The following is a 114,578-nucleotide window of genomic DNA, read 5'->3' as shown; positions in this document are numbered from 1 at the left end:
AGACCTGGACCTCGCGCCGCGTCCTGGACCCCGCGGGGCTGCGGGTCTCCTTCCACCAGGAGGTGTCCCAGCCGCCCGTCGCCGCGATGGGCGGCGAATGGATCGTCGAACCGCAGCCGGGCTCCCGGACCCTGGTCCGGCTCACCCACGACTTCCGGGCCGTCGACGACGATCCGGAGGGCGTGGACTGGATCACCCGGGCCATCGACCGCAACACCGACGCGGAACTGGGCGCTCTGAAGAGGGCCGCGGAACAGGCTGCCGGGGCCGGTGGCGGCGCACTGTCGTTGCGGTTCGACGATGTGGTGGAAGTGGCCGGCGACCCGGCCGAGGTCTACGACTTCCTCTACGACGCGGGGCAGTGGGAGAAGCGGCTGCCGCACGTGAACCGGGTCGGGCTCGAGGAGAGCACCCCCAACCTGCAACTGCTGGAGATGGACACGCTCACCCCGAACGGCGCGGTCCACACGACGAAGTCGGTACGGGTCTGCTTCCCGACGGGGAGCATCGTCTACAAGCAGCTGCGTACGCCACCGCTGATGACCGTCCACAACGGCCGCTGGCGGATCGAGAAGAGTCCGTCGGGGTGCACCGTGACCTCGACGCACGCCGTCGTACTGAACCCCGACGCGGTCGTCCCGGTCCTCGGCGAGGGCGCCACGGTCCAGGACGCGCGCGACTTCGTCCGCGACGCGCTCGGCCGCAACAGCACCGCGACGATGCTGCTCGCCAAGGAGTACGCGGAGCGAGCGGTCCGGGAACGCTGATGCGCGTCCTGTTCACCACCTTCGGCGCCCGCAACCACGTGCACGCCCAGGTCGCGCTCGCCTGGGCGCTGAGGGCCGCCGGGCACGACGTCCGCGTGGCCAGCCACCCCGACCTCGCGGACGTGGTGGCCCGCACCGGCCTCACCGCGGTCCCGGTCGGCCGGGAGCTCAACGAGGACCAGGTGATGGAGGAACTGCGGGACCGCGAGGACGCCTCGCGCGAGACGTACGACGACGACACCCCGGACGCCCAGCTGCTGCTCGCGATGGACGAACTGCGCCCGGAGAAGCTGACGTACGACCACATGCACGGCGTGTTCACCGCGATGACCTCGGCGGTCTTCCAGAACTACTCGTCGGCCGAGATGATCGAGGATCTGGTGGAATTCGCCCGCGGCTGGCGGCCCGACCTGGTGGTCTGGGACCCGCTGACGTTCGCCGGGGCCGTCGCCGCCCGGGTCACCGGCGCGGCACACGCCCGGCTGATGTTCGGTCTGGACCTGGTCGGCCGTATGCGCGAGAGCTATCTGGCGGAGGTGGACAACCGGCCGCCCGCGCTGCGCGAGGACCCCATGAGGGAGTGGCTCGGCTGGGTGATGGAGCGCTACGACGGCACCTTCTCCGAGGAACTGGTGACCGGTCAGTGGACCATCGACCCGGTGCCGTCGTCCCTGCGGCTCCCGGCCGGCCTGCCGTACGTCCCCGTCCGCTGCGTCGCCTACAACGGCCGGGGCAGCGTCCCTCCGTGGCTGCGGGAGGTACCGAAGCGTCCCCGGGTGTGCCTGACGCTCGGTGTGTCGCACCGCGAAGTGATGGGCGGGGACCAGGCGTCCATCGGTGAGTTGATCGACGCGGTGGCCGGACTGGACGTCGAGGTGGTCGCCACCCTCAACGCCCGCCAGCTCCGGGAGGTCAGCGGCCTTCCCGCCAATGTCCGCGCCGTCGACTTCGTTCCGATGGACGAGCTGCTGCCGAGCTGCTCGGCCATCATCAGCCATGGCGGTTCCGGCACGGTCCACGCCGCCTTTCTGCACGGAGTCCCGCAGATCCTGGTGCCCGGCGCCATGTGGGACAACGGCATCCGCGCCGACCTGGTGGAACGCTCCGGTGCCGGCCTGCGCCTGGACGCGGAGACGCTCACCGCCGACGCCCTGCGCGACGCACTCACCAGGCTGCTGACCGAGCCGTCGTTCGCGGCCGGAGCCGACCGGCTGCGTCGGGAGACGCTCGCCACCCCGGCTCCCCGGGACATCGTCCCGGTTCTGGAGTCGCTCACCGCGGAACACCGGCGCCACACCGCCCCGGGACACGACGACCCTGCGAGGTTCGATGCCTGACACAGCCTCCCTCCCTCCTTCCCCGCGATCGGTCGTGGTGACCGGAGGCGGTTCCGGTATAGGCCGGGCCACCGCACGCGCCTTCGCCGACCAGGGCGCGGCCGTCCTGGTCGTGGGCCGCACGGCCACCGACCTGGCCGACACCGCGGAGGGTTACGACGCCGTTCGGACGCTCGCCGTCGACCTCACCGAGGCCGACGCGCCACAGAAGGTCGTGGACACCGCCCTGCGCGAGCTCGGTGGGATCGACGTCCTGGTGAACAATGCGGCGGTGCTGGGCCACCGCGCCCTCGCCGACGTCGATCCGCAGCAGGTGGCCGCCCAACTCGGCACGAACCTCGCGGTGCCCGTACTGCTCGTGCGCAGCGCACTCGACGCCCTCGCCGCCGATGGCGGCGGCACCGTGGTGAACGTCAGCTCGTCCGGCGCGCGCGGATCGCGCGCGTGGGCGGGCAACAGCGTGTACGGCGCCGCCAAGGCCGCGCTCGACTTCCTGACCCGAACGTGGGCGCTCGAACTCGCACCGCGCGGCATCCGGGTCGTCGGCGTGGCCCCCGGGCTGGTCGACTCCGGGTTCGCGCGGCGGGCGGGGATGTCGCCCGAGAGTTACGACGGCATGCTCCACCACGTCGGCGGACTGACCCCCCAGGGACGTGTCGGCACCCCCGAGGAGATCGCCTGGTGGATCACGATGCTGACCCGGCCGGACGCCCACTACCTGACCGGCGCCGTACTGCCGGTCGACGGCGGCCTCTCCCTGACCTGACCTGGCACGACCGACATCGGAACCCGACCGCAAAAGGCCCCGGAGAAGCGGAGTTGAGTTCATGGCGAGCATGACCGAGAGCGAGTTGGGCCGTGTGCTGCTCACGCACCGCGGCGTTCAGTGGATCATCGGCACGAAGGACGATCCGTACGCGCTGCTGCTGCGGGCCGCCGACGACGATCCGCACCGGCTCGGCGAACTGATCAGGGAACGGGGCTCTCTGTACTGGAGCAGCGCCGAGGCGTGGGTGACGGGCCGTCACGAGGTCGCGGCGGCGGCGCTCGACGACCCCCGGCTGAGCTTCCGTCACCCCGACGCGGACGTACCCGCCTCGGACGGCGAGGGGGAGCAGCGGGAGCCGATGCCCTGGGAGGTGCCCGCACTGCGCGAGATCCTGCCCTTCGACGCGATGTTCCTGACCGCCGGCCGGGCGGACTGCGAGCGCGTGCGCGAACTGCTCGAACCACTGCTCGGCGTGAAGGCCCTGGAACGGTGGCGGCCGGCGGCCGAAGGGGCGCTGCGCCGTGCCCTGACCGCCGCGGGTGACGAGTTCGACCTGCGGACCGACGTCGCGGACGTCTTCGCCGCCGACCTGGTGCGGGAGATCCTCGGCGTACCGGAGGAGGACGGCGACCGCTTCGCCACGCTGTGCCGGGGTGGGGCGGGCGCGCTGGACGCCATGGTGTGTTCGCCGCATCTGCGGACGGCACACGACCTGATCACCGCGGTCGAGGGCATGCGGTCCCTGCTCACCGACCTGATCGGGCAACGGCGTGCGAAGCCGGGGGACGATCTCGTGAGCGCCCTGCTCACGGCGACGCACGAGGACGAGGTGCGGTCGGTGTGCACGCTGCTGGCCCTCGTCGGGTCCGAGCTCTCAGCGACCCTGTTCTGCGACGCGGTGGTGGCCCTGCTCGACCACCCCGGGACGTGGCGGGCCCTGTGCGAGAACCCCGGCCTCGCGCCGGCGGTGGTCGACGAGACGCTGCGGTACGCCCCTCCCGTCCGGCTCGTACCTCTGTACGCGCGCGAGGAGCTCGAACTGGCCGGGACCGTGGTCCCGGCCGGCAGCCAGGTCGTGGTGGCCCTGGAGGCGGCCGGCCGGGACCCGGCCGTCCACGCCGAGCCGGCGGTCTTCGATCCGGCGACGGAACGCGGGGGACGGCACCTGGCGTTCTCCGCGGGCCTGCCCACGTCGCTTCTCGCCCCGCTGGTGCGGCTCCAGGCCGAGTCCGGGCTCCGCCTCCTGACGGCCGAGGCGCCCGGTGCACGGCGCACCGGTCCCGTACTGAGGCGTTTGCGGTCGGGGGTCACCGGAGCCGTCCTGGAGCTGCCGCTGGCTCGCTGACCCACTCTCCTTCACCGTGCGTCACTAATCCATCGGCCGTCTGACTTGTACAGCATGTAGTAGAGCTACTATCTTTGATCTAACAGGTCTGATCGAAAGGTAGACGGCCCATGGCAGGGACAAGTGATCTGCACGAGTTGAGTCAGGCCGCGGGATCATCGGAGAAATCGCCGGGCGAACGAGTGATCGACATCCGTGAGCTGCGGATGCGGTACGGGTCCAAGGACGTGCTGAACGGGGTCGACTTCAACGTCTGCCGTGGCGAGGTCGTCGCGCTGCTCGGGCCGAACGGCGCCGGAAAGACCACGACCATCGAGATCATGGAAGGGTTCCGCACCCGGTCGGCGGGTGAGGTCAGTGTGCTCGGCGTCGACCCCGCCAAGGGTGACGAACAGTGGCGCGCCAGGCTGGGCATCGTGCTCCAGTCATGGCGCGACCACGGGAAGTGGCAGGTCCGGGAGCTGCTGGCCCAGCTGGGCGACTTCTACCGGCCCTACTCCACCGCCGAGCGGCCTCGCCCGCGCGACGTGGACGAACTGCTCGCCATGGTGAGCCTGGAGGAGCAGGCGGACCAGAAGATCGCCAACCTGTCCGGCGGACAGCGTCGTCGCCTCGATGTCGCGATCGGCATCGTCGGACGGCCGGAAGTGCTGTTCCTGGACGAGCCCACCGTCGGGTTCGACCCCAAGGCCCGTCGTGACTTCCACGACGTGGTGCACCGGCTCTCCGACCTGGAGGACACCACGATCCTGCTCACGACACACGACCTGGACGAAGCCGAGAAGCTGTCCGACCGGATCCTGATCCTGGCCGGTGGGCAGATCGTCGCCGACGGCAGCGCGGACCTGCTCGCCCGGCAGGCGGCCGGCAAGGCCGAAGTGCGCTGGGCCGTGAACGGCGAGCACTTCGTCCACGCGACCCCCGACGCCAGTACGTTCGCCTACGAGCTGTTCCAACAACACGGGAACCTGGTGCGTGACCTGGAGGTCCGCCGGGCGAGCCTGGAGGACACGTACATGACCATGGTCCGGCAGTTCGAGGCCGGCCGGTCCGAAGAGGCGATCGCCGCGTTCCGGGAGGCAGGCCAGTGAATCCCACCGTGTACGCCGCGCGGCTCGGTCTGCGCCGCGGCTGGACAGAGTTCCGGCAGTCCCTGACCACGCCCGGCGACATCATCTACTACCTGTTCCTCGGGGGAGTCTTCCTCGGCGTGCTGTTCTTCATGCGGGACTCGACCGTGGACGGCACCGACCTCTCGCTGGCGACGCTCTCCATGCCGAGCATGATCGGCGGACTGCTGGCCTTCCAGGCACTGGGCGGCGCCGCGTTCGCGCTGGCGGCCGAGAGGGAGGACGGCACGCTGCTGCGGGCCAGGACGGTACCGCAGGGCCTCATCGGCTACATCGCGGGCCGCGTGCTGGGGACCGCGCTGAGCACCGTGCTCACGCTGACGATCATTCTGGTGCCCAGCGTGTTCCTCTTCGCCGACCTCGTGACCGACGACATCGGCAAGTGGCTGAACCTGCTCTGGGTGCTGGGCCTCGGTCTGCTCGCCACCCTGCCGATCGGCCTGATCATCGGGGCCATGGTGAAGAATCCGCGCGGTGCCAACACCTGGGGTATCTTCCCGACGATGGGTCTGATGGCGATCTCGGGTATTTTTTATCCGATCACCTCGCTGGCGGGCTGGCTTCAGGGCGTGTCGCAGATCTTCCCCGTGTACTGGGTCGGACTCGGCACCCGTGCCGCGCTGCTGCCGGAGGCGGCGGTCGCCGTCGAGCTCGGCGATTCCTGGCGCAGGCCCATGACCGCGGTCGTGCTGCTCGTCTGGGCCGTCGCCGCGTTGCTGATCGCGCCGAGGGTCTTGAGCCGTACGGCGCGCGGCGAGACGGGATCGAAGGTCGAAGCACGCCAACAGGAGGCATTGAAGCGCGTTGGGTGACAGGGCATCCGGCAGGAAGAGCGGTCCGGTGCGGCGCGGCACGCCGGAGCCGGAGACCGGGGCGTCGGAACCCCGGTCCGCCGCCGGCACCGACAAGCCCGCCGCGGGCTGGCGGGCCGCCGGTGAGCAGGGGCGTGCCCGGGGCGGCGGGGGAGAGACGGTGCACAACCGCATCGCCCTGCTGCGGGTGGAGCGCGCCATCACCCGCAGGCAGCTCGCCGACGCCCTCGGTGTGCACTATCAGACGGTCGGCTACCTGGAGCGCGGCGAGTACAGCCCCAGCCTGTTCCTCGCCCTGCGGATCGCGGAGTACTTCGAGGTCCCGGTCGAGGTGATCTTCTCGACCGCTCCCTTCCCCCGGATCGGGGGCACCGCACCCCCGTCCTCGTGAACGTGTCGCGGCCGTGGGAGCGTCGACACTCCCACGGCCGCGCACGCCTGGCGGGGCGTCCCGTACTCAGTACGGGTGCGCCCGGTGCTCGGCCGTGAGCCTCTCCAGCACGGGGACGACGTCGGCGGGAGCCGGGGTGCCGACGACCTCCCGGCGCAGTCGTTCCGCGCGAGCGCGGAACGACGGTTCCTCCAGCACCCGCACCAGCGCGGCACGCAGCCCCTGAGGCGTCAGTTCCCGCGGGTCGATGCAGAGCCCGGCGCCCGCGTCCCGCACCCGGTGCGCCTTGGGGACGTTGCACCACATCTTCGCCGGCACCATCACCTGCGGGACACCGTGCGCCAGCGCGGTCTGGAGCGTCCCCGACCCCCCGTGGTGGACGATTGCCGCGCTGCCGGACAGCAGCGCGTCCAGCGGGGCGAAGTCGACGACCCGCACGTTGTCCGGCACGCGTCGGCCCGGTTCCAGCTGATCCGCGGTGAAGGTGGCGACCACCTCCACGTCGAGCTCCGCCACGGCGGCCAGTAGGTCACCCACGGATGTCCGGTCCGCCCCGACCACCTCGCGGAACGACCTGCCCAGGGTCAGACAGACCCGGGGCCGCCGCGGGGGCTCCCGCAGCCAATCGGGGATCTTCGCCTCTCCGTTGTACGGCACGTAACGCACCGGCACGGACGGCAGGCCCACGGGCAGCCGCAGCGATGGCGGCACGGGGTCTATGGTCCACTGGCCCACGACCAGGTCCTCGGTGAACGCCTGGCCGTGCCGCCGCAGGATCCGGCTCATCCACTCCTCGAGCGGGTCCTCCCGCAGTGCGGGCGGCAGTCCGGCCAGTCCGCTCAGGTAGTGCCGGCGCATCAGCCCCACCAGGTCCAGACCGAACATCAACCGGGCGTGGGCCGCCCCGCTGACCCGTGCCGCGAGAGCGCCGGGGTAGTACATGGTGTCCCACACCACCAGATCCGGCCGCCAGGCACGGGCGAAGTCGATCAGCTCCTCCGTGGTGTCGTCCGGCAGAGTGTTCTGGTAGACGAACGACGTCCACGCGGTGAGCACTCCGTGGACGTAGGAATAGGTCAGTTTCTCCGGCCGGGTCTCGCTGATGTCGAGAACGTCCAGCCAGGCTTCGTCACGGATCTCGTCGGGCTCGTCTGTGTACTCCGGGTTCATCGTGGCCGGAACGTCGAGGACGTCGCCGACCGCGACCGCGGTCAGGCCGGCGTTGTTGATGTCCTCGACGACGTCCGGCCGGGTGGCGACACGGACCTCGTGTCCCGCGGCCCGCATCGCCCACGCCAGCGGTACCTGGGTGTGGACGTGGGTGCTCGCCGGGAACGGCGTGAACAGCACTCGCATGGGACCCCACGCTGCCCCTGTTCCGTCGCGCCGCGCTCGAGGAATTCCGCAGCCTCGCACGAGCCCTCGTCGGAAGGCCTCCAGCGGACTTCGAAGCACACCGGCGAGTCTCGGCCTTCGGGTACCGGCCGGACGGGCGCCGGACCGAAGCGGGAGGGCAGCGATGGCGGAAGCCGGCACAGAGATTGATGTCCTGGTCGTGGGCGCGGGCCTGGGCGGACTCTCGACGACGATGTTCCTCGCCCGACTCGGTGTGCGGGTGCTCATGGCCGAGAAGCATCCGACGACGTCGATCCACCCCAGGGCGATCGGCCAGAATCCGCGCACCATGGAACTGCTGCGGCTCGGCGGGATCGCCGAGCAGGTGCAGGAGGTCACCGACCATCGCGGCGCCAAGGGCCACTTCACGACCCGGGTCGCCGAAACCGTGGGCGGCGAAGTCCTCGGCTCCTTCGAGGAGGGCTTCGAGCACCTGGTCGCCAGCACCGCGCCCTGCTCCCCGATGTCGTGGGCGCTGGCCTGGCAGGACCAGCTGGAGCCGCTGATGCGGGCCCGAGCGCTCAAGGACGGAGCACAGGTCAGGTTCGGCACCGCGTTGGTCTCCTACGAACAGGACGAGCTCGGCGTCACCGCGGTGCTGCGCGACCGGGAGAGCGGCGCGGAGAGCACTGTGCGGGCGCGCTACCTCGTCGCCGCCGACGGCGACCGCAGCCCCATCCGGGAAGGGCTCGGCATCGCCCGCCACGGCCACGGCTCGCTGTCCCACGTCGTGGGCATGATCTTCGAGGCCGATCTGAAGACGGTCCTTCCGCCGGACGCGTCCGGCCTCTACTACCTCCGCAACCCTCACTTCAGCGGCATCTTCATCGGTAGCGACCGTCCCGAACGGCACACCTTCCTGGTCGAATACGATCCCGAACGGGGCGAATCCGCCGACGACTTCACCCATGACCGCTGCGTCGAGCTGATCCGCGTCGGTTTGGACGCGCCCGACCTGGAACCCGAGGTGCTGGACATCCAGCGATGGGAGATGGCGGCCCGTATCGCCGAACGGTGGCGCGTCGGCCGGGTGTTCCTGGTCGGTGACTCCGCCAAGGTCGTGCCGCCCACCGGCGGACTCGGCGGCAACACCGCCATCGGCGACGGCTTCGACCTGGCCTGGAAGCTCTCCGCCGTACTGACCGGCCAGGCCGGGCCGGGTCTGCTGGACAGCTATGAGCCGGAACGCAGGCTCGTGGCACAGCTCGTGATGGACGAGTCCATGCATCTGTACGCCTCCCGGCTGGCCCCCCATCTGAAGGACCGGATGGCCGGGCCCGTCGGCTACGCGGAGGTGGTCCTCGGCTTCCGCTACCGCTCGGGCGCCGTCGTCATCGACGACGACGACACCTCCCGTGTCGAGCCCCCGGCCCGGCCCACCGGACGGCCGGGGTTCCGGATGCCGCACGTCTGGGTGCGGCGGGCGGGTGAACGCATGTCCACCGTGGACCTCTTCGGCTCCGGCTGGCTGCTGATCACCGGCGAGGACGGCGCGGACTGGACCGAGTGGAGCCTGAGCGCGAGCAAGGAGCTCGGCACTCCCATCGAGGTGCACGGTCTGGCCACCGATCTCAGCGACGTCGACGGCGACTTGGCCGAACGGTTCGGCATCGGCACGGCCGGAGCCAGCCTGATCCGGCCGGACGGGATCGTCGCCTGGCGCACCGCCACCCGACCGGACGACCCCGCCGCAAGCCTGCGCGACGCCCTGGCCCGGGTGCTGTCCCGCTGAACCGCCCGCCCGACGCGCAGAAGCCCGTACCACCGCGACGAAGGAGTGAATCCGCCATGGCGGCTCGCAACGCCCCGACCACGGTTGACGTCCTCACCGACGAGGCCCACCGGTACTACCGGGAGAACGGCTTCGTCCGGATTCCGCAGGTACTCTCCACCTCCGAGACGGAACGCTTCAGGGCGGCCTCCGAGGAACTGATGGCCCAGCACGGGCCTGAGATCTGGGGGGCCGGCGAGGACGAGGTGCAGGTGCACTTCGTCGCCCAGGCCTGGCTCAAGCACGAGGCGCTCCGCGACCTCGCGCTGCATCCGGTGGTCACCGGGATCGCCAAGCGCCTCGCCGGAGCCCCGCTGCGCGTCTACAGCACCGACGTCCTCCTCAAGCCGGGCCAGAAGGACCTGAACACGCTGCCCACGCTCGTGCACGACGACGAGACCGGCCTGCCGCTCGACGGCCTCGACCGGACTCTCACCGCGTGGGTCGCGCTGGTCGACGTACCCGTCGAGCGGGGCTGCCTCAGCTACGTGCCCGGCTCCCATCTGCGCGACGCGGCCCACCGGCAGACCCACATGACCAGCTTCGCGGAACACCGGCCCATCGAGGACATCTGGCCGGACTACGGCTGGCAGCCCCGGATCACCGTCCCGCTGAAGGCCGGCGATGTCGCCTTCCACCACTGCCGCACCGTCCACATGGCCGGCCCGAACCGGACCGACAGCCCCCGGATGGGGCACGGCATCGTCTACATGGACGCCGAAGCCACCTACCGGCCCGGGACCGAGGACGCCCACATCTCCCACATGGCGCCCGGTGACCGCCTCGACAACGAGAAGTTCCCCCTTGTCTAGAGCAGGCCGCGAAGAGGTGAGCGACATTCGAGGGACACGGAACCCCATGGAGATCAGCGAACTGGGCAGGCGGCTGCAGCGGGCGCACGGCGAGGTGTGGCTGCGCCAGATGAAGGGCGATCCGTACGCCGACGTGCTTCGCGGCCACGCGGAGGACCTGCACCCGGCCTACGAGCGGATCCGCGCGCTCGGCCCGCTGTGGCGCAGCGCCGGGGGTACGTGGGTGACGGCGGACCACGACCTCGCCGCGACGCTCCTGGGCGAGGCATGGCCGCACGGCCCGGTGTCCGGTGAGGCCGGCCAGGTACCGGTGGACGACGTGGGACTGGGCGGCGACGCCGCGTACTACGAGCGGCTGCGCGCATCGGCGGCGACCGCCTTCCCCCGATCCACGGTCAATGCGGTGTGCGAGCGGGCGGTCGGCGGCCTGGCCGGGAACTTCGACCTCGTCACCGGCCTCGCGGAGCGAGTTCCGGTGGACCTGCTCGCCGAGACCTTCGGGCCGCCCGCGCCGCACCACCGGGACCTGGCTGAAGCCTGCGCCGACGCCGGAGTCGTCCTCGACGGCTTGCTGTGCCCGCAGCGACTGGACGGCAGCCGACGTGCCCTGACCGCCGTCGGCCGACTGCGGACGCTCCTCGTGGCGCCGAACGGCGACGCGGCCCCCGACACGCGGGACGCGGCGGTGCTGCTGGCCACCGCGGGAGTACGCACCGCGACGCGGCTCGTCGCGAGCGCCGTGCTGGCGGTGGTGGACCACTCCGAACAGTGGTCACGAGTGGCCGACGACCCCGAGCACGCGGCCCTGGTCGTGACCGAGACCCTGAGGTACGACTCCCCGGTGCAGCTTCATCCGGCCCTCGCCCGTGCCGACGTCGAGTTCGCCGGGCAGCTCGTCTCGGCGGGTGAGCAGGTGGTGGTGCTGGTCGGAGCCGCGAACCGCGACCCCGGGCGCTTTCCCGACCCCGGCCGGTTCATCGCCGGCCGTCCGGCCGACGTCCTCGTCCCTGCCCGGTACCACCGGGTGACGCTGCCGTTCGCCCGCGCCCTGGCGGAATCCGTCGTCCGCGCGCTGGTGGCCGCCGGGCGGCGGCCGCGCCGGGCGGGACAACCGCTGCGCAGCCGCCGTTCGCCGGTGACCAGGCACCTGCTCAGCTGTCCGCTGGCCATCGGCTGACCGGTACCGACAGAAAGGAGTCCGGCGATGCGAGTCCTGTTCACCTCGATCGAGGGCAATCACTTCCACCAGATGGTCCCGTTGGCCTGGGCCCTGCGCACCGCGGGCCACGAGGTGCAGGCGGCGTGCAACGAACAGCTCGTCGACACCGTCACCCACACGGGCCTGACCGCCGTGCCGATCGAGTCCCCGACCCTGTGGGAACAGCTCGACGACTTCCAGAAGGAGGCCATCTCCCTCTTCAACGAGATCGGCACCAGCAAGCAGGACCCCTCCAAGGCGACCTGGGAGGACCATCTCGCCTACGAGAACATGGTGGTGCCCGCCCTCTACCAGCCGCTCAACAACGACGCGCAGATCGACCAACTGGTGGAGGTGGCCCGCGGCTGGCAGCCGGACCTGGTGATCTGGGAGAGCTTCTCGATCGCCGGGGCGGTGGTCGCCGCCGCGGTCGGCGCGGCTCACGCGCGCCTGGTGTCCGGCCCCGAACTGGCTCTTCAGATGGTCACCCGCGGACACTTCGTACGCCACCGCGACCAGCAACCCGAGCCGCTGCGGGAGGACCCGACGGCCGAGTGGATCGACTGGACGCTCGAACGGCTCGGCAGCGACCGGCGGTTCGACGAGACGATGCTGACGGGCCAGTGGGTCATCGACACCCGGCCCGGTAGCCTGCGCCAGGAGCTCGACCTGCCCACGGTGGCGATGCGCTACGTTCCGTACAACGGGCGCTGCGCGGTGCCGAGGTGGCTCTACGCCCCGGCCGAGCGCCGACGGGTGTGCGTCACCCTCGGCACCTCCATCACCAGCGAGGCCTCCGAGCGGTTCCGGCTGGGCGACACCCTCGCCGCCCTCTTCCAGAGCCTGGCCGGACTGGACGTCGAGATCATCGCCGCCCTCGACCCGGCGCAGCGCGATGCCCTGCCGGAACTGCCGGACAACATCCGCACCACCGACTTCGTCCCGCTCAACGAACTGGCCCCCTCGTGCTCGGTGATCGTGCACCACGCCGGCTACCAGACGAAGGCGACGGCGGACCTGCACGGCGTGCCCCAGGTCGTCATCGTCGGCTACGAGTGGGTGAGCGAGGACATGGGGGAGGAGTACGAGAAGTCGGGCACCACCTTGGCCGTCTCCGCCCGTGACCTGAGCGCCGAGGTGTTGCGGGAGAAGATCCTCCGACTGCTCGACGAGCCCTCGTACGCCGAGCGGGCCAGGGACCTGCGCAAGGAGATCCGTGCCATGCCGACGCCCAACGAGGTCGTGCCGGTCCTGGAGAAGCTGACCGGGGAGCACCGGAACGGCACGTGACCGGGCCCGGCGGCGGGGCACGGTGAACCAGTGTTCTTCGTGCTCTCCTCGAGACCGGTGCGGCAGCGTCGTCGGCATGTCGAATCCGTGGGATCTCCCAGACGAACTGCCCACCGACCTCCCTGTGGCACGTTGCGAACTGTCCGACGGCCGAGTGGTGTCCGCGGTGCAGGAAGCGGAAGCACACACTCTCTGGGAGGAGATCAGCAGCGCCGCCCCCTACCGCAGGGCCGCGGAGGGGCTTGGCGCCGACGAGGCCATCATCGACGTCGGCGCGCACGTCGGGCTGGCGTCCCTGCTCTTCGCCCAACTCGCGCCCGACAACCGCCTGCTCGCCTTCGAGCCGGCCCACAAGGCCTACACCTGCCTCGTCGAGAACCTCGCCCGCCACCTCCCGGGAGCGACCGCGTACCGGCAGGCGCTCGGATCCGCGCCGGGCAAGTCCGAACTGATCTACCGCCCCTACGTGGCCTCGGCTTCGACCCTGTTCGACGACGCCGAGGACGACACCCGCAACCTCGAAGCGCACCTCGACAACATCCACGCGGACGCACAGACGCGAGAGGTTGTGCGGCGGACGTTCAACGTGACCCAGCGGATTCCGGTCGAGGTGACCACGCTGGCCGCCGTCATGGCGGAGCGCGGCGTGGACCGTGTGGGCCTGCTCAAGATCGATGTGGAACGGGGTGAACTCGACGTCCTCGACGGCATCGATCCCGGCTGCTGGCCCCGCATCCGGCGGGTCCTGCTCGAGGTCCACGACATCGACGACCGGCTCGGGCGGATCGTCTCGAGACTGGCCGGCCTCGGCTTCAGGGCCACCGTCTCCCAGTGGGGCGTCTACGTCGGGGGCAGTGTCCACCTGGTGCTCGCGGAACGGGACTGACACGTCGAGGAGGACGGACCGATGAACGACGGCGCCCGGCGGCCGTCCGGCACCGAGGCCCCGGAGCGGCATGCCCTCGCCCCCGATCTCGCGCGGGGCCTCATGCTGCTGATCGTCGCCCTGGTGCACGCCCACATGTTCGTGGATGGGAGCGCCGCGGTGATCCGGGGGTACCCGCCGGTCGCCGGCTCGCCGCTCGACGCGTGGACGGCGGGGCTGCTCACCGTCCTCGCCGACAGCCGCAGCTTCCCCATGTTCGCCCTGCTGTTCGGCTACGGCACGGGCCGGATCCTCGCCCGCGAGCGGGCACGGGGACGGGACGAGCCCGGAGCCCGTGCCGTGCTGCGGCGGCGTGCCCGATGGCTGCTGCTGTTCGGGTTCGTCCACGCACTGCTGCTGTTCGCCGGGGACGTACTGGGCGCGTACGGGCTGCTCGGGCTGGTCGCGGTCGGCCTGACCGGCGTCCGTGACCGCACCCTGTACACGGTGGCGGGCACCGGCGTCGTCATGGGAGCGGCGCTGTACGGCGGCACCCTGGCAGCGAACGCCTCCGGCGACCCGGCCGGTACCGCGGCGGCGATGTTCCTGGCCGCCGACCCCGCCACCGACGCCGCGTACCGAGTCGGCACCTGGATGTTCACCACACCGCTGTTCGCCGTCGTATCGCTCGGCCCGTTCCTGATCGGTGCGCGCGTCGCCCGGCAGCGCGTCCTGGAGGAGCCGGGCCGCCACAGGGCCATGCTGAGGCGGGTGGCGCTGTGGGGCACGGCCCTCAGCGTCGTCGGCGGTCTCCCCCTGGCGATGATCACCTCCGGGACGTGGACCACCGCGCCCTCGGACGTGACCTTGGGGCTCAGCGTGCTGCACGTCCTGACGGGGTACGCGGGCGGCTGCGGACTCGCCGCGGCGGTCGCTCTGCTCGCACTGCGCCTGGAGGGCCGGCGAAGCGGGACCGTGAGCGCGGTCGCCGCGTGCGGCCGGCGGTCGTTGAGCTGCTACGTGGGGCAGTCGGTCGTCTGGCTGGTGCTGTTCGCCCCGTACACCTTCGGGTTCGGTGACCGCGTCGGTGTCTTCGCCTCGGCACTTGTCGCCCTCGGCACCTGGTGCGTTGGCGTACTGGCCGCGGAACTGCTGCGCCGGAGGAACAGACCCGGGCCCGCCGAAGCGCTGCTGCGCAAGGCGACCCGTCGGGCCGGGAAACCGCCCGGCGTGCGCGGGGAGGAGCGGAGCAGCGCCGCGGACGCCTCCAGGCCGCCGCGGCGCTGACCCGCTCGTTTCGGCACGGCGCCGCGGCTCACCCGAGCCGCTGCGCCGGTCGCGGCGACGCCGGTGCCGGAGTGGCCGCACGGCGGACGAGCGGCTGCCACCAGGCACGGTTGTCGCGGTACCACTGGATGGTCTCGGCGAATCCCCGCTCGAACGGGATGTCCGGCTCGAAGCCGAGTTCCTCCCTGATCCGCTCGGCGTTCAAGGCGTACCGGCGGTCGTGACCCTTGCGGTCGGCGACCTGGTCCACCCGGTCCCAGCCGGCGCCGAATTCGGCCAGCACCATCCGGGTCAGGTCCCGGTTGGCCAGCTCCCTCCCGCCGGCGATGTTGTACGTGGCGCCCGCCCTGCCGGACTCCAGCACCAGCTGCACCGCCCGGCAGTGGTCGTCGACGTGCAGCCACTCCCGTACGTGCAGCCCGTCGCCGTACAACGGGACCTTCCTGCCCTCCAGCAGGTTGGTGACGAAGAGCGGAATGACCTTCTCGGGGAACTGGTGAGGCCCGTAGTTGTTGGCGCAGCGAGTGATCGACGTCCACAGCCCATGGGTGCGGTGGAAGGACCGGACGAGCAGGTCGCTCGCCGCCTTGGAGGCCGCGTAGGGGGAGTTGGGCTCCAGCGGGGACCGCTCCGAGAACGCCCCCTCGTCCGTCGACCCGTAGACCTCGTCCGTCGAAATGTGCACGAACCGGTTGACCCCCGTGCGGACGCAGCAGTCCAGCAGGGTGTGGGTGCCCGTGACATTGGTGGTGACGAAGGGAGCGGAGCCGGCGATGGAGCGGTCGACATGGGACTCCGCCGCGAAGTGGACCACGGCGTCATGTCCCGGCAGCAGGTCCGTCAGCAGCCCGCGATCGCAGATGTCGCCCCGCACGAACGTCAGCCTCGGATGGGTACGCGGCAGATTGGTGAGCGTGCCCGCGTAGGTGAGTTTGTCGAGGACGGTCACCCGCGCGTCCTCGTAACCGCGGTAGCGGCCGGCGAGCAGGCTCCGCACATAGTGGGAACCGATGAAACCGGCGCCACCGGTGATCAGCAACCTCATGAAGGACGCCCCTTCGGACACCTCGAAGGGGAGGTCAACGGGCCACGCTCGCCGTGACGTAGCGCACCGGCGTCTCGATCGACAGGGGCCCGCCGTCCTCACGCATGTCGTCCAGCGCCTTGGTGAGCCGGACCCGCAGCCGCTCCCGGTCGTCGTCGGGCAGGTGATCCCACAGCAGGCGCATGCCCTGGGTGTGGGACCACGTCACCCAGGCCTCACCGGAAGGCGCCACGAGGTCGACCGGTTCGTCGGTGACCTCCACATCCCGGAACCCCGCGGACTCCAGGGCCTGGCGCAGGTCGGCCTCCTTCGCCAGCCAACTGTTGAACCGGCGCTGGAGTTCCTCCGGCCGCCATTGCGGAGGCAGATTCTCCAGCAGCGACCGCGGGATGAGCTCGGTGAAGACCGGCGGGAGGAACGGAAACGCGTCGTCGTCGAAGACCGGACTGGTGAAGGCGATGCGCCCGCCGTCGGAGAGCAGGTCGGCGTAGCGCGGCAGGGCGGCCCGCGCGTCCGGGAAGAAGATGAGGCTGTAGCTGCCGGTGACGACGTCGAAGGAGCCGGCCGGCAGGTCCGGGAACTCCCCGTCCATCACCCGGAGCTCGACGTTGCGGACCCCGTCGGACTCCGCCTCCCTGCGCGCCTCCTCGATCATGGCCGGTGCGATGTCGATGCCGAGTACGTGGCCCCGGTCGCCGACGAGCGACGCGGCGTGGAACAGACACGCCCCCCGGCCGCAGCCCACGTCCAGCACACGGTCCCCGGGTTTCGGGTCCGCTCGTTCGACAAGGCGTCGCCCCATGGGGGTGAAGAAGGTGACTCCCAAACGGTCGTAGGCCCCCGCGGCCCGGTTGAACGCCGCTGTGACATGGGCCTTGTACGTTGTTTCGTCCACGTGCGCTCCCAAGGAATCCGCCGGACTGCGAAAGGATGACGAGAGGCCATCGTCCGACTGTGTCCTTCGAAAGCACTCGAAAGCAGATGGAGCGCGACTGGATGGTTTACTCGTCAACCGAGACCAACCGAGACCAACCAACCGAGACCAACCGAGCACTTTTCCGGTCGTGTTTACACGTCTTGGGCAGTGGAATAGTGTGATCCGATGACTTCCGCAGAGGCCATGAGTCAGCGGCCGGAGGCCGACAGCCATGATGTGATCAGGGTCCGGGGCGCGAGAGAGAACAACCTCGCAGATGTTTCCCTCGATATCCCCAAACGGCGCCTCACCGTCTTCACCGGCGTTTCCGGTTCCGGGAAGTCGTCGCTGGTTTTCGGCACGATCGCCGCGGAGTCCCGCCGCCTGATCAACGAGACCTACACGGCGTTCATTCAGTCGTTCATGCCGAATTTCGGCCGGCCCGACGTCGACGCCCTGCGCAATCTGAGCGCGGCGATCGTCCTCGACCAGGAACGGATGGGCGCCAACTCCCGCTCCACCGTCGGCACCGCCACCGACGCGCACACCATGCTGCGGATCCTGTTCAGCCGATCAGGGACCCCCCACATCGGTACGTCGGGAGCGTTCAGCTTCAACGGACCCGAGGGAATGTGTCCCGAATGCCAGGGGATCGGCCGGGTCTCCACGCTGGATGCCGGTGAGCTGGTGGACGTCGAACGCTCCCTCAACGAGGGCGCGATCACCGTGCCGAACTTCAACGTCGGTTCCTGGTACTGGAAGTCGATCGCCCACTCCGGCTTCTTCGACCCCGACGTCAAGGTGAAGGACTACAGCCCCACCGAGCGGGACGACCTGCTGCACAGGACCGCCACCAAGGTCAAGCTCCTGCACAGCGGCACCGGCACCACGTACGAGGGCCTCATGGTCAAGGTGCGCCGCCTCTACCTGGCCAAGGACCGCGACGCCTTGCAGCCTCACATCCGCGCCTTCGTGGACCGGGCGGTGACCTTCGCCCGCTGCGAGGCGTGCGGCGGAGGCAGGCTGAACGCCGCCGCGCTGTCCTGCCGGATCAACGGACTCAACATAGCCGAGTGCTGCGCCCTGCAGATCAGCGAACTGGCCCAGTTCGTCCGGGGCATCGACGCCCCCTCGGTGGCCCCCCTGCTGACAAGCCTCAGCGAACTGCTCGACTCCCTGGTGGAGATCGGTCTCGGCTATCTGAGCCTGGACCGGGAGTCGGGCACTCTGTCCGGTGGGGAGGCCCAGCGGGTGAGGATGGTGCGGCACCTGGGGTCGAGCCTCACCGACGTCACCTACGTCTTCGACGAGCCCACCGTCGGACTGCACCCGCACGACATCCAGCGCATGAACTCCGTCCTGCTCCGGCTGCGCGACAAGGGGAACACCGTCCTCGTCGTGGAACACAAACCGGAGACGATCCGGATCGCCGACCACGTGGTCGACCTGGGCCCGGGCGCGGGACCGTCCGGCGGCGAGGTCTGCTTCACCGGTGACGTCACGGAGCTCCGTCGCTCCGGCACGCTCACCGGGAGGTACCTGGACCACCGGGTACGGACCAAGGAGCACGTGCGGCAGCCTACGGGGCACCTTCCCGTCACAGGCGCCACGCTGCACAACCTCAAGGACGTCAGCGTCGAGATCCCCCTCGGTGTGCTGACCGTCGTCACCGGCGTCGCCGGATCGGGCAAGAGCTCACTGATCCATGGCTCGCTGTCCGGCCGGGACGGTGTGATCGTGGTCGACCAGTCCGCGATCCGCGGGTCCCGGCGCAGCAACGCGGCCACGTACACCGGCATGCTCGACCCGATCCGTGCCGCCTTCGCCCAGGCCAACGGCGTCAAGCCGGCCCTGTTCAGCCCGAACTCCGAGGGAGCCTGCCGGAACTGCCGGGGCATCGGGCTGGTCTACACGGACCTCGCCATGATGGCGGGGGTCGCCACGCTCTGCGAGGAGTGCGAGGGCAAGCGGTTCATCGCCAAGGTGCTGACCTACACGTTACGGGGCAAGAACATCAGCGAGGTGCTCGGCCTGACGGTGAACGAGGCCCGGGACTTCTTCACCACTGGCCGGGCCCGGGCCATCATCGACCGGCTCGCGGACGTCGGTCTCGGATACATGGGCCTCGGCCAGCCCCTCACCACACTGTCCGGCGGCGAACGCCAGCGCCTGAAACTGGCCATCCACATGGCTGAGAAGGCCGCCGTCTATGTCCTGGACGAGCCGACGAGCGGACTGCACCTCGCCGACGTGGACCAACTGCTGAACCTGCTCGACCGGCTGGTGGGCGCCGGCAACACGGTGATCGCCATCGAGCACCACCAGGCCGTGATGGCTCGCGCCGACTGGATCATCGACCTCGGACCGGGCGCGGGCCATGACGGCGGCCGGGTCGTGTTCACCGGCACCCCGGCCGAACTCGTCTCCCGCGGCGACACTCTCACCGCCCGGCATCTGCGCGAGTACGTGGGCATGCCGGACGCCAGTACGGCGCCCGGGCCGTCCAGCCGTCGTTGAGGCGCGTGCGAGACGCCGGGACCATCATGGTCATGGAACGCAGACCAGAAAACACGGCTTTGAATCGGAGTCTGTTATGGCTTCCACCATGCAGTCGCGGAAACTCTCCGTCGAGGGCGCCATCGAATTCACCCCACGGGTGTTCGACGACGAGCGTGGCATTTTCCTGTCGCCCTACCAGGAGTCGGCGTTCTCGGGCGTCACCGGACATGCGCTGTTCCGTGTCGCCCAGACCAATCACAGCCGGTCACAGCGGGGTGTGGTGCGCGGACTGCATTACACCTTGACGCCACCCGGTTGCGGCAAGTATGTGTACTGTGCGCGCGGAAAGACGCTCGACATCGCGGTGGATATCCGGGTCGGGTCGCCGACCTTCGGCCGCTCGGATTCCGTACTCCTGGACACCGAGACATTTCGCGCCGTGTATTTCCCGGTCGGCGTGGCCCATGGATTCGTCGCGCTCGAGGACGACACCGTCGTCTCCTATCTGCTGTCCGGGGAGTACGTGCCGGAGCACGAGCTGGCGCTGTCGATTCTCGATCCGGAACTGGCCCTGCCCATCCCCGGTGACATCGAGCCGATCCTGTCCGAGCGCGACCTCGCGGCGCCCACCCTGGAGAAGGCGGCGTCGGACGGCCTGCTGCCCGACTACGCGGAGTGCCTGGCGATCGACCGAGCCCTGCGGTCCGCCTGACCCCCGGCGGTTCGCCCGACCCCCCGGCGGTCACGACGAGTGGTGGCGGCCCACCGGAGGACCGGTGGACCGCCACCACTCGTCTGAAGCCGGCCGCCCCACGGGCTCATCCGGGCCGCGGGGCCAGCAGGCTGTGCAGACAGGTGACCAGGCTGCGGGCCTGGACGTTGAGGTAGTGGCTGTGTCGGAGCAGGCTGCTGAGCTGGTGCAGCGTCACCCAGCGGTACTCCGGTTCCTCCGGGAGGCCGGACTCGCCGTCGGCCTCGACGACGAGGTAGCGGTTGAGGGCGTGGTGGAAACGACCGCCCTCTTCGGACAACAGGCTGGTGAACCTGATCCGTTCCGGCCGGGCTGACAGCACATGGTCCAGGAAGCGGGGCCGGGCCGGTCCGGGCAGCACCTCGTAGCTCTCCGGGACGCACTGGACGGTGGGGGAGAGCTCGACTCCGTCCACGTAGCCGGGCTCGACGCCGGCTCGCATCAGGACGTGGAGCGCGCCGTCGATCTCCTTCACCAGGACGGCGATCAGACCGGTCCCGTGCGGCTCGATCATGGGCTGGGACCACCCGGCGACCTCGCGCGTGCCGGCCGAGACCTCCACCCCGATCACCGAGAAGAAGCGTCCGCTGGTGTGGGAGATCCGCTCCGGCGAACTGTCCCACCCACTCAGATCTCCCAGTGGCACTGGGCGGGTGGTGAGGGCGCCCTGGGCGCGGTGCTCGGTGATCCAGCTCAGGAGCTCGGTCATGCTGTGCGCAGTGCCCGAATTCCCGGCGCACGAGCGGACGAGTGCGTCCCGGAAGCCGTCGCCGGTGTTCAGGGCACCTTCGAGAGTGCCGCCGGCCAGGGGGAGGCAGGACAGCGCCGTGCGGGTGTCCATGTTGACGATGTCCTCGACCGCCAGCAGACGGTGGATCTGACCGAGCGTCATCCAGCGGAAGCCCTCCTCGACGACGATCTCGTCGGTGACTTCGAGGACGGTGTTCCGGTTGCGCTTGCGGAAGAACCAGGCGCCTTGTTCCGACTGGAGCACATCGGCTATGACCTTGTGCCGGGCCCTCTCCTGGAAGTATTTCAAATAGGGGACCGCACGCCCTTTGTGCAGCCGCAGGTAGTTGCTGCGCGTGGCCTGCACAGTGGGGGAGAGCTGCAGATGGTTCCTGTTCCCCGGTTCGACCTTGGCCTGCATGAGGAAGTGCAGCACCCCGCCGAACTCCTTGGCCAGCAGACCGAGAACACCGACCTCGGGTTGATGGATGATCGGCTGCTGCCAGTGGGGCACCGGACCGGAGGGAAAGCGGACGTCCAGTCCGTCGACGGAGAAGAAGCCGCCGCTGCGATGCCGCAGCGCTCCCGTGCGCGGGTCCCGTCCCCAGTCCCGCAGGCTGTCGAGCTCCACACGGCCGACGCGGAGACCGGATCGCTCGCGGGCGGCGGCGAACCACGAGGCGAACGAGTCCGGCTGATGGACCCTGCTTTCCTCGGTGAGGGCAGACCTCAGGAGCCGGTCCGTAAGTCGCCGGGAAACGGGTGGGGACGGTGGTGACGGGGCAAATCGATTCACCAGAGTTCCTTTGCGCCGGAAGGACAAAGCCGTGCTGGGTACTCAGCGGTCTTCCGCGTCAGCGGTGTCGAGAAGGGCGGACGCGCCGGTGACCTCGTGCGTTCCGGTGGAGGCGGGCCGTCGACCGCGCGCACGGCCCCAGTACAGTGCGGGCAGGCAGCAACGACCTCGAATTTCCCTGAATCCCTCTTTCCCCGAATTCCTCAGCGGTGGCGCGGTCACCATTCCGCTCCGCGGCGGACCAGGTCGCCGTGGCACACGCGCTGGAGCGGCCATGAGGCGCGCTAGGCGGAATGCATGCGTCCAGATGGAGTCTGGAGACGGGTTCGACCATTCCTCGAGGACGAGCTCGGATGGTACGTGCATGACGACCCCCATGCGATGGTGTCCCGTCGGGCGCAGTCGCCGTCATACGACAGCGGAGCGTGAAGCGATGGGACGCCACAGTTGGTCCGCCCGGGGTGACCGCCCGGAGAGTGCACTTTCCGCCACGTCGAACCGCTCACCCTCACCAGCCGGCTCAGCGGCGGCGTCGGGCGCCGCCCGGCCGAGACGCGCGCCCGCGAAGTCACATCCGCCCGCACGCCGTCCGACACCGCCTGTGTCCGTGCCCGGCTACGAGCTCCGGTCGCGCTGAACATCACCGGAAGATTTCCGTGAGCGGTTGATTCAAAATCGTAGCTCTACGCCTTGCACGATTATCCAGGGACGGCGACTGTCTCCAACGCGAGACCTCCTGACCAGGGGCCGCGGAACATGGCGTGAAATGTACATCGGACGAGGATGAGTGAACCTTGTCCTGTCGAAGTGGAAGGGTTAATCTAGTCTAAAGGGAGAGGCAAACTCTTGCAAAGGCGCTACGTCATTGACGGGGGACATGAAATGGACTTCCGTATGCTTGGGCCATTAGAAATACTCGATGGTCAGCACAATGTTGTACCCACCGCACCCAAGCCGCGTCAGGTAATTGCCCTTCTGCTGATGCGGAGAAACACCCTGGTGCAGACGTCGGAACTCATTGATGAGCTGTGGGAGAGCGCCCCTCCCACGAGTGCGATGACGACGCTCCAGACGTACATCTACAAGCTCCGCAAAATCCTGACGGCGCGTAATTCGGAGGAAATCCTCTTCACCCGGCCCGGGGGATACACGCTGGCCATCCCCGACGTCTGTACCGACCTCCACCGATTCGAAGTGGAAGCCGAAGAAGGCAAATTGTTGCTGCGGAACGGGGACCCGGCGGGAGCGGCCGAGGTGCTCCAGAGGTCCCTGGCGCTCTGGCGGGGCTCCGCGCTGGTCGATGTCGTGCCCGGTGGCCTGCTGTCCTCCTACGTGACGCGGCTGGAAGAGCTCCGGGAACGCACCCTCGACCTGCGGATCGAGGCCGATCTCCAACTGGGGCGCCACCAGGAACTGATCAGCGAGCTGAAGTCGCTCGTGCTCAGCCGCCCCCTGCACGAGAACGTGCACGCCTCGCTCATGATCGCGCTCCACCGCTCCGGCCGGCGACACGAGGCGCTGGAGGTCTACCAGGTGCTGCGGCGAAGCATGATCGACAACCTCGGTCTCGAGCCGGGGCAGGAGCTCCGGACGCTCCACCAGGCCCTGCTGTCGGAGGCCACCGTCGGGGCACCGTACGAGCAACGCCGACGGCCCGTCCTGATCGAGCCCCGCCGGAGCGCCGCCGCACGTTCCGTGACCGAGGAGACGGCCGCGACCGCGGGGACCGCCGCGGCCCCGGTGCCCCGCCCCGCCGCCCCGCACGCTCCAGTCCCCGCACAACTCCCCGCCGACCTCACCGATTTCACCGGCCGCGAGTCGTTCGTCCAGCAGGCCCTCACCGTCATGGCCCGGAACGAGCAGAGCGCCCACCCCCGCACCGCGACCGCCGTCGCGGTCATCAGCGGTATGCCCGGAGTGGGGAAGACCGCGCTCGCGGTCCACATGTCCCACACCGTCCGACCGCTCTTCGAGGACGGACAGCTCTACGCGGATCTGTGCGCTTCCATGGGTACGGGCCGGGACCCCGCGGAAGTGCTCCATGGATTCCTGCGCGTTCTGGGGATCGCGGAATCCGAGATCCCCACCGACCTGGAGGAACGATCGAAGCTGTTCCGATCCACCACGGTCGGCCGGCGGCTGCTGATACTGCTGGACGACGCGTCGTCGCTGGCCGACGTGCGCCCGTTGCTCCCCGGCGATCCGCACTGCGCCGTCGTCATCACCAGCCGCAGGCGCTTGCACGGTCTGGGCGGTGCCTGGAACATCAACCTCGACTCCATGGACACCACGGAGGGCAGCGAATTGCTCTCCCGCATCATAGGAACCGCCCGGGTCGAGCGGGAGAGTCGCGCCGCCCGTCAACTGGTCGCGACCGTCGGTGGTCTCCCCCTGGCAGTGCGATGCCTGGGGGGCCGCCTCAGCGGCAGCCCGGGACTCACCCTGTCGAGCCTGGTCCAGCAACTGGCCTGTTCCGAGAAGCTGCTGGACGAGCTGCGCCTGGGAGAACTCGACGTACGGTCCCGGTACGACTTCAGCTATGAGGGGCTCGGCCGTGTGGAGCGGAGCGTCTTCCGGCTGCTGAGCATCCTCCCTCGGGAGCAGTTCACCGCGGAGTCCGTCGTCGAACTCCTCGGCAGCGACAGCCGTACCGTGGAGCGCCTGCTCCAGAGCTTCGTCGACAGTCACCTGATCGACATAGTGCGGTGGGAGAATGACTCGGCCCACTACGCGTTCCCCGGACTGACCCGGGTGTATGCCCGTGAGCGGCTGCTGGACACCCTCTCGCGTGACGAACTGTGGCACGAGAGGGGAGGAGCGCCGGTGGGGGAACCGGTGGGTGTCACGCCTCCGGGAAGGTGAGAGCCACGCCGCGAGCTTCGTGGTTCCGCAAGCCCCGTCCTCACGCCAGACTGTCCCGCCAGGCCCGGTGCAGATCCGCGAACCGGCCCGTGCCGGCGATCAGTTCGGCCGGCGCGCCGTCCTCCACGATCCCGCCGTGCTCCATCACCAGCACCCGGTCGGCGATCTCCACGGTCGACAGCCGGTGCGCGATCACGACCGCCGTACGGCCCTTCAGGACCGTCGCCATCGCCCGCTGCACCGCCCGCTCACCGGGGATGTCCAGCGAGCTGGTCGCCTCGTCCAGGATCAGCACCGCCGGATCGGCGAGCAAGGCCCGCGCGAACGCCACGAGTTGCCGTTGCCCGGCGGAGATACGGCCGCCCCGCTTGCGGACGTCGGTGTCGTAGCCGTCGGGCAGCGCGGCGATGAAGTCGTGGGCGCCGATCGCCTTCGCGGCTCCCTCGATCTCCTCCCGGGTGGCCTCCGGACGGCCGATGGCGATGTTCTCGGCGACCGTGCCGGAGAACAGGAACGCCTCCTGCGTCACCATCACCACCCCGCGCCGAAGTTCGGGCACGGCGAGGTCGCGCAGATCCGTGCCGTCCAGCAGGACCCGGCCGTCGGAGGGGTCGTAGAACCGGGCGAGCAGCTTGGCCAGCGTCGACTTGCCCGCGCCGGTCGAGCCCACGACGGCGACCGTCTGCCCGGCCGGGATCGTCAGGTCGAAGCGGGGCAGCACCTCGCCGCCGGTGCGGTAGCCGAAGCGGACCCCGTCGAAGACGACCTCGCGGCCGGGGTGCTCCGACGCCGGCGGCGGCAGCTCCTTCGGCGCGGCCGGCTCCGGCACGGACGGCGTCTGGGCCAGCAGTCCGGCGATCTTCTCCAGCGAGGCCGCCGCCGACTGGTAGGAGTTCAGGAACATGCCGAGCCGGTCGATCGGGTCGTACAGCCGGCGCAGGTACAGCACCGCCGCCGCCAGCACGCCGAGGGCCAGCGTGCCGTCCGCGACGCGGTAGGCGCCCCACAGCACGATCCCCGCGACGGCCGTGTTGGCGACCAGCCGGGACCCGACGACGTAGCGGGCCATCTCCAGGAGCGCGTCGCCGTTGGTCCGCTCGTGGCGCCGGTTCAGTACGGCGAAGTCGGCGTCGTTGGCGTCCTCGCGGCGGAAGGCGCGCACCGGCCGGATGCCGTTCAGCGTCTCCACGAACTTCACGATCACCGCCGCGATCGCCGTGGACCGCCGCCGGTACACCCGTCCCGCGCGCCGCTGGTACAGCCGCACCAGCCCGTACAGCGGCACGAACGACGCCACCGCGACCGCGCCGAGGCCGAGGTCCAGCCAGAGCAGCAGCGCCGCGATGTAGACGAAGGACAGGACGACCGTCACCAGCTCCTGCAGACCCTCGTCGAGCAGTTCGCGCAGCGACTCCACGTCCGTGGTCGAGCGGGAGATCAGCCGACCCGAGGTGTAGCGCTCGTGGAAGTCGACGCTCAGCTCCTGCGCGTGCCGGAAGATCCGGCCCCGCAGGTCCAGCAGCACGTCCTGGCTGACGCGGGCCGCCGCGGCGACGAACGCGTACTGGAGCGCGCCCGCGGCCAGCGAGCAGAGCAGATAGCCGGCGCCCACCGCGATCAGCGGACCGTGGTCGTCGTCCCGGAGCGCCGGCACTGCACGGTCGATGGCGTACGCCACCAGCAGCGGGCCCGCCTGCACCGCCGCCTGCTGGAGGAGCAGAAGAAAGGTGGTGAGGGCGACGCGGGCCTTCATGGGCGCCAGCAGGGAACGCAGCAGGACGGCGGTCGCGCCCGGCGGACTGGGCAGGACGTCCCGGTCGAACAGGTCGTCGGCCGCGAAGGCCGGGTTCTCGGGCGCCGGCTCGCCCTCGGGCTGTTCCCTATCCGGCGCGGTGGCCGTGGGCGCGGTCATCGGCCGTCCCCTTCCCGGGGTCCCTCGGGACCCTCGTGCGCGTCGAGACCGGACATCAGATGGGCGTACTCGGCGCTGGTGCGCAGCAGCTCCTGGTGGGTGCCGACGGCGGAGATACGGCCGCCGGAGAGCAGCGCCACGCGGTCGGCGAGCAGCACCGTGGACGGGCGATGCGCCACGATCAGGGCGGTGGTGTCCGCGAGGACCTGCCGCAGGGCGGCCTCCACGGCGGCCTCCGTGTGCACGTCCAGCGCGGACAGCGGGTCGTCCAGGACGAGGAACCTCGGTGTGCCGACCACCGCCCGGGCGAGCGCGAGGCGCTGCCGCTGGCCGCCGGAGAGGCTGAGGCCCTGCTCGCCGACCTGGGTGCCGGTGCCCTGGGGCAGGGCGTGGGCGAAGTCGGCCTGCGCGACGGCGAGCGCCCGCCGCAACTCCTCCTCGCCGGCGGCGCCACCGGCCCCCATCAGCACGTTCTCGCCGACGGTCGCCGAGAACAGCGTGGGCTCCTCGAAGGCCACGGCGACCATGGAGCGCAGCTCCTCGCGGGACAGGGCGGCGATGTCCTCGCCGTCCAGCGTGATCCGTCCGGCGGTCACCTCGTGCAGGCGGGGGACGAGCGCGGTCAGCGTGGTCTTGCCACTGCCGGTGGCCCCGACCAGGGCCATGGACTCGCCGGGACGGATGTGCAGGTCTACGTCGTCGAGGAGGGGTGGGGAGTCGGGGGGCGCGTCGGGGTAACGGAACCGGACATTCTCGAACCGGAGACCGCCGCCCCCCGCTGCGGGCAGTCGTGCCTCCCCCAGCGCCTGAACGGCCTGGGAGGTACCCCCAGGGGCGGCACGGGTGGGCGCAGCGGCACCCCGCACCGCCGGGCCGCGCGACCGACCCCCCGACACGGACGCCGGCTCACCCGGCCGCCCCGGCTCCTCCACCTCCGCGTCCATCACCTCGAAGTACCGGTCCGTAGCCGTCGCCGCCTCCTGACTCATCGCCAGCAGGAAGCCGATCGACTCGACGGGCCACCGCAGGGCCAGCGCCGTGGACAGGAACGCCACCAGCGTCCCCGCCGACAGCGACCCGTCCGCCACCTGCACGGTGCCCACCACCAGCGCGGCCCCGATCGCCACCTCCGGCAGCGCCACGATGACCGCCCAGATGGCCGCCAGCAGCCGCGCCTTGCGCAGCTCGGTCCCTCGCAGCGTGTGCGACAGCTCGTGGAAGGCCCGTGCCTGGCTGCGGTGCCGGCCGAACCCCTTGATGATCCGGATGCCGAGCACGCTCTCCTCGACGACGGTCGTCAGGTCCCCGACCTGGTCCTGCGCGCGCCGCGCCACCGCGGAGTACTTCTTCTCGAAGACCGCGCAGGTGATCATCACGGGGATGGCGGGCCCGAGGATCACCAGCCCGAGCGTCCAGTCCTGCACCAGCATGATGCCCACGCCGACGAGGATCGTCACGCCGTTGACCAGCAGGAACGTCAGCGGGAAGGCGAGGAACATGCGCAGCAGCATCAGGTCCGTCGTCCCGCGCGACAGCAACTGTCCCGAGGCCCACCGGTCGTGGAAGGCCACCGGCAGCCGTTGCAGATGCCGGTACAGGTCCGCCCGCATCCCCGCCTCGACGCCCGCCAGCGGCCGGGCCACCAGCCACCGCCGCAGCCCGAACAGCAGCGCCTCCACCAGCCCGAGGAGGAGCAGGTACAGCGCCCCGAGCCACACGCCCGCCGGATCGCGGTCGGCGACCGGTCCGTCCACCATCCACTTCAGGACGAGCGGGATCACCAGCCCCACGCAGGAGGCGACGATCGCCACGCCCGCAGCGGTCGCCAACCGCGCCCGCACGGGCCGGACGTAGGGCCACAGCCGCAACAGGGCGCGCACGGTGGACCGTTCCTCGGTGGGAGCCTTGGCCAAGGCGGGTGTAGTGGGCATCAGCAGCGAGCCTACGGTTCACCACTGACACTGCCCACCGGATTTTCGAGCTCACGGGGGGTCGTACGGGGGCATCATGCGGCATCCCCGGCTGAACCGGCCCGCCGCCGTAGTCCGGGGCTCACCCCACCTTCAGCAGCAGCACCGCCCGCGCCGGCACCGTGATCTCCGCCCCCGCCGGATGCGTCCCGCCCGGTGCGTCCGCCTGTTGCTCCCGGCTGGTGTCGACGACCACCTCGTACCGCTCCGCCCACGGCGGCCCCGGAAGCGCGAAGGAGACCGGCCGGTCGCCCGCGTGCAGGACGGCCAGGAAGCTGTCGTCGACGATCGGGGCGCCGCGCTCGTCGCGGCCCGGTATGTCCCGCCCGGAGAGGTACATGCCGAGGGTGGCGGCGGGCGCGTACCAGTCCCGTTCCGTCATCTCCGTACCCCGGGCGGTGAACCAGGCCAGGTCGCGCAGGCCGTCCGCGGAGTGCGCGCGTCCGGAGAAGAACGCCCGGCGGCGCAGTACCGGGTGCCGGTGGCGCAGCGCGATCAGCCGGGAGGTCAGCTCGAACAGGGGCCGCCACTGAGGGTCGTCCAGCAGGCTCCAGTCGACCCAGCTGATCTCGTTGTCCTGGCAGTAGGCGTTGTTGCTGCCGCGCTGGGTGCGGCCCAGCTCGTCGCCCGCGACCAGCATCGGCACGCCGGTCGACAGCAGCAGCGTGGTCAGCAGGTTGCGGAGCTGGCGGCGCCGGAGCGCCCGTATGTCCTCGTTGTCCGTCTCTCCCTCCGCGCCGCAGTTCCAGGACCGGTTGTCGTCGGTGCCGTCGCGGTTGCCCTCGCCGTTGGCCTCGTTGTGCTTGCGCTCGTACGACACCATGTCCCGGAGCGTGAAGCCGTCGTGCGCGGTGACGAAGTTGACCGACGCGTACGGCCGCCGCCCGCCCCACGCGTACAGGTCGCTGGAGCCCGACAGGCGGTAGCCCATCTCCCGCACGTCCGGCAGCGCGTGCCGCCAGAAGTCCCGCACGGCGTTGCGGTAGCGGTCGTTCCACTCCGTCCACAGGGGCGGGAACGCGCCCACCTGGTAGCCGCCCGAGCCCACGTCCCACGGCTCGGCGATCAGCTTCACCCGCCGCAGCACCGGGTCCTGCGCGATCACCGCGAGGAACGGGGAGAGCATGTCGACGTCGTGCATCGAGCGGGCCAGCGCCGCCGCCAGGTCGAAGCGGAAGCCGTCCACGCCCATCTCCGTCACCCAGTAGCGCAGCGAGTCGGTGATCAGGCGCAGGACGTGCGGCTGGACGACGTGCAGGGTGTTGCCGCAGCCGGTGTAGTCGGCGTACCGGCGGGCGTCCGGCTGGAGGCGGTAGTAGCCGCGGTTGTCGATGCCCTTGAGGGACAGCATCGGGCCCAGCTCGCCCGCCTCCGCCGTGTGGTTGTAGACCACGTCGAGGATCACCTCGATGCCCGCCTCGTGCAGCGCGCGCACCATCCGCTTGAACTCGCCGACCTGCTGACCGGTGGTGCCGGAGGCCGCGTAGGCCGCGTGGGGGGCGAAGTAGCCGATCGAGTTGTAGCCCCAGTAGTTCTTCAGGCCGCGGTCGAGGAGATGGCTCTCGTGCGCGAACTGGTGCACCGGCAGCAGCTCCACCGCCGTCACGCCCAGCCGCGTCAGGTGCTCGATCGCCGCGGGATGCGCCAGCCCCGCGTACGTGCCGCGCAGCTCCTCGGGGATGCCGGGGTGCAGCTTGGTGAAGCCGCGCACGTGCAGCTCGTAGATGACCGAGTCCGCCCACGGCGTCTTCGGCCGCCGGTCGTACGTCCACTCGTCGTCGGGGCCGCCGTCGTGGACGACGACGCCCTTCGGGACGTACGGCGCCGAGTCGCGGTCGTCGCGCACGGTGTCCGCCACATGCTGCTGGGGCCAGTCGCGGACGTGCCCGTACACCTCGGCGGGCAGCACGCTGTAATCATTCCCTTTGGCACCGTCCACCGCGCGCGCGTACGGGTCGAGCAGCAGCTTCGCCGGATTCCAGCGGGCGCCGGTCCACGGGTCCCAGCGGCCGTGCACCCGGAAGCCGTAACGCTGCCCGGGGCCCACGCCCGGCACGAAGCCGTGCCAGATCTCGTGCGTCAGCTCGGTCAGCCGCACCCGGCTCTCCCTGCCACCGGGACCCGGCCCGTCGAACAGGCACAGTTCCACCGCCTCCGCCCCGCCCGCCCACAGCGCGAAGTTCGTCCCCGCCACCTGGTCCGGCCCGGTCCGGAACCGGGCGCCCAGCGGCACCGGTGTGCCCGGCCAGGCCGGCACGGCGGGCGGCGACGCGGCACGCCGCGCGCCGTTCACCGCGACGGCGGGGTGCCCGTCCTCGGCGGCCTGCTTCCCGGCCACCGCCTCCTGCTCGGCTGCGCTGGACACCTGTCAGCCTCCTGCGGCTCGTGGAACGACGTGCCAGAGACGGGAAGACGGGAGAAGGGCGCGCGGTGTCCCGACCGCTGCTCCCCGTCGCGTCGTCCTTCCCCACTGTTCTGCCCACCGCATGGCTCGCACTCACGTTTCCCCAGCGCGGACCGGTCGTTACGGGTGGATGTGAGGCACGTACATGGGCGCGCACGGCGCGCGGCGACCGCTCTGGCCGCCGTACTGACATGGGCAGGACTGCTGGCCGGGGCCGCCGGATGCACCTCGGACGGTGGTGGCATCGGCGGCGGCATCGGCGGGGTGTTCGGGAAACCCCCCGCAGCCGAGGACGTCATCCGCATCACCCCGGACGACGGCAGCAAGGCCGTCCGGCCGGAGGAGAAGAAGCTGTCGGTGCGGGTGCCCGGCGGGCGGCTGGAGTCGGTGAAGGTCGTCAAGTCGCAGGACGCGCAGGAGACCCCGGTACCCGGCCGGATCTCCGACGACGGCCTGCGCTGGGAACCCGACGACGACCGGCTGGCGCTCGCCGCGAAGTACACGGTCGACGCCGTCGCCCTGGACGGCCAGGGGCGCCGCTCGGCCCGGCACACCACCTTCACCACCTACGTCCCCGAGGAGCGCTTCATCGGGTACGTCGCTCCCGAGAACCGCTCGGTCGTCGGCACCGGCATGATCGTTTCGCTGGAGTTCAACCGGGAGATCACCGACCGCGCCGCCGTCGAACGCGCCGTCTCGGTGACCGCGAAGCCCGCCACCGAGATCCGCCCCCACTGGTTCGGCAAGGACCGTCTCGACTTCCGCCCCGAGAACTACTGGAAGCCCGGCACCAAGGTCACCGTCGACCTGCACCTGCGGGACGTCGAAGGCGCGCCGGGGGTGTACGGGCTCCAGCACAAGACGTTCTCCTTCACCGTCGGCCGCAGCCAGGTCTCCCTCGTCGACGCGGCCAAGCGGACCATGCAGGTGCGCCGGGACGGCACGCTGCTGACCACCGTGCCGATCACGGCGGGGGCGCCGAAGACCCCCACCTACAACGGCAAGATGGTGATCACCGAGATGCTCGACGTCACCCGCATGAACAGCCGCACGGTCGGTTTCGGCGGCGAGTACGACATCCCCGACGTCCCGCACGCCATCCGTCTGACCAGCTCCGGCACCTTCCTGCACGGCAATTACTGGGCACCGGAGGACACCTTCGGCCGGGCCAACGTCAGTCACGGCTGCGTGGGTCTGCGCGACGTCAAGGGCGGCGGTTCCGACACCCCGGCGGGCTGGTTCTTCGACCGCAGCCTGATCGGCGACGTCGTCGAGGTGGTCCACAGCAAGGACAAGAAGGTCGCCCCCGACAACGGGCTCGGTGGCTGGAACATGAACTGGGAGAAGTGGAAAGCGGGCAGTGCGGTGAAGTGACGCCGGCGTGATTCCGGCACCCGGCCGCCAACTCGGTACGGAACAGTGACAATTCCGCTGTCCCCTACGCCCCTGGCCTGCGGTTACGATGCGCCGGTGCGCGCGGGCGCACCGGGGCGCGGGCCCGACCAGGTCCGGCGAGGGGAGACAAGTTGAACGTGCGTCCGATATCGGGGGCGTCGCCGGTGGGCAGCCGGGGGCGGGGCGGCAAGGGACGCGGCAGGACGCTGCCGGCGCTGGCACTGGGCGTGCTGCTGACGCTGACCGCGTGCGGCGGGGGAGGGTCCGGCTCGGGAGCCGGCACCGGGGACGACGGCGGCAAGAACGCCAAGGACTCCACCGCGGCGCAGAGCAAGCAGTCCGAGGCCGTCGTCAGCATCGCCCCGAAGAACGGGGCCGAGGCCGTCGACACCAGCGGCGACCTCAAGGTCGTCGCCACGAAGGGCAAGCTCACGGAGGTCCTGGTCAAGGACGCCGAGGGTGCGAAGGTCGACGGGAAGATATCCGGGGACGGCGCCACCTGGACGCCGTCCACCCACCTGGCCGCCGCCACCACGTACACCGTGCACGCGGTCGCCAAGGACTCCGAGGGCCGCACGGCCGCCGAGGACTCCCGCTTCACCACCCTGACGCCGAAGAACACCTTCATCGGCACCTTCACGCCGGAGGACGGCTCGAAGGTCGGCGTCGGCATGCCGTTCTCGATCCGCTTCACCCGGGGCATCACCAACCCCGAGGACGTCGAGAAGGCCATCCGCGTCAAGACCGAGCCGGCCGTCGAGGTCGCGGGCCACTGGTTCGGCAACGACCGCCTCGACTTCCGCCCGGAGAAGTACTGGAAGGCCGGCACCAAGGTCACCGTCGACCTCAACCTCGACGGCGTCGAGGGCCGCGACGGGGTCTACGGCGAGCAGGCCAAGACCGTCTCCTTCACCGTCGGCCGCAGCCAGGTCTCCGTCGTCGACGCCAAGAAGCTCACGATGAAGGTCGTGCGGGACGGCAAGACCGTCAAGACCATCCCCATCACCACCGGCGCTCCCGGCTACGAGACCTGGAACGGCCAGATGGTCATCACCGAGCGGCTCCCGGTGACCCGGATGAACGGCGAGACGGTCGGCTACGGCGGCGAGTACGACATCAAGGACGTCCCGCACGCCATGCGCCTGTCCACCTCCGGGACCTTCATCCACGGCAACTACTGGGGCGGCGACGCCTTCGGCAACCGCAACTCCAGCCACGGCTGCATAGGCCTGCGCGACGTGCGCGGCGGCTGGGACGAGAAGGCGCCGGCCGCCTGGTTCTTCGAGAACTCGCTCATCGGCGACGTGGTCGTGGTGAAGAACTCCAACGACGCGACCATCGCCCCGGACAACGGCCTCAACGGCTGGAACATGTCCTGGGAGAAGTGGAAGGCGTAAGCCGGCGGTGCACCCGCGTCCCGAAGTGGCGCGGGTGCACCCACAACCCCCACGGCGGTGAACGCCCGCTAACCTGCGGAGCATGACCGTACATCTGGAAGTCGCCGAAGGCATTGGCACGCTGCGCCTGGACCGTCCGCCCATGAACGCGCTGGACATCGCCACCCAGGACCGGCTCAAGGAACTCGCCGAGGAGGCCACCCGCCGCGACGACGTGCGCGCCGTGGTGATCTACGGCGGCGAGAAGGTGTTCGCGGCGGGCGCGGACATCAAGGAGATGCAGGTGATGGACCACGCGGCGATGATCGCGCGGGCCCGCGCCTTGCAGGACTCCTTCACGGCGGTGGCCCGTATCCCCAAGCCGGTGGTCGCGGCGGTCACCGGATACGCCCTCGGCGGCGGCTGCGAGCTCGCGCTCTGCGCCGACTTCCGCATCGCCGGGGAGAACGCCAAGCTCGGCCAGCCCGAGATCCTGCTCGGCCTGATCCCCGGCGCGGGCGGCACCCAGCGGCTGTCGCGGCTGGTCGGCCCCTCCAAGGCCAAGGACCTCATCTTCACCGGCCGCCAGGTGAAGGCCGACGAGGCGCTCGCGATCGGCCTCGTGGACCGCGTGGTGCCGGCCGCCGAGGTGTACGAGCAGGCGCACGCCTGGGCGGCGCGGCTCGCGAAGGGTCCCGCCATCGCGCTGCGCGCGGCGAAGGAGGCGATCGACACGGGTCTGGAGACGGACATCGAGACCGGTCTCGCCGTCGAACGGAACTGGTTCGCGGGTTTGTTCGCCACCGAGGACCGCGAACGCGGGATGCGCAGCTTCGTGGAGGAGGGTCCCGGGAAGGCGAAGTTCCTCTGAAGGCGGTCGGGAGCGCGCGCAGTTGACGCGGTGTCTGATTCCGGGTCCCTCGATGGGGCGGTTTATGGCAGCCTTAACGCACCATTAAGCGCATCTTGTCGAGGGAGTCCGCCGCTTGTCTCCGGCCGAGTCGTCCGCGCAGGTCAGTGGGGCTGTTTCCGGCTCCGAACTGCCCGCGGCATATGCCGATCGACCGCCGTCGAGCCAGGGCTCGGCAGGGGCGTATTCCCCGGGAACGGCCACGGAGCCCCCCGGGGACGGTCATGATGGGGGCATGGCGGGGCTGGAGGGTACGGAACAGCCGCGGGGAGCCGGACGGGCGACCGCGGCGCGCTGGTCGCCGGCGGTCGAGGACGAACACGCGCTCAAGGCGCTGGAGTTGTTCGGAAATCCGACGGAGGGCGAAGTTCCGTTACCGTCCCGCCCCGAGTCCGCCGCCACCGCCCGTCGGCTGGCCCAGGTCGTTGCCCTGCGTCAGTGGATGCTCGGCCCCAAGGTCACGGAGGACACCGTCCTGCTCGTCTCCGAGCTGGTGGGCAACGCCGTACGCCACACCGGGGCCCGCATCTTCGGCCTCCACATGCGCCGCCGCCCCGGCTGGATCCGCGTCGAGGTCCGCGACCCCTCCCGGGGGCTGCCGTGTCTGATGCCGGTGCAGGAGACGGACATCAGCGGGCGCGGCCTCTTCCTCGTCGACAAGCTGTCCGACCGGTGGGGCGTCGATCTGCTGCCGCGCGGCAAGACCACCTGGTTCGAAATGCGGGTCGTGGACCGCTGAGGCCCCATCTGCCGCTGGAAGCAACCCCGTTCGGCGGACACGCCACCTACGGGTGAAGATCCGCGCTCCGGCGCCGCGAAGCCGGGATCGTACCGGCATGATCACCACACGCCTGCGGCGACGGGCCGCCGCCGCCGTCCTGTCCCTCTCCGCCGTCCTCGCCACCTCGGCCGCCACCGTCCCCGGAGCGGCGGCCCCGGCGACGGCTCCCGCCAAGGCCGCCCCCGCCTGCCCCCAGTTCGACGACAAGCTCAAGGCCGCCGCCGATTCCGGCGTCGACGTCGCCCGCATCACGCCCGAGCCGGTCTGGCGCACCACGTGCGGCACCCTCTACCGCAGCGACAGCCGGGGCCCGCAGGTCGTCTTCGAGGAGGGCTTCCACGCCAAGGACGTCCAGAACGGCCAGTACGACGTCGAGAAGTACGTCCTGGTCAACCAGCCCTCGCCGTACGTCTCGACGACCTACGACCACGACCTCTACAAGACCTGGTACAAGTCCGGGTACAACTACTACATCGACGCCCCCGGCGGCATCGACGTCAACAAGACCATCGGCGACACCCACAAGTGGGCCGACCAGGTCGAGGTCGCCTTCCCCGGCGGCATCCAGCGGCAGTACGTCATCGGCGTCTGCCCGGTCGACCGGCAGACCAAGACCGAGATCATGAGCGAGTGCGAGAGCAACCCGTACTACAAGCCCTGGCACTGACGGCCCCGGTCCGGGGCAGGCCCTGACTCAGGGCCGGAGGAACAGCGCCTCCGACCCCACCGGCCGGTAGCCCGCCGCCTGGAACGCCCGCAGACTGCGGGCGTTCCCCGCCGAGATCTGCGCCCACACCACCTCACCCCCGGCCAGCTGCCGCGCCGCCGTCACCAGGCGCCGCCCCACCCCCCGGTGCCGTACCCCCTCCGCCACCTCCACCGCGGCCTCCAGCCGCCCGGCGACCCCGCGGCCCAGCACGAGCACCCCGCCGTCCGCCGCCCACACCCGCACGTCGTCGCGTCGCCGGCGGGCCGAGACCACCCGGGGATGCCCGGGATCGGCGACCTCCGTCAGCGCGATTCCGGGGCGGCCCGGAAGCGGAGCACCGGTCAGCAGCACGTCGATCGTGTCGGTCGTCCGTCCCGTGCGCTCCATGAACGCGGTCAGGAACCGCGCGTTCATCGTGGCGGCGAGCGGGTCGCAGCCGAGTCCGTCCAGCGTCTCGCGCACCCACCGCGGGTCCTCGTCCGTGAAGACGACCGAGTGCGCCGTGAACGCGATCACCCCGGCGTCCCGGCCGCCGTGCTGCGGCACCACCGTGGTCCCGCCGTCCGCCGCCGGGAAGACGCCCAGCGCCGCCGCGTCCAGAATGTCCCGCAGGCTCTCCGCCACACCGCGCTCCTTGAGTCTCCACCCACTGGAAGGCCCACACTCCCAGACATGATCGAAGACGGCACCGGTATCATGACCATCGGCGAACTGGCGCGCACCACCGGACTGTCGGTGCGCACCATCCGCTACTGGTCCGACGAGGGCGCCCTGCCCCCGGTGACCCGCTCCGCGGGCGGCTACCGGCTCTACGACGCCGCCTCCGCCGCCCGCCTGGAGCTGATCCGCACCCTGCGCGAACTCGGCCTCGGCCTGGACGCCGTACGCCGCGTCCTGTCCGGCGAGACGACGGTCGCGCAGGTCGCGGCAGCGCACGTGAGCGCCCTGGACGCGCAGATCGGCTCACTGCGGGTGACCCGTGCGGTGCTGTCGACCGTGGCACGACGCGGCTCGACCGCCGAGGAGATGACCCTGATGAACAAACTGGCGCGACTGTCCGCCGCCGAACGGCGACGCATCATCGAGGACTTCATGGCGGAGGTCTTCGAGGGCGTCGACACCGCGGACCCCGACATCCGCACCCGCCTGCGCTTCGCCGCGGCCGACCTGCCCGACGACCCCACCCCCGAGCAGGTGGACGCCTGGGTGGAGCTGGCCGAGCTGATCCAGGACCCGGAGTTCCGGGCGACGATGCGCAGGATGATCGAGTTCAACGCGGCCGACCGGGGGCCGGACGTCCCCGCCGGCTCCTCCCTGTGGTTCGTGAGCCGCCTGGTGCGGCTCACGGGCGACGCGCTGAGGGAGGGCGTCCCGCCGGACTCGCCACAGGCCGCCGACATCCTGCGCGCGCTGATCGGCGACGCCGACCCGGCCGTCGTGCGGGATCGCCTCACGTCGGTGACGAACGTCCGCCTCGTCCGCTATCGGGAGCTCTCCGCGATCGTGAACGGCGTGGAGCCTCCGTCCGCCTACGAGGAGGAGTTCGGGTGGGTGGTCGCCGCACTGGGTGCCCGGACGGGCAGCTAATCTGACCTGCGTCAGAAGGTCGGAATGACCCATGCACGAGATGAGGGGCGGATCGGTGGCGGACATCGAGGAAGCACGCAAGCAGTTCGAGCGGATCGACACGGACGGGGACGGGTTCATCACCGCCGCCGAGTTCAAGACCGCGCTGGCCCAGGGCGGCGACTGGAACGTCACCGAGTCGGTGGCCGAGGCGATCATCGCCGGCCGTGACCTCGACGGGGACAAGCTGCTGTCGTTCGACGAGTTCTGGACGCACCTCAACAAGTGACGACGCCGTGAGGGGCGCCCGTCCGGTCACCCCCGGAGGGCGCCTCTGCGTGGAATAGCCCGCCACGGCCGGAGGTTGGAGCTGATCACCGGCGCGAGCCGCCGGCTGCGCACGACACGACCTCCGAAGGGCCAGGCGAGTCAGCATCATGAAGATCGGCATCATCGGCGCGGGCAACATCGGCGGCAACCTCACCCGACGGCTGACCGCCCTCGGCCACGACGTCTCGGTCGCGAACTCCCGCGGCCCGCACACGCTCACCGCACTGGCCGAGGAGACCGGCGCCACCCCGGTGCCGGTCGAGGAGGCGGCGCGTGACGCCGAGGTCGTGGTCGTCACCATCCCGCTGAAGGCGATCCCGGACCTGCCGTCCGGCGTCCTCGACGGCGCCGCCGACGGCGTGGCGGTCATCGACACGAACAACTACTACCCGCGGCAGCGCGACGGGCGGATCGCGGCCATCGAGGACGAGGGCCTCACCGAGAGCCGCTGGACCGAACGCCACCTCGGCCACCCGGTGATCAAGGCCTTCAACGGCACCTACGCCCAGGACATCCTGGAGCGCCCGCGCCCGGCCGGCGCCCCGGACCGCCTGGCCCTCCCGGTCGCCGGCGACGACGAGGCGGCCAAGGCCAAGGTCAGGTCCCTGATCGACGACCTCGGCTTCGACACCGTGGACGCCGGTGGCATCGGCGAGTCCTGGCGCCAGCAGCCCGACACCCCGGTGTACGGCCTGCGCTCGGGCGTCGAGAACGTCACCAAGGCACTGGCGGAGGCCGATCCGGAGCGGCCCGCGGGCTTCAGGGGCTAGGCTCTGTCCGCCGGACAGACCCTAGGCGCCGTCGGCCCATTTCTTCAGCGCCGCCTTGCTCGCGAAGTCCGCCACGTTGGTGTCGACCGGGTCGTCGGTGTACTGGTGGAAGCGCCACGTGGCCTGGATGCGGGGCTTGCCGGCCGTCACGTAGTCGGCGATCCAGAGACCGTCGCCCGCGTACGAGGTGGTGTCCACGTTCAGCCAGTAGTTTCTGTTCGCGTAGAGGATCACCCGGTTGTCCGGCCGCAGCGCCTTCACCTTCCGGATGAAGCTGTCCTTCTCCGCGTTGCTCGCATGGGTGCCCTCGCCCGTCGTCTCCCAGTCGACGGCGAGGATGTCACCGGCCCGGTCGGGGGCCTTGGAGACGAAGTACTCGGCCTGGGCGGTGAGGTTGCCCGGCCACAGGAAGTGGTAGAAGCCGACGACGAGTCCGGCGTCGCGGGCCCGTTTCGTCTGGGCGGCGAGCTTGGGGTTGACGTACGAACGGCCCTCGGTCGCCTTCACGAAGACGAAGGAGAGGCCGTCCGTGCCGTAGGTGGAGGACTGGTAAGCGCTGACGTCGATGCCGCGCAGCATGACCACTCCCTCGGATACCGGTGGGGCTGAAAGTGCCCCATGGACCTAGGTAGTTGTCATGCCCGGGAATCGGCCGCCGTACGCCGGTCGGATCAGGGGGCGGAGGAGGAGACCGCGGGGCGGGTGCCGTCGTCGGCGGAGACGGTCTGGTCCTCGCCCTCGGCCTCTCCCTCGTCCAGGGAGACGTCCTTGGTCTCCTTGCCGAGGAGGAGAGCGGTCAGCGTCAGCACCGCCATCGCGGAGAGGTAGACGCCGACCAGCCACGGCGAGCCGTCACCGGTCTCCCACAGCGCCACCGCGATGAACGGGGCGACGGCCGCTCCGAGGATCGAACTTACGTTGTACGAGATACCGGAACCGGTGTAGCGCACGCTCGTCGGGAACAGCTCCGGCAGCAGCGCGCCCATCGGGCCGAATGTCATGCCCATCAGCGTGAAGCCGAGGACCAGCCACAGCACCACACCGAGCGTGCCCAGGCCGATCAGCGGCACCCACACCAGGCCGAAGACCACGATCGCGGCGGTGACCCAGATCAGGGTGGCGCGGCGGCCGTACTTGTCGGCGAGCGGGCCGGAGACCAGGGTGAACACGGCGAAGAAGAGCACGCCGAAGATCATCATCAGCACGAACGTGGTGTAGCTGTACCCCAGACCCGGCACCGCGGCGTCCTTCGCGGTGCGCCCGTAGCTCAGCGAGAACGTGGTCATCAGGTAGAAGAGCACGTACGTCGCCAGCATGATGAAGGTGCCCAGGATCAGCTGCTTCCAGTGGCCCTGGACCACGGTGGCCAGCGGCAGCTTCCGCACCTTCCCGGCCTGCTGGGTTTTGGCGAACACCGTCGACTCCACGAGCCGCGAGCGTACCCACAGTCCGATCGCGACCATCACCGCGGAGAACAGGAACGGGATGCGCCAGCCCCAGCTCGTGAAGGCCTCGGAGGGCTGCGTGGGATCGGCGCCGGCCGCGGACGGCAGCAGCGCCCCGATGATCAGGAACAGGCCGTTGCCGATGATGAAGCCGAGCGGGGCGCCCAGCTGCGGGAAGGTCCCGTACAGGGCGCGCTTGCCGCGGGGCGCGTTCTCGGTCGCGACCAGCGCGGCCCCGCTCCACTCGCCGCCGAGCGCGAAGCCCTGCGCGAGCCGCATCAGCACGAGCAGCGCGGTGGCCACCCAGCCGGCCTGTGCGTACGTCGGGAGTACGCCGATCAGGAACGTGGCGATGCCCATGGTGAGCAGCGAGACCACCAGCGTCTTCTTGCGGCCGAGCCGGTCACCGAGGTGCCCGAAGAACACGGCCCCGATCGGACGGGCCACCATCGCGGCGCCGAAGACCGCGAAGGACGACAGCAGTGCCGTGGTCGGGTCGCTGTTCGGGAAGAAGAGCGAGGGGAAGACCAGGACGGCCGCGGTCGCGTAGATGTAGAAGTCGTAGAACTCGATCGTCGTGCCGATGAGGCTGGCGATGAGGACGCGGGACCGCGGATTGACGGGTGCCGGGGCTGATCCGGTGGCTGGTGCGGGCATCTCTCGGTCTTTCACGTGCGAAAAGTGCTGGCACCGTCACGATCTCAGGCGTCTCAGTTTTCAGTCGCCACATGTCACGATGTGAGATGTGACGAGGGGAGCCGCGCCTCAGCACTCGATGATGTTGACCGCCAGCCCGCCCCGCGCCGTCTCCTTGTAGGGATCCCGCAGCCAGGCGTCCATCGCGGCGAGCCCTCCTGCCCCGCACCGGGCATGAAGTGGGCGTAGTGGTCGAGCGTGACCTTCGGTGTCGAGTGCCCGAGCCATTTGGACAGGCTGACGACCGACTCGCCGGCCTCCAGCTGCACGCTCGCGTAAGTGTGGCGGAGGACGTGGAACATGTCCTCGCGTCGGGCGGCATAGCGCGGGACCCGGCGGATTCGGTCGCCGTCGTGCCGCACCTTCTCGCCCACGGGCTTGATCAGCCCGGCGGCGGCGAGCGCACGCTTCCAGCTGCGGTCGTTCCAGGTGCGGTAGTAGATGCGGTTGCCGTGCGACGAGGTGAGGATCAGGTCGACCGTGATCGGCTTCCGCTGGCGCTCCTCGAGCGCGGTGGTCGGGGCCTCCGGGTTCCGCCAGGGCAGCGTGCAGGAAGTCGACGGGAACCGGCGGAAGTGAGCTCGGGTCCGGAGCGCGAGATTGGCCGGCAGTCGGACCTCGCGGGTCTTGCGCCCCTTGGGGAGCCAGAAGTAGGGGCGCCCCTCGATGTCCCACCTGAGCTGGCGGCGGACGTGGACGACTCCAGCCGCGTGACCACGCCTTGGCCTTGCTGTCGATCGCTCGTGGGGCATGACGCTGTTCTTCACCTTCATCGGGTTGCGCAGCAGACGCTGGTCGTCGACGGCACTGCCGAGGATCGAGGACAGGTGTTCCCCAGATCACCTCGGCCGTCGACTCCTCGACCCTCGTGAGGGATGATGTGATGCCAGATGCGGCTGCGCATCGGGTCCGCCGTCGAGGGCTCGTCGGAGCGGCCCGCCCACCGGTGCTCGACGATGTAGTCGGCGAGAAGGATCTCCTTTGCGAGGGTCGACGAACTCGCCACGGATGGAGTCCGTCTTGGCGCCGGCGAGCCACTGCTGCGCGTCCTCGCTCATGTGGAACGACCGGTCCTGGATGCCGGGAACCCCCTTGACCCGGTAGCGCTTCCCGGCGCCGTAGATCGCGGTCCGCTCCCGCTTCCCGGTCAGCTTGTCGGGGGCGCTTCTTCAGCCATCGCACCTGCGAGGAAGTCGCCATGGCGGGCATCGAAGCACGTACTGAAGCCCCGGAAGAAGACCGGTGAGCAAGCGGGCCAGCTCCACCACGAAAGGATCAGCAGGTCAGTTCGTTGACCCAAAGTAGGGACGAGCGCGCACGACGGAGCTCGACAGAAGTTAGACCGGAACCGCTCATGGGCGAAGCCAACCCGCCTACCGGCGTCGGACAGCTGGGTAGGGTCGCGGTACCTGAGCTGGAGAGGTAGCCGCATGGACCACGAGATCGTGATCGCGCAGACGACCAGTGACGACGAGGAGCAGGCGAAGACCCTCGCCAGAAGTGCTGTCGAGAGCAAGCTGGCGGCGGGAGTTCACATCGATGCACCCATCACCGCCTTCTACTGGTGGCAGGGGAAGGTCGAAGCGGCTCAGGAGTGGCGGATCTCCTACATGACGTCGTCGGATCGCCTCCCCGCGTTGGAGGCATGGCTGCACGAGAGGCACCCGTACGACGTCCCCCAGTGGGTCACGCTGCCCGTGACGGGAGGCTCGGAGGCGTACCTGTCCTGGGTCGTCGACGAGACGCGCCCGCAGTAGAGGCAACCACCTCAGCGCCTCGCTCTCACCGAGCCTGGGCGCTTGGGCGCTTCACAGCGTCGCGAACGTCAGCAGGTGGCTGGCCAGATCGTGCTCCGTGTCGGGAAGCCCGGCAGCGATGGCCTGCGCCCTCGTTAGAAGACCGAGCAAGTCCGGCTCGAAGCGACCTTGGCCCGAGCTGAGCGGGTTTTCACCGAGATTGACCACTCCGCCGCAGTCGTGGGTGCCGTACGAGGTCACTCGTCGGCCGCCCGGGCGTACTGGCGGCACTCTCCCGTGAAGACGGCCGCCAGCTCGGCTTCGATCACCGACGCCGCCAGCTCGGCTGCGGACACTCCGTTCACGCCGGCGGGATCGCGGTAGACCTGCATGGCGAGCCCCTCCGTCACGGCGGCGAGGCGGACGGCTGCGGGCCAAGGGTCCAGGTCCGCCTCGACCTCGCCGCATTCCTTGCCGTTGTGCACCGCCCGTGCGATGTCCTCGCGCAGTCGCCGGGCGGTTTCGATGTCGACCTTGGCGAGAGCGGGAGCGTCCAGTGCGCGGCCGGCGAACGCTCTGGTGACCCGGAACTCCGTGCGGCGCGTGTCATCCAGGGGGAGGAACTCGGTCATGGCCTCGGTCAGCACGTACGAGACGGGCCGCCGGTGCTCGATCCCGGCCCGGATCCGCTCGTCGGCCCGGCGCCGGATGGCCGCGCTGACCTCGTTGAAGGCGTGCAGCAGCATCTCGTCCTTGGTTCGGAAATAGTGCTGCACCAGTCCCACTGACATTCCTGCGGTGGAGGCGGTACGGGCGACGGTGACGGCGTCGAGCCCGTTTCCCGCGATGAGTTCGCAGACCGCGACGGCGATCTGACGTCGGCGTTCTTCATGGTCGGCGGTCCGCGGCACTTGATAACCGTACCAGCGTATGACTATAACCATATAGCCATACGGTTATTGGTCCCGTCTGTGAGAGAGGGCCCTCGTGGCCCGGTGAGGAACCCTCATGCGCATCCGCTTACGGCACGCCGCCGCGCGTACAGCGGTCGTGTCGCTCTGCCTCCTGCTGTGCACGCCGATCGCCCCGGCGGCCGGTGCGTCGGCCGTGTCGTCCGACCGGTACGCCGCGATCGACGCCTACATTCAGGACCGCATGAATACCACCCGAACGCCAGGCCTCTCCTATGCCGTGGTCGGACCCGACGGTCCAGTCCACCGGCGGTCCTGGGGAGTCGACGGACACGGCGAGCGTGTGACGGCCAACACCCCGTTCCTGTGGGGCTCCGTTGCCAAGCCGGTCACCGCGACCAGCGTGATGATCCTCGTCCAGGAGGGGCGGCTCCGCCTGGAGGACCGCGTGGTCGAGCACCTTCCGGACTTCGGGTTCGGCGGTGCCGCACATGCGTCGAAGGTCACGGTCCGCCACCTGCTCAACCAGACCGCCGGAATACCCGAGGCGGCCGCGCTCAAGGTCACCGACTGCCTGGCCGCCGACTGCCCCCGCCCTGTGGAGCGCATCGGCGACTTGGACGGCGTACGGCCCCTCGGCCCGCCCGGCGCCGAGTACGCCTACTCCAGCGCCAATTACCTCATCCTTTCCGCCCTGGTCGAGTCCGTCACCGGGCGCTCCTTCTCCGAGCACCTCCGGCAGAGCGTGCTCGCGCCGGCGCGCATGGACGGTGCCATCGCCGACCAGGAGTCGGCGCGTGACCGGAACCTTCCACCGGGACACCAGCTCCTGTGGGGCGTGCCGGCCGCGATCGCCGAGGGCGTGGACGACCATGGTGCGGGCTATGGCTATCTGGGCGGAGACCTGCACGACCTTGCCGCCTTCGCCTCGCTCCAGCTCCGGTACGGCAGGACGGACAAGGGCGACACCGTCCTCACCCCCGAATTCGTGCGGCTGATGCGCGAGGAGGGCCGGCTGCAACCGGGCGGTACCGGGGCCGGCTACGGGCTGGGCTGGCGGGTCGGCGGTCTGGCCGCGCCGCTGGACGAAGCTCTCTGGCACACGGGTGGGACGCCAGGCTACTCGGCGATGCTGTTCCTGCTGCCGGAGCGGAACATCGCCCTCGTGCTGCAGCAGAACCTGTACGGCCTCCTCCAGGACAAGGCGGTCATGCAGATCGGCTTCGGCGCCGCCCGGATCCTCGCGGACGGCCGGACGCCCACGGGCGGTGACTCGGCGTCGACGTACTACTGGAGCGTCTGGGGCGCCACCGCCTTGGCCGCGCTTCTGGTCCTGTCGGCAGGACGCTCCGTACTGCTCCTGCGCCGCCCGGCCGTACCCGGACTCCCACTGCGTTGCACTGCTGTGGCCGCGCTCTGGTGCGTGGTGGGCGCCCTCCCTTGGGTCGTCCTGGTCCAGGTCGGAGACCGGATGGGCCTGGGACAGCTGAGGAACTGGGTGCCCGATGGCTTCATCGCCGTATGCGTGGCGGCGGCCGCCGGTGCCGCCACCGTCGTCCTCCGCCTCGTCCTGGCGATCCGTGCCGCACGTGTCGACTCCTAGGTTCTGTCGTCAAATGTCATGCATCAGCCCGAGAGCGGGAGGCGAAGGCTGCTGCGTCGCCGAAAGCCGGTTCAAGCGACCCGCAGACTGTCGGTGACTCCTTCTACGCTGGAGCACGGTCACCTCGACCTGGTGATCCAGGCTGCGAAAGAGCGCGAGGAGTGGTTCTGCGCCGAGCGCGCAGCGCAGGAGCTTTGCCGGTCGGGCGAATTCGTGCAGGCCATGGGGGTGATGAAGCCGTTCGCCGCGATCGGGTGGCGACCGGCCCTATGGGCGAAAGCGAACGTTCTGCTGCGAGCGGGCCGGACGGACGAGGCCCTGGACCTGGTCCGTCCGGACGAGGAGCGCCTGACCTCGCAGTACGTGTGCCGGGACTTCGCTGAGCTGCTCGTCAGAGCGGGGCGTGTTGACGAGGCCATTGAACTGCTCGTGCCGCACCTCGGGGGTGGTGGATCCAGTCGGTGCTGGTGGAAATCACCGAAGGGCAAGGCCGCGACGAGCGGGTGCTGAAGTTGATCGCCCCACACGCCGAGACCGCGCGGCAGGCCCTTGAAAAGAACCGCTGGGCTTCCACCGACGAGCAGGTCCTGGTACTCCAGGCCCGGATGCTGGAACGTATGGACCGCGTCGACGAGGCAATCCGCGTCCTCGGCGCGGACATAGTCGGAAAACGCTATGGCACCCAGAACACCCTGACCGCCTACGCCGAACTGCTGTCACGCCACGGCCGGCTCGACGACCTGCGCGAGCTGGCCACCGGAGAGCACGCACACACTGTCCTGGACATCTTCGCCAGTGCCCTCCACGACTGCGGCCGGGCTGAGGAGGCCGAGACGGTGATGCGTGAGGCCATTGGCACTGACGACTGGGCCGAGTACCGAGCCTGGCTCTCCGCGGTCTTGCTGCAGGACGGCCGGCTGGACGACGCGATCACCATGGCCGAACCCGGCTTCAGCTGGTACGACTGCTCCAATCTCCTAGCCCCGCTCGTCCACCGGCTTTTCGACCGTCCCGAGGAGCTGCTTTACCTCCTGGACCACCCCCTCACCGTTCCCCACCACGACCACGAGGAGTTCCAGCACGCGTGGCGGGCCTTCGCCCTCGCCAGTCTCGGTCGCGCCGAGGAAGCGATCGCCGTGGTCGAAGCCCACCCGGACCCGTTGAACGACCCCCGCCTCGTCAGAGCCGACATGCTCAGTACCGCCGGCCACCTCGCACAAGCCGCGGTGGAACTGCGGGACCTGGACACCGCCGAAGCACGTGAAGATCTGTTCGAGGTCCTGGTCAAGCAAGGGCAAGCGGCCGAGGCGGTCACCGCCCACCCCACCGTCGCCGAACAGCGTGCCGCCAGGGCGAAGCCCGCATCCGTCCCCCTCCGGGAGGACGGGTACTCTGCGGAACCCCCTTTCTAGACGACGCCCTCAATGATCTTGCCTGGTGGATCATGGTGGCGTGAAACATCGCCACGAGTTGTCGGACGCTGAGTGGGAGTTCGTCCGGCCGTTGTTGCCTGAGTTGTTGCGGGGGCGGAAGCGGCTGGACGACCGCAGAATCCTGAACGGGATCGTGTGGAAGTTCCGTACTGGGACGGCCTGGCGGGACGTGCCCGAGCGATACGGTCCATGGGCCACACTCCATACGCGTTTCCGCAGGTGGGCGATTGACGGAACGTTCGACCGGATACTCCGGGCCGCCCAGGCGAAAGCCGACGGGGCCGGCGACGTCGATTGGCTCGTCGCGGTCGACTCGACCGTCGTGCGTGCCCACCAGCACGCGGCCGGGGCCCGAGAAGGGGGCTCCGCAACCCGGCTCTCGGACGGCCCAGAGGCGGGCTGACCAGCAAGATCCACCTCGCCTGCGACGGCCGGGTCCGTCCCCTCGCCTTCGTGGTCACCGGCGGCAACACCAACGACTGCACCCGCTTCACCGCCGTGATGGAGCAGATCCGGGTGCCCCGGATCGGATCCGGGCGGCCCCGCGCCCGGCCAGATCACGTCTTGGGTGACAAGGGTTACAACTCGAAGGCGATCCGCTCCTGGCTGCGGCGTCGCGGCGTTCCGTTACACGATTCCGGAGCGGGCTGACCAGGCCGCAACCGGGCCCGGCGCGGCAGCCACGGAGGCCGCCCGCCGACCTTCGGCCGCGAGACATACAAACACCGCAACGTCGTGGAACGCTGGGCCTGACATTTGACGACAGAACCTAGCCGGCACAATCCGGTCGCGAACGGTCGACGGCTCTCAGCCCATAGCCCCGTGCCTTCCTCGGCCACGAAGCCCGTACCGCTGTCGTGCGGGGGAAGACCCGGACAGCCGCATCAGGGGGGATTGGGGGCTGGCCCGGGGGCCGTCCCCGATGTGCGTGACCATGGTCGGCGAAGAGCCTTGGGACATGTCCCGAACAAAGCGCGTGCTCATCATCTCCGGCTCGGCCCTGACCGTCCTGTCCCTCCTCGTGGGCGGAGCGTTCCTCTGGCTGTGGACGGGTGCCGACGTGAATACCGTCGGCAAGGAGTCGTTCGACAACGAACTCGCGATACCACCGCTCGCCGAGTCGCGCGTCGACAAGGACGGGACACGCGTTTTCGACCTGCGCATGCAGCCGGGGCAGAGGGAGTTCGAGGACGGACGGAAGACCAGCACCTGGGGCTTCAACGGCGACTACCTGGGCCCGACCCTGCGTGCCGAGCGCGGCGAGAAGGTGCGCGTACGGGTCCACAACGGTCTCGACGAACCGTCCACCGTGCACTGGCACGGCATGCACCTGCCCGCGAAGATGGACGGCGGCCCGCACCAGATGGTGGCCGCGGGCGCCACCTGGTCCCCGCACTGGGCGGTCGACCAGCCGGCGGCCACCCTCTGGTACCACCCCCATCCCCACGGGGCGACGGAGAAGCACGTCCAGCGCGGCCTGGCAGGCATGTTCATACTCGACGACGTCGCATCCGATCGGCTGGCGTTGCCCAAGCGTTACGGGGTGGACGACCTGCCCCTGATCGTGCAGGACGCCACCTTCGACGGCGCCGACTTCGACCACGGTCACGGCATGATGCAGAACGCCGGCTTCCTCGGTGAGCGGACCATGGTCAACGGCACGCTCAGCCCGTACCGGGAGGTCGCCGACGAGCGGGTGCGCCTGCGCCTGCTGAACGCCTCGACGGCCCGCACGTACACGTTCGGATTCTCCGACGACCGCGCCTTCGACCTCGTCGGTACGGACGGCGGCCTTCTGGAGCGGCCTGCCGCACTGGAACGTGTCCAGCTGTCCCCCGGAGAGCGCGCGGAGATCGTCGTGACCATGCGCCCCGGCGAGCGGACGGTCCTGCGCAGCTACCCCCAGGACAACTACGGGGACGCTTGGCAGGAGCGGTTCAACGGCGGCGACGACTCCTTCGACGTACTGCAACTGCGCGCCGCCGACCACCTGCGCCCCGCGCCCGAAACGCCCGCCGAGCTGGGCACGCTGGAGGTGCCGGACGGCACCGAGGCGGTGAAGGCCCGCCACTTCGACCTCAAGCGTTCCGGGATCAACGGCCGGGCCATGGCCATGGACCGGGTGGACGAGGTCGTCACCCGCGGCACGACCGAGACCTGGACCGTGCGCAACACCAACGGTATGCCGCACAACTTCCACGTCCACGACGTGCAGTTCCGCGTGCTGAAAGTGAACGGCGAGGCACCGCCGGCCGCGCTGCGCGGCCCCAAGGACACGGTCTTCGTGCCGAACGGCACGACGATGAAACTGGCAATGCGATTCGACGGCCCGGCCGATCCGGACACGCCGTACATGTACCACTGCCACCTGCTCTCCCACGAGGACCAGGGAATGATGGGCCAGTTCGTGGTCGTCGAAAAGGGTCAACAGGCAGGCCGCCCCAGTGAGCACCATCACTGACCGGCCTCCGCCGTATCCTCGCCGAGTTCGCCCTACCTGACGCTGTGGAGAACAGCGCCCCGGCCGGGGAGGCGGCGCTGGAACGGCGCACCGGGCCACAAGCCCCTCTCTCGTCAAGGCCGTGACAAGAGGCGATACTCGACGAGTGGGCTCGATCTACCGCAGTACGACGGGCAGGGAACTCATCCGGCACTGGTGCCTTGATCAGCTCGACGCATGGCCGGTGCCACACGAATGCAGGACGGTGGTCGCCAAGGGGGCACGGACCCACGTGGTCCTCGCCGGGACCGGTACCACGACCGTCCTGTTCGTGCCGGGGAGCAACTTCAACGCCGCCGCCTCCCTGCCGCTGGCCACGACCCTGACCGCCGCCGGTTACCGGGTCCTGCTGGTGGACGTCCCGGGCCAGCCCGGCCTCAGTTCCGGCGAGCGAGGTCCGTCCGGCGGTCGTCTGTCCTGGTACGGAGCATGGTTGAGCGAGGTGATCGAGGAGATGTCGTCCGAACCGGTAACGGTGATGGGCCACTCCCTCGGCGCCGCCGTTGCCCTGTCCTGTGACTCACCCCGGATCGACCGGCTCCTCCTGGTTTGCCCCGGCGGACTGACCAGGCTGAGGCTGACTCCCGCTGTACTGGCTGCCTCGGCCGCCTGGATCCTGCGCCCCACACCGACGCACAGCGCCCGGCTTCTGCGCGCCATGCTCGCGCCCGGCCATCCGCCCCGTGAAGCACTGGTGGACTGGATGACACTGGTCGCCCGGAACTGCCGCTTCAGCGGGGCGCCCGGTATCGCCGTCCAGCCCACGCGCTCGATCCCCCGCATCGTCGTCGCGGGGCGGCACGATGTCTTCCTGCCCCCGCGACGGCTCGGTCCGGCAGTGCGCGACAGACTCGGCGTTGACTTGGGCGTGGTCCCGGAAGCCGGACACCTCCTTGTCGAAGAACGCGCCGACTACCTGACCACCCTGCTGGAGTGACCCATGCCGTACGGCAGGGGAGGGTCTGTGGTCCGGTTCAGTAAGCACCCGGTAATAGCCCATACGCGGCGCTTCGCCTGAGTACGTCAGTGAAGTCACACCGACGCGCCACAGGGCCGTGGCCCGTCCGCGGCCGGCCTGTCGGGCACGGCTGCTGCCCTTGGAACTCCGTCCGCTCTTCTTCCCCGCGGCGGGACTTCGCCGACTGCCTCGTGCGTGTCGGATGTCGTAAGGCTCCAACACGTCAGCGACGGGCCTTGGCCCGGTCCAGGGCGGCGACGCCCAGCGCTGCGAGGACAATCTGAATGAGCCACTCGACCCAGTCAACGCCCTTGGTGTCGGCGACACCGAATGCCGCGGCGAGGGCCGAACCGATCAGGGCTGCCACGATGCCGACCAGGATCGTCCACAGGATGCCGATGCGTTGTCGTCCCGGAATGACGAGCCGACCCAGGACACCGATGACGATGCCGATCACGATGGCGCTGATGATGCCGGATATCTCCATGTCCGCCCCTTCGTTGTCGCTGTCTGGCCTTCACGGGTGCCCGTTCGAAGCGCGGGCAGTCGGTGGCAGCCCCCGGCGTCCGGGGAGGTGGGGGTGCCTGGAGCCCTGATACCAGCCAGCCCGGCCGGAAGATGTCCTTGCTCAATGATCGAGCCCGCCAGAAACTTCTACAGCAATGTAGTTGGCGCCGTGCGGGTCGGTGAAGCGTCCGTTCCAGAGCTGCGCCCCTCGTGGAAGAGAGCAGACCTGGTGTTCGGCTTGAGCGAACTGGCCCTGGTGCTTCTCGTCGTGATCGTGGTCCTTGGTGCCAAGAAGGGGCCGGAACTGATGCGCTCGGTCGGCAAGGCGGCGCGGATCTTGAAGAGCGAGAAGAAGGCGTTGAAGGACGACGATCGCTGATTGGAAGCGGCTGGGTCGGTCGGCGTCGCCGGGTGCTGCCTGCGGTGGGGTCGAGGGAACGCAATCTGTTCTGCCGTGCGCGTGCCGCTCTCAGAGGTCGTCAAGTCCCGTTCCAGGTCATGTGGTGTCACCCGTTCGTGGACGAGGGAACGATTCCGGTCGGCCATCATGTCGTGTCCCCGGTCCGGCTCTTGAGGAGCAGGACCGAGGAGGTTGTGTCAGACGTTGACGCCGAAGTCCGCGGCGATACCTGAGAGGCCCGAGGCGTACCCCTGGCCGACCGCCCGGAACTTCCACTCCACGCCGTGCCGGTAGAGCTCGCCGAAGACCATGGCGGTCTCGGTGGAGGCGTCCTCGGAGAGGTCGTAGCGGGCGATTTCCTGGTTGTTGGCCTGGTTGACGACGCGGATGAACGCGTTGCGGACCTGGCCGAAGCTCTGGCCGCGGTTCTCGGCGTCGTGGATGGAGACCGGAAAGACGATCTTGTCGACCTCGGCGGGAACGGTGGCAAGGTTCACCTTGACCGCCTCGTCGTCGCCCTCGCCCTCACCGGTGAGGTTGTCACCGGTGTGTTCGACCGAGCCGTCCGGGCTGGTGAGGTTGTTGTAGAACACGAAGTGTCCGTCCGAGGGCACCTTGCCGGAGGCGTTGAGGAGTAGGGCGGACGCGTCGAGGTCGTAGTCGGTGCCGGTCGTGGTGCGCACGTCCCAGCCCAGACCGACCACAACCGCGGTCAGACCCGGTGCCTCCTTGCTGAGTGAGACGTTGCCGCCCTTGGCCAGGGAAATTCCCATTGCGTACTCCTTGTCGGCAGGTGTGATCGCGGTCCGCGGCGCGGACGGGACCACGGGTATCGAAAAACGTGGGAAAAGTGTCGGCGGTGCTTCCGGTCAGTCCCGGGAGTCACCGAACAGCAGGCGGTAGCCGATCAACAGCACGAGGGCGCCGGCGATGGCGGACCCCCATGTCGCGGCGTCGAACAACTCCCTTTGCACCGGGCGATCGAGGAACTCCGCAGACAGCCAGCCACCCAGGAAGGCGCCGGCGACACCGATCACCGTCGTCCCGATACAACCGCCCGGGTCTCGTCCGGGAAGAATCAACTTGGCGATCGCTCCGGCGAGGAGTCCCAGAACCAGCCAGGCGATGACACTCATCTCTTCCGTGCTCCCTTCCACTGCTCGGCCCGTGAGGGGGCGTGTCCGGACAGCCTAGCTTCTACAGCTATGTAGAGGCTGTGGTGGTGGGCGGGAAAGCTCGCCTGTGGGCGTGGAGGGGTCCGGGCGTCTATACGATGTCGGCCCGGGAAACGGGTGGCGGGCGGATGGGAGACAGGGCGTGGCGGATGACCGGCGTCCCCGGCGGCGGGGGCAGGGTGAGCTGGAGGCGCTGGTGCTGTCGGCGCTGCGCGAGACGGGCGGGCCGGCGACGGCCGGGCGGGTGCAGGAGCACCTGGGTGAGGACCTTGCCTATACGACTGTGATCACGATCTTGAGTCGGTTGCTGGACAAGGGCATGGTCACGCGTGAGCGGGCGGGCCGCTCCTTCGCCTGGAAGCCCGCTGCGGATCAGGCGGGCCTGGCCGCGCGGAAGATGCGCAAGGTTCTGGACGCCGAGAAGGACAGGGAGGCAGTGCTGACCAGCTTCCTCACTACCCTCGATCCGGCCGACGAGCGGCTCCTGCGGGGACTGCTGGCTGAACCCCGGAGAGACGGGGAAGACTGACGACTCATGGGGGTGTTCGTCTTCCTGCCGCTCGTTCTGCCGTTGGCGGCCTGGCCGATCGCTCGCCTGGCGGAACAGCATCTGCACCCGCGGATCGCGACCAGGCTGCTCACGGCCGTGGCCGCGGTGATGGCCCTGTGCAGCACGGTGTGCCTGGCCCTGGTGATGGTGGTCGGCACCGCGCAGTTGCCGGGTAATCCGCTGCCCGACGGCTGGTCCGATCCGGAAGTTCGTGCGGCGGTTCCCTATGACGAAGTGGCCGGCAAGGCGGCGATCCCGGCCTTGTGCGCGGTACTGCTGGCCTGCGGGCGGACACTGTGGCGGCATGGTCAGGTGCGTCGCCGCGCTCATCGCGCGCTGGCCGGGCTGCCGGACACTTCGGTGGCCGTCCTGCCGGACGACGTGCCCTGTGCGTATACGCCGGGCCCGGTACCGCGCAGGGTGGCCGCTCTGCTCGGTCCCGCTCCGGTGACGCGCAGCTGGTCGTCGGTGTCCACCTCGGTGGGCTGGGCGGCGTGGGCCGCGGCGGCGGGAACCGTCGTGTCGGCGATGTCATCGGCGAATTCAGCCGTGACGATGTTCCTCATCCTGCACGCTGCCACCCCTCTCTGATCGACGAGAGCGGAGCCGTCAGGCGTGGTCCATCAGCACGGCGAGGTCGGCGAAGAGGCCGATGATGGCGATCGGCACGGACAACACGCAAGGCCCACGAAGACGCCTGGCTCGATCCAGGTTTGTGGGGACCGACCTCGCTCCCGGAAGCATCCGGTCAGGTACGGCGAGAGCCGCAGCAGAACCCGCCCGTTGAGGCAGGCGTACTCCGCGCGGCCGGGCGAACTCGACACGGGAGCGTGCAGATTCCGGGCCCGCGTGCGGGCGGCTTCCGGGTCAGGGAAGACCTCGACCACCCCGCCAAGGTGCACACTTCCAGGGTCCTTTCGGGCTACGTGCCGCCGTCTACCCGACAGTCCTCGAAAGCGACTTCGCCGCGGTAGCCGTCGGGTCTGCCCAGGAGCCCGTCGGGGTCGTCGTCGAAACCGCACTGGGCCGGTCCTCGTGGTACCCGGCGGTGAACGGCACGGGGGGCGGCTCCTGCGGGAGGGCCGAGAGCACGATGCTGACCAGCATCCCGGCGCTGGCCAGGACCGCGGCGGTACGGACATGGCGCAGGGAACCTCGCTGAGGGGGCCGGTCGGCGTTCAACGTCTCCACTCCAGCTCTCACCGCGGTCGGTGTGCCGGGCCGACGGTCGCTCGGACGACCCGGCGCACGGGCCGGTTGTCTGTCAGAGGTCGAACTCGTGCGGGGGCAGGTCCAGGGCGTAGCACGCCTCGCGGACGACAGCCTGTTCGTCCTTGTCGAAGTCCCCGTCCGCGCCGCCGATCACGATGCCGATCTGCACCACGGCCCGTGCCTCGGCGGGCTTCTTCTTCGCCTTGGCGATCTCCTGGAGGACGCCGACCTTGCCGAAGGCGAAGTCGGCGGTCAGCTTGTCCAGGTTGGCCTCGAAGCGGCGGCGCAGGTCGTCGGCGGGGAAGTTCTGCAGCACCTCGTTGGTCCCGATCAGCTGGGCCACGCGCTGCCGCTCGGACGGGTCGACGCTGCCGTCGGCGGCGGCGACCAGCGCGCACATCGCCATGCTCGCGTCGCGGAAGGCGCCGCTCTTGAGGTCGTTCTTCTTCGCCGTGAGCTGCGTCTGCATCTGCGACGCGGACTCCTTGAAGCGGTCCCACAGGGCCATGAGAACTCCGTACGGGTCAAAGGTGTGCCCCGGACCCAAGTGGGCCCGGAACAGCCGCAAAACTTCTACAGCAACGTAGAAGTTACCAGGAGGGACGGGCGGCGCTCGTGCCTCCGGTCCCTCCCTGCGCGGGCTCTACCGATCAGCCCTCGTCTTCCTCGTCGCCCTCGAAGAAGTCCCCCACCTCGTCGACGACCTCCGCGGCGACCATGCCGCCGACGACACCGACCGCGAGCCCGGCCGCGCCCGCCGCGACGGCCGTGCCCATGCCGGGTCCGGAACGGTGATGGCCCTCGTGGTGACGGTCGTCGTGCGCATGGTGCCCGCCGTGTCCGTGGTCGGCGTACGGGGCGCCGTGCCCGTAGGCGGCCTGGTGGCCGTAGGTCGTTCGGTGCTCGATGAGCTGGCGGATCCAGCCGTCCACCGAGGCGTTCCAGTCGCGTTCCTCGTGGTGGCCGACGGTGAAACGCGTGAGCGCGTCGTGTCCGGGGGAGAGGAGGCCGCCGCGCTTGTCGGCCTCCAGTACCACTTCCAGTCCGCCCGGGCCCGCCAGGAAGGTCAGCTCGATCTCGTTGACCTGGTGGGCGTACCGCGGGGGCGGGGTGAGTTCGATCTCCTGGTAGAAGGGCAGCTGTTGACCGGTGCCGCCGATGCGGCCGTACTCCAGGTCGGCGGAGCGGAAGCCGAAGCCGAGCTGTCCGAGGGCCTCCAGGATGGCCTCCTGGACGGGCAGGGGCGCGACGGTGAGCTGGTCGAGGTCGCCCTTGTCCTTGGCGCCGGCGACCGCCAGCTCGGTGCGCACGCCGAGCACGATGCCCAGGGGCTGCCCGTACAGCTCGGTGACGGGTGTCTCCCAGGGCAGGGTGATGCTGAAGGGCACGCGGTGCGGCTCCTCGGCGGCGAGCCGGAAGCCGCCGCCGACGGTGAACCGGTCGAAGACGACGACGCCCTCGCTCTCCCCGTCCTCGTGCTCCGCCTCGACGCGGGCCACCAGTTCGAGTGCGATGTGCTCGATGTCGAAGTCGGCCTGGCCGCCCTTGAGCTGTACTTGGCCGGTGAGCGTGCCGCCGGGCAGGACGGGAGCCGGGTCGAGGACCGTGTCGACCGTGGGGCCTCCCACGCCGAGCGAGCCGAGAAGTCGTTTGAACACCATCGTGGCGTCCACTCCTTATGCGTACGTGTGTTCCATGAAGAGGTGCCGTCCGGCCGGCAAAAAGGAAGAACGGCACCACGCTTGCCCGCCGGTGGGTTACTTTGCCGCTTCGAGAGCGGCGAGTGCCTGTGCCCAGCGGACGTACTTCAGTTCGGCCAGATCCGCGACGGTCTTGACTCCGAACGCCTCCTGAAGCAGCTCGCCGTCGCGGTCGGAGACCCCTTTCAGGGCCCCAACCGGGGCGGCGAGTATCTCCGGCAGACTCTTGTCCGCCCACGCCTTGTCCAGCACCTTGTCCAGATCGATCGAAGCCATGTGTGTCGCCTCCAGCGGTGCACGGCCCAGGCCTCGCCCGGGTCTGTTTCTACAAACGAGTAGAAGCATAGAGTTGCCTCGGCAGGCCGGGAGCGCGCTCCGGGCGGCCTCGCCGGGAAAGGCTGAAATACGCTCCTGAGCTGGCCAGAGGCCACGCGCGACATCGGCTCGCCGTCGGTGGCTCGCTGGTGCGGACCGGGCAGTGCGCCTACGCCTGCCCGGCGCGGACAGTGGCCGGGAACCTGTTTTCGGTCACAATCGTTTTTCCGTCTGCACGCCTAGATGAGGAGTCATCGCTTGTCCGCCAGATCGTCGACGGACCCTTCGGGGCACAGTCCCCGACCATCCCGCCCGGTATCTCCTGAGCACGGCAAGCGGCGGGGTGGTGTCGGATGAGTGCCGTGGAAGCCTGGCTGGGCGTGCTGGCCGTGTTCGTGCTGACCGCGGGCACCGGCTACTTCGTCGCCCAGGAGTTCGCGTACGTCTCCGCCGACCGGCTCGCCCTCGCGCGTGAGGCCGAGAACGGGGACCGGAAGGCCGCCCGTGCCCTGAAGGTGCTGGGGCGGTTGTCGTTCATGCTCTCTGGCGCGCAGCTCGGCATCACCGTGACGGGTCTGGTCGTCGGTTTCATCGCCGAGCCGTCCGTTTCCGCGCTGTTGAGGCCGGTCCTGTCCGGACTCGGCATCCCCGACGGCGCGGTCACCGGCATCTCCGTCGTGCTCGCCTTCGTCCTGGCCACGGTCGTGCAGATGGTGCTGGGAGAGTTGGCGCCGAAGAACCTCGCCATCGCCGTCCCGGAAAGGCTGGCGAAGTCACTGGCGGCATCCACGCTGGCGTACCTCAAGGTCGTCGGCCCGCTGGTCCGGATCTTCGACGGCGCCGCGAACAAGCTGCTGCGCAAGGTCGGCATCGAGCCGGTCGAGGAACTGCACCACGGCGCCACCCTGGAGGAGCTGGGCCACCTGATCGGCGAGTCCCACGAGCAGGGACAGTTGCCGCGCGGCACCGCCGAGCTGATCGACCACGCCCTCGAGTTCTCCGAGCGAACGCTGCACGAGGTGATGGTGCCGCGGGTCGACGCGGTCTTCGTCCGCAAGGACGCCACCGCGGCCGAGGCCATCGACCTCATCGGCAAGCACGGCCACTCCAACTACCCGGTGCTCGGCGACCATCCGGACGACGTCGCGGGCGTGCTGGGCGTGCGGGAGCTGATGGGGCTGCCCGCCGGCCGGCTCACCTCGGTCACGGCGGGCGCGGTGGCCCGGGGGCCGCTGCTGCTGCCGGACACCCTGCCGCTGCCGGATGCCGTGGAGCGGATGCGGGAGCGGGACGACGAGTTCGCCGTCGTCCTCGACGAGCACGGTGGTGTGGCGGGCGTCGTCACCTACGAGGACGTCGCCGAGGAACTCGTCGGCGACATCGCCGACGAGTCGGACACGGTCACCGAGGTCGCGGTCGCGGACGGCGACGGCTGGCTGGTGGACGCCGGGCGCCGTCTGGACGAGGTGGCCGATATCACCGGCATCGAGCTGCCGGGGGACGAGGACTACGACACCGTGGCCGGCCTGGTCGTCGACCGGCTCGGCCGTTTCCCGGCCATCGGCGACCACCTCACCGTCGTACTGCCCGGTGGCGGCGGCGTGGCGATCGACGTACGCACCCTCGACCGGCACGTACCGGAGCGCGTCCGGATCGAGCGAACGGCCGTGAAGACGGAGGGGCAGGCATGAGTTTCCCGATGGCGCTCTTCGTCACCGTCCTGCTGCTCGTCGGCAGCGGGTTCTTCGTCGCCGCCGAGTTCGCGCTGGTCGCCGCCAAACGGCACCGCATGGAGAAGGCCGTCGCCGACGGGCAGCGCGGCGCCAAAGCGGCACTGGCCGGCATGCGCGAGCTCTCGCTGATGCTGGCCGGCGCCCAGCTCGGCATCACCGTGTGCACCCTGGGCCTGGGCTCGGTGTCCAAGCCCGCCATCTCCCACGAGCTGGACCCCCTGCTGCACAAGCTCGGCCTGCCCACCGCGCTCAGCTATGGCGTGGCCTTCGCCGTGGCGATGATCGTGGTCGTGTTCCTGCACATGGTGCTCGGCGAGATGGCACCCAAGTCCTGGGCCATCGCCCACCCCGAGCGCTCCGCGATGCTCCTCTCCCCGCCCTTCCGGGGGATCGTGAAGGCCGTACGCCCGCTCATCTGGGTCCTCAACAGAATCAGCAACGCCCTGGTCCGGCTGTGCCGCGTCACCCCGCGCGACGAACTGGCCTCCGTCCACAACCGCGAGCAGCTCACCCACCTGGTGGAGGAGTCGGAACGGCTCGGCCTGATCAGCGAAACCGACTCAGACCTGCTGACCCGCTCACTGACCGAACCGGAGACCCCGGTACGCGACCTGCGGATCCCGGCCGCAGACATCACCGCGGTCGACGCCGACGCCGACGCGCAACAGATCCTGACCCTGGCCGCCGACACCGACCGCACCCGACTACTGGTCCGCGCGGACACAGACGTGCTCGGCTCAGTGCACGCCCGAGACGTCCTCGTCGCACGCGCCCAGGGCCGGCCCACCACCGCCCGTGCCCTGGCACGCCCCGTGCCCGAACTCGCCGAGGACACCACGGTGGCCGAAGCGATCGAACTGCTGCGCCGACGCCGAGCCACCCTCGCGGTGGTCCGCGACGACACCGGCGCTCTCACCGGCATGGTGAGCCTGGACGACCTGCTGGCCCGCTACCTCCAGCCCCAGACGGCATAACCACCCGCCTGCCACCGAGCGCCCCGGTCAACCCGGGGCGCTCACGCATGCCCCGGGGGCAGGGCTGCTCGCCGCACATCCGGTCCCGCTCATGCGCCTGGCCCGCGTGCTGCGGACCACCCCTCGGCCGTGCCGTGCTCAGCCTGTTTCCTCCCGTTCGCCGACACCGCATGCGTCCAGTGCGCGTCGTGTAGAGGGAGTGCTCCGTGGTACGAGACAGTCGGCTACTCCCCGCTACCTCGCGTCGACGAAAGGCTCCCATGCTCACATCGCTGACCGACGTGTGGCCTTTGAGCTGGAGCATTGGAATCTTTGTCCTGGCCACGGCCGTCACCGTGGTGTGCAGTATCCGACTCGCAGGGGTGGGCGACACCCTCGCCGACCGCACCGGCTGGGGAGAAGCCCTGTTCGGTGCGGTGTTGTTCGGCCTCGTGACGTCTCTCTCGGGCATCGTGATGACCGCGGTCAGTGCCGCCGCGGACCAACCTGATCTCGCGTACAGCAACGCTGTGGGCGGTATCGCGGCGCAGACCCTCGCACTCGTCGTCGCCGACGCCTTCCTGCGGAGGGTCAACCTGGAACACGCCGCCGCGTCGCTGCCCAACATGCTGTTCGGCTGCCTGCTCATGGGCTTGCTGGGTATCGCTCTGATGGCGACGTTCAGCCCATCCGTCACCTTTCTGGGCCTGCATCCGGCGTCCGTGCTGATGGTGGCCTTTTACATCGGTGGGCTTCGGCTCATCCGCTCCCATGGCGAACCAATGTGGCGCGCGGTGCCCACAAGGGAGACGCTTCCCGACATCGCGAGCGAAGGCACCGACGGACTCGCCGGCCACCAGACATCACGGCTGTGGACCGAGTTCGCGGCCGTGGCGGTCCTCGTCATGATCGGAGGTTGGGCGGTGGCCCGCGCGGCGGAGGGCATCGTGGAGCATACGGGTCTGAGCGCCGGCCTCGTGGGTGCCGTGTTCATGGGCCTTGTCAACGCACTCCCGGAGACGGTCACGTCCATTGCGGCCGTCCGACGCGGAGCCGTCACGCTGGCCATCGCGGCCATCGTCGGCGGGAACTGCCTGGACGCGCTCAATCTCGTCGTCGGCGACATCGCCTATCAAGGCGGGTCCCTGTTCCACGCCGCGAACCCGGATGAACTGTTCCTCACGAGCGGTGCGTTGGTCATGACGGCGGTCCTGCTCGGTGGTCTGCTCGTCCGCCAGAAGCGCGGCTGGCTCAAGATCGGCTTTGACGGCATCTTGCTCATCGCCATCTACGCGAGCACTGTCGCCGTGCTCGCCTTCTGAAAGCCGACCCGCACCAGAGCTACGCGTCGCCCCATGAAGCCACCGGCCAAGGCACCCTCCTGCGAACGCGCGACTCCACCGGTCATCTTTCCTCGCCAATGCCCGGTACGACGCCGACAGGGCAGTGAGCATGGTGAAGGACCGCCTGGCTGACGGACCCCAGAAGCAACCCCGCGAAGCCGCCGTGGCCCCGTGCCCCCAGGACCAGCAGCTGCGCGCCCTCGCTCTCCGTGATCAGCGACTGGCGGACAGGGCCCCGCACCAAGCGGCGGCTCACCTTCACTCCCGTCTGGGACACGCTCAGGCTCGCCAGAGCCTCGGTGAACATCTGTTCCGCCTCTGCTCGGAGCCGGGCTGCGTGATCCTCCTCCGCCTGCAGCCCAAGCATCACCTCAGTACGGTCTCCCCGCGTCCCCCACACGTGCACAGCCACCAGACCGGTGTCCCGTAGCGCGGCCTCGGTGCAGGCGAACGCCAAAGCTGCCCTGCTCTCCGGCGAGCCGTCGACTCCCGCCAGTACCGGGCCCGCCGGGTCGGGTCTGCCCCGCACCACCATGACCGGGCAGTGCGCATGACCCGCCAAATGCACCGCCACCGAGCCCACCAGCACTCCGGCAAAGCGCCCACGTCCCCTGTTGCCGACCACCAGCAGGGCTGCGCCGCGCGACTGTCCCTCCAAGACCGCCAGCGCCTCGCCGACGATCACCGCGTGGGTGACCTCCACATCCGGCGCCTTCGCTCTGGCCCGCTGCACTGCTTCCAACACCACGTGCTCGACCTGTTCACGCAACGCGCTCTGTGCCGGACCCAGCGGGGACGGACCGACCGGCGGGTGCAGGGCGGGCCAGGTGAACCCGTGCACCACACGCAGCCCCGCAGACCGCAGTCGCGCCTCCCGCACCGCGACATCCACCGCGGCAAGACTCGGTGGCGAGCCGTCCACCCCGACAACCACGAGCCCGCTCATCGGCACGCTCCTGTTCCTGTGGGAAGAATGGGAGCCTTCACGCCGGCACCCACTCGGAGTCGTAGGCGATCCCTCGCTGCCTCGGCACCCTCCCCCAGCTTCTCTCCGGACCCGGTCTTTCGCCATAGACCAGACTGCTCGCCGCAGGGCTGATGGGTATCGCCTCGATGCGTCAGGGGCGCATGGTCATTGGGGCCCGCGTTGAGCATCTGATCTCAGGAGCTCACGGGGCCGCTTCGCGAGCGGAAACGTGAGCGGTGCGTGAGTGGACGGCCAAGCAGCGGATGATGCGCATCGGATCGCGGGTCACGACGTAGGGCTCTGACCAGCTAGGCCCGGACAGTGCGGCATCGTCCGGGCCTACCCGGCAGACGTCTGTCTCAGGGGGGGTGGTCAGGGCCCATCCGCCTAGCACTCGATGATGTTGACCGCGAGCCCGCCCCGCGCCGTCTCCTTGTACTTCACCGACATGTCCGCGCCGGTGTCCTTCATGGTCTTGATGACCTTGTCGAGGGACACCTTGTGGGACCCGTCGCCCCGCATCGCCATCCGCGCCGCCGTGACCGCCTTGACCGCGGCCATGCCGTTGCGCTCGATGCACGGGATCTGGACGAGGCCGCCGACCGGGTCGCAGGTCAGGCCGAGATTGTGCTCCATGCCGATCTCGGCGGCGTTCTCCACCTGCTCGGGGGAGCCGCCCAGCACCTCGGCGAGCGCGCCGGCCGCCATGGAGCAGGCCGAGCCGACCTCGCCCTGGCAGCCGACCTCGGCGCCGGAGATGGAGGCGTTCTCCTTGAAGAGCATGCCGATCGCGCCCGCGGCCAGGAGGAAGCGGACCACGCCCTCCTCGTCGGCGCCGGGCACGAAGTTCATGTAGTAGTGCAGGACCGCCGGGATGATGCCCGCCGCGCCGTTCGTCGGGGCGGTGACGACCCGGCCGCCGGCCGCGTTCTCCTCGTTCACGGCCATGGCGTAGAGGGTGATCCACTCCATGGACAGCGCCTGCGGGTCGCCCTCCGAGCGCAGCTTGCGCGCGGTGTTGGCGGCGCGGCGGCGGACCTTCAGGCCGCCCGGCAGGATGCCCTCGCGGGACATGCCGCGGTCGACGCACGCCTGCATCACGCGCCAGATCTCCAGCAGGCCCTCGCGGATCTCGTCCTCGTCGCGCCAGGACCGCTCGTTCTCCAGCATCAGGGCCGAGATGGACAGGCCCGTCTCCCGGGACAGGCGCAGCAGCTCGTCGCCGGTGCGGAAGGGGTACTTCAGCACCGTGTCGTCGAGCACGATGCGGTCAGCGCCCACCGCGTCCTCGTCGACGACGAAGCCGCCGCCGACCGAGTAGTAGGTCTTGGAGAGCACTTCCGTGCCGGCCGCGTCGTACGCCCGCAGGGTCATGCCGTTGGCGTGGTAGGGGAGGGCCTTGCGGCGGTGCAGGACCATGTCGTCGTCGTAGGAGAAGGCGATCTCGTGCTCGCCCAGGAGGCTGATGCGGCCGGACGACTTGATCGTCTCGACGCGGTCGTCGGCCGTCTCCACGTCCACCGTGCGCGGCGAGTCGCCCTCCAGGCCGAGCAGCACCGCCTTGGGCGTGCCGTGGCCGTGGCCGGTGGCGCCGAGCGAGCCGTACAGCTCGGCCCGGACCGAGGCGACGGAGCCCAGCAGCTCCTCGTTGCGCAGGCGGCGGGCGAACATGCGGGCCGCGCGCATCGGGCCGACCGTGTGCGAGCTCGACGGGCCGATGCCGATCGAGAACAGGTCGAAGACCGAGATGGCCACGGGGGACTCCTCAGAACGGGGGTGGTGCAGAGGGTGGTGCTTCGGGGTGGGGCGCCGGGTCCGCTTGTGGCGGGCCCGGCGCCCCGGACACGCGCGGTGTCTACTTGTTGTTCAGACCCGGGTACAGCGGGTGCTTGTCGGCCAGGGTCTTCACCCGGGCCTTGAGGGCTTCCGCGTCGTAGGACGGCTTCAGCGCCTCGGCGATCACGTCCGCGACCTCGGCGAAGTCCTCGGCCGTGAAGCCGCGGGTCGCCAGGGCCGGCGTACCGATGCGCAGACCGGAGGTCACCATCGGCGGACGCGGGTCGTTCGGGACGGCGTTGCGGTTGACCGTGATGCCGACCTCGTGGAGGCGGTCCTCGGCCTGCTGCCCGTCCAGCTCGGAGTCGCGCAGGTCCACCAGGACCAGGTGGACGTCCGTGCCGCCGGTCAGGACGGAGACGCCCGCCGCCTTCGCGTCGTCCCGCACCAGGCGCTCGGCCAGGATGCGGGCACCCTCCAGCGTACGGCCCTGGCGCTCCTTGAAGTCCTCGCTCGCGGCGACCTTGAAGGCGACGGCCTTGGCGGCCACCACATGCTCCAGCGGTCCACCCTGCTGACCGGGGAAGACGGCGGAATTGATCTTCTTGGCGAGTTCGGTCGTGGAGAGGATCACACCACCGCGGGGGCCGCCCAGCGTCTTGTGCGTCGTGGTGGTCACCACGTGGGCGTGCGGGACCGGGTTCGGGTGCAGGCCCGCCGCGACCAGACCGGCGAAGTGCGCCATGTCGACCATCAGGTACGCGCCGACCTCGTCCGCGACCTTGCGGAACGCGGCGAAGTCCAGCTGCCTCGGGTACGCCGACCAGCCGGCCACGATCAGCTTCGGCCGGGTCTCCTTGGCGAGGCGCTCCACCTCGGCCATGTCGACCTGGCCGTCTTCGCCCACGTGGTAGGGGACGACGTTGTAGAGCTTGCCGGAGAAGTTGATCTTCATGCCGTGGGTCAGGTGCCCGCCGTGGGCGAGGTTCAGACCCATGATCGTGTCGCCGGGCTTGAGCAGCGCGAACATCGCGGCCGCGTTGGCCTGGGCGCCCGAGTGCGGCTGCACGTTGGCGTGCTCGGCGCCGAAGAGCGCCTTGACCCGGTCGATGGCGATCTGCTCGACCACGTCGACGTGCTCGCAGCCGCCGTAGTAGCGGCGGCCGGGGTAGCCCTCGGCGTACTTGTTGGTGAGGACCGAGCCCTGGGCCTCCATGACCGCGACGGGCGCGAAGTTCTCGGAGGCGATCATTTCCAGGGTGGACTGCTGGCGGTCCAGCTCGGCGTCGACGGCGGCGGCGACGTCGGGGTCGAGCTCGTGCAGGGGTGTGTTCAGAAGCGACATGCGGTCGTGACTCCTCAGCCGGCGGTGAAGGCGGTGTACTCGTCGGCGGAGAGCAGGTCGGCCGGCTCGTCCGTGACGCGCACCTTGAACAGCCAGCCGCCCTCGAAGGGCGCGGAGTTCACCAGCGACGGGTCGTTGACGACGTCCTCGTTGACCTCGGTGATCTCGCCGGAGACGGGGGAGTACAGGTCGGAGACCGACTTGGTGGACTCCAGTTCGCCGCAGGTCTCGCCCGCGGTCACCGAGTCGCCGACCTCGGGGAGCTGGACGAAGACCACGTCACCGAGCGCGTTGGCCGCGTGCTCCGTGATGCCGACCGTCGAGGCGCCGTCCTCGGCGCCCGACAGCCACTCGTGCTCCTTGCTGTAGCGCAGCTGCTGGGGGTTGCTCATGGCCTGAATTCTCCTGTACGCGAGGGAGTGCTGGTGAAGGGGGCTGCTGATGAGGGGACTGCTGACACCGCTGGTGAGCAGCGAGGGCGCGCGCGGGACGACAGGGCCCCGCCGCCCGGTGTCAGTGTGCAGTGTCTACTTCTGGCGCTTGTAGAACGGCAGCGCCACGACCTCGTACGGTTCGTGGCTGCCCCGGATGTCCACGCCGACACCCGCGGTGCCCGGCGCCGCGTGCGCTGGGTCGACGTACGCCATGGCGATCGGCTTGCCCAGCGTCGGGGACGGCGCGCCGGAGGTGACCTCGCCGACGACCTCGCCGCCGGCGACGACCCGGTACCCGGCGCGCGGGACCCGGCGGCCCTCGGCGACCAGGCCGACCAGGACGCGGGGCGGGTTCTGCTCAGCCCGGGAAGCGGCCTCGGTCAGCGCGGCGCGCCCGACGAAGTCGCCCTCCTTCTCGAACTTCACCACCCGGCCGAGCCCGGCGTCGAAGGGCGTCAGCGCGGTCGTCAGCTCGTGCCCGTACAGCGGCATGCCCGCCTCCAGGCGGAGCGTGTCCCGGCAGGAGAGGCCGCACGGGGCCAGCCCGGCGCCCTCGCCCGCCTTGGTCAGCGCCTGCCACAGCTCCACGGCGTGCTCCGGCTTCACGAACAGCTCGAAGCCGTCCTCGCCGGTGTAGCCGGTGCGCGCGATGAGCGCCGGGACGCCCGCGACCGTGCCGGGCAGCCCGGCGTAGTACTTCAGGCCGTCCAGGTCGGCGTCGGTGAGCGAGGCGAGGATGCCCGGGGACTCCGGGCCCTGTACGGCGAGCAGCGCGTAGGCGTCGCGGTCGTCGCGCACCTCGGCGTCGAAGCCGGCGGCCCGCTCGGTCAGCGCGTCCAGCACGACCTGGGCGTTGGAGGCGTTGGCGACCACCATGTACTCGGTCTCGCCCAGCCGGTAGACGATCAGGTCGTCCAGGATGCCGCCGTCCTCGCGGCAGATCATGGTGTAGCGGGCGCGGCCCGGCTTCACGCTGCCGATGTTGCCGACCAGCGCGAAGTTCAGCAGCTCGGCGGCGTGCGCACCGGTGACCGTGATCTCACCCATGTGCGAGAGGTCGAAGAGCCCGGCCCGGGTGCGCACCGCGACGTGCTCGTCGCGCTCGGAGCCGTAGCGCAGGGGCATGTCCCAGCCGGCGAAGTCGGTCATCGTCGCGCCCAGCGCGCGATGCGTGGCATCGAGCGCGGTACGGCGGAGTTCTGTACTGCTCATCGGTCGGTCGTCTCCCAGGACAGGACGTGGCGAGGTCGATCCTCCCCATCTGTCATCGAAACCTGAGAGGTTCGCCACGACCACCGGAGTACGGCGACCAGGACTTGCACCTTGGGTGGGGCAGCCCGTCGAGGGGCGGCCCGCTTTTCAGATGTGCCTCGCCCACGCGGTAACGGTGCCTGAGAGATTCAAGGGAGGGACTTGCTCCTTCGGCGCCCCGGCGCGGCCGGGGACTCTCCCGCGCGGATTCAAACGGCCGGTATGCAGTTGGCGCCGCCATCATTGCACGCCCGGCCGATCCATGGCAGACCGTGATCTGTAACCGGCCTGTGGCAGTAAGCGCACGAAAACGCGAGACCTGCGCATTACCTTCTCTTTACACTCGACGGGGATGGTGACTCGTGAACCGCCCCAGGGGAGGACGATCACGGTGAACAGGACCACGGCGTACGCCACGACCTCGGGTCTCGCGCTGCCCAAGCAGCCCGTCGCCCCGGCACCGGAGGCGTGCGCCGAACTGCCCGCACCCGTCGTCCGCGACCTGCGGGACCGGGACGGCCGCAGCCCGCACGCCCTGCTCTTCGGACCCCGGGACCTGGTGGTGATCACCGGCCTGCCCGGCAGCGGCAAGTCCACGCTGATGGCGCGCACCGTACGCGGACCGCGCATCGACTCCCAGGACACCCGCGACCGCTGGGACCGCCGAATGCCGCGCTTCCTGCCGTACGGGCTCTACCGCCCCTTCGTCCGCCTCGCCCACTACGCCGGACTGCGCAGGGCGCTGCGCTCCGGCGAGGGCGTCGTCGTGCACGACTGCGGCACCCAGGCCTGGGTGCGCGGCTGGCTGGCCCGCGAGGCCCGCCGCCGTGACGGCACCCTGCACCTGCTGCTGCTCGACGTCGACGCCGGAGAGGCCCTGGCCGGCCAGCGCGAGCGCGGCCGGGGCGTGTCGCGGTACGCGTTCCTGCGCCACCGCACGGCCAACACCCGCCTGCTGCGCGCGGTGACCGAGGGCACCCTGCCCGCCGGCTGCACCTCGGCGATCCTCCTGGACCGGGCGGCGGCGGACACGCTGCGCCGCATCGCCTTCACGGGGTGACGCACCGTAGGGCGGCGGGGCCGAACGGGTTAGCCTTTTCAGCCACAGCAGCGGTACCAGGCAGGCGGTAGGTAGGCAGATGGACTTCCCGGCACAGGCGCACCCCCACCCGCACGGCGGGTGGCCCGGCAACGAGCTGGAGGAGGTGCTGTCCGCCTCCCTCGGCGTGCCGGGCGCCGGCGGCCGGATCGTGGAGGTGCTCGGCCGCAGCTTCGTGTGGATACCCCTGCCGAACGGCGGCGGCCCGAACAGCGGCCCCCTCGATCTGCCCTCGCTGGAGATCGAGGGCCAGGCCTACGTGCCGGTGTTCAGCTCGGAGGAGCAGCTCCGCCAGGTCGCCGGCGCGCAGATGGCGTACACCATCGCCCCCGCCGCGGAGTTCGCCCGCGGCCTGCCCCCGCAGGTCGGCATCGCCGTGAACCCGGACGGCGTGGTCGGCATCCCGCTGCCGCCGCCGGCCGTTGCCGAGCTGTGCCGGGCCGGCCGCACCCCGCTGGACGGGCCCGCGTCCGGCGGCCGGGTCCGCCTCTTCGAGCCGGACTGGCAGGACGACCCGGTGGACTTCCTGGCCGCGGCCTCCGCCGAATTCGCCGCCGTCGGCGTCGTGCGCACCGCCCGCCGCTGCCTGGCCGCCGTCGAGACGGCCGACCCCGTCATGTTCGTCGGCGTCGAACTCACCCACTGGGAGGACGACGCCCGCGCCCTCCCCCTGGACGCCCTGGGCCGCGCCCTGACCAAGGCCCCCCTGAAGACCCAGGTCAACCTGGTCCTCCTGGAGGCAGCCCAGGACCCGGTCTGCGACTGGATGAGGACAAACGTCCGCCCGTTCTACGACCGGGGCTTGTGAACGCCGGTGAGGCCAACGCCGGTAAGGGGCGCGGGGAACTGCGCGACAAGCCACAACGGCGCCGCAGACGCAATACAACCGCACCCCCCGAGCTCATAGGCGCCCCCCACCCGGCGGAGCCTTAAGCTGGTTTCACAACCGGGGAACTTCTCGAAGGGGCGATACACGTGAGCGCCAGCGGCACCACGACCGGACAGGTCGAGCACATGCTGCGCCAGGTGACGCCCGGGCGCTACGACGCCTACGAGGCCCTGCTGCGCGCCCTCGCCACCCCCACCTCCGGCCAGGTCTGGATGCTGCTCTGGCACGGCCAGGCCGGCTCCCCGGACGCCCAGTACGGAAACATGGAGGTCGAGGGCTACGGCTACGCGCCCTGCGTCACCTCCGCCCAGGAGCTGTCGGCCAGCGGCTGGAACCGGTCGTACGAGGTGGTCGACGGCCTGGAGGTGGCCCGCGCCCTCTACCCGGACCACTACGGCCTCTGGCTCAACCCGCACGCCCCCGGCGGCGGCGTCGGCATCCCCTGGCTGGATCTGCGCCGCATCGCCTCCGGCCTGGACCGGCAGCCCGCCGGGCCTCTGCGCCTGTCCGAACCGGCCATCGAGGTCCCGCAGTTCTACGCCCTGCTCGCGCAGAACGCCCACCGTACCCCGGCGGTCCGCGCGCTTCGCCGCGCCTGGGTGCAGCCGGCACTGGGCGCGCCCTATCTCGCCATCGGCCTCGACGTGTACGACACCTCGCCGCCGGCCGTCGACGCGGTGCGCGGGATGATGCAGCAGTCCGTCGGCGCGGTGCCGGACGGACTGCCGGTGTCGACGGTGGCGATGACCGACACGCACGACCCGGTCGCCATGTGGCTGCGCGCCCACGCCCGCCCCTTCTACGACCGCGAGGCCCACGTGGCCGCCCCCGCCCAGGCACCCGCGGGCGGGTACGGATACCCTCCGGCCGGGGGCCGGTACTGACCGTCGCAGGGCCCGCCCCGCCACCGGTGGGCGGACATCTTCGCGCGTAGACGAGGGCGTAAGACACCACCCTGTCCTTGATGTCCCAACTCGTCCGCGTCCGACCCCCGTTACCCAGTGTCCGGATAACGGAACACCTCAAACAGCATCACGGTTGCGCATCCATTCCCCGTCAAGTCTGGCTACAGATCGCCAAAGCGTTGAAGACTCCCGCAACAAGGGGTGGCTGTTCGCCCCTGCGTACGACGGACTGATCACGCCGCTACAGCGGCAAGTGCGGGCCGGCTACCGCCGGTTGAGAGGGGTCCCTGCCAGATGACGGCACCATTGCACGAGCCGACCGCGGAAGCGGCCCCGAGTGCGGCCGAGGAAGCGGCGGTTGCCGGCGCCGACGCCAAGGCGGTACAGGGGCGTTCCCTGGGCCGGATCGCCTGGGAGCGACTGAAACGGGACAAGCTGGCCCTGACGGGCGGCATCGTGGTGCTCGTTCTCATCGTGATCGCGGTGCTCGCGCCGGCGATCACCTCCCTCTACGGGCAAGATCCCAACTCGTTCAACGAGGATGCGATCGATCCGCTGTTCGGCACCCCCACGGGGTCGCTGGGCGGCATCAGCGGCGAGCACTGGCTCGGTGTCGAACCGGTCAACGGCCGCGACGTCTTCGCCCGTATCGTCCACGGCGCCCGGATCTCACTGCTCGTGGGCTTCCTGTCCGCGCTCGTCGCCGTGGTCATCGGCACCATTCTGGGTGTCCTGGCCGGCTTCTTCGGCGGCTGGGTCGACGCCCTCATCAGCCGGGTCATGGACGGCCTGCTGGCCTTCCCGCAGCTGCTGTTCATCATCGCGCTGGTCTCCGTCATGCCCGACAACATGCTGGGACTGAGCGGCACGGGCGTCCGTCTGCTCATGATGATCCTGGTCATCGGCTTCTTCGGCTGGCCCTACATCGGTCGCGTGGTCCGCGGCCAGACACTCTCGATGCGTGAACGGGAGTACGTCGAGGCGGCCCGGTCCCTGGGAGCCGGACGGTTCTACATCCTGTTCAAGGAACTGCTGCCCAACCTGGTGGCGCCGATCATCGTCTACACCACGATGATGATCCCCACCAACATCCTGACCGAGGCGGCACTCAGCTTCCTGGGCGTGGGCGTCAAGCCGCCCACCTCGTCCTGGGGACAGATGCTTTCGAGCGCGATCGACTACTACAAGTCGGATCCCATGTACATGGTGATCCCGGGTGTGGCGATCTTCATCACCGTTCTTGCCTTCAACCTCTTCGGGGACGGCGTACGCGACGCGCTGGACCCGAAGGGCTCCCGCTGACCTGCCGTACCGGCAAGCGACCCGTGGCACCTGCACGGGGTCTCTCATCTAATCCGGAGGATCCGAGATCGTGACTACCCAACGCACCTCAGGGCGGCGCAAGCAGGCTTTGGCCGCTGCCGCAGTGGTCGCCGCGCTGCTGACCACCGCGGCGTGCGGCGGCGGCGGCGACGACAGCGGCAACGGCGGGTCGAAGAACGGCGCGCCCGGCTTCGACGCGGCCAACAACAAGGTCGCCCAGGCCGCCCAGGCCAAGAAGGGCGGGACGCTGAAGTTCGCCAGCACGCAGGACGCCGACTCGTGGGACACCACGCGTGGCTACTACGGCTTCATGTGGAACTTCTCCCGCTACTACAGCCGCCAGCTCGTCACGAACAAGACGGAGCCGGGCGCCGCCGGCGCGCAGGTCACCCCCGACCTCGCCACCGGGCTCGCCAAGGTCTCGGACGACGGCAAGACCTACACGTACACCCTGCGTGACGGCGTCACCTGGGAGGACGGCAAGCCGATCACGTCCAAGGACGTCAAGTACGGCATCGAGCGCGTCTGGGCGCAGGACGTGCTGTCCGGCGGCCCGACGTACCTCAAGGAGGTGCTCGACCCGAAGGACGAGTACCAGGGTCCGTACAAGGACAAGTCCAAGGACAAGCTGGGCCTGAAGGCGATCGAGACGCCGGACGACAAGACCATCGTCTTCAAGCTGCCGCAGGCCAACTCCGACTTCGAGGAGATGCTCGCGCTGACCTCGGCGTCCCCGGTCCGCCAGGACAAGGACACCAAGGCCAAGTACACGCTGCGCCCGTTCTCCTCGGGCCCGTACAAGTTCGAGTCCTACAACCCGGGCAAGGACCTCACCCTGGTCCGCAACACCGAGTGGAACCAGGCCTCGGACCCGGTCCGCAAGGCGTACCCGGACAAGATCACGATCAAGTTCTTCTCCAACGCCAACGACCTGGACGCCCGCCTGATCGCCGGCGACTACGACCTGGACCTGGCCCAGACCGGTCTGTCCCCGCAGGGCCGCACCACCGCCCTGAAGGAGCACAAGGGCAACCTGGACAACCCGGTCTCGGGTTACATCCGGTACGCCTCGTTCCCGCAGAACGTGAAGCCGTTCGACAACATCCACTGCCGCAAGGCCGTGCTGTACGGGGCCGACCACGTCTCCCTGCAGACCGCGCGCGGCGGCCCGGTCGCCGGTGGCGAGATCGGCACGAACATGCTGCCGCCGTCCGTCCCGGGCTCCGAGGGCCAGAAGTACGACCCGTACGGCATGGCCGGTGAGAACAAGAAGGGCAACGTCGAGAAGGCCAAGGAAGAGCTGAAGGCCTGCGGCAAGCCCAACGGGTTCAAGACCACCATCGCCGTCCGCAACAACAAGCCGGTCGAGGTGGCCACCGCCGAGTCCCTCCAGGCGTCGCTGAAGAAGGTCGGCATCGACGTCGACATCGACCAGTACGACGGCGCGCAGTACGCCAGCACCATCGGCAGCCCCTCGAACGTGGAGAAGAAGGGCTACGGCATCATCATCATGGGCTGGGGCCCGGACTTCCCGTCCGTCCAGGGCTACGGTCTGCCGCTGTGGCACAGCGACTACATCCTCGAGAGCGCGAACAACAACTTCGCGATGATCGACGACAAGAAGATCGACGGCCTCTTCGCGGACTACCTGACCCAGCTGGACGACGCGGGCAAGGCGAAGATCGCGACGGAGATCAACCACAAGGTGATGGAGGGCGCGTACTACCTGCCCTTCGTCTTCGAGAAGTTCATCAACTGGCGCTCCGGCCGACTGGCGAACGTGTACACCACCGACGGCTACAGCGGTATGTACGACTTCGTCAACCTCGGTCTGAAGTCCTCGAAGTAACCGGTACACCCGCCGTACGGCACGAAAGGCAGGTGAAGGCCGGCGCGGCGTGACCGTGGGCCGCCGGAAGACCTCCGGCGGCCCGCGATCCGCAGCGGGCCGCAACCCGTGCTCGCTTATCTCATCAGGCGGCTGTTCGCCGCCGCAGTGATGCTGGTGGTCATCATTCTGGTGGTCTTCGGCATCTTCTTCCTCGTCCCCAAGTGGGCCGGTGTCGACGTCGCCCTGAGCTTCGTGGGCAAGCAGGCGGACCCCGCCGCCGTCGAGGGTGTGCGACAGAAGCTGGGTCTGGCCGACCCGGTCTTCGTCCAGGCCTGGGAGTTCTTCAAGGGCATCTTCGCGGGCCGCACCTACGCGGCCGGCGGCGACGTCACCAACTGCTCCGCGCCGTGCTTCGGCTACTCCTTCCGCACCGAGCAGTCCGTCTGGCCGGTGCTGACCGAGCGTTTCCCGGTGACCCTGGCTCTCGCGCTCGGTGCGGCCGTCCTGTGGCTGATCTTCGGTCTCGCCGCCGGTGTGCTCTCCGCGCTCAAGCGGGGCACCCTGTGGGACCGCGGCGCGATGGTCGTCGCGCTGGCGGGCGTCTCCCTCCCCATCTACTTCACCGGTCTGCTCAGCCTGGCGGTCTTCTCCTACGGACTGGGCTGGATCAACGGTGAGTTCGTGCCCCTGGAGGACAGCCTCACCGGCTGGCTCGGCGGCATGATCCTGCCCTGGGTCACCCTGGCCTTCCTGTACGCCGCGATGTACGCCCGGATCACCCGGGCCACCATGATGGAGATCCTCGGCGAGGACTACATCCGCACCGCGCGCGCCAAGGGCCTCAAGGAGCAGGTCGTCATCCGCAAGCACGCCATGCGGTCGACCCTGACCCCGCTGCTCACCATGCTCGGCATGGACCTCGGCGCCCTCATGGGCGGCGCGATCCTGACCGAGACCACGTTCAGCCTCCCCGGCCTCGGTCAGAAGGTGCTGGACGCGATCCAGAACCAGGACCTGCCCTTTATCCTGGGCGTCGTCCTGATCACTTCTCTCGCGGTGCTGATCGCCAACCTCGTGGTGGACATCCTGTACGCCGTGATCGACCCCCGAGTGAGGCTCGCATGACCGACCTCAGCAAGAGCGGAGCCGCCGTGGGCGAGCCCACCGGTACTTCGCCCACACCGAAGGCCTTCCTGGAAGTACGCGACCTGAAGGTGCACTTCCCGACCGACGACGGCCTGGTCAAGTCCGTCGACGGGCTCAGCTTCCAGCTGGAGAAGGGCAAGACCCTCGGCATCGTCGGCGAGTCAGGCTCCGGCAAGTCGGTGACCTCGCTCGGCATCATGGGCCTGCACACCGCCGGCCAGTACGGCAGGCGCAAGGCGCAGATCTCGGGCGAGATCTGGCTGGACGGCACCGAGCTGCTGTCCGCCGACCCCGACGAGGTGCGCAAGCTGCGCGGCCGGCAGATGTCGATGATCTTCCAGGACCCGCTGTCCGCGCTGCACCCGTACTACACGATCGGCCAGCAGATCGTGGAGGCGTACCGCGTCCACCACGACGTGGACAAGAAGACCGCCAAGCGCCGCGCCGTGGAGATGCTCGACCGCGTCGGCATCCCGCAGCCGGACAAGCGGGTGGACAGCTACCCGCACGAGTTCTCCGGCGGTATGCGCCAGCGCGCGATGATCGCGATGTCGCTGGTCAACAACCCCGAGCTGCTCATCGCGGACGAGCCGACGACCGCCCTGGACGTGACCGTCCAGGCGCAGATCCTCGACCTCATCCGCGATCTGCAGACGGAGTTCGGCTCCGCGGTCATCATCATCACCCACGACCTGGGCGTCGTCGCCGAACTGGCCGACGACCTCCTGGTGATGTACGGCGGCCGGTGCGTCGAGCGGGGCCCGGCGGAGAAGGTGTTCTACGAGCCCCGGCACCCCTACACCTGGGGCCTGCTCGGCTCGATGCCGCGGCTCGACCGCGACCAGCAGGAACGCCTCATCCCGGTCAAGGGCTCCCCGCCCTCTCTGATCAACCTGCCGTCCGGCTGCGCCTTCAACCCGCGCTGCCCGTACGCCGACGTGCCCAAGGACGACGTCACCCGCACGGTCCGCCCCGAGCTGGCCGAGGTCGGCAGCAAGCACTGGGCCGCCTGCCACATGTCGCAGGAGCAGCGGGAGCGTATCTGGACCGAAGAGATTGCGCCGAAGCTGTGAGCGAGAACGCCAAGGACGAAGCAGTGGCCATCCCTGCGCAGAGCGACGGCACACGGAGCGAGGCCGCCGGCACCGCCACCCTCACCAAGGACGCCGCCCCCGGCGAGACCCTGCTGAAGGTGACCGGGCTGCAGAAGCACTTCCCGATCAAGAAGGGCCTGCTGCAGCGCCAGGTCGGCGCGGTGCGTGCCGTCGACGGCATCGACTTCGAGGTGAAGTCCGGCGAGACCCTCGGTGTCGTGGGCGAGTCGGGCTGCGGCAAGTCGACCATGGGCCGGCTGATCACCCGCCTCCTCGAACCGACCGCGGGCAAGGTCGAGTTCGAGGGCAAGGACATCACCCACCTCGGGGTCGGCGGAATGCGTCCGCTGCGCCGCGACGTGCAGATGATCTTCCAGGACCCGTACTCGTCGCTGAACCCGCGCCACACCATCGGCACGATCATCAGCGCCCCCTTCAAGCTCCAGGGCGTCGAGCCCGAGGGCGGCGTGAAGAAGGAGGTGCAGCGGCTGCTGTCGGTGGTCGGTCTCAACCCCGAGCACTACAACCGCTACCCGCACGAGTTCTCCGGCGGTCAGCGCCAGCGCATCGGCATCGCCCGCGCGCTCGCGCTGAACCCGAAGCTGGTCGTGGCCGACGAACCGGTCTCCGCGCTCGACGTGTCGATCCAGGCCCAGGTCGTCAACCTGCTCGACGACCTCCAGACCGAGCTGGGCCTGACGTACGTGATCATCGCGCACGACCTGTCCGTCGTCCGGCACGTCTCGGACCGGATCGCGGTGATGTACCTCGGCAAGATCATGGAGCTGGCCGACCGTGACCTGCTCTACAAGACGCCGATGCACCCGTACACCAAGGCGCTGATGTCGGCGGTCCCGATCCCGGACCCGGCCCGCAAGTCGACCAAGAGCGAGCGCATCCTGCTCAAGGGCGACGTGCCCTCGCCGATCTCCCCGCCGAGCGGGTGCCGCTTCCACACCCGGTGCTGGAAGGCGACGGAGATCTGCAAGACGACCGAGCCGCCGCTGAAGGAGCTGCGCCCCGGTCAGCAGGTGGCCTGCCACCACCCGGAGAACTTCGAGGACCAGGCCCCGCAGGACGTCGTCCTGCTCTCCGACGCCAAGGAGGCGGCGGAGCTGGTGTCCGAGAAGGCGCTGGCGGAGTCGGCGCAGACCTCGGCGGCGGTGGCCGCGGAGGTCGAGGCCGACACCGATCGTGCCGAAGACGCCCCGACCGGCGACGAGACCGGCGCCAAGGGCGCCGAGAGCACCGAGAGCACCGAGAGCACCGAGAGCACCGAGAGTGCCGAGAGCACCGACGAGGAGCCTCCCGCCAAGGAGAAGTGACCTCGCCCCGCCGGTGAGCCCCCGCCTTCGTTCGTGAGGCGGGGGCTCACCGGCAGGTGAGAATGTCGGGGTGTACGAGCAACTCTTCACCCCCACCGTCCAGCACACGCTCGACCTGGTCGGCATCTTCGTCTTCGCCATCTCCGGCGCGCTGCTGGCCGTACGCAAGAACTTCGACGTGTTCGGCATCGCCGTCCTCGCCGAGGTCACCGCGCTGGGCGGCGGGCTGTTCCGGGACCTGGTCATCGGCGCCGTACCGCCCGCGGCCTTCACGGACCTGGGGTACTTCATCACCCCGCTCTTCGCCACCCTGCTGGTCTTCTTCCTCCACCCCCATGTGGAGCGCCTCCAGACCGGCGTGAACATCTTCGACGCGGCCGGGCTCGGCCTGTTCTGCGTCGCCGGCACGACCAAGGCGTACGACTACGGGCTCGGCCTGACCGCCTCCGCCTGCCTGGGCCTGACCACCGCGGTGGGCGGCGGCGTACTGCGGGACGTGCTGGCCAACGAGGTGCCCTCGCTGCTGCGCTGGGACCGCGACCTGTACGCCGTCCCCGCGATCGTCGGCGCCACCATGGTCGCCCTGTGCATCCGCTACGACGCCCTGAGCTCGTTCACCACGGGGCTCGCGGTGGTCACGGCCTTCGTCCTGCGCCTGCTCGCCCTGCGGTTCCACTGGCGAGCGCCGCGCGCCTGGAACCGGCGATCGACGGTGACGGAGGGGGAGTGAGGTCCCGGCTCCGACCCGTTCAGCGCCGGTCCGGGACGTCCTTGACGAACACCACCCCGTCGATCGCGGGCAGGTGGGCCGGGTCGAGCGAGGCGTAGCCGAACCACGGGGACACGCGGGGCGCGGGCCGGGCGCCGCCGAGGGCGGTGGCCAGCCGGGACGCGTCGACGACGCAGCGGTCCTCCCGGAGCGCGTACAGGAGCCCTTCGACCGTGTCCGGTGGCGGGGTGCCCACCCCCTGGTGCCGGATCGTGCCGAGGGCCGTGGCCACGAAGGCGTACTCCTCACCGAGCCGGGCGCTCACCAGAGCGCCGGCGCCCCACCACTCCACCGGTCCCTGCCACATCCGCATCGTGCTCTTCTCCCGCTGGAGATGGGCGTTCTGGGCGTGGGCGAGTGCCGGACCCCGAGCGGCGAGTGCGAGGAGGTTGCGGGCCATCATCCGGTCCCGCACGCCCAGCAGCCGGTTCATGCGGGCCGGCGAGGTGTCGGCCATCCAGTGGTGATAGCTCAGCAGGCCGGTCGCGGTGCGTCCGTACAGGCACGCCCGCTCCCAGTCGTCCCGGGAGGTCGCCGCGAGCAGGTGCGGCGCGTGCTCGTCGAGCAGCGACACCAGGTCCTCGGCGAGCGTCCGCAGCTCCCGGGCCTCGACCGACTGTCCCACGGACTGGGCCGGGTCCGTCATCGCGGCGGGCTCGGTCCACCGTTCGTCGGAGCCGAGCAGGCGGTCGAGCGTTTCCGCGGTGCAGGGGAGCAGACCGGTGTCGACCCGGGCCGAGAGGTAGTCGTGGAGCGCGGTGAGTGCCTGCCGGGGGCTCGCGGCGTGGGTGATCTCCAGCGGGCCGTCGAAACCGGCGAAGCGGAGCCGCTCGGACGCGGGCCGGCCGTCGTTGTGGGCGCGCATCCAGCGCACGAGTTCGCGGTTGGCCGCGGACGCGCCGAGCCCGAGGTCCGGGTGGCTGAATCCGTGCTCCATGACCTCGTCGAGGGTGCCCCTGCCCGAGGTGACGTAGTCGTCCACGACCAGGCCCATCAGGCAGTCGCTCTCGACCGCGATCGTGCGGTAGCCCTCCTGCTCGACGAGCTGCCGGAAGAGGTCGTTGCGCACTTCGAGCAGGGCGTCCTCGCCATGGGCGGGCTCGCCCAGGGCGAGCAGCCGGGGCCGGGCGGGGAACAGCCTCATGACGGCGGCGGCCTCGACGGGGTGGGCGGTGTCCTTGATGCCAGCATTAGCCATGCCTTCAACCGTATCGTTGAACTTTCGCTTGAAGCTTTGCGGCGATATTGTCCGGATCATGGCTCCAAAGCTTCAAAGCGGTGGCAGGCTCAGGCCGATCGACCTGGCCCGCGGGCACGGTCTGTCCACGCAGGCCGTCAGGAACTACGAGGAGGCCGGCATCCTCCCGGACGCCGGTCGCACGGCTCACGGATACCGCACCTACACCCCGCTGCACGCGCGGGCGCTGGGCGCGTTCCTCGCCCTGGTGTCCGGCCACGGCCACCGGGCTGCGGCGTCCATCATGCGGGCCGTGAACCGGGGGGCCCTGGACGAGGCGTACCGGCTCATCGACGAGAGCCACGCCCAACTGCTCGACAACCGGCGCACACTCCGGGCCGTGGAGGGCGCGTTGCGCGACCTGGCGCCCACCGCGGTGCCCGCCCCGGGGGCGGCAGCGTCCGGTTCCGGCGGCACGTTCGTCGGGCCGCTGGCTGCGGAACTCGGCATCCGGCCCGCGACGCTGCGCAAGTGGGAGCGCGCCGGGCTGGTCCGCCCACGCCGCGACCCGCTGACCGGGTACCGCGTCTACGACGAGGCCGACGTACGGGACGCCCGGCTGGCCCACCAACTCAGGCGGGGCGGCTACCTGCTGGAGCAGATCGCCCCCGTGATCGCGCAGGTGCGGTCCGCGGGCGGGCTGGAGCCGCTGGAGGCCACCCTGCGCGACTGGCACGACCGGGTGTCCGCCCGTGGTCGGGCGATGCTGGCGGGGGCCGCCGAGCTGGAGGCGTACCTCCGGGAGCGCGGGTGAAGCCCTGACCGGAAGGTCACAAGCTACCGCTTAGTAGCCTGTCTGTTGTACCGTGCAGCCATGCCAGAAGCAGCCTCCGCAGCGGCCACGCGGGCCACCATCGGTGACAGCGAGTTCGACCGGGACACCACCGTCACCCGGCGTGCCCCGGGTGTCTACGACATCGACCTCTCCGCCGGCTGGACGATCATCAACGCCGTCAACGGCGGCTACCTGCTGGCGGTGCTGGGCCGCGCCCTCGGGGACGCCCTCCCGCACCCCGACCCCTTCACCGTCTCGGCGCACTACCTCACCGCCTCCCGGCCGGGCCCGGCGGTCGTGCGCACGGAGGCCGTCCGCACGGGGCGCACCCTCTCCACCGGCCAGGCCTCCCTCTTCCAGTACGACGACGAGGGCAACGAGGTCGAGCGCATCCGCGTCCTCGCCTCCTACGGCGACCTCGACACGCTGCCCGACGACGTCCGGACCTCGGCGACGCCGCCCGCGATCCCGCCGATGGACCAGTGCTTCGGCCCGCAGGACGGCCCCGCCCCCGTGGAGGGCAGCTCGGCCATCGCCGACCGGCTGATGCTCAAGCTGGACCCCGCGACGCTGGGCTGGGCGCTCGGGCAGCCCTCCGGCCGGGGTGAGATGCGGGCCTGGTTCGGGCTCGCCGACGGCCGCGACGCCGACCCCCTGTCGATGCTCCTCGCGGTGGACGCGCTGCCCCCGACCGCCTTCGAGCTGGGACTCAAGGGCTGGGTGCCGACGGTCGAGCTGACCGTGCACGTGCGGTGCCGCCCGGCGCCGGGCCCCCTGCGCGTCTCCATCGCCACCCGCAACCTCGCCGGCGGCTTCCTGGAGGAGGACGCCGAGGTCTGGGACAGCGCCGACCGACTGGTGGCCCAGTCCCGCCAGCTCGCCCGGGCCCGGCTCGGCTGACCCACGGCCCCCGGTGCAGGCTGGTGCCGTGAAGTCCGACCGCCTGCTGTCGATCCTGCTGCTCCTGCAGACCCGCGGCCGCGTGCCCGCACGCGAACTCGCCGAGCGTCTCGAGGCGTCCGTCCGCACCGTCTACCGGGACGTCGAGGCGCTGTCGGCCTCCGGCGTCCCCGTGTACGCCGAACGCGGGCGGCACGGCGGCATCGAGCTGCTCGCCGGCTTCCGTACCGACGTCACCGGCCTGACCGCCGACGAGTCACGCGCCCTCTTCGTCCTGGCCGCGCGGGGCGCGCACGCCGCCCTCGGCCTGGACGCCGCCCTCGGCTCGGCGCTGCGCAAGGTGATGGCCGCACTCCCGGAACCGCACCGGCCGGCCGCCGAGACCGCCTCCCGCCGCATCCTCGTCGACGCCACCCGCTGGAAGGGCGCGCCGGGGTCGGCCGTCGACCTGGACGCGCTGCGGGACGCGGTCTGCGCCGACCGCCGCCTGCGCCTGCGCTACCGGCACAGCGGCGAGCGGGAGACCCGGACGTACACCGTCGACCCGTACGGCCTCGTGGCCAAGGCCGGTGTCTGGTACCTCGTCGCCGACCGGCGCGGCAGGCCCCGCCTCTTCCGCGCCGACCGGACGCGCGCGGCGACCGTCCTGGACGACCCCGTACGGCGCCGGCCGGGCGTCGAACTCGCCGACGCCTGGGAGGTACTGCGCCGCGAGGTCGAGGAGCGCCCCGACGGGCTGGAGGTCGCCGTCCGGGTCCGCCCCGACCGCCTCGACATGTTCCTGCGCCTCAACGCCGCGTACCTGACCGCCCCGCCCGCGGACGTCCGCGCGGACGAGGCGGACGAGGCGGACGTGTGGCCGACCGTGCGGCTGACGTACGGCGCCCTGGTCGAGGTCCGGCGACTGCTCGCGTTCTCCGACCGGGTGCAGGTGGTCGCTCCTCCCGAGGCCCGCGAGGAGCTGGCCCGGGCCGCGGCGGCCGTCGCGGAACTGTACCGACCGTCCGCCGACGACTGACGCCCTGTCAGTCCAGCCAGTGCCTGCGGCCGATGCTGATCAGCCGCATCTGCCGGGTCGCGGTGTCGGCGGCTCGCCTGCGCGCCTCCTCCTGAGCCTCCTGGGCCTCCTGATCGCCCTGGGCCTCCAGCGCCTCCAGGAAGAGGGAGCCCGTGACGAGCATCTGGTCGACGTACAGGCCCGCGAGCATCAGCAGGTCGGCGTCGCTCCAACCGGCCGACACCGGGTCCTTGGCCAGCTCGGCCTTCACCTCCCGGGCGAACCGGGCCAGTTGCTCCCGTATGGCGTCCCGCACCGGCTGGACCCCGCCGTGCCGTTCACGGGCGATGAACCGGACGTGAGCGGGATGGGCGGCCACATGGCCGGCGATCAACTCGACCGCGCGGGCGATGCGTTCGTCGCTGTCCTCGACCGGCGACACCGTGGTCCGGATCATCGGATGCAGGCTGCCCAGCGCTTCCTCGACCAGCGCCACGCCGAGGTCGGCGACGGAGGGGAAGTGCCGGTAGAAGGCGGTGGGGGCGACGCCCACGGCGCGGGTGACCTCGCGCAGGCCCAGGCTGCTCAGGCTCTGCTCCTCCAGTAGTCCGAGGGCCGCGTCCAGGAGCGCCTGCCGGGTCTTCTGCTTCTGGGCCTGCCGAACCCCGGGAGTGTGACTCATACCATGCAGTTAACAACTGTTCTCTGGAATTGAAAAGCCGTGCGGCGCGCTAGACTGGAAAGTCAGTGAACAAGTGTAACTACAGTCGTTCACCCAAGGTTGGGGGATCCGCACCATGCTGTTTCTCGTCGCCGCACTCCTGCTCCTCGGTGTGATGCTGGGCACCGTCGCCCACGCACCGCTCACCTTCTCCGTCGCCGTCGGCCTGGTCATCGCCGTCTGGCTCGGCATCTTCGCGCTCCGCGAGCGACACGGCCGCCGACGGAGCACCTCCGCCCACTGACGCACGGCACTGATGCATGTCACTGACGCACGGCAGGGAGAACACCATGCAGCTCACCGCACCGGCCACCACCCGCCGGACCGGCATCCGGGACACCGACGGCATGGCCGTCGCCTCCTTCGTCCTCGGCCTGCTCGGTCTGCTCGTCCTCAACGTCTTCCTCGGCCCGATGGCCATCGCCCTGGCAAGCGTCGCCCTGTGGCGCGGCACCGCCCGCCGCGGCCGGGCCCTCCTCGGCCTCGGACTGGGCGTCGCCGACCTGTTGGTCCTGGTGGCGTTCATGGCCGCGGACGACACGATGTCGTGGAGCCTTTGAGTCGCGCCGCGGACCCTGTGACCCACCGCAGCGTGGACGGCTGGCGAAGAGGCCAACCTTGATCTGAGGCCGGGCGGCACCGCCCCGTAGAATCGGCCGCACCATGGCTTACCTCGACCACGCCGCGACCACCCCGATGCTTCCCGAGGCAGTCGAGGCACTCACCGCGCACCTGAGCGTCACCGGCAACGCCTCCTCCCTCCACGCGTCCGGCCGCCGCGCACGGCGCACCGTCGAGGAGGCCCGCGAGACGCTCGCCGAAGCCCTCGGGGCCCGCCCCAGCGAGGTGGTCCTCACCGCCGGCGGCACCGAGGCCGACAACCTCGCCGTCAAGGGCCTGTACTGGGCCCGCCGCGACGCCGACCCGGCCCGCACCCGGGTCCTGGCCAGCCCCGTCGAGCACCACGCGGTCCTCGACGCCGTCCACTGGCTCGGCGAGCACGAGGGCGCCACGGTCGAGTACCTGCCGGTCGACGCCCACGGCCGCGTCCATCCGGAGGCGCTGCGCGAGGCCATCGCCCGCGACCCCGCCGACGTGGCCCTCGCCACCGTGATGTGGGCCAACAACGAGATCGGCACGATCATGCCGGTCCGTGAACTCGCCGACGTGGCCGCCGAGTTCGACGTGCCGCTGCACGCCGACGCGGTCCAGGCGATCGGTCAGCTCCCGGTCGACTTCGCCGCCTCCGGGCTCGCCGCGATGACGGTTTCCGGCCACAAGATCGGCGGCCCCTACGGCATCGGCGCGCTGCTCCTGGGCCGCGAGTACAGCCCCGTACCGGTCCTGCACGGCGGCGGCCAGGAACGCCACGTCCGCTCCGGCACCCTCGACGTCCCCGCCGTCGCCTCCTTCGCGGTCGCCGGCCGCCTCGCCGCCGAGCAGCGCGAGTGGTTCGCCCGCGAGATCGGCACCCTGCGCGACGACCTGGTCGACGCGGTCCGTACGGCGGTGCCGGACGCGATCCTCGGCGGCGACCCGGCACCGGAGGGCCGGCTCCCGGCCAACGCCCACTTCACCTTCCCCGGCTGCGAGGGCGACTCCCTGCTCCTCCTGCTCGACGCCCAGGGCATCGAGTGCTCCACCGGCTCCGCCTGCACCGCGGGCGTCGCCCAGCCCAGCCACGTCCTGCTGGCCACCGGCACCGACCCCGAGCTGGCCCGCGGCACGCTGCGCTTCTCCCTCGGTCACACCTCCACGGAGGCGGACGTCGAGGCGCTCGCCAAGGCCATCGGCCCCGCGGTGGAACGGGCCCGGGCGGCGGGGCTGACGTAGGGGTCAGGCGCTCTTGGAGGCGCTGGGGGAGGGGGTACTCGTGGCCGCCCGCCGCACCAGCTTCAGGTACCGGTCCCAGTCCCAGTGCGGCCCCGGATCGGTGTGGTCGGTGCCCGGCACCTCCACGTGGCCGATGATGTGCTCGCGGTCCAGGGGTATCTCGTACCGCGCGCAGATCCCCGCCGTCAGACGCGCGGAGGCGGCGTACATCTCGTCGGTGAAGTCCTGCGGACGGTCGACGAAGCCCTCGTGCTCGATGCCGACACTGCGCTCGTTGTAGTCGCGGTTGCCCGCGTGGTAGGCCACGTCCAGCTCGCGGATCATCTGGGTGACGCGTCCGTCCTGCCCGACGATGTAGTGCGTGGCCGCCTTGTGCCCCGGATCCTGGAACGCCCTGACCGCGCTCGCGAAGCTGCCCTGCGTGACATGGACGATCACCATGTCGACGCCGAAGTCGTCGGGCCGGTCGGCACGCCGCCAGTTCTCGTCCGACGCCGCCACCCACCGCGCGCCGCCGTAGTCGACCGCGCCCGCCTCGCGGGGCCGCTCGACTCCCGGTACGCGCCACCACAGGCGGGCCAGCTCGTCGCGGGCCAGCGCCGCCGTGCCCACAGCCGCCGCCGTGCCGCCGACGATCAGCGCGCGACGGCCGATGCGCCGGTCCGCGTCCTTGGACCCGCCGGTGGACCCGCCGGCGGGTCCCTTGCCGGAGCCACCGGTGGATGCGCTTCTGGATTCGTGCTTCGCCCCCATGCGATCTTCAACGCATACTCGCGCGCTCCGGTTCCCGCCTCCCCGTACCCTGGAAGGGTTATGACTGAGACCCCGCAGCGCACCCGCCCCCTCCGCGTCCTCGCCGCCATGTCGGGCGGAGTCGACTCCGCCGTCGCCGCCGCCCGCGCGGCCGAGGCGGGGCACGACGTGACCGGCGTCCACCTCGCTCTCTCCGCGAACCCGCAGTCCTTCCGCACGGGCGCGCGGGGCTGTTGCACCATCGAGGACTCCCGGGACGCCCGCCGTGCCGCGGACGTCATCGGCATCCCCTTCTACGTGTGGGACCTCGCCGACCGCTTCCGGGAGGACGTGGTCGAGGACTTCGTCGCCGAGTACGAGGCCGGCCGCACCCCGAACCCCTGCCTGCGCTGCAACGAGAAGATCAAGTTCGCCGCGCTGCTCGACAAGGCGCTCGCCCTCGGCTTCGACGCCGTCTGCACCGGCCACTACGCCCAGGTGATCCGGCGGGCCGACGGCACACGTGAGCTGCACCGCGCCTCCGACATGGCCAAGGACCAGAGCTACGTCCTCGGCGTGCTCGACGACCGGCAGCTCGCGCACGCGATGTTCCCGCTCGGCGACACCCTCACCACCAAGGACGAGATCCGCGCGGAGGCCGAGCGCCGGAATCTGGCGGTCGCCAAGAAGCCCGACTCGCACGACATCTGCTTCATCGCCGACGGCGACACCCAGGGCTTCCTCGCCGACCGGCTGGGCCGCTCCGAGGGCGACATCGTCGACGAGGCGGGCAACCGCCTCGGCACCCACGAGGGCGCGTACGGCTACACCATCGGCCAGCGCAAGGGCCTCCGCATCGGCACCCCGGCCCCCGACGGCAAGCCCCGCTACGTCCTGGACATCTCCCCGGTGACCAACACGGTGACGGTCGGCCCCGCGGACGCCCTCGACGTCAACGGACTGCGGGCGATCAAGCCCCGCTGGTGCGGCGCCGCCCCGACCGGCCCCGGCACCTACACGGCCCAGCTCCGCGCCCACGGCGGCGAGACCGAGGTACGGGCCGAAGTGGTCGACGGCGCCCTGGAGGTGTCGTTCCGGGAGCCGGTGCGCGGCGTCGCCCCCGGCCAGGCGATCGTGCTGTACGACGGCACCCGCGTGGTGGGCTCGGCGACCATCGCGTCCACCACGCGCGCGACGGCCGGTGTGGCCTGAGCCGCGTAACGACGCCCCGCTCCGCTCACGCCGCGAAGAACTCCGTCAGCACCGGCGCCAGCACACCCGGCTCCACCATGTGGGTCTGGCCCGCCACGGTGCCGTACGTGCCGCCGGGGGCCGCCTCCGCGATCGCGCGGGCGGCCTCGTGCCACCACGCGTCGCTCGCGCCGCCCGCCAGGGCCAGCAGGGGAGCGGTGACCGAGGCGAGCCCGGACCGGGGCACCCGGCTGTCGCCCATCACCGCGTCGTCGTACGCCAGACTCGGCGCGACCGACTCCAGGCCCGCCCACATCGGGGACTGGCGGGCGCCCTGGATCATCTCCTCCCCCAGGCCGGTGAACCGCAGGAACAGCTCCACCGCGTCCCCGCGCCGCCCCTGCCCCAGCGCCTCGGCCAGCCGCTCGGTGTACTCCGCGGCGGCCCGCGCGGCGGCGTCGTCCATGGCGTACGGCACCTCGTACACGGCCACCCGGCGTACCGGCAGCCCGCTCGCCGCCGCCCGGAGCACCAGCGCGCCGCCCGACGACATGCCGTACAGCGACACCTCGCCGCCCACCGCCTCGATCAGCGCGGCAAGGTCCTCGACCTCGCGTTCCACCGCGTAGGGCTCCGTGTCACCGCTCGCGCCGCGGCCCCGGCGGTCGTACACGGTGACGTCGAGACGCGCCGACAGCTCCGCGGCCAGCGGCGCGACCGTGGCGCCCGTCGACATGGCGCCGCTGACGAGGACGACCGAGGGCCCCTGCCCGCTGCGTTCGTAGGCGATGCGCGTGCCGTCGCGCGAAAGAGTCTTCTTCTCCATGCCTGTGCAGACTGCCCTACGGCACGCGATTCACCGCTCAGGACACGATGCTCAGGACACGAAGCGGTCAGGACACCAAGCGGTCAGGAAACCTCGACTTCGTAGAAGCAGAGGTGGTCCTTGATCTCCGCCACCTCCGGCTTCGGGTCCGGGTACGCCCAGACGACGTCCGCCGCGTCCGGCAGCGACCAGTAGGACGCGTCGCCCTTGAAGGGGCAGTGCGTGTGCGTGCCGGACGGCGTCAGCAGGCCGAGCCTGACGTCCTCGGACGGGATGTAGTAGCGCTCCGGACAGCCCGTCTCCCGCAGGACGAGCGCCCGGTCGCTCTCCGCCAGGAGCTGCTCGCCGTGCACCACGCGCACGTGCCGGTCGCTGCGCTCGACGGTGATGCGGTGTCCCTTGGTCACGATCGTCCTCCTCGGTAGCCGGCTCTTCTGACGCTTCTCCTGATGACAGCGCGACCGGAAGCCGGGTTCTTCCCCGTGGCGCGCCGAACGTACCGTTGCCCCATGAACATCTGCGTCTTCCTCTCCGCCGCCGACCTCGACGAGCGCTACACGCGCCCCGCGAAGGAGTTCGCCGAGCTGCTCGGAAAGGGCGGTCACACCCTCGTGTGGGGCGGCTCCGACGTCGGGCTGATGAAGGTGGTCGCCGACGGCGTGCAGGAGTCCGGCGGGCGGCTGCTCGGGGTCTCGGTCGACTTCCTGGCGGCCAAGGCGCGCGAGGGCGCCGACGAGATGGTGATCGCGGGGGACCTCGCCGAGCGCAAGCGGCTCCTGCTGGAGAAGGCCGACGCCGTGGTGATCATGGTGGGCGGCACCGGCACGCTGGACGAGGCGACGGAGATCCTGGAGCTGAAGAAGCACGGGCACACCGACAAGCCCGTCGTCCTGCTCAACACGGCGGGCTTCTACGACGGACTCAAGGAGCAGTTCCGCCGCATGGAGGACGAGGGCTTCCTGCCCCGCCCCCTCACCGAGCTGGTGTTCTTCGCCGAGGAGCCGGTCGGGGCGCTCGCCTACCTGGAGGAGAGCCAGGGCATCGAGTGACCCGCCGGTGATGCGAGCATGGCGGGCATGGCTACACATGTGATCACCGGAGCGGGCTCCGGCATCGGCGCGGCCGTGACCCGCCGCCTGCACGAACGCGGCGACGAGGTCGTGCTGCACGCGCGTGACGCGGGCCGGGCGAAGGAACTGGCGGCCGCGTTCCCCGGTGCGAAGACGCTGGTCGGCGACCTGGCGGACCCGGACAAGCTCTCCTGGGCCTTCTCGCACCAGACCCTGCCCGGTCGCGTTGACTCGCTGCTGCACATCGCCGGGGTGGTCGACCTCGGTCCGGTCGGCGACCTCACCCCCAAGGCCTGGCGCAACCAGCTCAACGTCAACCTGGTCGCGCCCGCCGAGCTGACCCGCCTCTTCCTGCCCCAGCTCCGCGTCGCCCAGGGCCACGTGCTCTTCGTCAACTCCGGCTCCGGTCTCAACGCCCACGCCGACTGGTCCGCGTACGCCGCCTCCAAGCACGGCCTGAAGGCCCTGGCCGACGCCCTGCGCCAGGAGGAGCACGCGAACGGCGTCCGCGTCACCTCGGTCTACCCCGGCCGCACCGCCAGCCCCATGCAGGCCAAGGTCCACCGGCAGGAGGGCAAGGAGTACGACCCCGCCAAGTGGATCGACCCCGAGTCGGTCGCCACGACGATCCTGATGGCCCTGGACCTGCCCAGGGACGCGGAGGTCAACGACCTGACGGTCCGCCCGGGACGCTGAGTCCCCCCTGAAACGCCGGGCCGGGTTCACCCAGCCCGTCCGGCGTTTGAGGACGAGGCCGTCAAGGCCGAAAGCGGGGGTCCGGGGGCGCAGCCCCCGGGGACGGGACGGGAAGGGGCGGCGTGGGCGAAACCAGCCCGCCCCGACCGACAACCGACCGGCAACCACCCCACCCCACCGTCGGAGACCTGCGTACGCTTCCCCCGTGAACGACAACCCCCGCCTCGGCCCCGCCACGGGCATCGGCTCCCTGCCGGGAACCGACGCCCGCGAGGCCGCGAAAACAAGCACCGGCACCTTCGAGGACTTCCCCTTCCTCCCCGAACTGCCCGCCCGCGGCCCCGGCGCCGACATGATCGGCCGCACCGCCGGGATGCTCGTCGAGCTGTACGCGCGCGTGGAGCCCAGTGGCTGGCGGCTCGGCGACCGGCCGGGACGGGACACCAAGCGGGCCCGGGCCTGGCTGGGGGAGGACCTCGACGCCCTGGAGGAGTTCACCCAGGGCCACGAGGGACCGCTGAAGGTCCAGGCCGTCGGCCCCTGGACGCTCGCCGCCGCCCTGGAACTGCGCAACGGCGAGGCGGTCCTCTCCGACGCCGGCGCGTCCCGCGACCTCGCGGCCTCGCTCGCCGAGGGCCTGCGCCTGCACCTCGCCGAGGTCCGGCGCCGCGTGCCCGGCGCCCGGATCGCGCTCCAGCTCGACGAGCCGTCCCTCACCGCCGTACTGCGCGGCCAGGTACGGAGCGCCAGCGGCTACCGCACCCACCGGGCCGTCGACCGCCAGGTCGTCGAGGCCGCCCTCCGTGACGTCGCCGGGGTGCAGGGCGGCGACCCCGTCGTGGTCCACTCCTGCGCACCGGACGTGCCGTTCGCCCTGCTGCGCCGGGCGGGCGTCGCGGGTGTCTCCTTCGACTTCTCGCTCCTCACCGAGCGTGACGACGACGCGATCGGCGAAGCGGTCGAGGGCGGCACCCGGCTGTTCGCCGGTGTCGTCCCGGGCACGGACACCGCATTGTCAGACCCTGCCGGTAGCGTCATGGGTGTCAGAACGCTGTGGCGCAGGCTGGGGCTGCGTCCGGGGCTTCTCGCGGAGGCGGTCACCGTCACGCCGACGTGCGGACTCGCGGGCGCGTCCCCCGACTACGCCCGCCGGGCGCTCGCCCACTGCGTTCGGGCGGCGAGATCCCTCGCGGACAACCCAGAGTAACGGGAGGACCACACGGTGGCCGGCGACAAGCAAGCGGAGACGACGAGCGTGCCCGCCGAGGCGCGCGAGAAGCACGTGCAGCTCGCTGAGCAGATCGAGGAGCACCGCTTCCGGTACTACGTGAAGGACGCCCCCGTCGTCAGCGACGCGGACTTCGACCGGCTGCTGCGTTCCCTGGAGGAGCTGGAGGAGGAGTATCCGGAGCTGCGCACCCCGGACTCCCCGACCCAGAAGGTCGCCGGCTCCTACGAGACCGAGTTCACGGCCGTGGAACACCGGTCACGCATGCTCTCCCTCGACAACACCTTCAACGACGAAGAGCTGGCCGCCTGGACCGAGCGGATCGCCAAGGAGCTGGGCGAGCAGGAGTACCACTTCCTGTGCGAGCTGAAGGTCGACGGACTCGCCGTCAACCTCACCTACGAGCGCGGCCGTCTCGTCCGCGCGGCCACCCGCGGCGACGGCCGCACCGGCGAGGACATCACACCCAACGTCCGCACCATCGCCGACATCCCGGAGCGTCTCAAGGGGGACGAGGTCCCCGACCTCGTGGAGATCCGCGGCGAGGTCTACTTCCCGATGGAGAAGTTCCAGGAGCTCAACACCCGGTTGAACGCGGCCGGTGACAAGCCCTTCGCCAACCCGCGCAACGCGGCGGCCGGTTCGCTGCGCCAGAAGGCCCCGCGCGTCACCGCCACCCGCCCGCTGCACATGGTGGTCCACGGCATCGGCGTCCTGGAGGGCTTCAAGGGCATGACCCGCCTCTCCCAGGCCTACGACCTCCTGAAGACCTGGGGCCTGCCCACCTCCCCGCACAACAGGGTGGTCGACGGGCTCGACGGCGTACGGGACTTCATCGCGTACTACGGCGAGAACCGGCACTCCGTGGCGCACGAGATCGACGGTGTCGTCGTCAAGCTCGACGAGATCCGCCTCCAGGGACGGCTCGGCTCCACGGCCCGGGCGCCGCGCTGGGCCATCGCGTACAAGTACGCGCCGGAGGAGGTCAACACCAAGCTCGTCGACATCAAGGTGGGCGTCGGCCGCACCGGCCGCGTCACTCCGTACGCGCAGGTCGAGCCGGTCACCGTGGCGGGCAGCGAGGTCGAGTTCGCCACCCTGCACAACCAGGAGGTCGTCAAGGCCAAGGGTGTGCTCATCGGCGACACCGTGGTGCTGCGCAAGGCCGGTGACGTGATCCCGGAGATCCTCGGCCCGGTCGCCGACCTGCGGGACGGCAGCGAGCGCGAGTTCGTCATGCCGGCCGAGTGCCCCGAGTGCGGGACGCCGCTGAAGGCGATGAAGGAGGGGGACATCGACCGGCGGTGTCCCAACGCCCGCACCTGCCCCGCCCAGTTGCGCGAGCGGGTCTCCTACCTCGCCGGCCGGGAGTGCCTGGACATCGAGCACTTCGGCGGTGTCGTGGCGGCCGCGCTGACCGGGCCGCTGGAGCCGCCCCGGCCGCCGCTGGTGGACGAGGGCGACCTCTTCGACCTCACCGTCGAGAAGCTGCTGCCCATCAAGGCGTACGTCCTCGACCCGGACAGCGGACTGCCCAAGCGCGACCCCAAGACCGGCGAGGAGAAGATCGTCACGGTCTTCGCCAACAAGGAGGGCGAGCCGAAGAAGAACACCCTCGCGCTGCTCAAGCACATCGAGGAGGCCAAGACCCGCCCGCTCGCCCGCTTCCTCAACGGGCTCTCCATCCGGTACGTGGGACCCGTCGCCGCTCAGGCCCTCGCCCGGGAGTTCCGCTCCCTCGACCGCATCGAGCAGGCCACCGAGGAGGAGTTGGCGCTCGCGGACGGGGTGGGCGACACCATCGCCGCCGCGGTCAAGGAGTGGTTCGCCGAGGAGTGGCACCGCGAGATCGTCCGCAAGTGGAAGGCGGCCGGAGTCCCGCTGGAGGACCGGTCGACGGGGGAGGACGAGGGGCCGCGCCCGCTCGAGGGGCTCACCGTCGTCGTCACCGGCACCCTGGAGAACTCCACCCGGGACGGGGCCAAGGACGCCCTCCAGAGCAGGGGCGCGAAAGTGACCGGATCGGTCTCCAAGAAGACGTCCTTCGTCGTGGTCGGTGACAACCCCGGGACGAAGTACGACAAGGCGATGCAACTGAAGGTGCCGGTTCTGAACGAGGACGGATTCACCGTCCTGCTCGAACAAGGACCCGAAGCGGCGGCCGACGTCGCACTTTCGGCTGAGGAATAGCGGTTGAAGGCCACCCGATCGGCGCATACCAGATGCATACGGGTGGCCGGGTCGCATTCGGGCAACCGTCGACGACCGGTGCCCCTGGAAGCCTTCCGCGGCCTACTGTTGAGGTGTGCGCCTGCCGTGCCCAGCTGCGGTCGGGGCATCCCCCTGCCTCCGAGGGGCAGGGGGAAGGGTTCTCCAACGCGGAGCCGTTGATGGATGTCGGGCGTCGGGCCGCGTGGCGTGGGCACCGCCGGCTGTGAGAGGGACGGGAATGGAACCGACCGAGAGCGCCGCCGCGGGCTCACGGCTGCGCCTGCGTCGCATGGTGGGCGCGTGGCACGTGAGCCGGTGGCTCGGGCAGCGCGGTGCCGGCGCACCGCATCCCTCGGCGGCCGCCCGCGGCTCCGGGCCGCCGGCCAACCGCCACGCCTCCGTCCTGCCCGACAACGACACGGACGGCGAACGGCACCTGCACTGGCCGGCGTTGCCCTCGGCGGTCGTCGCGGCCGCCGCCTTCGTGCTGGGCGCCGGTTTCTACCGGGCGTTCACCGACGGCCACGCCCTCTTCCCGTCCGGCACCGCCGGCTGGTCCCTGGCCGTGCTGACCGGCATCGTCGTCGGGCACCTGGTCATGCTCGGCCGCTCCCGCTGGTGGGGCGGCACCGGCTCCGGCGCCGCCCTCACCCTCGCCGTCCTGCTGCTGTACGGCTGGGTTCCGGCCGGCATGGTCAGCCTCACCGTCGTCGTCCTGGTCGGCATAGCCCGCCGGGGCCGCTGGCGGCAGGGCGTCCTGCACGGCGCGGTGGACATCCTCGGCATCGCCGCGGGCGCCGTGCTGCTGGGTGTCTGCGGCTCCGTACCCTCCGTCGAGGACCCCTGGGACCCCAACACCTGGGGGGTGTACGCGGCGCCCAAGGTGGTGCTCGTCGCGGTCGCCTACCTCGCCGTCACCCGCGCCCTGTTGTGGTATCTGCAGACACCGCGCGTCGGTCTGCCCACCGTCGCCCGCACCGCCCTGGTCAGACAGGGCCTGGTCGCCGTCGCCCTGCTCGGCATCGCCCCGCTGGTCTGCGTGGTCGCGGTCGCCAAGCCGCTGTTGCTGCCGCTGTTCTCCATCCCGCTGATCGCCCTCGACTCCACCCTGTGGATCGCCCGCGCCCGGGCCGAGGAGCAGCTGCGCGACCCGCTCACCGGCCTGCCCAACCGGCAGTGGCTCCTCGAGCGGACCTGGGCCGCCCTGGACGACGCCGAGCGCATCGGCGCCCGCGCCGCCCTGATGCTGATCGACCTCGACCGTTTCCGGTCGGTCAACGACACACTCGGTCACCTCGCCGGCGACCGGCTGCTGCTGCAGACCGCCGACCGGCTGCGGCAGGCCCTGCCGCGCGGGGCGGAGGCCGCGCGGCTCGGTGGCGACGAGTTCGCCGTCTTACTGCCCGTCGCCGACTCCACCACGTCGGCGACCCGGATCGCCCGTGGTCTGGTCGCCGCGCTCAGCTCTCCGATGGACCTCGACGGGCTCACCCTCGTCCTGGAGGCCAGCGCCGGGGTCGCCGTCTTCCCCGACCACGCGCTGGACGCCGAAGGGCTGCTGCGCCGCGCGGACGTGGCGATGTACCAGGCGAAGCGGGACCGTACGGGCGTCGAGGTCTACGAGTCCAAGCGGGACTCCAACACCCCGGACCGCCTCGGGCTCCTGGGCGACCTGCGCCGGGCCCTGGACGCCCACGAGGTCGAGCTGCACTACCAGCCCAAGGTCCGCTTCGACGGACAGGTCGCGGGCCTTGAGGCCCTGGTCCGCTGGGTGCACCCCGAGCGCGGCAAGGTGCCGCCGGACGAGTTCATAGCGATCGCCGAGTCCTCCGGGCTGATGCCGCACCTCACCGAGTACGTGCTGGAGACGGCGCTCGGACAGGTCGCCCGCTGGCGCTCCCAGGGCCTGTTCGTGCCGGTCGCGGTCAACGTCTCCCCGCGCGACGTCCACACCCCCGGCTTCGCGGGCGCGGTGGCCGCCCGGCTGGCCCGGCACGGTGTCCCCGCGGGAGCGCTCCAGCTGGAGATCACGGAACACGTCCTCCTGGAGGATCCGCAGCGCGCCGCCGACACCCTCAACGCGCTGACCGGTCACGGCGTGAAGATGTCCCTGGACGACTTCGGCACCGGCTACTCCTCCCTCGTACACCTGCGCAGGCTGCCCGTCAGCGAGTTGAAGATCGACCGCTCGTTCGTGGCCCGGCTGGCCATCGACACCGAGGACGCCGAGATCGTGCGCTGCACCGTCGACCTCGCCCACTCCCTCGGCCTGCTCGTCGTCGCCGAGGGCGTGGAGGACGACGAGACCTGGGAGCGGCTGCGCGACCTCGGCTGCGACGCCGTACAGGGCTGGCTGGTCGCGGCCGCGATGCCGCCCGAGGAGACCACCGCCTGGCTGCTCGCCCGGGGATCCAGGGGCTGGGTGCGGGCCGCCGCCGCACTGCCCGCGGCGGCGACCGACGAGTGACCCGACCGCCGGGCGGCGCCCCCCCGGTCGTTCCGCTCAGCGCGCGGTGCCCCGCGGCGCGAAGCGCCCGATCAACAGGGCGAGCCGCCGGTCATGGGCCTGCTCCGGTAGCCGGCCGCTGCGCATCAGGGTCACCAGCCCGTGCAGGCCCGCCCAGTACGTCTCCGTGAGCAGCGCCGGGTCCTCGCCCTCGGCGGCGAGGGGCTCGACGGCGTTCAGCAGTTCACCGAACGCCTCCTGGAGGGCGGGTGGAGCCTCGGGCGTGGCGAACGGCAGATCCACCCGGTGCGTGAACATCACGTCGTAGAGCGCGGGCCGCCGCCGCCCGAAATCGGTGTACGCCCTCCCGACCGCCGCCAGCCTCTCGCGTACGCCCTCGGCCGCCGCGGCCGACGCCCGCAGTTCCACCGTGAGTTCCTCACAGCCCCGCACCGCGACCGCCGCCATGATCGCGTCCTTGCCCTTGAAGTGGCTGTACAGGACCGGCTGGCTGTACTCGATCTCGGCGGCCAGCCGACGGGTGGTGACCGCGTCCCAGCCCTCCGCCTCGGCCAGGTCCCGCGCGGCCGTCACGATCAGCCGCTCGCGTTCCGCTCGTTCGCGCTCGCGGCGCGTCTGGATCGTCATGGCCGCGATTCTAGCAACGCTAGCCATCCTGTCGGCGCTCTGCTAGCGTCGCCAGTGTTCCTAGCGCTGCTAGCGAGGAGAGATCGTGACCGTCACCGCGTACACCCTGGCCGTCGTGCTCAACCTGTTCTGCGTGTTCCTCGGTTACCGCTTCCTGTTCCGGCCCGGACCCGCCGCCACCGGCTACGGCGTCCCGGCCGACCCCGCCGGTGACGCCGGCGCCTATCTGACGATCAAGGGCCTACGGGACGGGACGTTCGGTCTGGTGGGCCTGGCTCTGCTGGCCTTCGCCGGCGCCCGCGCCGAGGCGTGGTTCATGCTCTGCGTGGCCGTCGTGCCACTCGGCGACATGCTCATAGTGCTGCGCCACGGGGGTGCGAAGGCCGTGGCCTTCGGTATCCACTTCGCCACCGCCGTCGTCATCCTGATCAGTGCCGGTCTGCTCTTCCTGGTCTGACCACGACCCTGTCGTCGTCCTCCCGCGTCGTCACTCCCGCGCGGGAGGACCCGGAACCGGGCGGTGCCGCGAGTCGGCCCCTGGGGAAACCGTTTAACGGCCACGGGGCCCGGCCCCATAGGATTGGCCCGAACCGACTTGCCAAAGCCGATTTGCCCACACCACACACACTCACCCCAGAGGAACGCTGCATGCCTGGCATCACGCGCGAGGAGGTCGCCCACCTCGCCCGGCTGGCGCGTCTGGAGCTGAAGCCCGAAGAGCTCGAGCACTTCGCGGGACAGCTGGACGACATCATCGGCGCGGTCGCCCGCGTCAGCGAGGTCGCCGACCAAGACGTACCGCCGACCTCGCACCCGCTCCCGCTGACGAACGTCATGCGGCCGGACGAGGTCCGTCCGTCGCTCACGCCCGAGCAGGCGCTCTCCGGCGCCCCGGCCCAGGAGCAGCAGCGTTTCAAGGTGCCGCAGATCCTGGGGGAGGAGTAACCGCCATGAGCGACATCATCAAGCTCACCGCGGCCGAGATCGCCGCGAAGATCGCCTCCGGCGAGCTGACGGCCGTCGAGGTCACCGAGGCCCACCTGGCCCGCATCGAGGCCGTCGACGAGAAGGTGCACGCCTTCCTGCACGTCGACCGCGAGGGCGCCCTCGCCCAGGCCCGCGCCGTCGACGAGAAGCGCGAGCGCGGCGAGAAGCTCGGCCCGCTGGCCGGCGTCCCGCTCGCGCTCAAGGACATCTTCACCACCGAGGGCATCCCCACGACCGTCGGCTCGAAGATCCTCGAGGGCTGGATCCCGCCGTACGACGCGACCGTCACCAAGCGTCTGAAGGCCGCCGACGTCGTCATCCTCGGCAAGACCAACATGGACGAGTTCGCCATGGGGTCCTCGACGGAGAACAGCGCGTACGGCCCGACCGGCAACCCCTGGGACCTCACCAAGATCCCCGGCGGTTCCGGCGGCGGCTCCTCCGCCGCCCTCGCGGCCTTCCAGGCCCCGCTCGCCATCGGCACCGACACCGGCGGGTCCATCCGCCAGCCCGCGTCCGTCACCGGCACGGTCGGCGTCAAGCCGACGTACGGCGGCGTCTCCCGCTACGGCATGGTGGCCTTCTCCTCCTCCCTCGACCAGGGCGGCCCCTGCGCCCGCACGGTCCTGGACGCGGCCCTGCTGCACGAGGTGATCGCCGGGCACGACCCGATGGACTCCACCTCCATCGACGCCCCGGTCCCCGCGGTCGTCGAGGCCGCCCGCAACGGCAGCGTCGCCGGCATGCGCGTCGGCGTCGTCAAGCAGTTCCGCGGCGAGGGCTACCAGGCCGGCGTCATCCAGCGCTTCGACGAGTCCGTCGAGCTGCTGAAGGAACTGGGTGCGGAGATCGTCGAGCTGGACTGCCCGTCCTTCGACCTCGCGCTGTCGGCGTACTACCTGATCGCGCCCTCCGAGTGCTCCTCCAACCTCGCCCGCTTCGACGGCCTGCGCTACGGCCTGCGTACCGGCGACGACGGCACGCACTCCGCCGAGGAGGTCACCTCCCTGACCCGCGAGGCCGGCTTCGGCCCCGAGGTCAAGCGCCGCATCATGCTCGGCACGTACGCCCTCAGCTCCGGCTACTACGACGCGTACTACGGCAGCGCCCAGAAGGTCCGCACCCTCATCACGCGGGACTTCGAGAAGGCCTTCGAGCAGGTCGACGTGATCGTCTCCCCGACGACCCCGACCACCGCCTTCGCGATCGGCGAGCGCGCCGACGACCCGATGGCGATGTACCTGGCCGACCTGTGCACCATCCCCACCAACCTGGCGGGCAACGCGGCCATGTCGCTGCCCTGCGGCCTCGCACCCGAGGACAACCTGCCGGTGGGTCTGCAGATCATCGCCCCCGCCATGAAGGACGACCGGCTGTACAAGGTCGGCGCCGCGGTCGAGGCCGCCTTCGTGGAAAAGTGGGGCCACCCGCTGATCGAGGAGGCACCGTCGCTGTGAGCGCACTGACCAAGGCCAAGGGCTTCAAGAGCTCCAAGTCCGGCCTGTACGTCTCGATGGCCACGTCGGCGTTCGGCGCCGTCGGGGTGTACAAGCAGATCAAGAAGGCCCGGGGCGAGAGCGACACGCTGCGGCTGCTCGACGCCGTCGTGACCGGCGCGGCGGTCGTGACCAACCTCGCCATCCTGTACCGCGAGCTGAAGCGTCTCGGCGACGACGACGTCCTGCTGGGCTGAGAGGGAAGTTTCACCGTGACCACCACGACCGACCTGGTGTCGTACGAGGACGCGCTGGCGTCGTACGACCCCGTCATGGGCCTCGAGGTCCATGTCGAACTCGGCACCCACACCAAGATGTTCTGCGGCTGTTCGACCGCACTGGGCGCCGACCCCAACACCCAGACCTGCCCCGTCTGCCTCGGCATGCCCGGTGCGCTCCCGGTCGTCAACGCGACCGGCGTCGAGTCGGCGATCAGGATCGGTCTCGCGCTGAACTGCGAGATCGCCGAGTGGTGCCGCTTCGCCCGGAAGAACTACTTCTATCCGGACATGCCGAAGAACTTCCAGACCTCCCAGTACGACGAGCCGATCGCCTTCAACGGCTACCTCGACGTGCAGCTGGAGGACGGCGAGACCTTCCGCGTGGAGATCGAGCGCGCCCACATGGAGGAGGACACCGGCAAGTCGATGCACGTCGGTGGCGCGACGGGCCGTATCCACGGCGCCTCGCACTCCCTCCTCGACTACAACCGCGCCGGCATCCCGCTCATCGAGATCGTCACCAAGCCGATCGAGGGCGCGGGCGAGCGGGCCCCGGAGGTCGCGCGGGCCTACGTCCGCGAGCTGCGCGAGCTGATCCGTGCCCTCGGCGTGTCCGAGGCCCGCATGGAGATGGGCCAGATGCGCTGCGACGTGAACCTGTCGCTGCGCCCGCACGGCCGGGAGAAGTTCGGCACCCGCAGCGAGACCAAGAACGTCAACTCGCTGCGCTCCGTGGAGCGTGCCGCCCGCTTCGAGATCCAGCGGCACGCCGCCGTGCTGAACGACGGCGGCACGATCATCCAGGAGACCCGCCACTTCCACGAGGACACGGGGTCCACGACCTCGGGCCGCGTGAAGGAGGAGGCCGAGGACTACCGGTACTTCCCGGAGCCCGACCTGGTGCCGGTCGCCCCCTCGCGCGAGTGGGTCGAGGAGATCCGCGCCACCCTGCCCGAGCTGCCGCTGGTGCGCCGCAACCGGCTCCGCGAGGAGTGGGGCATCTCCGGCAACGACATGCAGTCGATCCTGAACGCCGGCGCGCTGGACCCGATCGTCGCCACGATCGACGCCGGTGCCGACGCGGCCTCCGCCCGGAAGTGGTGGATGGGCGAGCTGGCCCGCAGCGCCAACGAGTCGGGCAAGTCGCTCGACGAGCTGGCGATCACGCCGGAGCAGGTCGCGCGGGTCGCCGAGCTGGTCACGAAGGGCGACCTGAACGACAAGCTGGCCCGCCAGGTCATCCTGGGCGTCCTCGCCGGCGAGGGCACGCCGGACGAGGTCGTCGACAAGCGCGGCCTGAAGGTCGTCTCCGACGAGGGCGCGCTGACCGCCGCCGTCGACGAGGCCATCGCCGGCAACCAGGGCGTCGTGGACAAGATCCGCGGCGGCAAGGTGGCCGCGGTCGGCGCCCTGGTCGGCGCGGTCATGAAGGCGACCCGCGGCCAGGCGGACGCGGCCCGCGTCAAGGAGCTGATCCTGGAGAAGCTGGGCGTCAGCGAGGGCTGAGCCGGTCCGGCATCGCGTGTTCTGAGGGGTTGCACCCGGTCGGGTGCAACCCCTCGGGCGTTCGGCTACGAATCACTCGTAGGGAACAACGCGTTCATCCGATCGTCCTGCGAATGACCTTCGCCTCTGTGAATAAGCCCACTAAATCCGCAAACGATCAATTCTGGCTGAAAGAGTGGCTTCGCATTACTCATGCGTTCTTTGCGGGCCGTTCATTCCATGAATGACTGTTCCCTATCAAAGGTCCACAATCAGACACTCTGGGAGCACGTTCGTGGCAGCCCTTGCACGCTGGTGTGTCCAACGCCGCCTCGTCGCCGTCCTGCTCTGGCTCCTCGCCTTCGGCGGGGTCGCCACGGCCGCCGCGGTCACCGGCTCCGCGTACTCCAACGACTACGGAGTCCCCGGCACCGACTCCGACCGTGCCTCCCAGCTGCTCGCCTCCGGCTTCCCCGGCCTCGGCGGCGACGGCGACACGATCGTCTGGCACACGACGACCGACACCGTCCGCGCCACCGACGTCGAACAGACCATGACCCGCACCCTGGACCGCATCGCGGACCTGCCCGGGGTGGCCTCGGTGACCAACCCCTACGACGACCCCGACTCGCCCCTGATCAGCGAGAACGCCCGCACCGCGTACGCCTCGGTCACCTTCGAGGACGCCTCCCAGGACATCGACGCGGCCGAGGCGCGGGCCGTGGTCGACGCCGCCGAGGCGGCCGAGACCGACGGGCTCCGGGTCGAGATGGGCGGCGGCGCCGTCGCGCTCACCGAGGCGCCGGACGGTCATCTCGCCGAGGCCCTCGGCGTGGCCGTGGCCGCGGTCGTCCTCTTCCTCGCCTTCGGCTCCCTCGCCGCCGCCGTGCTGCCCATCGCCACCGCGCTGGTCTCCGTCGGCACCGCCTACGCCGGCATCACCCTGCTCGGCCACGCCATGACCGTCGCCGACTTCGCGCCCATGCTGGGCACCCTCATCGGGCTCGGCGTCGGCATCGACTACGCGCTGTTCATCGTCACCAGACACCGGCGCGGCCTGAAACGCGGACTGACCGTCGCCGAGGCCGCCGAGAACGCCGTCGCGACCACGGGACGCGCGGTCGTCTTCGCGGGTGCCACCGTTTGCATCGCCCTGCTGGGCATGCTGATCCTCCGGCTGAGCTTCCTCAACGGCGTGGCCATCGCCGCCTCGCTGACCGTCGTCCTCACCGTCGCGGCGTCCGTGACCCTGCTGCCCGCGCTGCTGTCGTACATCGGCCCGCGCGCCCTGAGCCGGCGCGAGCGGCGCCGGCTGGCGGAGCACGGCCCCGAACCCGAGCTGCCCACCGGGTTCGCCGCCCGCTGGTCGGCGTTCGTGGAGCGCCACCCCAAGCTGCTGGGCGCCGTCGCCCTGGTCGTCATCACCGTCCTCGCGCTGCCCACCCTCGGACTGCGCCTGGGCACCTCCGACCAGGGCAACGACCCCAAGGGCAGCACCACCCGCCAGGCCTACGACCTCCTCGCCGAGGGCTTCGGACCCGGCGTCAACGGCCCCCTCACCCTGGTCACCGAGGTGGGCGGGGCCGAGGACCGGCTCGCCCTGGACAACCTCGACGCCTCCCTGCGCACCACCGATGGCGTCTCCTCGGTGACACCGGTGACGTACAACTCCGGAGGCGACAGCGCGTACCTCGTCGTCGTACCCGAGTCGGCCCCGCAGTCCCGGACCACCAGCGACCTCGTCGAGCGGCTGCGCTCCGAGGTGCTGCCGCGTGCCGAGGCCGGCACCGCGCTCGACGTGCACGTCGGCGGCGTCACGGCCGGCTACGACGACTTCGCCGACGTCATCGTCGGCAAGCTGCCCCTCTTCGTCGGCGTCGTGATCAGCCTGGGCTGCCTGCTGCTCCTGCTGGCCTTCCGCTCCGTCGGCATCCCCCTCAAGGCGGCCGCGATGAACGTCGCCGCCGTGGCCGCCTCCTTCGGTGTCGTCGTGGCGATCTTCCAATGGGGCTGGGGGAGCGAACTGCTCGGTCTGGGCAGCGCCGGCCCGATCGAACCCTTCCTGCCCGTGATCATGGTGTCGGTCCTCTTCGGGCTCTCCATGGACTACCAGGTCTTCCTGGTCAGCCGGATGTACGAGGAGTGGCTGGAGACCGGCGACAACCGCCGTGCCGTGCGCGTCGGCCTCGCCGAGACCAGCCGGGTGATCAACTCCGCCGCGGTCATCATGATCTCGGTCTTCCTCGCCTTCGTCCTCAGCGGCGACCGCGTGATCGCCATGTTCGGCATCGCCCTCGCCGCCGCCGTCGCCCTGGACGCCTTCGTCCTGCGCACCCTCCTGGTGCCCGCCCTGATGCACATGCTCGGCAGCGCCAACTGGTGGCTGCCGCGCCGGCTGGACAAGCTCCTGCCGCGCATCAGCATCGAGCCGCCCGAGTGCCGCGTCGCCCATGAGAGGCTGGCCGCGGCGACGGACGCCGAGGTGGCGGACGTCCTGGCGGAGGAGGAGCGGCAGCGGGATGTACGCGATATCACTGGGTGACGACGGAGCCGAACTGCGCCCCCTGGAGACCTGGCACGCCGAGGAGTTCCTCGCCCACCTGGACCGGGGCAGGGAGTTCATCACACAGCACATCCCGTTCGGGACCAAGGCCACCGACGCCGACTCCGCGCGGGAGCTGATCCAGTCCTACGCCGACCGGCGCGCCGCCGACAGCGGCTTCCTGCACGGGTTGTGGCTGGACGGCAAGCTCGTCGGCGGCCTGCTCTTCCGGGTCTTCGACGCGGCCACCGGCGTCTGCGAGATCGGCTGCTGGCTGGAGCCCGCCGGCACGGGGCGCGGCCTCGTCGCACGCGGCGCCCGGGTCCTGATCGACTGGGCCTTCGACGAGCGCGGCATGCACCGCGTGGAGTGGCGCGCGTCGTCCGCGAACACCCCGAGTGTCAACGCCGCCCGGCGACTCGGCATGATGCGTGAGGGCGTGCTGCGCGAATGCTTCCCCTACCGGGGTGTCCGTCAGGACACGGAGGTGTGGGCGGTACTCGCGCCCGAGTGGCGTGCGGCACGTGAGGCACGCGCGCGTGCCGCTCAAAAGGATCATTAAGGGACCTCTCAGACAGCGTCCGTACGGTGCGAGGCATGGGAACGAAGACAGTGGACGAGACCGGCGTGAAGACCGACGAGGACAAGACGGACGAGGCGGCCAAGGCTCCTGAGAAGGCAGGGACCGAGACCGCCGACGCCGAGACCCCGGCCGGCGACGACGCCGGGACGGACGACGCCGCGGCCGAGGACGCGGCGGCCGACGACGTCGCCAAGGACGACGTGACCGGTGCCGCCGGGAACGAGGGCCCCACGGGCGTCGGCCAGGGCGCGGGCGCCGTCGTCTCCGCCGGGCTCGGCATCGTGTCGCTGACCGGCAGCTGGGTCGGCACCGTGGCCTCCGCCCGCGAGTCGCTGATCGGCCAGCTGGAGACGTCCTCGTCCTCCGACGTCGGCATGCTGATCGAGAAGGGCTACGGCAACGCCTGGCACGCCACCGCGCTGTGGGGCGGACTCTTCGCCCTGGTCGCGCTGATCGTCGGCGTCGTGGTGCTGGCCCGTCCCGCGTTCGGCGCGCCCGGCCGCCCGCAGGCCCCGTGGATCAAGTCGGTCGCCTGGGCGGGCGTCGCCCTCGGCGTGATCGGCCTGCTCCTCGCCGTCCTGAAGTACACGGACATCCTGCTCGGGCTGCCTTCCACCGGCTGACCAAGCCCTCTGAGGGGTCTTAGGGAATCAAGCGCGCCCCCGGCGCACGCCCTAAGACCCCTCACGCATGTCTAAGGCCCCGCCCGGTGCCGAAGATGCGGAACTTACCCGATGTGGCGCACCCCCCTGGGAGACGAAGGTTGAGGCATCGCAAGCAAGCAAGCAAGCGAAGCCGAAACCGAGGCCGAGACCGGCTCTCACCGAGGGACACGAGGGACACACCATGTTCGAGTACCAGATCCAGCAGACCCGTTCCGCCGAACTGATCCGCCGCGCCGACCAGGCCCGGCTGGCCCGCGAGGCCGTCCGCGCCCGTCGCGCCGCCCGCCGGGACGCGGCCAGGAACACCGCCGAGACCGAGAGCCATAGCTTCCGCTTCCGGCGGCACCGGTTCACCCGGGCCGCGTGAGCGGCATGAGCGGGGGGACCGGGGAGGGCGGCCGCACGGCCGCCCTCCCCGCCGTCGTCGCCACCGCCGTCCACCTCCCGAGAACCGATGCCCCACTGTCGGACCCGCGTGCGATGCTCGCTTCCGTGGAGACCAGGTCCGTCAGTCCCGTGTTCGTCGGCCGTGCCGGCGAACTGGACACGTTGAAGGACGCGCTCGTGCGCGCCGACGCCGCCGAGCCGCAGGCACTGCTGCTCGGCGGCGAGGCTGGGGTCGGCAAGACCCGCCTCGTCGAGGAGTTCGCCACCGCCGCGCGCGGACAGGACGCCGTCGTCGCGCTGGGCGGCTGCGTCGAGATAGGCGCCGACGGCCTGCCCTTCGCGCCCTTCTCCACCGCGCTGCGCGCCCTGCGCCGCCAACTGCCCGGAGAACTGGCCTCCGCTGCCGCCGGGCAGGAGGAGGAACTGGCCCGGCTGCTGCCCGAACTGGGCGAGAGCGCCCCGGGCGGTGGCGGTCGGCACGACGAGGAGAGCATGGCCCGCCTCTTCGAACTCACCGCCCGCCTGCTGGAACGCGTCGCCGTCCGGCACACCGTCGTCCTCGTCCTGGAGGACCTGCACTGGGCCGACGCCTCCACCCGCCACCTGATCGCCTACCTCGTCCGCACCCTGCGCACCGGCCGCCTCGTCGTCCTGGCCACCTACCGCTCCGACGACATCCACCGCCGCCACCCGCTGCGCCCCCTGCTCGCCGAACTCGACCGGCTGCGCACCGTCCGCCGCCTCGAACTCGGCCGCTTCACCCGGGACGAGGTGGGCCGCCAGATCGCCGGCATCCTCGCCCACGAACCCGACCCGCTCCAGGTCGACGAGATCTTCGAACGCTCCGACGGCAACGCCTTCTTCGTCGAGGAACTCGCCGTCGCCGCCCACGAGGGCTGCCGCACCGGCCTCACCGACTCCCTGCGCGACCTGCTCCTGGTCCGCGTCGAAGCCCTGCCCGAGAGCGCGCAGCGGGTCGCCCGGATCGTCGCCGAGGGCGGCTCGACCGTCGAGTACCGGCTGCTCGCCGCCGTCGCCCGGCTCGCCGAGGACGACCTCATCGAGGCACTGCGAGCCGCCGTGAACGCCAACATCCTGCTCCCCGCGCCCGACGGCGACGGCTACCGCTTCCGCCACTCCCTGGTCCGCGAGGCGGTCGGCGACGACCTGCTCCCCGGCGAGCGCTCCCGCCTCAACCGCCGCTACGCCGAAGCCCTCGACGCCGATCCGACGCTGGTGCCCGCCGCCGAGCGGGTGATGCGCCTGGCCAGCTACTGGTACCACGCCCACGACGCGGCCAAGGCCCTGCCCGCCGTCCTGGACGCCTCCGTGGAGGCCCGGCGCCGCCACGCCTACTCCGAGCAGCTCCGGCTCCTCGAGCGCGCGATGGAGCTGTGGGACTCGGTGCCCGACGACGTACGCGCCGCCCTGCGCCCCGTCGACTACACCGAGGTCTACCCGCCCTGCGGCTGCGACCCGGCCACCAAGCCCCTGCGCTACCTGGACCTGATGGCCGAGGCCGCCGTCGCCGGGCGGCTGTGCGGGGAGCGCGAGCGCGCCATGAAGATCACCAAGCGGGCGCTGCGCCTGCTGGAGGAGGAGCAGGAAGCGGGGGCCGGGACGAGTACGAGCGGCCGGGACCCGCAGCGCGCCGCCTGGTTCTGGACACAGCGCTCGCTGCTGGTCCAGGCACAGGGCCGCGGCGACGGCTGGCGCGAGCTGGGCATCGCCCAGGAACTGGTCCGCGGCCTGCCGCCCTCCGAGGTGCACGCCGAGGTGCTCGCCATGGCCGCCAACTGGTCGATGCTCCACAATCCCGGCCCCGAGGCGGTCACCGCCGCCGAGCGGGCCGTCGAGTACGCGCGCATGGTGGGCGCCGACGACATCGAGCTGAACGCCCGGCTCACCCTGGGCGGCCTGATGGTCGACGCGGGGCACATCGACGCAGGGCTGGCGGAGCTGTACCAGGTCAGAGACCTGGTGGTGGCGCAGGGACGGTCCGCCGTGGTGGCCCGCAGCCACATCAACCTGCCCTCAGTCCTGGAGAGCGTCGGCCGCTCCGAGGAGGCGATCGGCATCCTGCGCGAGGGCGTCCAACTCACCCGGCGGATGGGCCTGCTGGAGTCCGAGGCCTGGGTATGGGCCAACCTCTCCGAGTCGTTCATCTCCCTGGGCCGCTGGGACGAGGCGCTCGAAGCCGCGGCGCTGTCCGGGGCCCCGGGCCGCAGTGCCGCACCCCGCGCGGGCGCCGCCCTCAAGCGGGCCGTCGTCGCGCTCGCCCGCGGCGAGACGGCCGAGGCCGCCGGACAGCTCGCCGAGGCGCGCTCCGCCTACGGCGTACTCGACCCCATGCCGCAGTACCGGCTGCCGCTGGCCGCCTGCGCCCTGGGTCTCGCCGCCGCCGAGGGCCGCCTCCCGGACGCCCGTGCCGAACTGGCCCGGGTCCTGGACGAGGGCTTCCCGCCCGGCACCCAGCGCTACGCCTGGCCCCTGCTGCTGCTCGCGGCCGAGGCCGAGGCCGACGCCCGCGGCCTGCCGGCCGCCGAGGAGGGCCGCACCGAGGTCCTCGAACGCCTCACCGAGGCCGCCAGGTCGCTCACCACCGGCGCCCCCGTCTGGCTCGCCCACGAGAAGTGGGTCCGCGCCGAACTGCACCGCGCCGAGGGCCGCGACACCCCGGGGACCTGGTCGGAGGCGGTCACCGCCTTCGAACGCCTGGAGCGGCCCTACGAACTCGCCCGCGTCCGGCACCGGCTGGCCGGCGCCCTCCTGGAGACCGGCGGCGAGGACGAGCGCGCCCGCGCGACGGAACTGCTCCGCCTGGCCCGCACGGTCGCCGACCACCTCGGTGCCCGGCCGCTGGCCGACGCGGTCGGCCGGCTCGCCCAGCGCGCCCGCCTCACGCTCGGCCGCGCCACCGGACCGGCCACCGGACCGGCCACCGAACCGGCCGCCCCCGCCGACCGTGCCGAGGCCCTCGGCCTCACCAGCCGGGAACGCGACGTCCTGCGCCTGGTCTCCGACGGCCGCACCAACCGGCAGATAGCCGAGGAGCTCTTCATCTCCCCGAAGACGGCCAGCGTCCACGTCTCCAACATCCTGGCCAAGCTCGGCGTCTCCGGCCGGGGCGAGGCGGCGGCGGTGGCCCACCGGCTGGCGCTGTTCCCGGCCGGACGGCTCACGTCACGTTCCGCGAAGTGAGGCATACGCTGTAAGGGACGCCGACCGACGGAGGCTCCGTGTTCAACGCATTCGAGGAACTCTTCTCCCCCGGACGCAAGCACACCAGCGACGAGCAGAACCGTCTGGAACTGACCCGCGAGGACGTCGGCGACGGCGACCCCGGCCACGGCCCGATAGACCTCACCTCGGGCAAGGTCGTCGTCCACCTCCCGCGCCCCACGGAGGCGGAGGAGGAGTGACGGCGCGGGCTACGTCACCCGCAGCTCCAGGATCCGGTCGTCGCTCTCCTTCGCGTCGCCCCGGCCGTCCGTGTTGCTGGTCATGAGCCACAGCTTGTCGCCGCCCGCCGGGACGACCGTGCGCAGCCGCCCGTACTCGCCCTCCAGGAACGCCTGCGGATCGGCCGCGGCCTCCGTGCCCTTCAGCGGGACGCGCCACAGCCGCTCGCCGCGCAGACCCGCCATCCACACGGAGCCCTCGGCGTGGGCGATGCCGCTGGGGGAGGCCTCGTCGGTGCTCCACTGGGCGAGCGGGTCGTGAAACTCCGAGCCGTCGGACTCGCCCTCCGCCTCCGGCCAGCCGTAATTGTCGCCCGGCTTGATCGCGTTCAGCTCGTCCCAGGTGTCCTGACCGAACTCCGCGGCGAACAGCCGCTGCTCGTCGTCCCAGGCCAGCCCCTGCACGTTCCGGTGGCCGTACGAGTACACCGTGGAGTCGGGGAAGGGGTTGCCGGGCGCCGGGTCGCCGTCCGGCGTCATCCGCAGGATCTTCCCGCCGAGGGACTCCTTGTCCTGGGACAGGCCCGTGTCACCGCTCTCGCCGGTGCCCGCGTAGAGCATCTTGTCGGGGCCGAAGGCGATCCGCCCGCCGTTGTGGACGATGCCCTTGGGGATGCCCCGGAAGACCGTGTCCGGCGCGCCCAGCTGCTCACCGGCCGGCCTCTTCTCGTCGTACCGCATGCGGACGATGCGGTTGTCGGAGGCCGAGGTGAAGTACGCGTAGACCATCCGGTCCGAGGCGTAGTCGGGGGAGAGGGCGATGCCGAGCAGGCCGCCCTCGCCGGCCGGAGACACCCCGGGCACCTCGCCCAGTTCCGTCTTCTTGCCCGTCTTCTCGTCGACCCGCGTGACCGTGGCCTCGTCGCGGGAGGAGACCAGCAGGTCACCGCCCGGCAGCGGAGCCAGGCCCCAGGGGCTCTGCAGCCCGGTGGTGACGGTACGGACGACCTCCACGGAGCCCTTCGCGGGCGGTGTCTCCTCGGCGGCCGAGCCCGAGGGCGGCGACTGCGCCGCCGTACTGCTCGGGGAGGTGCTCGCGTCCGCGCCCGACGGGTCCCCGTCGTCGGAGGAGCAGCCCGCCGTCAGCAGCAGGGCGGCGGTGGCCAACACGGCCGTCACGGCTCGACGTTGCACGATCATGGTCCCTTCGACGCGGCGGGTTCTCCTTGTCATACACCGCACGCGCCCTCCAAGTTCCCGATCGCCGAATCCCGAACCCGGCAATCGCGCGCGCGTCACTCCCACGACCCCTGCGCCGCCGGCAGCTCGCGCACCTCGGCCAGATCCCGCTCGGTCAGCCGCAGCCGTGCCGCCCCCGCGTTCTCGGTCACCCAGCGTTCCTGCTTGGTCCCCGGTACCGGCACCACGTGCTTGCCCTGCGCCAGCACCCAGGCCAGCGCCACCTGCGCCGGTGTGACCCCGTCGCCGTGCCGGGCCGCGATCCGGCGCAGGCCGGCCACGATCGGCTGGTTGGCCGCCATCATCTCGGCGGTGAAGCGGGGGTGCCGGGCGCGCAGGTCCTCCGGCTCGAAACCCTGCCCGGGGGTCAGCGTCCCGGTCAGGAAGCCGTTGCCGAGCGGCATCGCGGCGAGGAAACCGACACCGCGCGTCACGCACCACGGCAGCAGTGTCCGCAGCGCCTCCGGCGACCACACCGACAGCTCCGCCTCCACCGCGGTCACCGGGAAGACCTGCTGCACCCGCTCCAGTTGCCGGATCGTGGCGTCGTGCAGCCGGGCACCCGGGCGCCGGGCCGACCGCGCGCCGACCGCGCAGAGCCCGAGGGCCCGTACCTTCCCGGCCCGGACCAGCTCCGCCATCGCGCCCCAGGTCTCCTCGACGGGTATCTCGGGATCGGCACGATGCAGCTGGTAGAGGTCGATGACGTCCGTCTGCAACCGGCGCAGCGAGGCGTCGCAGGCGCGTTTCACATAGCCGGGGCGGCCGTTGGCCACGATGTGCTGATCACCCACCAGCAGGCCGACCTTGGTGGACACGAAGGCGTCGGACCGCCGCTCCTTCAGCACCCGTCCCAGCAGCAGCTCGTTGGTGAACGGGCCGTACATGTCCGCCGTGTCCAGCAGGGAGACACCCAGGTCGAGGGCCCGGTGCACCGCCCTGACCGACTCTTCCCCCCGCTGCCGCGACGCGCTGTACGCCCAGTTCATCGGCATGCAACCCAGTCCGACGGCCCCCACCGCGAGCGCCGTCGCGCCGATCGTCCTGCGCTCCACCGGTCGTGACCCTCCCTCGTCAGGCCACCCAACCTAACCTCTGCCCTTCCGCGCCCCTGACATAGCCTCCTGACCATGACTCCTGACGTGTGGCTGCCCATCCCGCCGGACGAGATCGAGGGCCTCCCCGACGGCCCCGCCTACCGCTACTGGAACGGCGAGGAGGACTTCCCCGCCGACCCGGCCGACTGCGCGTTCTACGTCGTCCCCTACATGAAGCCCAGCGGGATCGGCATACGCCCGCTGCCGGACATGCGCTCCGTCCAGGTCGTCCAGACGCTCTCCGCCGGCATCGACCACGTGGAGCCCGGGCTGAGGCACCTGCCCGCGGGCGTACGGCTGTGCAACGCGCGCGGCGTGCACGAGGCCAGCACCGCGGAACTCACCCTGGCCCTGATCCTGGCGTCGCTGCGCGGCGTCCCCGACTTCGTCCGGGCGCAGGACCGGGGCGAGTGGCTCGGCGGATTCCGGCCGGCGCTCGCCGACCGGAAGGTGCTGATCGTCGGGTACGGCTCGATCGGCGCCGCGATCGAGGACCGGCTCGTGCCCTTCGAGGTCGCGCCGGTGGTGCGCGTCGCGCGCTCCGCCCGCACCACGGCGCGCGGTCCGGTGCATCCGCTCACCGAACTCCCCGCCCTGCTCCCGGAGGCGGATGTCGTCGTCGTCTCCACGCCGCTCACCGAGGCCACCCGCGGCCTGGTCAACGCGGACTTCCTGGCCCGGATGAAGGACGGCGCCCTGCTCGTCAACGTCGCGCGCGGCCCCGTCGTCGACACGAAGGCGTTGCTCGCCGAACTGGAGAGCGGGCGCCTCACCGCGGCCCTCGACGTGACCGACCCCGAACCGCTGCCGCCGGGCCACCCCCTGTGGCATGCTCCCGGCATAGTCATCAGCCCGCACGCCGGCGGGCCGACCTCCGCGTTCCTGCCACGCGCCAAGCGGCTGATGGTGGACCAGTTGAGCCGTTTCGTGAACCAGGAGCCGTTGCGCAACGTGATCCTGACGACGGGCGCGTAATCCGTTTCAGGTACCCTCCGCAACTCCTCGGATGCGGTGGGTACGCGCATATCCGCTGGTCGTCACGGAGCGTAGAAGACCTATGTCCCTGAGTGACGAGACTGGTGTATCGTCCGACAGGGGATGCGCCGCGCACGGTTCGGCGCCGGGGATGGACATCTCAGACTGTGAGGGGGGCGACGGGCGATGCACGGCCTATGGACGAACAACCCGACGCGGCGAAGCCGCCGCCGGCGACCCTGGCGCACGACCACGACCGCGCGCAGACGGGGCCGGCATGGCAGGCCCGGCGGCCACCCCGGCCGGTGCGGCCCTCACCACCGCCGGCCGAGCGGCCGCAAGAGGCAGGCCCAGCCGCCGCACCGGGGCCCGCGGGACACGGGGGCGGCGCGGACCGGGAGGCCCCGGTGAGTCCGCCGCCCCCCGTGCCGACTCTGGACGGAGCGCTGCGGACGCAGCCCTCGCCCCGGCCGCTGCTGCCCCGGCCGTCGGCCGCCGCCGGCGGACCGACCTTCGTCCGTCAGCTCGTGCTGGCCCTGGTCTGCGCGGCATACGCCGTCGGTTCCGCGCTCGGCTGGGGTTCGGACCACGTCGCCAAGATCATGGGCGACTTCGGGCTGAGCGCCGCCGCGGGCGCCGCCGCCGTCTCCTGCCTCCTCTACGCCCGTGGGCCCCGGGTCCGGTTCCGGCCGGCCTGGCTGCTGTTCGCCCTCTCCTCGGCGATGGCGTCCCTGGGCAACCTGGTCTGGGGGTGGTACGAGGTCGTCCTGCGGCAGCCGGTGCCCAGCCCCAGCTACGCGGACCTGTTCTTCCTGTGCTTCGCGCCGCCCGCCATCGTGGGGCTGCTGGTGCTGGCCAAGCGGCCGGTGACGAAGGCCGGCTGGATCTGCCTGGGCCTGGACGCCTGGCTGATCGGCGGTTCGCTGCTGACCCTGGCGTGGAGCCTGGCCCTCGCCCAGGCGGCGAAGGCCGAGGGCGGTTCCAGCGTGGCCCACTCCGCGCTCTCGGTGGCCTACCCGCTGCTCGACATCGCTCTCGTCAGCATGGTGCTCGCCCTGCACTTCCGGCGGTCGCCCGTCTGCCGGTCCGCGGTCAACACCGCCATCGGCGCGCTCGCCCTGACGGTGGTCTGCGACGCCCTGTTCACCTCGCCGCTGCTGCACAACAACTACCGCTCCGGCCAGTTGCTCGACGCGGGCTGGTTCGCCGGCTCACTGCTGCTCGCGTACGCCCCCTGGGCCGCGTCCCGGCACGGGCGGCCGTCGGCCGAGGAAGGACCCGGCGGACACACACGCGTGGTGCGCGAACACCTGCCCGGGCAGCGCGGCACCGGTCACCGGCCCGCGCCGGCGCCCGCGCCCGGGAGCGAGCGCGGCCGCTTTCCGGCCTCCCGGCCCATCGCCGGGTCGCTGGCCGCGCTCACGCCGTACCTCGCCGCCGCGGTCTGCACCCTGGGCATCCTCTACAACGTGCTCAACGGCCGCAGCGTCGACCGCGTGGTGCTGCTGACCGGCGGCACCGTGGTGCTCGCGCTGGTCGTGCGGCAGGGCATCATGCTGCTCGACAACATCACCCTCACCCAGGAACTGGCCCAGAAGGAGAACCACTTCCGCTCCCTGGTCCAGGGCTCCAGCGACGTCATCATGATCGCCGCGCCCAACGGCATCCTCCGCTACGTCTCCCCGGCCGCCGCCGGGGTCTACGGAAGCCCCGCCGAGGAACTCGTGGGCAGTGAACTGGCCGGTCTCATCCACCCGGAGGACCTCGGCTGCGTGGTGCACGAGGTACGCCGGTTCCTCGCCGCGAGCCCGGTCGAGGAGCCCACCACGCGCATCGAGTGCCGCTTCCGCTCCGGGGACGGCGGCTGGCTCAACGTCGAGTCCACCGTCAACCGCCACCACGGGGGCCTGATCTTCAACAGCCGGGACGTGACCGAGAGAGTCCGCCTCCAGGCGCAGCTCCAGCACAACGCCGAACACGACCCGCTGACCGACCTGCCCAACCGCGCCCTGTTCACCCGGCGCGTCCAGCAGGCCCTGTCCGGCCGCCGTGCCTCCGACCGCGGCGCCGCCCTGCGCGGTACGGCGGTGCTCTTCATCGACCTCGACGGCTTCAAGGCCGTCAACGACACCATCGGGCACCAGGCCGGCGACGAGTTGCTCGTGCAGGCCGCTCGCAGACTCCACGAGGCCGTCCGCAAGGGGGACACCGCCTCCCGGCTGGGCGGCGACGAGTTCGCGGCCCTGATCGTCGGGGACGGCGCCCGGGACCGGGCCGCCCGCGAGGGTCACATCCTGGAACTCGCCGACCGTCTCAGGATGACGCTCTCGCAGCCCTACCTCATCGACGGCAACGATGTCCGTGTCAACGCCTCCATCGGGGTCGCCTTCGCCGAACCGGGCCTCGGCGCGGGCGAGCTGCTGCGCAACGCCGACCTCGCGATGTACCGCGCCAAGGCGGGCGGCAAGGGACGTGTCGAGCTGTACCGACCTCAGATGCAGCAGGACGTCGTACGCAAGGCCGAGCTGGCCACGCGCCTGCGGGCCGCGCTGCACGACGGCGAGTTCGCGCTGCTGCACCAGCCGGTGGTCTCCCTGACGGACGGCCGGATCACGTCGGTCTGCGCCCAGCCGCGCTGGCGCTCCTCCCAGGGGGTGCTGTTCACCCCCGCCGAGTTCCTGCGCGTGACCGAGGACGGCGACAAGACCGCCGAACTGGACCGCTGGGTGCTCCAGGAGGCCGTCGAGCAGGCCGCCGAACGCGCGGCGGCCGGGCTGTCGTCGGCCGTCGCCATACGCATCGGCGCCCGTCGGCTGCTGGACCGCTCCATGCCGCTGGGATCGGTGGAGGCCCTGCTGACCCGGCACGGACTGCCCCCCGGCTCACTTGTGATCGAACTGTCGGACATCGACCCACGGGTTGGCCTGGACGAGCTGGACCGCCGGCTGAACGCCCTGCGCAGGGTCGGCGTCCGCATCGCCCTGGACGGCTTCGGCAACGGCTACGCGGCGATCACCGCCCTCCGGCGCCTCCCCGTGGATGTCCTCAAGCTCGACCGCGGCCTGATCGAGGGCGTCGTGGAGTCGGCGCGGCTGCACAAGATCACCAGTGGTCTGCTGCGCATCGCCACCGACCTCGGGCTGAAGTCCGTGGCCGACGGGGTGGACCTGCCCGAGCAGATCGTCGCCCTGCGCGCGATGGGCTGTACGCACGGGCAGGGCATGGCGTTCTCCGGGCCGCTGGACGAGTACCGGCTGCGCAGGGCGCTCAAAACCGGCCACTATCCGGTGCCGCACGGACCGGCCGAACCGGCCTTCGCGGGCGGCGTCACCTCCGGGCTCCCGACTGTCTTGCGTGGTGGCACGTCTTTGCGCTCACATAATGAGACTCCCGTCCCACCCACTTGACAGTGGGGGCGTGCCGGGAGGAAGGTCAGTGCCATGCGCACCCGAATTCTCGTACTTGGAAAGCGCGTCGGCTGAGCAGGTGACGTCCGGACCAACCCCGGACTCCCCGCGACCCACACCCGGCGCGCTCCCCTCGCTTGCCTTATGGCACGAGGGGTTTTTTGTTGCACCAGCACCGCTGAGCAACAGCCACACACCGCCCGAAACCTCGCAAAAAACCCTCAGCATCGAGAAGAGAATGCCGATGACCGAGCAGGCCACCGGGGCCCATCACCCGCAGCCGCGGCCCCGATCCGGAGGACAGTCCGCCCCCGAGCACGTCACGGGTGCGCAGGCCCTCATCCGCTCTCTCGAGGAGGTCGGCGCCGACACGGTATTCGGCATCCCCGGCGGGTGCATCCTTCCGGCGTACGACCCGCTGATGGACTCGGCCAAGGTGCGTCACGTCCTGGTCCGCCACGAGCAGGGCGCCGGCCACGCGGCCGAAGGCTACGCGCAGGCCACCGGGAAGGTGGGCGTCTGCATGGCGACCTCGGGACCCGGCGCCACCAACCTGGTCACGCCGCTCGCCGACGCGCACATGGACTCAGTGCCGATGGTCGCGATCACCGGCCAGGTCGCCTCCAAGGCGATCGGCACGGACGCCTTCCAGGAGGCCGACATCGTCGGCATCAGCATGCCGATCACCAAGCACAACTTCCTCGTCACCAAGGCCGAGGACATCCCCCGGGTGATCGCGCAGGCGTTCCACATCGCCTCCACCGGCCGCCCGGGCCCGGTCCTGGTCGACATCGCCAAGGACGCCCTCCAGAAGAAGACCACCTTCTCCTGGCCGCCGGTCATGGACCTGCCCGGCTACCGCCCGGTCACCAAGCCGCACGCCAAGCAGATCCGCGAGGCCGCCAAGCTCATCACCGCCGCGAAGCGCCCCGTGCTCTACGTCGGCGGCGGCGTCCTCAAGGCGCGGGCCACCGCCGAGCTGAAGGTCCTCGCCGAACTCACCGGAGCGCCCGTCACCACCACCCTGATGGCGCTCGGCGCGTTCCCCGACAGCCACCCGCTGCACGTGGGAATGCCGGGCATGCACGGTGCGGTCACCGCCGTCACCGCGCTGCAGAAGGCCGACCTGATCGTCGCCCTCGGAGCCCGCTTCGACGACCGCGTCACCGGCAAACTGGACAGCTTCGCCCCGTACGCCAAGATCGTCCACGCCGACATCGACCCGGCCGAGATCGGCAAGAACCGCGCCGCCGACGTGCCGATCGTCGGCGACGCCCGCGAGGTCATCGCCGACCTCGTGCAGGCCGTCCAGAAGGAGCACAGCGAGGGCAACACCGGCGACTACAGCGCCTGGTGGAAGGACCTGAGCCGCTGGCGCGACACCTACCCCCTCGGCTACGACCAGCCCGAGGACGGTTCGCTCTCCCCGCAGCAGGTCATCGAGCGCATCGGGCAGCTCGCGCCCGAGGGCACGATCTTCGCGGCCGGCGTCGGCCAGCACCAGATGTGGGCCGCGCACTTCGTCCAGTACGAGCGGCCCGCCAGCTGGCTGAACTCCGGCGGCGCCGGAACCATGGGGTACGCCGTCCCGGCCGCCATGGGCGCCAAGGCCGGCGCGCCCGAGCAGACCGTCTGGGCGATCGACGGCGACGGCTGCTTCCAGATGACCAACCAGGAACTCGCCACCTGCGCCCTGAACAACATCCCGATCAAGGTCGCCGTCATCAACAACGGCGCCCTCGGGATGGTCCGCCAGTGGCAGACCCTGTTCTACAACCAGCGCTACTCCAACACGGTGCTGCACTCCGGCCCCGAGGACGTCAACCCGGACGCCCGCGGCACCCGGGTCCCCGACTTCGTGAAGCTGTCGGAGGCCATGGGCTGCTACGCCATCCGCTGCGAGGACCCCGCCGACCTCGACAAGGTCATCGAAGAGGCGAACTCGATCAACGACCGCCCCGTCGTCGTCGACTTCATCGTCCACGAGGACGCGATGGTCTGGCCGATGGTCGCCGCCGGCACCTCCAACGACGAGATCATGGCCGCCCGGGACGTCCGACCCGACTTCGGCGACAACGAAGACGACTGAGCGAGAGAGACCCAGAGAACATGTCCAAGCACACGCTCTCCGTCCTGGTGGAGAACACGCCCGGCATCCTCGCCCGGATCGCCGCCCTGTTCTCCCGCCGCGGCTTCAACATCGACTCGCTCGCCGTCGGCGTCACCGAGCACCCCGACATCTCCCGCATCACCATCGTGGTGAGCGTCGAGGAGTTCCCGCTGGAGCAGGTCACCAAGCAGCTCAACAAGCTGGTCAACGTGCTCAAGATCGTCGAGCTGGAGCCCACCCAGGCGGTCCAGCGCGAAC

At 70.7% G+C, this 114,578-nt stretch carries 103 protein-coding genes, 2 pseudogenes and 1 riboswitch (2 of these 106 running past the window's edge); of the genes and pseudogenes, 73 read left to right on the top strand and 32 right to left on the bottom strand.

What is annotated here, in order from left to right; genetic code table 11:
* The 7 genes from RI578_RS12395 to RI578_RS12365 form a co-directional block, all read left to right on the top strand.
* Positions 1-767, top strand: partial view of an aromatase/cyclase gene (locus RI578_RS12395; RefSeq protein WP_310871140.1) — the 3' portion only. The gene continues 187 nt to the left of window position 1, outside the view; 767 of the gene's 954 nt are visible here — the last part of the coding sequence; its start codon lies beyond the left edge, outside the window; its stop codon occupies positions 765-767.
* Positions 767-2,104, top strand: coding sequence for an activator-dependent family glycosyltransferase (locus RI578_RS12390; RefSeq protein WP_310871139.1), 1,338 nt, complete (start codon positions 767-769; stop codon positions 2,102-2,104). Before RI578_RS12395 ends, RI578_RS12390 begins: the two co-directional genes overlap by 1 nt.
* Positions 2,097-2,870, top strand: coding sequence for an SDR family oxidoreductase (locus RI578_RS12385; RefSeq protein WP_310871138.1), 774 nt, complete (start codon positions 2,097-2,099; stop codon positions 2,868-2,870). Before RI578_RS12390 ends, RI578_RS12385 begins: the two co-directional genes overlap by 8 nt.
* A gap of 61 nt (positions 2,871-2,931) precedes the next feature.
* The gene (locus RI578_RS12380) at positions 2,932-4,218 is read left to right on the top strand and encodes a P450-derived glycosyltransferase activator (protein WP_310871137.1); all 1,287 of its coding nucleotides are present in this window, start codon (positions 2,932-2,934) and stop codon (positions 4,216-4,218) included.
* A 206-nt stretch (positions 4,219-4,424) separates the two neighbouring features.
* Complete coding sequence (locus RI578_RS12375; RefSeq protein ID WP_310875748.1) at positions 4,425-5,309, top strand: ABC transporter ATP-binding protein; 885 nt, start codon at positions 4,425-4,427, stop codon at positions 5,307-5,309.
* Positions 5,306-6,160: an ABC transporter permease gene (locus tag RI578_RS12370; RefSeq protein ID WP_310871136.1), complete on the top strand. Its 855-nt coding sequence runs from the start codon at positions 5,306-5,308 to the stop codon at positions 6,158-6,160. The genes RI578_RS12375 and RI578_RS12370 overlap by 4 nt, the downstream gene beginning before the upstream one ends.
* A 160-nt stretch (positions 6,161-6,320) precedes the next feature.
* Positions 6,321-6,551: a helix-turn-helix transcriptional regulator gene (locus RI578_RS12365; RefSeq protein WP_310875747.1), complete on the top strand. Its 231-nt coding sequence runs from the start codon at positions 6,321-6,323 to the stop codon at positions 6,549-6,551.
* 66 nt (positions 6,552-6,617) lie between these two features.
* Here the strand turns inward: RI578_RS12365 and RI578_RS12360 are convergent, their stop codons facing one another.
* Positions 6,618-7,907 (bottom strand): activator-dependent family glycosyltransferase, encoded by a 1,290-nt coding sequence (locus RI578_RS12360; RefSeq protein WP_310871135.1) that lies wholly within the window; start codon positions 7,905-7,907, stop codon positions 6,618-6,620.
* Positions 7,908-8,070: 163 nt separating this feature from the next.
* On the opposite strand from RI578_RS12360, the gene rdmE reads away from it, so the two are divergent.
* The 6 genes from rdmE (at position 8,071) to RI578_RS12330 (ending at position 15,169) form a co-directional block, all read left to right on the top strand.
* Entirely contained in the window at positions 8,071-9,678 is a 1,608-nt protein-coding gene (rdmE, locus tag RI578_RS12355; RefSeq protein ID WP_310871134.1) for an aklavinone 12-hydroxylase RdmE, read from the top strand.
* A gap of 56 nt (positions 9,679-9,734) precedes the next feature.
* Positions 9,735-10,529 (top strand): phytanoyl-CoA dioxygenase family protein, encoded by a 795-nt coding sequence (locus tag RI578_RS12350; RefSeq protein WP_310871133.1) that lies wholly within the window; start codon positions 9,735-9,737, stop codon positions 10,527-10,529.
* Between the two features lie 46 nt (positions 10,530-10,575).
* A complete protein-coding gene (locus tag RI578_RS12345) occupies positions 10,576-11,706 on the top strand; it encodes a P450-derived glycosyltransferase activator (RefSeq protein WP_310871132.1) in 1,131 nt (376 codons plus the stop codon).
* Between the two features lie 27 nt (positions 11,707-11,733).
* A complete protein-coding gene (locus tag RI578_RS12340; protein WP_310871131.1) occupies positions 11,734-13,017 on the top strand; it encodes an activator-dependent family glycosyltransferase in 1,284 nt (427 codons plus the stop codon).
* A gap of 76 nt (positions 13,018-13,093) precedes the next feature.
* On the top strand, positions 13,094-13,903 hold the full coding sequence (locus RI578_RS12335) for an FkbM family methyltransferase (RefSeq protein ID WP_310871130.1): 810 nt from the start codon (positions 13,094-13,096) through the stop codon (positions 13,901-13,903).
* A 21-nt stretch (positions 13,904-13,924) separates the two neighbouring features.
* Positions 13,925-15,169 carry a DUF418 domain-containing protein gene (locus tag RI578_RS12330; protein ID WP_310871129.1) on the top strand — a complete coding sequence of 415 codons (1,245 nt, stop codon included), beginning with the start codon at positions 13,925-13,927 and terminating at the stop codon, positions 15,167-15,169.
* A 28-nt stretch (positions 15,170-15,197) separates the two neighbouring features.
* Here the strand turns inward: RI578_RS12330 and rfbB are convergent, their stop codons facing one another.
* A complete protein-coding gene (gene rfbB, locus RI578_RS12325; RefSeq protein ID WP_310871128.1) occupies positions 15,198-16,214 on the bottom strand; it encodes a dTDP-glucose 4,6-dehydratase in 1,017 nt (338 codons plus the stop codon).
* Positions 16,215-16,248: 34 nt separating this feature from the next.
* On the bottom strand, positions 16,249-17,109 hold the full coding sequence (locus tag RI578_RS12320; RefSeq protein WP_310871127.1) for a methyltransferase domain-containing protein: 861 nt from the start codon (positions 17,107-17,109) through the stop codon (positions 16,249-16,251).
* A gap of 207 nt (positions 17,110-17,316) precedes the next feature.
* On the opposite strand from RI578_RS12320, the gene RI578_RS12315 reads away from it, so the two are divergent.
* Together RI578_RS12315 and RI578_RS12310 are read left to right on the top strand one after the other, a co-directional pair.
* Complete coding sequence (locus RI578_RS12315; protein WP_310871126.1) at positions 17,317-19,647, top strand: excinuclease ABC subunit UvrA; 2,331 nt, start codon at positions 17,317-17,319, stop codon at positions 19,645-19,647.
* A gap of 76 nt (positions 19,648-19,723) precedes the next feature.
* The gene (locus tag RI578_RS12310) at positions 19,724-20,341 is read left to right on the top strand and encodes a dTDP-4-dehydrorhamnose 3,5-epimerase (RefSeq protein ID WP_310871125.1); all 618 of its coding nucleotides are present in this window, start codon (positions 19,724-19,726) and stop codon (positions 20,339-20,341) included.
* Positions 20,342-20,447: 106 nt separating this feature from the next.
* Here RI578_RS12310 and RI578_RS12305 read toward each other — a convergent pair whose 3' ends face one another.
* Positions 20,448-21,908 (bottom strand): NDP-hexose 2,3-dehydratase family protein, encoded by a 1,461-nt coding sequence (locus tag RI578_RS12305; protein WP_399063079.1) that lies wholly within the window; start codon positions 21,906-21,908, stop codon positions 20,448-20,450.
* Positions 21,909-22,787: 879 nt separating this feature from the next.
* Here RI578_RS12305 and RI578_RS12300 point away from each other — a divergent pair.
* On the top strand, positions 22,788-24,767 hold the full coding sequence (locus tag RI578_RS12300; RefSeq protein WP_310871123.1) for a BTAD domain-containing putative transcriptional regulator: 1,980 nt from the start codon (positions 22,788-22,790) through the stop codon (positions 24,765-24,767).
* A 40-nt stretch (positions 24,768-24,807) separates the two neighbouring features.
* On the opposite strand, the gene RI578_RS12295 is transcribed toward RI578_RS12300, so the two are convergent.
* The 3 genes from RI578_RS12295 to glgX form a co-directional block, all read right to left on the bottom strand.
* Positions 24,808-26,679: an ABC transporter ATP-binding protein gene (locus RI578_RS12295; RefSeq protein ID WP_310871122.1), complete on the bottom strand. Its 1,872-nt coding sequence runs from the start codon at positions 26,677-26,679 to the stop codon at positions 24,808-24,810.
* Positions 26,676-28,610: an ABC transporter ATP-binding protein gene (locus RI578_RS12290; protein ID WP_310871121.1), complete on the bottom strand. Its 1,935-nt coding sequence runs from the start codon at positions 28,608-28,610 to the stop codon at positions 26,676-26,678. The genes RI578_RS12295 and RI578_RS12290 overlap by 4 nt, the downstream gene beginning before the upstream one ends.
* Before the next feature lie 121 nt (positions 28,611-28,731).
* The gene (gene glgX, locus RI578_RS12285; RefSeq protein WP_310871120.1) at positions 28,732-31,014 is read right to left on the bottom strand and encodes a glycogen debranching protein GlgX; all 2,283 of its coding nucleotides are present in this window, start codon (positions 31,012-31,014) and stop codon (positions 28,732-28,734) included.
* Between the two features lie 171 nt (positions 31,015-31,185).
* On the opposite strand from glgX, the gene RI578_RS12280 reads away from it, so the two are divergent.
* The 5 genes from RI578_RS12280 to RI578_RS12260 all read left to right on the top strand — a co-directional run bounded on the left by RI578_RS12280 (position 31,186) and on the right by RI578_RS12260 (position 36,182).
* Positions 31,186-32,427 (top strand): Ig-like domain-containing protein, encoded by a 1,242-nt coding sequence (locus tag RI578_RS12280; protein WP_310871119.1) that lies wholly within the window; start codon positions 31,186-31,188, stop codon positions 32,425-32,427.
* Between the two features lie 152 nt (positions 32,428-32,579).
* The gene (locus RI578_RS12275) at positions 32,580-33,845 is read left to right on the top strand and encodes an Ig-like domain-containing protein (RefSeq protein ID WP_399059962.1); all 1,266 of its coding nucleotides are present in this window, start codon (positions 32,580-32,582) and stop codon (positions 33,843-33,845) included.
* An 82-nt stretch (positions 33,846-33,927) separates the two neighbouring features.
* Entirely contained in the window at positions 33,928-34,695 is a 768-nt protein-coding gene (locus RI578_RS12270; protein ID WP_310871118.1) for an enoyl-CoA hydratase-related protein, read from the top strand.
* 274 nt (positions 34,696-34,969) lie between these two features.
* Positions 34,970-35,473 carry an ATP-binding protein gene (locus tag RI578_RS12265; RefSeq protein ID WP_310871117.1) on the top strand — a complete coding sequence of 168 codons (504 nt, stop codon included), beginning with the start codon at positions 34,970-34,972 and terminating at the stop codon, positions 35,471-35,473.
* Between the two features lie 97 nt (positions 35,474-35,570).
* A complete protein-coding gene (locus RI578_RS12260; RefSeq protein ID WP_310871116.1) occupies positions 35,571-36,182 on the top strand; it encodes an ADP-ribosyltransferase in 612 nt (203 codons plus the stop codon).
* Between the two features lie 27 nt (positions 36,183-36,209).
* Here RI578_RS12260 and RI578_RS12255 read toward each other — a convergent pair whose 3' ends face one another.
* Positions 36,210-36,848, bottom strand: coding sequence for a GNAT family N-acetyltransferase (locus tag RI578_RS12255; protein WP_310871115.1), 639 nt, complete (start codon positions 36,846-36,848; stop codon positions 36,210-36,212).
* 48 nt (positions 36,849-36,896) lie between these two features.
* Here RI578_RS12255 and RI578_RS12250 point away from each other — a divergent pair, with 48 nt between their 5' ends.
* The 3 genes and pseudogenes from RI578_RS12250 to RI578_RS12240 form a co-directional block, all read left to right on the top strand.
* Complete coding sequence (locus RI578_RS12250; protein ID WP_310871114.1) at positions 36,897-37,811, top strand: MerR family transcriptional regulator; 915 nt, start codon at positions 36,897-36,899, stop codon at positions 37,809-37,811.
* 55 nt (positions 37,812-37,866) lie between these two features.
* Entirely contained in the window at positions 37,867-38,079 is a 213-nt protein-coding gene (locus RI578_RS12245) for an EF-hand domain-containing protein (RefSeq protein ID WP_121749557.1), read from the top strand.
* A gap of 130 nt (positions 38,080-38,209) precedes the next feature.
* Positions 38,210-38,890, top strand: a pseudogene (locus tag RI578_RS12240) (NADPH-dependent F420 reductase); the annotation flags it as partial.
* A gap of 21 nt (positions 38,891-38,911) precedes the next feature.
* Here RI578_RS12240 and RI578_RS12235 read toward each other — a convergent pair.
* The 3 genes from RI578_RS12235 to RI578_RS12225 form a co-directional block, all read right to left on the bottom strand.
* On the bottom strand, positions 38,912-39,469 hold the full coding sequence (locus RI578_RS12235; RefSeq protein WP_310871113.1) for a glycoside hydrolase family 25 protein: 558 nt from the start codon (positions 39,467-39,469) through the stop codon (positions 38,912-38,914).
* A 92-nt stretch (positions 39,470-39,561) separates the two neighbouring features.
* A complete protein-coding gene (locus tag RI578_RS12230; protein ID WP_310871112.1) occupies positions 39,562-40,992 on the bottom strand; it encodes an MFS transporter in 1,431 nt (476 codons plus the stop codon).
* Between the two features lie 74 nt (positions 40,993-41,066).
* Positions 41,067-41,783, bottom strand: a complete 717-nt coding sequence (locus RI578_RS12225; RefSeq protein WP_310871111.1) for a hypothetical protein — start codon at positions 41,781-41,783, stop codon at positions 41,067-41,069.
* Between the two features lie 678 nt (positions 41,784-42,461).
* On the opposite strand from RI578_RS12225, the gene cutA reads away from it, so the two are divergent.
* On the top strand, positions 42,462-42,788 hold the full coding sequence (cutA, locus tag RI578_RS12220; RefSeq protein ID WP_310871110.1) for a divalent-cation tolerance protein CutA: 327 nt from the start codon (positions 42,462-42,464) through the stop codon (positions 42,786-42,788).
* 51 nt (positions 42,789-42,839) lie between these two features.
* Here the strand turns inward: cutA and RI578_RS12215 are convergent, their stop codons facing one another.
* Together RI578_RS12215 and RI578_RS12210 are read right to left on the bottom strand one after the other, a co-directional pair.
* Positions 42,840-43,028: a hypothetical protein gene (locus RI578_RS12215; protein WP_310871109.1), complete on the bottom strand. Its 189-nt coding sequence runs from the start codon at positions 43,026-43,028 to the stop codon at positions 42,840-42,842.
* A complete protein-coding gene (locus RI578_RS12210) occupies positions 43,025-43,678 on the bottom strand; it encodes a TetR/AcrR family transcriptional regulator (RefSeq protein ID WP_310871108.1) in 654 nt (217 codons plus the stop codon). Before RI578_RS12210 ends, RI578_RS12215 begins: the two co-directional genes overlap by 4 nt.
* A gap of 97 nt (positions 43,679-43,775) precedes the next feature.
* On the opposite strand from RI578_RS12210, the gene RI578_RS12205 reads away from it, so the two are divergent.
* The 6 genes and pseudogenes from RI578_RS12205 to RI578_RS12180 all read left to right on the top strand — a co-directional run bounded on the left by RI578_RS12205 (position 43,776) and on the right by RI578_RS12180 (position 50,151).
* The gene (locus RI578_RS12205; RefSeq protein WP_310871107.1) at positions 43,776-45,281 is read left to right on the top strand and encodes a serine hydrolase domain-containing protein; all 1,506 of its coding nucleotides are present in this window, start codon (positions 43,776-43,778) and stop codon (positions 45,279-45,281) included.
* An 18-nt stretch (positions 45,282-45,299) separates the two neighbouring features.
* Positions 45,300-45,791, top strand: coding sequence for a hypothetical protein (locus RI578_RS12200; RefSeq protein WP_310871106.1), 492 nt, complete (start codon positions 45,300-45,302; stop codon positions 45,789-45,791).
* The gene (locus RI578_RS12195; RefSeq protein WP_310871105.1) at positions 45,749-46,693 is read left to right on the top strand and encodes a tetratricopeptide repeat protein; all 945 of its coding nucleotides are present in this window, start codon (positions 45,749-45,751) and stop codon (positions 46,691-46,693) included. The genes RI578_RS12200 and RI578_RS12195 overlap by 43 nt, the downstream gene beginning before the upstream one ends.
* Before the next feature lie 40 nt (positions 46,694-46,733).
* Positions 46,734-47,458: pseudogene (locus tag RI578_RS12190) on the top strand (IS5 family transposase); the annotation flags it as partial.
* A 214-nt stretch (positions 47,459-47,672) separates the two neighbouring features.
* Positions 47,673-49,175, top strand: coding sequence for a multicopper oxidase domain-containing protein (locus RI578_RS12185; RefSeq protein ID WP_310871104.1), 1,503 nt, complete (start codon positions 47,673-47,675; stop codon positions 49,173-49,175).
* A 145-nt stretch (positions 49,176-49,320) separates the two neighbouring features.
* Positions 49,321-50,151, top strand: coding sequence for an alpha/beta hydrolase (locus tag RI578_RS12180; protein WP_310871103.1), 831 nt, complete (start codon positions 49,321-49,323; stop codon positions 50,149-50,151).
* 244 nt (positions 50,152-50,395) lie between these two features.
* Here RI578_RS12180 and RI578_RS12175 read toward each other — a convergent pair whose 3' ends face one another.
* Complete coding sequence (locus RI578_RS12175; protein ID WP_310871102.1) at positions 50,396-50,659, bottom strand: GlsB/YeaQ/YmgE family stress response membrane protein; 264 nt, start codon at positions 50,657-50,659, stop codon at positions 50,396-50,398.
* 144 nt (positions 50,660-50,803) lie between these two features.
* Between RI578_RS12175 and RI578_RS12170 the strand changes: the two genes are divergently transcribed.
* Entirely contained in the window at positions 50,804-51,058 is a 255-nt protein-coding gene (locus tag RI578_RS12170; RefSeq protein ID WP_310871101.1) for a twin-arginine translocase TatA/TatE family subunit, read from the top strand.
* A 218-nt stretch (positions 51,059-51,276) separates the two neighbouring features.
* On the opposite strand, the gene RI578_RS12165 is transcribed toward RI578_RS12170, so the two are convergent.
* Both RI578_RS12165 and RI578_RS12160 read right to left on the bottom strand, forming a co-directional pair.
* Positions 51,277-51,852, bottom strand: coding sequence for a TerD family protein (locus tag RI578_RS12165; RefSeq protein WP_310871100.1), 576 nt, complete (start codon positions 51,850-51,852; stop codon positions 51,277-51,279).
* A 96-nt stretch (positions 51,853-51,948) separates the two neighbouring features.
* Positions 51,949-52,215, bottom strand: coding sequence for a GlsB/YeaQ/YmgE family stress response membrane protein (locus RI578_RS12160; RefSeq protein ID WP_310871099.1), 267 nt, complete (start codon positions 52,213-52,215; stop codon positions 51,949-51,951).
* Between the two features lie 181 nt (positions 52,216-52,396).
* Here RI578_RS12160 and RI578_RS12155 point away from each other — a divergent pair, with 181 nt between their 5' ends.
* The gene (locus tag RI578_RS12155; protein ID WP_310871098.1) at positions 52,397-52,783 is read left to right on the top strand and encodes a BlaI/MecI/CopY family transcriptional regulator; all 387 of its coding nucleotides are present in this window, start codon (positions 52,397-52,399) and stop codon (positions 52,781-52,783) included.
* A 6-nt stretch (positions 52,784-52,789) separates the two neighbouring features.
* Positions 52,790-53,395 carry a hypothetical protein gene (locus tag RI578_RS12150; RefSeq protein WP_310871097.1) on the top strand — a complete coding sequence of 202 codons (606 nt, stop codon included), beginning with the start codon at positions 52,790-52,792 and terminating at the stop codon, positions 53,393-53,395.
* A gap of 673 nt (positions 53,396-54,068) precedes the next feature.
* On the opposite strand, the gene RI578_RS12145 is transcribed toward RI578_RS12150, so the two are convergent.
* The 3 genes from RI578_RS12145 to RI578_RS12135 all read right to left on the bottom strand — a co-directional run bounded on the left by RI578_RS12145 (position 54,069) and on the right by RI578_RS12135 (position 55,992).
* Positions 54,069-54,524 carry a TerB family tellurite resistance protein gene (locus RI578_RS12145; RefSeq protein ID WP_310871096.1) on the bottom strand — a complete coding sequence of 152 codons (456 nt, stop codon included), beginning with the start codon at positions 54,522-54,524 and terminating at the stop codon, positions 54,069-54,071.
* Between the two features lie 142 nt (positions 54,525-54,666).
* Entirely contained in the window at positions 54,667-55,677 is a 1,011-nt protein-coding gene (locus RI578_RS12140) for a sporulation protein (protein WP_310871095.1), read from the bottom strand.
* Between the two features lie 96 nt (positions 55,678-55,773).
* Positions 55,774-55,992 (bottom strand): hypothetical protein, encoded by a 219-nt coding sequence (locus tag RI578_RS12135; protein ID WP_310871094.1) that lies wholly within the window; start codon positions 55,990-55,992, stop codon positions 55,774-55,776.
* A gap of 392 nt (positions 55,993-56,384) precedes the next feature.
* Between RI578_RS12135 and RI578_RS12130 the strand changes: the two genes are divergently transcribed.
* The 3 genes from RI578_RS12130 to RI578_RS12120 all read left to right on the top strand — a co-directional run bounded on the left by RI578_RS12130 (position 56,385) and on the right by RI578_RS12120 (position 60,039).
* Complete coding sequence (locus tag RI578_RS12130) at positions 56,385-57,722, top strand: hemolysin family protein (RefSeq protein ID WP_310871093.1); 1,338 nt, start codon at positions 56,385-56,387, stop codon at positions 57,720-57,722.
* Complete coding sequence (locus RI578_RS12125; RefSeq protein WP_310871092.1) at positions 57,719-58,738, top strand: hemolysin family protein; 1,020 nt, start codon at positions 57,719-57,721, stop codon at positions 58,736-58,738. The genes RI578_RS12130 and RI578_RS12125 overlap by 4 nt, the downstream gene beginning before the upstream one ends.
* Before the next feature lie 260 nt (positions 58,739-58,998).
* Positions 58,999-60,039 (top strand): cation transporter, encoded by a 1,041-nt coding sequence (locus RI578_RS12120; protein WP_310871091.1) that lies wholly within the window; start codon positions 58,999-59,001, stop codon positions 60,037-60,039.
* Positions 60,040-60,121: 82 nt separating this feature from the next.
* Here RI578_RS12120 and RI578_RS12115 read toward each other — a convergent pair whose 3' ends face one another.
* From RI578_RS12115 to gcvT, 5 genes are all read right to left on the bottom strand, one after another.
* Positions 60,122-61,006: a universal stress protein gene (locus RI578_RS12115; protein WP_310871090.1), complete on the bottom strand. Its 885-nt coding sequence runs from the start codon at positions 61,004-61,006 to the stop codon at positions 60,122-60,124.
* Positions 61,007-61,414: 408 nt separating this feature from the next.
* Entirely contained in the window at positions 61,415-62,782 is a 1,368-nt protein-coding gene (locus RI578_RS12110) for an L-serine ammonia-lyase (RefSeq protein ID WP_310871089.1), read from the bottom strand.
* 100 nt (positions 62,783-62,882) lie between these two features.
* The gene (glyA, locus tag RI578_RS12105) at positions 62,883-64,148 is read right to left on the bottom strand and encodes a serine hydroxymethyltransferase (RefSeq protein WP_310871088.1); all 1,266 of its coding nucleotides are present in this window, start codon (positions 64,146-64,148) and stop codon (positions 62,883-62,885) included.
* 14 nt (positions 64,149-64,162) lie between these two features.
* Complete coding sequence (gene gcvH, locus RI578_RS12100) at positions 64,163-64,540, bottom strand: glycine cleavage system protein GcvH (protein ID WP_121749291.1); 378 nt, start codon at positions 64,538-64,540, stop codon at positions 64,163-64,165.
* Positions 64,541-64,675: 135 nt separating this feature from the next.
* Positions 64,676-65,794: a glycine cleavage system aminomethyltransferase GcvT gene (gene gcvT / locus RI578_RS12095; RefSeq protein WP_310871087.1), complete on the bottom strand. Its 1,119-nt coding sequence runs from the start codon at positions 65,792-65,794 to the stop codon at positions 64,676-64,678.
* Positions 65,795-65,951: 157 nt separating this feature from the next.
* A riboswitch (glycine riboswitch) is annotated at positions 65,952-66,045 on the bottom strand.
* Positions 66,046-66,224: 179 nt separating this feature from the next.
* On the opposite strand from gcvT, the gene RI578_RS12090 reads away from it, so the two are divergent.
* The 9 genes from RI578_RS12090 to RI578_RS12050 all read left to right on the top strand — a co-directional run bounded on the left by RI578_RS12090 (position 66,225) and on the right by RI578_RS12050 (position 76,175).
* Positions 66,225-66,893: an AAA family ATPase gene (locus RI578_RS12090; protein WP_310871086.1), complete on the top strand. Its 669-nt coding sequence runs from the start codon at positions 66,225-66,227 to the stop codon at positions 66,891-66,893.
* Positions 66,894-66,972: 79 nt separating this feature from the next.
* The gene (locus RI578_RS12085; RefSeq protein WP_310871085.1) at positions 66,973-67,740 is read left to right on the top strand and encodes an enhanced serine sensitivity protein SseB; all 768 of its coding nucleotides are present in this window, start codon (positions 66,973-66,975) and stop codon (positions 67,738-67,740) included.
* A 167-nt stretch (positions 67,741-67,907) separates the two neighbouring features.
* A complete protein-coding gene (locus tag RI578_RS12080; RefSeq protein ID WP_310871084.1) occupies positions 67,908-68,705 on the top strand; it encodes an enhanced serine sensitivity protein SseB C-terminal domain-containing protein in 798 nt (265 codons plus the stop codon).
* Positions 68,706-69,020: 315 nt separating this feature from the next.
* Entirely contained in the window at positions 69,021-70,028 is a 1,008-nt protein-coding gene (locus RI578_RS12075; RefSeq protein WP_310871083.1) for an ABC transporter permease, read from the top strand.
* Between the two features lie 70 nt (positions 70,029-70,098).
* The gene (locus RI578_RS12070) at positions 70,099-71,898 is read left to right on the top strand and encodes an ABC transporter substrate-binding protein (RefSeq protein ID WP_310871082.1); all 1,800 of its coding nucleotides are present in this window, start codon (positions 70,099-70,101) and stop codon (positions 71,896-71,898) included.
* Between the two features lie 108 nt (positions 71,899-72,006).
* Entirely contained in the window at positions 72,007-73,005 is a 999-nt protein-coding gene (locus RI578_RS12065) for an ABC transporter permease (protein ID WP_310871081.1), read from the top strand.
* The gene (locus tag RI578_RS12060) at positions 73,002-74,099 is read left to right on the top strand and encodes an ABC transporter ATP-binding protein (protein WP_121749299.1); all 1,098 of its coding nucleotides are present in this window, start codon (positions 73,002-73,004) and stop codon (positions 74,097-74,099) included. Before RI578_RS12065 ends, RI578_RS12060 begins: the two co-directional genes overlap by 4 nt.
* A gap of 23 nt (positions 74,100-74,122) precedes the next feature.
* On the top strand, positions 74,123-75,445 hold the full coding sequence (locus RI578_RS12055; RefSeq protein WP_310875745.1) for a dipeptide ABC transporter ATP-binding protein: 1,323 nt from the start codon (positions 74,123-74,125) through the stop codon (positions 75,443-75,445).
* A gap of 70 nt (positions 75,446-75,515) precedes the next feature.
* Complete coding sequence (locus RI578_RS12050; RefSeq protein ID WP_121749301.1) at positions 75,516-76,175, top strand: trimeric intracellular cation channel family protein; 660 nt, start codon at positions 75,516-75,518, stop codon at positions 76,173-76,175.
* Positions 76,176-76,194: 19 nt separating this feature from the next.
* Here RI578_RS12050 and RI578_RS12045 read toward each other — a convergent pair whose 3' ends face one another.
* The gene (locus RI578_RS12045; protein WP_310871080.1) at positions 76,195-77,412 is read right to left on the bottom strand and encodes an erythromycin esterase family protein; all 1,218 of its coding nucleotides are present in this window, start codon (positions 77,410-77,412) and stop codon (positions 76,195-76,197) included.
* A 58-nt stretch (positions 77,413-77,470) separates the two neighbouring features.
* Between RI578_RS12045 and RI578_RS12040 the strand changes: the two genes are divergently transcribed.
* The 3 genes from RI578_RS12040 to RI578_RS12030 are packed head-to-tail and all read left to right on the top strand — an operon-like array spanning position 77,471 to position 80,144.
* Positions 77,471-78,205: a TioE family transcriptional regulator gene (locus tag RI578_RS12040; RefSeq protein WP_310871079.1), complete on the top strand. Its 735-nt coding sequence runs from the start codon at positions 77,471-77,473 to the stop codon at positions 78,203-78,205.
* A gap of 60 nt (positions 78,206-78,265) precedes the next feature.
* A complete protein-coding gene (locus RI578_RS12035) occupies positions 78,266-79,126 on the top strand; it encodes a thioesterase family protein (protein ID WP_310871078.1) in 861 nt (286 codons plus the stop codon).
* A 28-nt stretch (positions 79,127-79,154) separates the two neighbouring features.
* The gene (locus tag RI578_RS12030; protein WP_310871077.1) at positions 79,155-80,144 is read left to right on the top strand and encodes a YafY family protein; all 990 of its coding nucleotides are present in this window, start codon (positions 79,155-79,157) and stop codon (positions 80,142-80,144) included.
* A gap of 7 nt (positions 80,145-80,151) precedes the next feature.
* Here the strand turns inward: RI578_RS12030 and RI578_RS12025 are convergent, their stop codons facing one another.
* Positions 80,152-80,805 (bottom strand): TetR family transcriptional regulator, encoded by a 654-nt coding sequence (locus tag RI578_RS12025; RefSeq protein ID WP_310871076.1) that lies wholly within the window; start codon positions 80,803-80,805, stop codon positions 80,152-80,154.
* A 115-nt stretch (positions 80,806-80,920) separates the two neighbouring features.
* Here RI578_RS12025 and RI578_RS12020 point away from each other — a divergent pair, with 115 nt between their 5' ends.
* The 3 genes from RI578_RS12020 to RI578_RS12010 all read left to right on the top strand — a co-directional run bounded on the left by RI578_RS12020 (position 80,921) and on the right by RI578_RS12010 (position 82,677).
* The gene (locus RI578_RS12020; protein WP_121749306.1) at positions 80,921-81,088 is read left to right on the top strand and encodes a hypothetical protein; all 168 of its coding nucleotides are present in this window, start codon (positions 80,921-80,923) and stop codon (positions 81,086-81,088) included.
* Between the two features lie 46 nt (positions 81,089-81,134).
* Complete coding sequence (locus tag RI578_RS12015) at positions 81,135-81,404, top strand: DUF4190 domain-containing protein (protein ID WP_310871075.1); 270 nt, start codon at positions 81,135-81,137, stop codon at positions 81,402-81,404.
* Between the two features lie 103 nt (positions 81,405-81,507).
* Positions 81,508-82,677, top strand: coding sequence for a cysteine desulfurase family protein (locus RI578_RS12010; RefSeq protein ID WP_310871074.1), 1,170 nt, complete (start codon positions 81,508-81,510; stop codon positions 82,675-82,677).
* A 3-nt stretch (positions 82,678-82,680) separates the two neighbouring features.
* On the opposite strand, the gene RI578_RS12005 is transcribed toward RI578_RS12010, so the two are convergent.
* Positions 82,681-83,430, bottom strand: a complete 750-nt coding sequence (locus RI578_RS12005; protein WP_310871073.1) for an N-acetylmuramoyl-L-alanine amidase — start codon at positions 83,428-83,430, stop codon at positions 82,681-82,683.
* 60 nt (positions 83,431-83,490) lie between these two features.
* Between RI578_RS12005 and mnmA the strand changes: the two genes are divergently transcribed.
* On the top strand, positions 83,491-84,621 hold the full coding sequence (gene mnmA, locus RI578_RS12000; protein ID WP_310871072.1) for a tRNA 2-thiouridine(34) synthase MnmA: 1,131 nt from the start codon (positions 83,491-83,493) through the stop codon (positions 84,619-84,621).
* 25 nt (positions 84,622-84,646) lie between these two features.
* On the opposite strand, the gene RI578_RS11995 is transcribed toward mnmA, so the two are convergent.
* Together RI578_RS11995 and RI578_RS11990 are read right to left on the bottom strand one after the other, a co-directional pair.
* Positions 84,647-85,426: an alpha/beta hydrolase gene (locus RI578_RS11995; protein ID WP_310871071.1), complete on the bottom strand. Its 780-nt coding sequence runs from the start codon at positions 85,424-85,426 to the stop codon at positions 84,647-84,649.
* Positions 85,427-85,509: 83 nt separating this feature from the next.
* Positions 85,510-85,833, bottom strand: a complete 324-nt coding sequence (locus tag RI578_RS11990; protein ID WP_310871070.1) for a DUF427 domain-containing protein — start codon at positions 85,831-85,833, stop codon at positions 85,510-85,512.
* A gap of 102 nt (positions 85,834-85,935) precedes the next feature.
* Here RI578_RS11990 and RI578_RS11985 point away from each other — a divergent pair, with 102 nt between their 5' ends.
* The 5 genes from RI578_RS11985 (at position 85,936) to RI578_RS11965 (ending at position 93,098) form a co-directional block, all read left to right on the top strand.
* Entirely contained in the window at positions 85,936-86,475 is a 540-nt protein-coding gene (locus RI578_RS11985; RefSeq protein WP_310871069.1) for a TIGR00730 family Rossman fold protein, read from the top strand.
* An 18-nt stretch (positions 86,476-86,493) separates the two neighbouring features.
* A complete protein-coding gene (locus RI578_RS11980) occupies positions 86,494-87,192 on the top strand; it encodes an SDR family oxidoreductase (RefSeq protein WP_310871068.1) in 699 nt (232 codons plus the stop codon).
* A gap of 205 nt (positions 87,193-87,397) precedes the next feature.
* A complete protein-coding gene (locus tag RI578_RS11975) occupies positions 87,398-88,399 on the top strand; it encodes a methionine synthase (protein WP_310871067.1) in 1,002 nt (333 codons plus the stop codon).
* 15 nt (positions 88,400-88,414) lie between these two features.
* Positions 88,415-90,610 carry an NAD-dependent DNA ligase LigA gene (gene ligA / locus RI578_RS11970; protein ID WP_310871066.1) on the top strand — a complete coding sequence of 732 codons (2,196 nt, stop codon included), beginning with the start codon at positions 88,415-88,417 and terminating at the stop codon, positions 90,608-90,610.
* A gap of 259 nt (positions 90,611-90,869) precedes the next feature.
* Entirely contained in the window at positions 90,870-93,098 is a 2,229-nt protein-coding gene (locus RI578_RS11965; RefSeq protein WP_310871065.1) for a bifunctional diguanylate cyclase/phosphodiesterase, read from the top strand.
* A 36-nt stretch (positions 93,099-93,134) separates the two neighbouring features.
* On the opposite strand, the gene RI578_RS11960 is transcribed toward RI578_RS11965, so the two are convergent.
* Positions 93,135-93,725: a TetR/AcrR family transcriptional regulator gene (locus tag RI578_RS11960; protein ID WP_310871064.1), complete on the bottom strand. Its 591-nt coding sequence runs from the start codon at positions 93,723-93,725 to the stop codon at positions 93,135-93,137.
* A gap of 85 nt (positions 93,726-93,810) precedes the next feature.
* Between RI578_RS11960 and RI578_RS11955 the strand changes: the two genes are divergently transcribed.
* The 11 genes from RI578_RS11955 to RI578_RS11905 all read left to right on the top strand — a co-directional run bounded on the left by RI578_RS11955 (position 93,811) and on the right by RI578_RS11905 (position 105,513).
* Positions 93,811-94,182 (top strand): DUF4267 domain-containing protein, encoded by a 372-nt coding sequence (locus RI578_RS11955; protein ID WP_310871063.1) that lies wholly within the window; start codon positions 93,811-93,813, stop codon positions 94,180-94,182.
* A gap of 191 nt (positions 94,183-94,373) precedes the next feature.
* Positions 94,374-94,670, top strand: coding sequence for an Asp-tRNA(Asn)/Glu-tRNA(Gln) amidotransferase subunit GatC (gatC, locus tag RI578_RS11950; protein ID WP_003973500.1), 297 nt, complete (start codon positions 94,374-94,376; stop codon positions 94,668-94,670).
* A 5-nt stretch (positions 94,671-94,675) separates the two neighbouring features.
* Complete coding sequence (gatA, locus tag RI578_RS11945) at positions 94,676-96,169, top strand: Asp-tRNA(Asn)/Glu-tRNA(Gln) amidotransferase subunit GatA (RefSeq protein WP_310871062.1); 1,494 nt, start codon at positions 94,676-94,678, stop codon at positions 96,167-96,169.
* Positions 96,166-96,405, top strand: coding sequence for a hypothetical protein (locus RI578_RS11940; protein WP_121749321.1), 240 nt, complete (start codon positions 96,166-96,168; stop codon positions 96,403-96,405). The genes gatA and RI578_RS11940 overlap by 4 nt, the downstream gene beginning before the upstream one ends.
* A gap of 15 nt (positions 96,406-96,420) precedes the next feature.
* Positions 96,421-97,935 carry an Asp-tRNA(Asn)/Glu-tRNA(Gln) amidotransferase subunit GatB gene (gatB, locus tag RI578_RS11935; protein WP_121749322.1) on the top strand — a complete coding sequence of 505 codons (1,515 nt, stop codon included), beginning with the start codon at positions 96,421-96,423 and terminating at the stop codon, positions 97,933-97,935.
* 274 nt (positions 97,936-98,209) lie between these two features.
* Positions 98,210-100,456: an MMPL family transporter gene (locus RI578_RS11930; RefSeq protein WP_310871061.1), complete on the top strand. Its 2,247-nt coding sequence runs from the start codon at positions 98,210-98,212 to the stop codon at positions 100,454-100,456.
* Complete coding sequence (locus RI578_RS11925) at positions 100,434-101,018, top strand: GNAT family protein (RefSeq protein WP_310871060.1); 585 nt, start codon at positions 100,434-100,436, stop codon at positions 101,016-101,018. The genes RI578_RS11930 and RI578_RS11925 overlap by 23 nt, the downstream gene beginning before the upstream one ends.
* A 35-nt stretch (positions 101,019-101,053) precedes the next feature.
* On the top strand, positions 101,054-101,662 hold the full coding sequence (locus tag RI578_RS11920) for a hypothetical protein (RefSeq protein ID WP_310871059.1): 609 nt from the start codon (positions 101,054-101,056) through the stop codon (positions 101,660-101,662).
* Positions 101,663-101,885: 223 nt separating this feature from the next.
* On the top strand, positions 101,886-102,071 hold the full coding sequence (locus RI578_RS11915) for a hypothetical protein (protein WP_310871058.1): 186 nt from the start codon (positions 101,886-101,888) through the stop codon (positions 102,069-102,071).
* A 5-nt stretch (positions 102,072-102,076) separates the two neighbouring features.
* Positions 102,077-105,292 carry an AAA family ATPase gene (locus tag RI578_RS11910; RefSeq protein ID WP_399059937.1) on the top strand — a complete coding sequence of 1,072 codons (3,216 nt, stop codon included), beginning with the start codon at positions 102,077-102,079 and terminating at the stop codon, positions 105,290-105,292.
* A gap of 38 nt (positions 105,293-105,330) precedes the next feature.
* Positions 105,331-105,513 carry a DUF6191 domain-containing protein gene (locus RI578_RS11905; protein ID WP_310871057.1) on the top strand — a complete coding sequence of 61 codons (183 nt, stop codon included), beginning with the start codon at positions 105,331-105,333 and terminating at the stop codon, positions 105,511-105,513.
* Positions 105,514-105,522: 9 nt separating this feature from the next.
* Here RI578_RS11905 and RI578_RS11900 read toward each other — a convergent pair whose 3' ends face one another.
* Both RI578_RS11900 and RI578_RS11895 read right to left on the bottom strand, forming a co-directional pair.
* Positions 105,523-106,725, bottom strand: coding sequence for a PQQ-dependent sugar dehydrogenase (locus tag RI578_RS11900; protein WP_310871056.1), 1,203 nt, complete (start codon positions 106,723-106,725; stop codon positions 105,523-105,525).
* A gap of 62 nt (positions 106,726-106,787) precedes the next feature.
* Positions 106,788-107,786: an aldo/keto reductase gene (locus RI578_RS11895; protein ID WP_310871055.1), complete on the bottom strand. Its 999-nt coding sequence runs from the start codon at positions 107,784-107,786 to the stop codon at positions 106,788-106,790.
* Positions 107,787-107,861: 75 nt separating this feature from the next.
* On the opposite strand from RI578_RS11895, the gene RI578_RS11890 reads away from it, so the two are divergent.
* From RI578_RS11890 to ilvN, 4 genes are all read left to right on the top strand, one after another.
* Positions 107,862-108,803 (top strand): 2-hydroxyacid dehydrogenase, encoded by a 942-nt coding sequence (locus RI578_RS11890; RefSeq protein ID WP_310871054.1) that lies wholly within the window; start codon positions 107,862-107,864, stop codon positions 108,801-108,803.
* Positions 108,804-109,210: 407 nt separating this feature from the next.
* Positions 109,211-112,210, top strand: coding sequence for an EAL domain-containing protein (locus tag RI578_RS11885; protein ID WP_310871053.1), 3,000 nt, complete (start codon positions 109,211-109,213; stop codon positions 112,208-112,210).
* A gap of 238 nt (positions 112,211-112,448) precedes the next feature.
* Positions 112,449-114,299 carry an acetolactate synthase large subunit gene (locus tag RI578_RS11880; RefSeq protein ID WP_310871052.1) on the top strand — a complete coding sequence of 617 codons (1,851 nt, stop codon included), beginning with the start codon at positions 112,449-112,451 and terminating at the stop codon, positions 114,297-114,299.
* Between the two features lie 20 nt (positions 114,300-114,319).
* Positions 114,320-114,578, top strand: the beginning of a protein-coding gene (ilvN, locus tag RI578_RS11875) for an acetolactate synthase small subunit (protein ID WP_121749334.1). Its footprint extends 266 nt past the window's final position; the window shows 259 of its 525 coding nt (coding positions 1-259); it begins with the start codon at positions 114,320-114,322; its stop codon lies off the right edge, out of view.

Origin of the sequence: Streptomyces sp. BB1-1-1 (genome assembly GCF_031597775.1) — a bacterium.
Lineage (GTDB): Bacteria > Actinomycetota > Actinomycetes > Streptomycetales > Streptomycetaceae > Streptomyces > Streptomyces thinghirensis.
The sequence above is the reverse complement of the archived record's forward strand: the minus strand, read 5'-3'. Positions and strand labels throughout refer to the sequence as shown.

Excerpts from the sequence above, each read along its gene's own strand:
- RI578_RS12390 (WP_310871139.1), top strand. The coding sequence starts at position 767 with ATGCGCGTCCTGTTCACCACCTTCGGCGCCCGCAACCACGTGCACGCC.
- RI578_RS12385 (WP_310871138.1), top strand. The coding sequence starts at position 2,097 with ATGCCTGACACAGCCTCCCTCCCTCCTTCCCCGCGATCGGTCGTGGTG.
- RI578_RS12380 (WP_310871137.1), top strand. The coding sequence starts at position 2,932 with ATGGCGAGCATGACCGAGAGCGAGTTGGGCCGTGTGCTGCTCACGCAC.
- RI578_RS12375 (WP_310875748.1), top strand. The coding sequence starts at position 4,425 with ATGCGGTACGGGTCCAAGGACGTGCTGAACGGGGTCGACTTCAACGTC.
- RI578_RS12360 (WP_310871135.1), bottom strand. The coding sequence starts at position 7,907 with ATGCGAGTGCTGTTCACGCCGTTCCCGGCGAGCACCCACGTCCACACC.
- rdmE (WP_310871134.1), top strand. The coding sequence starts at position 8,071 with ATGGCGGAAGCCGGCACAGAGATTGATGTCCTGGTCGTGGGCGCGGGC.
- RI578_RS12350 (WP_310871133.1), top strand. The coding sequence starts at position 9,735 with ATGGCGGCTCGCAACGCCCCGACCACGGTTGACGTCCTCACCGACGAG.
- RI578_RS12345 (WP_310871132.1), top strand. The coding sequence starts at position 10,576 with ATGGAGATCAGCGAACTGGGCAGGCGGCTGCAGCGGGCGCACGGCGAG.
- RI578_RS12340 (WP_310871131.1), top strand. The coding sequence starts at position 11,734 with ATGCGAGTCCTGTTCACCTCGATCGAGGGCAATCACTTCCACCAGATG.
- RI578_RS12335 (WP_310871130.1), top strand. The coding sequence starts at position 13,094 with ATGTCGAATCCGTGGGATCTCCCAGACGAACTGCCCACCGACCTCCCT.
- RI578_RS12330 (WP_310871129.1), top strand. The coding sequence starts at position 13,925 with ATGAACGACGGCGCCCGGCGGCCGTCCGGCACCGAGGCCCCGGAGCGG.
- rfbB (WP_310871128.1), bottom strand. The coding sequence starts at position 16,214 with ATGAGGTTGCTGATCACCGGTGGCGCCGGTTTCATCGGTTCCCACTAT.
- RI578_RS12315 (WP_310871126.1), top strand. The coding sequence starts at position 17,317 with ATGACTTCCGCAGAGGCCATGAGTCAGCGGCCGGAGGCCGACAGCCAT.
- RI578_RS12310 (WP_310871125.1), top strand. The coding sequence starts at position 19,724 with ATGGCTTCCACCATGCAGTCGCGGAAACTCTCCGTCGAGGGCGCCATC.
- RI578_RS12300 (WP_310871123.1), top strand. The coding sequence starts at position 22,788 with ATGGACTTCCGTATGCTTGGGCCATTAGAAATACTCGATGGTCAGCAC.
- RI578_RS12295 (WP_310871122.1), bottom strand. The coding sequence starts at position 26,679 with ATGACCGCGCCCACGGCCACCGCGCCGGATAGGGAACAGCCCGAGGGC.
- RI578_RS12290 (WP_310871121.1), bottom strand. The coding sequence starts at position 28,610 with ATGCCCACTACACCCGCCTTGGCCAAGGCTCCCACCGAGGAACGGTCC.
- RI578_RS12270 (WP_310871118.1), top strand. The coding sequence starts at position 33,928 with ATGACCGTACATCTGGAAGTCGCCGAAGGCATTGGCACGCTGCGCCTG.
- RI578_RS12265 (WP_310871117.1), top strand. The coding sequence starts at position 34,970 with ATGGCGGGGCTGGAGGGTACGGAACAGCCGCGGGGAGCCGGACGGGCG.
- RI578_RS12260 (WP_310871116.1), top strand. The coding sequence starts at position 35,571 with ATGATCACCACACGCCTGCGGCGACGGGCCGCCGCCGCCGTCCTGTCC.
- RI578_RS12250 (WP_310871114.1), top strand. The coding sequence starts at position 36,897 with ATGATCGAAGACGGCACCGGTATCATGACCATCGGCGAACTGGCGCGC.
- RI578_RS12235 (WP_310871113.1), bottom strand. The coding sequence starts at position 39,469 with ATGCTGCGCGGCATCGACGTCAGCGCTTACCAGTCCTCCACCTACGGC.
- RI578_RS12230 (WP_310871112.1), bottom strand. The coding sequence starts at position 40,992 with ATGCCCGCACCAGCCACCGGATCAGCCCCGGCACCCGTCAATCCGCGG.
- RI578_RS12225 (WP_310871111.1), bottom strand. The coding sequence starts at position 41,783 with ATGCCCCACGAGCGATCGACAGCAAGGCCAAGGCGTGGTCACGCGGCT.
- cutA (WP_310871110.1), top strand. The coding sequence starts at position 42,462 with ATGGACCACGAGATCGTGATCGCGCAGACGACCAGTGACGACGAGGAG.
- RI578_RS12205 (WP_310871107.1), top strand. The coding sequence starts at position 43,776 with ATGCGCATCCGCTTACGGCACGCCGCCGCGCGTACAGCGGTCGTGTCG.
- RI578_RS12200 (WP_310871106.1), top strand. The coding sequence starts at position 45,300 with ATGCATCAGCCCGAGAGCGGGAGGCGAAGGCTGCTGCGTCGCCGAAAG.
- RI578_RS12185 (WP_310871104.1), top strand. The coding sequence starts at position 47,673 with ATGTCCCGAACAAAGCGCGTGCTCATCATCTCCGGCTCGGCCCTGACC.
- RI578_RS12175 (WP_310871102.1), bottom strand. The coding sequence starts at position 50,659 with ATGGAGATATCCGGCATCATCAGCGCCATCGTGATCGGCATCGTCATC.
- RI578_RS12170 (WP_310871101.1), top strand. The coding sequence starts at position 50,804 with ATGATCGAGCCCGCCAGAAACTTCTACAGCAATGTAGTTGGCGCCGTG.
- RI578_RS12165 (WP_310871100.1), bottom strand. The coding sequence starts at position 51,852 with ATGGGAATTTCCCTGGCCAAGGGCGGCAACGTCTCACTCAGCAAGGAG.
- RI578_RS12160 (WP_310871099.1), bottom strand. The coding sequence starts at position 52,215 with ATGAGTGTCATCGCCTGGCTGGTTCTGGGACTCCTCGCCGGAGCGATC.
- RI578_RS12150 (WP_310871097.1), top strand. The coding sequence starts at position 52,790 with ATGGGGGTGTTCGTCTTCCTGCCGCTCGTTCTGCCGTTGGCGGCCTGG.
- RI578_RS12145 (WP_310871096.1), bottom strand. The coding sequence starts at position 54,524 with ATGGCCCTGTGGGACCGCTTCAAGGAGTCCGCGTCGCAGATGCAGACG.
- RI578_RS12140 (WP_310871095.1), bottom strand. The coding sequence starts at position 55,677 with ATGGTGTTCAAACGACTTCTCGGCTCGCTCGGCGTGGGAGGCCCCACG.
- RI578_RS12135 (WP_310871094.1), bottom strand. The coding sequence starts at position 55,992 with ATGGCTTCGATCGATCTGGACAAGGTGCTGGACAAGGCGTGGGCGGAC.
- RI578_RS12130 (WP_310871093.1), top strand. The coding sequence starts at position 56,385 with ATGAGTGCCGTGGAAGCCTGGCTGGGCGTGCTGGCCGTGTTCGTGCTG.
- RI578_RS12125 (WP_310871092.1), top strand. The coding sequence starts at position 57,719 with ATGAGTTTCCCGATGGCGCTCTTCGTCACCGTCCTGCTGCTCGTCGGC.
- RI578_RS12120 (WP_310871091.1), top strand. The coding sequence starts at position 58,999 with ATGCTCACATCGCTGACCGACGTGTGGCCTTTGAGCTGGAGCATTGGA.
- RI578_RS12115 (WP_310871090.1), bottom strand. The coding sequence starts at position 61,006 with ATGAGCGGGCTCGTGGTTGTCGGGGTGGACGGCTCGCCACCGAGTCTT.
- glyA (WP_310871088.1), bottom strand. The coding sequence starts at position 64,148 with ATGTCGCTTCTGAACACACCCCTGCACGAGCTCGACCCCGACGTCGCC.
- gcvH (WP_121749291.1), bottom strand. The coding sequence starts at position 64,540 with ATGAGCAACCCCCAGCAGCTGCGCTACAGCAAGGAGCACGAGTGGCTG.
- gcvT (WP_310871087.1), bottom strand. The coding sequence starts at position 65,794 with ATGAGCAGTACAGAACTCCGCCGTACCGCGCTCGATGCCACGCATCGC.
- RI578_RS12085 (WP_310871085.1), top strand. The coding sequence starts at position 66,973 with ATGGACTTCCCGGCACAGGCGCACCCCCACCCGCACGGCGGGTGGCCC.
- RI578_RS12075 (WP_310871083.1), top strand. The coding sequence starts at position 69,021 with ATGACGGCACCATTGCACGAGCCGACCGCGGAAGCGGCCCCGAGTGCG.
- RI578_RS12060 (WP_121749299.1), top strand. The coding sequence starts at position 73,002 with ATGACCGACCTCAGCAAGAGCGGAGCCGCCGTGGGCGAGCCCACCGGT.
- RI578_RS12045 (WP_310871080.1), bottom strand. The coding sequence starts at position 77,412 with ATGGCTAATGCTGGCATCAAGGACACCGCCCACCCCGTCGAGGCCGCC.
- RI578_RS12040 (WP_310871079.1), top strand. The coding sequence starts at position 77,471 with ATGGCTCCAAAGCTTCAAAGCGGTGGCAGGCTCAGGCCGATCGACCTG.
- RI578_RS12035 (WP_310871078.1), top strand. The coding sequence starts at position 78,266 with ATGCCAGAAGCAGCCTCCGCAGCGGCCACGCGGGCCACCATCGGTGAC.
- RI578_RS12025 (WP_310871076.1), bottom strand. The coding sequence starts at position 80,805 with ATGAGTCACACTCCCGGGGTTCGGCAGGCCCAGAAGCAGAAGACCCGG.
- RI578_RS12020 (WP_121749306.1), top strand. The coding sequence starts at position 80,921 with ATGCTGTTTCTCGTCGCCGCACTCCTGCTCCTCGGTGTGATGCTGGGC.
- RI578_RS12015 (WP_310871075.1), top strand. The coding sequence starts at position 81,135 with ATGCAGCTCACCGCACCGGCCACCACCCGCCGGACCGGCATCCGGGAC.
- RI578_RS12010 (WP_310871074.1), top strand. The coding sequence starts at position 81,508 with ATGGCTTACCTCGACCACGCCGCGACCACCCCGATGCTTCCCGAGGCA.
- RI578_RS12005 (WP_310871073.1), bottom strand. The coding sequence starts at position 83,430 with ATGGGGGCGAAGCACGAATCCAGAAGCGCATCCACCGGTGGCTCCGGC.
- mnmA (WP_310871072.1), top strand. The coding sequence starts at position 83,491 with ATGACTGAGACCCCGCAGCGCACCCGCCCCCTCCGCGTCCTCGCCGCC.
- RI578_RS11995 (WP_310871071.1), bottom strand. The coding sequence starts at position 85,426 with ATGGAGAAGAAGACTCTTTCGCGCGACGGCACGCGCATCGCCTACGAA.
- RI578_RS11985 (WP_310871069.1), top strand. The coding sequence starts at position 85,936 with ATGAACATCTGCGTCTTCCTCTCCGCCGCCGACCTCGACGAGCGCTAC.
- RI578_RS11980 (WP_310871068.1), top strand. The coding sequence starts at position 86,494 with ATGGCGGGCATGGCTACACATGTGATCACCGGAGCGGGCTCCGGCATC.
- RI578_RS11965 (WP_310871065.1), top strand. The coding sequence starts at position 90,870 with ATGGAACCGACCGAGAGCGCCGCCGCGGGCTCACGGCTGCGCCTGCGT.
- RI578_RS11960 (WP_310871064.1), bottom strand. The coding sequence starts at position 93,725 with ATGACGATCCAGACGCGCCGCGAGCGCGAACGAGCGGAACGCGAGCGG.
- gatC (WP_003973500.1), top strand. The coding sequence starts at position 94,374 with ATGCCTGGCATCACGCGCGAGGAGGTCGCCCACCTCGCCCGGCTGGCG.
- gatA (WP_310871062.1), top strand. The coding sequence starts at position 94,676 with ATGAGCGACATCATCAAGCTCACCGCGGCCGAGATCGCCGCGAAGATC.
- RI578_RS11925 (WP_310871060.1), top strand. The coding sequence starts at position 100,434 with ATGTACGCGATATCACTGGGTGACGACGGAGCCGAACTGCGCCCCCTG.
- RI578_RS11920 (WP_310871059.1), top strand. The coding sequence starts at position 101,054 with ATGGGAACGAAGACAGTGGACGAGACCGGCGTGAAGACCGACGAGGAC.
- RI578_RS11915 (WP_310871058.1), top strand. The coding sequence starts at position 101,886 with ATGTTCGAGTACCAGATCCAGCAGACCCGTTCCGCCGAACTGATCCGC.
- RI578_RS11910 (WP_399059937.1), top strand. The coding sequence starts at position 102,077 with ATGAGCGGGGGGACCGGGGAGGGCGGCCGCACGGCCGCCCTCCCCGCC.
- RI578_RS11900 (WP_310871056.1), bottom strand. The coding sequence starts at position 106,725 with ATGACAAGGAGAACCCGCCGCGTCGAAGGGACCATGATCGTGCAACGT.
- RI578_RS11890 (WP_310871054.1), top strand. The coding sequence starts at position 107,862 with ATGACTCCTGACGTGTGGCTGCCCATCCCGCCGGACGAGATCGAGGGC.
- RI578_RS11880 (WP_310871052.1), top strand. The coding sequence starts at position 112,449 with ATGCCGATGACCGAGCAGGCCACCGGGGCCCATCACCCGCAGCCGCGG.